The 113,501-nt window shown below is 69.8% G+C and carries 100 protein-coding genes and 1 riboswitch (2 of these 101 cut by a window edge); of the genes, 50 read left to right on the forward strand and 50 right to left on the reverse strand.

Features of this window, described 5'->3' with window-relative positions; genetic code table 11:
- The 3 genes in view from ptsP to dhaK are tightly spaced (at most 4 nt apart) and all read right to left on the reverse strand, a layout consistent with a single transcriptional unit that may run on beyond the window.
- Nucleotides 1–1,329 carry the 5' portion of a phosphoenolpyruvate--protein phosphotransferase gene (gene ptsP / locus AKH00_RS04980; RefSeq protein WP_082297406.1) on the reverse strand. The gene continues 1,143 nt to the left of window position 1, outside the view, so 1,329 of the gene's 2,472 nt are visible here — the first part of the coding sequence; the start codon lies at nt 1,327–1,329; the stop codon falls past the left edge of the window.
- On the reverse strand, nt 1,329–1,973 hold the full coding sequence (gene dhaL, locus AKH00_RS04985) for a dihydroxyacetone kinase subunit DhaL (RefSeq protein WP_050721546.1): 645 nt from the start codon (nt 1,971–1,973) through the stop codon (nt 1,329–1,331). The genes ptsP and dhaL overlap by 1 nt, the downstream gene beginning before the upstream one ends.
- A gap of 4 nt (nt 1,974–1,977) precedes the next feature.
- Nucleotides 1,978–2,970, reverse strand: coding sequence for a dihydroxyacetone kinase subunit DhaK (gene dhaK, locus AKH00_RS04990; RefSeq protein ID WP_050721547.1), 993 nt, complete (start codon nt 2,968–2,970; stop codon nt 1,978–1,980).
- A 123-nt stretch (nt 2,971–3,093) separates the two neighbouring features.
- On the opposite strand from dhaK, the gene AKH00_RS04995 reads away from it, so the two are divergent.
- A complete protein-coding gene (locus tag AKH00_RS04995) occupies nt 3,094–3,861 on the forward strand; it encodes an IclR family transcriptional regulator (protein WP_050721548.1) in 768 nt (255 codons plus the stop codon).
- A 113-nt stretch (nt 3,862–3,974) separates the two neighbouring features.
- Here AKH00_RS04995 and AKH00_RS05000 read toward each other — a convergent pair whose 3' ends face one another.
- Nucleotides 3,975–6,086: a RecQ family ATP-dependent DNA helicase gene (locus tag AKH00_RS05000; RefSeq protein WP_050721549.1), complete on the reverse strand. Its 2,112-nt coding sequence runs from the start codon at nt 6,084–6,086 to the stop codon at nt 3,975–3,977.
- A gap of 63 nt (nt 6,087–6,149) precedes the next feature.
- Between AKH00_RS05000 and AKH00_RS05005 the strand changes: the two genes are divergently transcribed.
- The 8 genes from AKH00_RS05005 (at nt 6,150) to AKH00_RS05040 (ending at nt 12,808) form a co-directional block, all read left to right on the forward strand.
- A complete protein-coding gene (locus AKH00_RS05005; RefSeq protein WP_050721550.1) occupies nt 6,150–6,569 on the forward strand; it encodes a hypothetical protein in 420 nt (139 codons plus the stop codon).
- Between the two features lie 98 nt (nt 6,570–6,667).
- Nucleotides 6,668–7,645 carry a 1,2-phenylacetyl-CoA epoxidase subunit PaaA gene (gene paaA, locus AKH00_RS05010; RefSeq protein WP_050721551.1) on the forward strand — a complete coding sequence of 326 codons (978 nt, stop codon included), beginning with the start codon at nt 6,668–6,670 and terminating at the stop codon, nt 7,643–7,645.
- On the forward strand, nt 7,645–7,950 hold the full coding sequence (paaB, locus tag AKH00_RS05015) for a 1,2-phenylacetyl-CoA epoxidase subunit PaaB (RefSeq protein ID WP_050721552.1): 306 nt from the start codon (nt 7,645–7,647) through the stop codon (nt 7,948–7,950). Before paaA ends, paaB begins: the two co-directional genes overlap by 1 nt.
- Entirely contained in the window at nt 7,947–8,780 is an 834-nt protein-coding gene (gene paaC, locus AKH00_RS05020) for a 1,2-phenylacetyl-CoA epoxidase subunit PaaC (RefSeq protein WP_050721553.1), read from the forward strand. The genes paaB and paaC overlap by 4 nt, the downstream gene beginning before the upstream one ends.
- Nucleotides 8,777–9,268 carry a 1,2-phenylacetyl-CoA epoxidase subunit PaaD gene (gene paaD / locus AKH00_RS05025; RefSeq protein ID WP_152926099.1) on the forward strand — a complete coding sequence of 164 codons (492 nt, stop codon included), beginning with the start codon at nt 8,777–8,779 and terminating at the stop codon, nt 9,266–9,268. The genes paaC and paaD overlap by 4 nt, the downstream gene beginning before the upstream one ends.
- Nucleotides 9,268–10,365, forward strand: coding sequence for a 1,2-phenylacetyl-CoA epoxidase subunit PaaE (gene paaE / locus AKH00_RS05030; RefSeq protein ID WP_050721555.1), 1,098 nt, complete (start codon nt 9,268–9,270; stop codon nt 10,363–10,365). The genes paaD and paaE overlap by 1 nt, the downstream gene beginning before the upstream one ends.
- A gap of 72 nt (nt 10,366–10,437) precedes the next feature.
- Entirely contained in the window at nt 10,438–11,208 is a 771-nt protein-coding gene (locus AKH00_RS05035; RefSeq protein WP_050721556.1) for an enoyl-CoA hydratase/isomerase family protein, read from the forward strand.
- A gap of 76 nt (nt 11,209–11,284) precedes the next feature.
- Nucleotides 11,285–12,808 carry an ATP-dependent DNA ligase gene (locus AKH00_RS05040; protein ID WP_050721557.1) on the forward strand — a complete coding sequence of 508 codons (1,524 nt, stop codon included), beginning with the start codon at nt 11,285–11,287 and terminating at the stop codon, nt 12,806–12,808.
- A 98-nt stretch (nt 12,809–12,906) separates the two neighbouring features.
- Here AKH00_RS05040 and AKH00_RS05045 read toward each other — a convergent pair whose 3' ends face one another.
- From AKH00_RS05045 to AKH00_RS05060, 4 genes are read right to left on the reverse strand one after another with little or no spacing between them, the layout of a single operon-like run.
- Complete coding sequence (locus tag AKH00_RS05045) at nt 12,907–13,416, reverse strand: phosphoribosyltransferase (protein ID WP_050721558.1); 510 nt, start codon at nt 13,414–13,416, stop codon at nt 12,907–12,909.
- Nucleotides 13,417–13,455: 39 nt separating this feature from the next.
- Nucleotides 13,456–14,301, reverse strand: a complete 846-nt coding sequence (locus AKH00_RS05050) for a transglutaminase family protein (RefSeq protein ID WP_050721559.1) — start codon at nt 14,299–14,301, stop codon at nt 13,456–13,458.
- Nucleotides 14,298–15,224 carry an alpha-E domain-containing protein gene (locus AKH00_RS05055; protein WP_050721560.1) on the reverse strand — a complete coding sequence of 309 codons (927 nt, stop codon included), beginning with the start codon at nt 15,222–15,224 and terminating at the stop codon, nt 14,298–14,300. The genes AKH00_RS05050 and AKH00_RS05055 overlap by 4 nt, the downstream gene beginning before the upstream one ends.
- A complete protein-coding gene (locus AKH00_RS05060) occupies nt 15,218–16,909 on the reverse strand; it encodes a circularly permuted type 2 ATP-grasp protein (RefSeq protein WP_050721561.1) in 1,692 nt (563 codons plus the stop codon). The genes AKH00_RS05055 and AKH00_RS05060 overlap by 7 nt, the downstream gene beginning before the upstream one ends.
- 194 nt (nt 16,910–17,103) lie before the next feature.
- Here AKH00_RS05060 and AKH00_RS05065 point away from each other — a divergent pair, with 194 nt between their 5' ends.
- From AKH00_RS05065 to AKH00_RS05075, 3 genes are all read left to right on the forward strand, one after another.
- Nucleotides 17,104–18,756, forward strand: a complete 1,653-nt coding sequence (locus tag AKH00_RS05065; protein WP_050721562.1) for a thiamine pyrophosphate-binding protein — start codon at nt 17,104–17,106, stop codon at nt 18,754–18,756.
- Between the two features lie 70 nt (nt 18,757–18,826).
- On the forward strand, nt 18,827–19,684 hold the full coding sequence (locus tag AKH00_RS05070) for a PhzF family phenazine biosynthesis protein (protein WP_050721563.1): 858 nt from the start codon (nt 18,827–18,829) through the stop codon (nt 19,682–19,684).
- A 26-nt stretch (nt 19,685–19,710) separates the two neighbouring features.
- Nucleotides 19,711–20,145, forward strand: a complete 435-nt coding sequence (locus AKH00_RS05075) for an NUDIX domain-containing protein (RefSeq protein WP_050721564.1) — start codon at nt 19,711–19,713, stop codon at nt 20,143–20,145.
- Nucleotides 20,146–20,164: 19 nt separating this feature from the next.
- Here AKH00_RS05075 and AKH00_RS05080 read toward each other — a convergent pair whose 3' ends face one another.
- The 3 genes from AKH00_RS05080 to AKH00_RS05090 all read right to left on the reverse strand — a co-directional run bounded on the left by AKH00_RS05080 (nt 20,165) and on the right by AKH00_RS05090 (nt 24,035).
- Nucleotides 20,165–20,545 carry a VOC family protein gene (locus AKH00_RS05080; RefSeq protein WP_050722061.1) on the reverse strand — a complete coding sequence of 127 codons (381 nt, stop codon included), beginning with the start codon at nt 20,543–20,545 and terminating at the stop codon, nt 20,165–20,167.
- A 239-nt stretch (nt 20,546–20,784) separates the two neighbouring features.
- Complete coding sequence (locus AKH00_RS05085; protein WP_050722062.1) at nt 20,785–22,650, reverse strand: FAD-dependent monooxygenase; 1,866 nt, start codon at nt 22,648–22,650, stop codon at nt 20,785–20,787.
- Between the two features lie 5 nt (nt 22,651–22,655).
- Nucleotides 22,656–24,035 carry an MFS transporter gene (locus tag AKH00_RS05090; protein ID WP_050721565.1) on the reverse strand — a complete coding sequence of 460 codons (1,380 nt, stop codon included), beginning with the start codon at nt 24,033–24,035 and terminating at the stop codon, nt 22,656–22,658.
- A 163-nt stretch (nt 24,036–24,198) separates the two neighbouring features.
- Between AKH00_RS05090 and AKH00_RS05095 the strand changes: the two genes are divergently transcribed.
- The 8 genes from AKH00_RS05095 (at nt 24,199) to AKH00_RS05130 (ending at nt 32,804) form a co-directional block, all read left to right on the forward strand.
- A complete protein-coding gene (locus tag AKH00_RS05095) occupies nt 24,199–25,632 on the forward strand; it encodes a fumarylacetoacetate hydrolase family protein (RefSeq protein WP_050722063.1) in 1,434 nt (477 codons plus the stop codon).
- Nucleotides 25,629–26,309: a GntR family transcriptional regulator gene (locus AKH00_RS05100; RefSeq protein ID WP_050721566.1), complete on the forward strand. Its 681-nt coding sequence runs from the start codon at nt 25,629–25,631 to the stop codon at nt 26,307–26,309. Before AKH00_RS05095 ends, AKH00_RS05100 begins: the two co-directional genes overlap by 4 nt.
- Nucleotides 26,306–27,802, forward strand: a complete 1,497-nt coding sequence (hpaE, locus tag AKH00_RS05105; protein ID WP_050721567.1) for a 5-carboxymethyl-2-hydroxymuconate semialdehyde dehydrogenase — start codon at nt 26,306–26,308, stop codon at nt 27,800–27,802. The genes AKH00_RS05100 and hpaE overlap by 4 nt, the downstream gene beginning before the upstream one ends.
- Nucleotides 27,803–27,950: 148 nt before the next feature.
- Nucleotides 27,951–29,087, forward strand: coding sequence for a 3,4-dihydroxyphenylacetate 2,3-dioxygenase (hpaD, locus tag AKH00_RS05110; RefSeq protein ID WP_050721568.1), 1,137 nt, complete (start codon nt 27,951–27,953; stop codon nt 29,085–29,087).
- Nucleotides 29,088–29,175: 88 nt separating this feature from the next.
- Nucleotides 29,176–29,961 carry a 2-keto-4-pentenoate hydratase gene (locus tag AKH00_RS05115; RefSeq protein WP_050721569.1) on the forward strand — a complete coding sequence of 262 codons (786 nt, stop codon included), beginning with the start codon at nt 29,176–29,178 and terminating at the stop codon, nt 29,959–29,961.
- Nucleotides 29,946–30,749 (forward strand): HpcH/HpaI aldolase family protein, encoded by an 804-nt coding sequence (locus AKH00_RS05120; protein WP_050721570.1) that lies wholly within the window; start codon nt 29,946–29,948, stop codon nt 30,747–30,749. Before AKH00_RS05115 ends, AKH00_RS05120 begins: the two co-directional genes overlap by 16 nt.
- A gap of 59 nt (nt 30,750–30,808) precedes the next feature.
- Nucleotides 30,809–32,059 carry an MFS transporter gene (locus AKH00_RS05125; RefSeq protein WP_050721571.1) on the forward strand — a complete coding sequence of 417 codons (1,251 nt, stop codon included), beginning with the start codon at nt 30,809–30,811 and terminating at the stop codon, nt 32,057–32,059.
- A gap of 22 nt (nt 32,060–32,081) precedes the next feature.
- Nucleotides 32,082–32,804 (forward strand): DUF6882 domain-containing protein, encoded by a 723-nt coding sequence (locus tag AKH00_RS05130; protein WP_050721572.1) that lies wholly within the window; start codon nt 32,082–32,084, stop codon nt 32,802–32,804.
- Between the two features lie 22 nt (nt 32,805–32,826).
- On the opposite strand, the gene AKH00_RS05135 is transcribed toward AKH00_RS05130, so the two are convergent.
- Nucleotides 32,827–33,375: a hypothetical protein gene (locus AKH00_RS05135; RefSeq protein ID WP_050721573.1), complete on the reverse strand. Its 549-nt coding sequence runs from the start codon at nt 33,373–33,375 to the stop codon at nt 32,827–32,829.
- A 53-nt stretch (nt 33,376–33,428) separates the two neighbouring features.
- Here AKH00_RS05135 and AKH00_RS05140 point away from each other — a divergent pair, with 53 nt between their 5' ends.
- On the forward strand, nt 33,429–33,977 hold the full coding sequence (locus tag AKH00_RS05140; protein ID WP_050721574.1) for a phage holin family protein: 549 nt from the start codon (nt 33,429–33,431) through the stop codon (nt 33,975–33,977).
- Between the two features lie 60 nt (nt 33,978–34,037).
- Here AKH00_RS05140 and AKH00_RS05145 read toward each other — a convergent pair whose 3' ends face one another.
- Complete coding sequence (locus AKH00_RS05145; protein WP_050721575.1) at nt 34,038–34,916, reverse strand: bifunctional methylenetetrahydrofolate dehydrogenase/methenyltetrahydrofolate cyclohydrolase; 879 nt, start codon at nt 34,914–34,916, stop codon at nt 34,038–34,040.
- Entirely contained in the window at nt 34,913–36,187 is a 1,275-nt protein-coding gene (gene glyA, locus AKH00_RS05150; RefSeq protein ID WP_050721576.1) for a serine hydroxymethyltransferase, read from the reverse strand. Before glyA ends, AKH00_RS05145 begins: the two co-directional genes overlap by 4 nt.
- 38 nt (nt 36,188–36,225) lie before the next feature.
- Nucleotides 36,226–36,310, reverse strand: a riboswitch (ZMP/ZTP riboswitch).
- Nucleotides 36,311–36,363: 53 nt separating this feature from the next.
- Here glyA and AKH00_RS05155 point away from each other — a divergent pair.
- From AKH00_RS05155 to AKH00_RS05180, 6 genes are all read left to right on the forward strand, one after another.
- Complete coding sequence (locus tag AKH00_RS05155) at nt 36,364–37,878, forward strand: beta-N-acetylhexosaminidase (RefSeq protein ID WP_050721577.1); 1,515 nt, start codon at nt 36,364–36,366, stop codon at nt 37,876–37,878.
- Nucleotides 37,875–39,041, forward strand: a complete 1,167-nt coding sequence (gene nagA, locus AKH00_RS05160; RefSeq protein ID WP_050721578.1) for an N-acetylglucosamine-6-phosphate deacetylase — start codon at nt 37,875–37,877, stop codon at nt 39,039–39,041. Before AKH00_RS05155 ends, nagA begins: the two co-directional genes overlap by 4 nt.
- A gap of 477 nt (nt 39,042–39,518) precedes the next feature.
- Nucleotides 39,519–41,525: a sigma-70 family RNA polymerase sigma factor gene (locus AKH00_RS05165; protein ID WP_161804378.1), complete on the forward strand. Its 2,007-nt coding sequence runs from the start codon at nt 39,519–39,521 to the stop codon at nt 41,523–41,525.
- Between the two features lie 31 nt (nt 41,526–41,556).
- A complete protein-coding gene (locus AKH00_RS05170; RefSeq protein ID WP_050721580.1) occupies nt 41,557–41,928 on the forward strand; it encodes a YrdB family protein in 372 nt (123 codons plus the stop codon).
- Nucleotides 41,925–43,289 (forward strand): FAD-binding oxidoreductase, encoded by a 1,365-nt coding sequence (locus tag AKH00_RS05175; RefSeq protein ID WP_050721581.1) that lies wholly within the window; start codon nt 41,925–41,927, stop codon nt 43,287–43,289. Before AKH00_RS05170 ends, AKH00_RS05175 begins: the two co-directional genes overlap by 4 nt.
- Nucleotides 43,282–43,686: an NUDIX hydrolase gene (locus tag AKH00_RS05180; RefSeq protein ID WP_050721582.1), complete on the forward strand. Its 405-nt coding sequence runs from the start codon at nt 43,282–43,284 to the stop codon at nt 43,684–43,686. Before AKH00_RS05175 ends, AKH00_RS05180 begins: the two co-directional genes overlap by 8 nt.
- Nucleotides 43,687–43,712: 26 nt before the next feature.
- Here AKH00_RS05180 and nagB read toward each other — a convergent pair whose 3' ends face one another.
- The 5 genes from nagB to AKH00_RS05205 form a co-directional block, all read right to left on the reverse strand.
- A complete protein-coding gene (nagB, locus tag AKH00_RS05185) occupies nt 43,713–44,492 on the reverse strand; it encodes a glucosamine-6-phosphate deaminase (protein ID WP_050721583.1) in 780 nt (259 codons plus the stop codon).
- Nucleotides 44,485–45,450: an ROK family protein gene (locus AKH00_RS05190; protein WP_235556694.1), complete on the reverse strand. Its 966-nt coding sequence runs from the start codon at nt 45,448–45,450 to the stop codon at nt 44,485–44,487. Before AKH00_RS05190 ends, nagB begins: the two co-directional genes overlap by 8 nt.
- 40 nt (nt 45,451–45,490) lie before the next feature.
- Nucleotides 45,491–46,678 (reverse strand): ROK family transcriptional regulator, encoded by a 1,188-nt coding sequence (locus tag AKH00_RS05195; protein ID WP_050721584.1) that lies wholly within the window; start codon nt 46,676–46,678, stop codon nt 45,491–45,493.
- A gap of 94 nt (nt 46,679–46,772) precedes the next feature.
- Nucleotides 46,773–50,006 (reverse strand): family 20 glycosylhydrolase, encoded by a 3,234-nt coding sequence (locus AKH00_RS05200; protein ID WP_050721585.1) that lies wholly within the window; start codon nt 50,004–50,006, stop codon nt 46,773–46,775.
- Nucleotides 49,997–51,214: an alanine racemase gene (locus tag AKH00_RS05205; RefSeq protein WP_082297408.1), complete on the reverse strand. Its 1,218-nt coding sequence runs from the start codon at nt 51,212–51,214 to the stop codon at nt 49,997–49,999. Before AKH00_RS05205 ends, AKH00_RS05200 begins: the two co-directional genes overlap by 10 nt.
- A 25-nt stretch (nt 51,215–51,239) precedes the next feature.
- Here AKH00_RS05205 and AKH00_RS05210 point away from each other — a divergent pair, with 25 nt between their 5' ends.
- Both AKH00_RS05210 and AKH00_RS05215 read left to right on the forward strand, forming a co-directional pair.
- Nucleotides 51,240–51,644, forward strand: a complete 405-nt coding sequence (locus AKH00_RS05210) for a RidA family protein (protein ID WP_050721587.1) — start codon at nt 51,240–51,242, stop codon at nt 51,642–51,644.
- A gap of 104 nt (nt 51,645–51,748) precedes the next feature.
- Entirely contained in the window at nt 51,749–53,221 is a 1,473-nt protein-coding gene (locus AKH00_RS05215; RefSeq protein ID WP_050721588.1) for a L,D-transpeptidase family protein, read from the forward strand.
- An 87-nt stretch (nt 53,222–53,308) separates the two neighbouring features.
- On the opposite strand, the gene AKH00_RS05220 is transcribed toward AKH00_RS05215, so the two are convergent.
- Nucleotides 53,309–55,528, reverse strand: a complete 2,220-nt coding sequence (locus AKH00_RS05220) for an NADP-dependent isocitrate dehydrogenase (RefSeq protein ID WP_050721589.1) — start codon at nt 55,526–55,528, stop codon at nt 53,309–53,311.
- Nucleotides 55,529–55,650: 122 nt separating this feature from the next.
- Between AKH00_RS05220 and AKH00_RS05225 the strand changes: the two genes are divergently transcribed.
- The 6 genes from AKH00_RS05225 to yicI all read left to right on the forward strand — a co-directional run bounded on the left by AKH00_RS05225 (nt 55,651) and on the right by yicI (nt 62,921).
- Nucleotides 55,651–56,109 (forward strand): GNAT family N-acetyltransferase, encoded by a 459-nt coding sequence (locus AKH00_RS05225; RefSeq protein WP_050722065.1) that lies wholly within the window; start codon nt 55,651–55,653, stop codon nt 56,107–56,109.
- A 214-nt stretch (nt 56,110–56,323) separates the two neighbouring features.
- The gene (locus tag AKH00_RS05230) at nt 56,324–57,337 is read left to right on the forward strand and encodes a LacI family DNA-binding transcriptional regulator (RefSeq protein WP_050721590.1); all 1,014 of its coding nucleotides are present in this window, start codon (nt 56,324–56,326) and stop codon (nt 57,335–57,337) included.
- A 127-nt stretch (nt 57,338–57,464) separates the two neighbouring features.
- Nucleotides 57,465–58,772 carry an ABC transporter substrate-binding protein gene (locus AKH00_RS05235; protein WP_050721591.1) on the forward strand — a complete coding sequence of 436 codons (1,308 nt, stop codon included), beginning with the start codon at nt 57,465–57,467 and terminating at the stop codon, nt 58,770–58,772.
- Nucleotides 58,773–58,825: 53 nt separating this feature from the next.
- Nucleotides 58,826–59,803: a carbohydrate ABC transporter permease gene (locus AKH00_RS05240; RefSeq protein ID WP_050721592.1), complete on the forward strand. Its 978-nt coding sequence runs from the start codon at nt 58,826–58,828 to the stop codon at nt 59,801–59,803.
- Nucleotides 59,803–60,690: a carbohydrate ABC transporter permease gene (locus AKH00_RS05245; RefSeq protein WP_082297475.1), complete on the forward strand. Its 888-nt coding sequence runs from the start codon at nt 59,803–59,805 to the stop codon at nt 60,688–60,690. The genes AKH00_RS05240 and AKH00_RS05245 overlap by 1 nt, the downstream gene beginning before the upstream one ends.
- Nucleotides 60,690–62,921, forward strand: a complete 2,232-nt coding sequence (gene yicI, locus AKH00_RS05250) for an alpha-xylosidase (protein ID WP_050721593.1) — start codon at nt 60,690–60,692, stop codon at nt 62,919–62,921. Before AKH00_RS05245 ends, yicI begins: the two co-directional genes overlap by 1 nt.
- A gap of 60 nt (nt 62,922–62,981) precedes the next feature.
- Here the strand turns inward: yicI and AKH00_RS05255 are convergent, their stop codons facing one another.
- The 7 genes from AKH00_RS05255 to AKH00_RS05285 all read right to left on the reverse strand — a co-directional run bounded on the left by AKH00_RS05255 (nt 62,982) and on the right by AKH00_RS05285 (nt 72,687).
- Nucleotides 62,982–63,782 (reverse strand): hypothetical protein, encoded by an 801-nt coding sequence (locus tag AKH00_RS05255; protein ID WP_050721594.1) that lies wholly within the window; start codon nt 63,780–63,782, stop codon nt 62,982–62,984.
- Nucleotides 63,783–63,849: 67 nt separating this feature from the next.
- Nucleotides 63,850–65,664, reverse strand: coding sequence for an ABC transporter ATP-binding protein (locus AKH00_RS05260; protein WP_050721595.1), 1,815 nt, complete (start codon nt 65,662–65,664; stop codon nt 63,850–63,852).
- A complete protein-coding gene (locus AKH00_RS05265) occupies nt 65,661–67,592 on the reverse strand; it encodes an ABC transporter ATP-binding protein (protein ID WP_050721596.1) in 1,932 nt (643 codons plus the stop codon). Before AKH00_RS05265 ends, AKH00_RS05260 begins: the two co-directional genes overlap by 4 nt.
- A gap of 421 nt (nt 67,593–68,013) precedes the next feature.
- Nucleotides 68,014–68,514 carry a methylated-DNA--[protein]-cysteine S-methyltransferase gene (locus AKH00_RS05270; RefSeq protein ID WP_050721597.1) on the reverse strand — a complete coding sequence of 167 codons (501 nt, stop codon included), beginning with the start codon at nt 68,512–68,514 and terminating at the stop codon, nt 68,014–68,016.
- The gene (locus AKH00_RS05275; protein ID WP_050721598.1) at nt 68,511–70,001 is read right to left on the reverse strand and encodes an AlkA N-terminal domain-containing protein; all 1,491 of its coding nucleotides are present in this window, start codon (nt 69,999–70,001) and stop codon (nt 68,511–68,513) included. The genes AKH00_RS05270 and AKH00_RS05275 overlap by 4 nt, the downstream gene beginning before the upstream one ends.
- Nucleotides 70,002–70,111: 110 nt before the next feature.
- A complete protein-coding gene (locus AKH00_RS05280) occupies nt 70,112–71,662 on the reverse strand; it encodes an APC family permease (RefSeq protein ID WP_050721599.1) in 1,551 nt (516 codons plus the stop codon).
- Nucleotides 71,663–71,778: 116 nt separating this feature from the next.
- On the reverse strand, nt 71,779–72,687 hold the full coding sequence (locus AKH00_RS05285) for a LysR family transcriptional regulator (protein ID WP_050721600.1): 909 nt from the start codon (nt 72,685–72,687) through the stop codon (nt 71,779–71,781).
- Between the two features lie 118 nt (nt 72,688–72,805).
- Here AKH00_RS05285 and AKH00_RS05290 point away from each other — a divergent pair, with 118 nt between their 5' ends.
- Genes AKH00_RS05290 through AKH00_RS05310 form a run of 5 tightly spaced genes read left to right on the forward strand, consistent with a single transcriptional unit; the run spans nt 72,806 to nt 77,094 of the window.
- On the forward strand, nt 72,806–73,303 hold the full coding sequence (locus tag AKH00_RS05290; protein ID WP_050721601.1) for a YjbQ family protein: 498 nt from the start codon (nt 72,806–72,808) through the stop codon (nt 73,301–73,303).
- 1 nt (nt 73,304) lies between these two features.
- Nucleotides 73,305–74,765: an FGGY-family carbohydrate kinase gene (locus AKH00_RS05295; protein WP_050721602.1), complete on the forward strand. Its 1,461-nt coding sequence runs from the start codon at nt 73,305–73,307 to the stop codon at nt 74,763–74,765.
- 11 nt (nt 74,766–74,776) lie between these two features.
- On the forward strand, nt 74,777–75,583 hold the full coding sequence (locus AKH00_RS05300) for a sugar phosphate isomerase/epimerase family protein (protein ID WP_161804379.1): 807 nt from the start codon (nt 74,777–74,779) through the stop codon (nt 75,581–75,583).
- On the forward strand, nt 75,580–76,278 hold the full coding sequence (locus AKH00_RS17965; protein WP_050721604.1) for a triose-phosphate isomerase: 699 nt from the start codon (nt 75,580–75,582) through the stop codon (nt 76,276–76,278). The genes AKH00_RS05300 and AKH00_RS17965 overlap by 4 nt, the downstream gene beginning before the upstream one ends.
- A 48-nt stretch (nt 76,279–76,326) precedes the next feature.
- A complete protein-coding gene (locus AKH00_RS05310; protein WP_050721605.1) occupies nt 76,327–77,094 on the forward strand; it encodes an SDR family oxidoreductase in 768 nt (255 codons plus the stop codon).
- A 57-nt stretch (nt 77,095–77,151) separates the two neighbouring features.
- Here AKH00_RS05310 and purH read toward each other — a convergent pair whose 3' ends face one another.
- From purH to AKH00_RS05325, 3 genes are read right to left on the reverse strand one after another with little or no spacing between them, the layout of a single operon-like run.
- A complete protein-coding gene (gene purH, locus AKH00_RS05315) occupies nt 77,152–78,759 on the reverse strand; it encodes a bifunctional phosphoribosylaminoimidazolecarboxamide formyltransferase/IMP cyclohydrolase (protein WP_050721606.1) in 1,608 nt (535 codons plus the stop codon).
- Between the two features lie 50 nt (nt 78,760–78,809).
- Nucleotides 78,810–79,388 (reverse strand): phosphoribosylglycinamide formyltransferase, encoded by a 579-nt coding sequence (purN, locus tag AKH00_RS05320; protein ID WP_050721607.1) that lies wholly within the window; start codon nt 79,386–79,388, stop codon nt 78,810–78,812.
- Between the two features lie 43 nt (nt 79,389–79,431).
- Complete coding sequence (locus AKH00_RS05325) at nt 79,432–80,805, reverse strand: cell division protein PerM (protein ID WP_082297414.1); 1,374 nt, start codon at nt 80,803–80,805, stop codon at nt 79,432–79,434.
- A 92-nt stretch (nt 80,806–80,897) separates the two neighbouring features.
- Here AKH00_RS05325 and AKH00_RS05330 point away from each other — a divergent pair, with 92 nt between their 5' ends.
- Nucleotides 80,898–82,355, forward strand: coding sequence for an NCS2 family permease (locus AKH00_RS05330; RefSeq protein ID WP_050721608.1), 1,458 nt, complete (start codon nt 80,898–80,900; stop codon nt 82,353–82,355).
- An 83-nt stretch (nt 82,356–82,438) separates the two neighbouring features.
- Here AKH00_RS05330 and AKH00_RS05335 read toward each other — a convergent pair whose 3' ends face one another.
- The gene (locus AKH00_RS05335) at nt 82,439–83,014 is read right to left on the reverse strand and encodes a TetR/AcrR family transcriptional regulator (RefSeq protein WP_050721609.1); all 576 of its coding nucleotides are present in this window, start codon (nt 83,012–83,014) and stop codon (nt 82,439–82,441) included.
- Nucleotides 83,015–83,090: 76 nt separating this feature from the next.
- On the opposite strand from AKH00_RS05335, the gene AKH00_RS05340 reads away from it, so the two are divergent.
- On the forward strand, nt 83,091–83,492 hold the full coding sequence (locus tag AKH00_RS05340; RefSeq protein WP_050721610.1) for a VOC family protein: 402 nt from the start codon (nt 83,091–83,093) through the stop codon (nt 83,490–83,492).
- A gap of 170 nt (nt 83,493–83,662) precedes the next feature.
- Here the strand turns inward: AKH00_RS05340 and sucD are convergent, their stop codons facing one another.
- Together sucD and sucC are read right to left on the reverse strand one after the other, a co-directional pair.
- Nucleotides 83,663–84,565: a succinate--CoA ligase subunit alpha gene (gene sucD / locus AKH00_RS05345; RefSeq protein ID WP_050721611.1), complete on the reverse strand. Its 903-nt coding sequence runs from the start codon at nt 84,563–84,565 to the stop codon at nt 83,663–83,665.
- A gap of 18 nt (nt 84,566–84,583) precedes the next feature.
- Nucleotides 84,584–85,750, reverse strand: coding sequence for an ADP-forming succinate--CoA ligase subunit beta (gene sucC / locus AKH00_RS05350; RefSeq protein WP_050721612.1), 1,167 nt, complete (start codon nt 85,748–85,750; stop codon nt 84,584–84,586).
- A gap of 142 nt (nt 85,751–85,892) precedes the next feature.
- Between sucC and AKH00_RS05355 the strand changes: the two genes are divergently transcribed.
- Together AKH00_RS05355 and AKH00_RS05360 are read left to right on the forward strand one after the other, a co-directional pair.
- Nucleotides 85,893–86,555 carry a TetR/AcrR family transcriptional regulator gene (locus tag AKH00_RS05355; protein ID WP_050721613.1) on the forward strand — a complete coding sequence of 221 codons (663 nt, stop codon included), beginning with the start codon at nt 85,893–85,895 and terminating at the stop codon, nt 86,553–86,555.
- Nucleotides 86,556–86,652: 97 nt separating this feature from the next.
- Entirely contained in the window at nt 86,653–87,888 is a 1,236-nt protein-coding gene (locus AKH00_RS05360; RefSeq protein WP_050721614.1) for an acyl-CoA dehydrogenase family protein, read from the forward strand.
- A 33-nt stretch (nt 87,889–87,921) separates the two neighbouring features.
- Here AKH00_RS05360 and AKH00_RS05365 read toward each other — a convergent pair whose 3' ends face one another.
- Nucleotides 87,922–88,407 carry a hypothetical protein gene (locus AKH00_RS05365; protein ID WP_050721615.1) on the reverse strand — a complete coding sequence of 162 codons (486 nt, stop codon included), beginning with the start codon at nt 88,405–88,407 and terminating at the stop codon, nt 87,922–87,924.
- 41 nt (nt 88,408–88,448) lie between these two features.
- Here AKH00_RS05365 and AKH00_RS05370 point away from each other — a divergent pair, with 41 nt between their 5' ends.
- Both AKH00_RS05370 and AKH00_RS05375 read left to right on the forward strand, forming a co-directional pair.
- Nucleotides 88,449–89,921 (forward strand): phytoene desaturase family protein, encoded by a 1,473-nt coding sequence (locus tag AKH00_RS05370; RefSeq protein ID WP_050721616.1) that lies wholly within the window; start codon nt 88,449–88,451, stop codon nt 89,919–89,921.
- A 16-nt stretch (nt 89,922–89,937) separates the two neighbouring features.
- The gene (locus AKH00_RS05375) at nt 89,938–90,981 is read left to right on the forward strand and encodes an ATP-dependent DNA ligase (protein WP_050721617.1); all 1,044 of its coding nucleotides are present in this window, start codon (nt 89,938–89,940) and stop codon (nt 90,979–90,981) included.
- Nucleotides 90,982–91,087: 106 nt separating this feature from the next.
- On the opposite strand, the gene ligD is transcribed toward AKH00_RS05375, so the two are convergent.
- The 5 genes from ligD to AKH00_RS05400 form a co-directional block, all read right to left on the reverse strand.
- On the reverse strand, nt 91,088–92,155 hold the full coding sequence (gene ligD, locus AKH00_RS05380) for a non-homologous end-joining DNA ligase (protein ID WP_050721618.1): 1,068 nt from the start codon (nt 92,153–92,155) through the stop codon (nt 91,088–91,090).
- A 64-nt stretch (nt 92,156–92,219) separates the two neighbouring features.
- The gene (locus AKH00_RS05385) at nt 92,220–93,392 is read right to left on the reverse strand and encodes an SseB family protein (RefSeq protein WP_050721619.1); all 1,173 of its coding nucleotides are present in this window, start codon (nt 93,390–93,392) and stop codon (nt 92,220–92,222) included.
- 26 nt (nt 93,393–93,418) lie between these two features.
- Nucleotides 93,419–95,872 (reverse strand): ATP-dependent helicase, encoded by a 2,454-nt coding sequence (locus AKH00_RS05390; protein WP_050721620.1) that lies wholly within the window; start codon nt 95,870–95,872, stop codon nt 93,419–93,421.
- A gap of 99 nt (nt 95,873–95,971) precedes the next feature.
- Nucleotides 95,972–99,067 (reverse strand): lamin tail domain-containing protein, encoded by a 3,096-nt coding sequence (locus tag AKH00_RS05395; protein WP_050721621.1) that lies wholly within the window; start codon nt 99,065–99,067, stop codon nt 95,972–95,974.
- 131 nt (nt 99,068–99,198) lie between these two features.
- The gene (locus tag AKH00_RS05400; RefSeq protein WP_050722067.1) at nt 99,199–100,185 is read right to left on the reverse strand and encodes a glycerophosphodiester phosphodiesterase family protein; all 987 of its coding nucleotides are present in this window, start codon (nt 100,183–100,185) and stop codon (nt 99,199–99,201) included.
- An 87-nt stretch (nt 100,186–100,272) separates the two neighbouring features.
- Here AKH00_RS05400 and AKH00_RS05405 point away from each other — a divergent pair, with 87 nt between their 5' ends.
- Together AKH00_RS05405 and AKH00_RS05410 are read left to right on the forward strand one after the other, a co-directional pair.
- A complete protein-coding gene (locus tag AKH00_RS05405) occupies nt 100,273–101,193 on the forward strand; it encodes a Bax inhibitor-1/YccA family protein (RefSeq protein ID WP_050721622.1) in 921 nt (306 codons plus the stop codon).
- A 157-nt stretch (nt 101,194–101,350) separates the two neighbouring features.
- Nucleotides 101,351–101,623, forward strand: coding sequence for a GlsB/YeaQ/YmgE family stress response membrane protein (locus AKH00_RS05410; protein WP_050721623.1), 273 nt, complete (start codon nt 101,351–101,353; stop codon nt 101,621–101,623).
- 60 nt (nt 101,624–101,683) lie between these two features.
- Here the strand turns inward: AKH00_RS05410 and AKH00_RS05415 are convergent, their stop codons facing one another.
- From AKH00_RS05415 to AKH00_RS05435, 5 genes are all read right to left on the reverse strand, one after another.
- Nucleotides 101,684–102,976, reverse strand: coding sequence for an RNA polymerase sigma factor (locus AKH00_RS05415; protein WP_050721624.1), 1,293 nt, complete (start codon nt 102,974–102,976; stop codon nt 101,684–101,686).
- A gap of 1 nt (nt 102,977) precedes the next feature.
- Nucleotides 102,978–103,403 (reverse strand): YciI family protein, encoded by a 426-nt coding sequence (locus tag AKH00_RS05420; protein ID WP_050721625.1) that lies wholly within the window; start codon nt 103,401–103,403, stop codon nt 102,978–102,980.
- Between the two features lie 115 nt (nt 103,404–103,518).
- Complete coding sequence (locus AKH00_RS05425) at nt 103,519–104,457, reverse strand: L-lactate dehydrogenase (RefSeq protein WP_050721626.1); 939 nt, start codon at nt 104,455–104,457, stop codon at nt 103,519–103,521.
- 71 nt (nt 104,458–104,528) lie between these two features.
- Nucleotides 104,529–106,115, reverse strand: coding sequence for a glutamine-hydrolyzing GMP synthase (gene guaA / locus AKH00_RS05430; RefSeq protein ID WP_050721627.1), 1,587 nt, complete (start codon nt 106,113–106,115; stop codon nt 104,529–104,531).
- Entirely contained in the window at nt 106,112–106,624 is a 513-nt protein-coding gene (locus tag AKH00_RS05435) for a DUF3817 domain-containing protein (protein ID WP_050721628.1), read from the reverse strand. The genes guaA and AKH00_RS05435 overlap by 4 nt, the downstream gene beginning before the upstream one ends.
- Before the next feature lie 90 nt (nt 106,625–106,714).
- Here AKH00_RS05435 and AKH00_RS05440 point away from each other — a divergent pair, with 90 nt between their 5' ends.
- Nucleotides 106,715–106,987: a type II toxin-antitoxin system Phd/YefM family antitoxin gene (locus AKH00_RS05440; RefSeq protein ID WP_050721629.1), complete on the forward strand. Its 273-nt coding sequence runs from the start codon at nt 106,715–106,717 to the stop codon at nt 106,985–106,987.
- Entirely contained in the window at nt 106,984–107,379 is a 396-nt protein-coding gene (locus AKH00_RS05445) for a type II toxin-antitoxin system VapC family toxin (protein ID WP_050721630.1), read from the forward strand. The genes AKH00_RS05440 and AKH00_RS05445 overlap by 4 nt, the downstream gene beginning before the upstream one ends.
- Nucleotides 107,380–107,408: 29 nt before the next feature.
- Here AKH00_RS05445 and AKH00_RS05450 read toward each other — a convergent pair whose 3' ends face one another.
- The 6 genes from AKH00_RS05450 to AKH00_RS05475 form a co-directional block, all read right to left on the reverse strand.
- A complete protein-coding gene (locus AKH00_RS05450) occupies nt 107,409–108,386 on the reverse strand; it encodes a class I mannose-6-phosphate isomerase (protein WP_050721631.1) in 978 nt (325 codons plus the stop codon).
- The gene (locus AKH00_RS05455) at nt 108,383–109,630 is read right to left on the reverse strand and encodes an ADP-dependent glucokinase/phosphofructokinase (protein ID WP_152926101.1); all 1,248 of its coding nucleotides are present in this window, start codon (nt 109,628–109,630) and stop codon (nt 108,383–108,385) included. Before AKH00_RS05455 ends, AKH00_RS05450 begins: the two co-directional genes overlap by 4 nt.
- Before the next feature lie 28 nt (nt 109,631–109,658).
- Nucleotides 109,659–110,522, reverse strand: coding sequence for a ketose-bisphosphate aldolase (locus AKH00_RS05460; protein ID WP_050721632.1), 864 nt, complete (start codon nt 110,520–110,522; stop codon nt 109,659–109,661).
- 46 nt (nt 110,523–110,568) lie between these two features.
- A complete protein-coding gene (locus tag AKH00_RS05465; protein ID WP_050721633.1) occupies nt 110,569–111,432 on the reverse strand; it encodes a carbohydrate ABC transporter permease in 864 nt (287 codons plus the stop codon).
- A gap of 2 nt (nt 111,433–111,434) precedes the next feature.
- Nucleotides 111,435–112,358, reverse strand: a complete 924-nt coding sequence (locus AKH00_RS05470; RefSeq protein WP_050721634.1) for a carbohydrate ABC transporter permease — start codon at nt 112,356–112,358, stop codon at nt 111,435–111,437.
- Nucleotides 112,359–112,446: 88 nt separating this feature from the next.
- Nucleotides 112,447–113,501, reverse strand: partial view of an ABC transporter substrate-binding protein gene (locus AKH00_RS05475; protein WP_050721635.1) — the 3' portion only. 241 nt of this gene lie beyond the right edge of the window; only the last 1,055 of its 1,296 coding nucleotides appear in the window; its start codon lies off the right edge, out of view — the gene reads right to left on this strand; it ends in the stop codon at nt 112,447–112,449.

The raw sequence follows: 113,501 nt of genomic DNA on the forward strand, positions 1-113,501 counted from the left end.
GAGCGCCGCCGTGTCGGCGGGAGCGAGGTCACGCGCCACGAGGACGAACGGCTCCTCGCGCTCGGGCACCCCCGGCATCTCCACCTCGAGGAGTTCGGCGATGATCCGGTCGCGGACGTCGAGGACGTCGGCCACCCTTTCGGCCATGCGACCGCCGAGCGTCGACAGTCTCGCGGCGTGCGCGGCACCGACCTCCCACACGGCCCTGGTGCCGCTCAGCCCCTTCGCGCGCACCAGTGCGGTCGCGTCCGAGACGAGCTCGGGGTCGGAGGCCAGCAGTCGGGATGCGTCGAGGATCGCCTTCGCCTCACCCGTCGCGGCCTCGGTGCGTCGACGGAGCTGATCGGCGACGGCGACCGAGGCCCATTCGATCGCCGAGACCTCGGCGTCCCGCTCCTCCGGCGCGATCCGCACGGCGGGGTCGGGCTCGGTGAGCGCCGGCGCGACACGGACGACCGGCGCCGCGGCCGCACCCGCGCTCACCCCCCGACCGCGCAGCAGCGCACCTGCGGCGAGAGGGCTCGTCGGCAGAGCAGCGGCGTCATCGCTCCCCTCCGTGGTGGGCTCCGTGATCGGAACGGAACGGACGGATGCCGGCTCCGTGCCCTCACCGAATCCCTCGTCGAACAGAGCGCTGAGACGGTCGAGAATCGCCGCGGCGCCGGGGCCGCTCGCCGACAGCTCCAGCTCGTCGCCCTGGCGCGCCCCGAGCACGAGGAGGCGCGACAGGCTCGCGGCCGACGCCTCAGGGCCGTCGGGGAGGCGCCGCAGACGCACGTCGGTTCCCGCCGCGGTTTCCGCGATGAGCGCCGCAGGACGCGCGTGGATGCCCAGCGGATTGCGGACCCGGACCGTGCGGGTGAGGGCGTCCGGATCGGACGCGCTCTGTGCGACCTCCGGGGGCGGTTCCGCCTCGCTCAGCTGGCCCGCCTTCGCCGCGAGTGCCCCCGCGGCCTCCTGCGCGACTGCGTCGAGCCCTGCTCCCCCAGCCGCCGACACCACGGCCGACAGGAGTCCCTCGACGAACGGCGCGGGAGCGAGCCGGACCGGCACCTCACTGCTGCGCAGGTCGAGGGCGAGTTCGGCGCTCAGCACCGCAGAGCCGAGGTCCATGAGCACGAGCACGCCTTCGCAGTCCACGGCGAGCTCGTCGATCGCGGCGGCGACGGCGACCGCGTCGGTGCCGAGGACGGCCGCGCCGTCGGCATCCGTCCCCGCCCCGGCCGCGACGCGCACCTGCGCCCCTCCTCCGGGAACCATCTGGAGGGCGAGTTCGAGCGCCGCCTCCCCGAGCCTGGCGCTGTGAGAGACGGCGACGACGCCGATCATCAGGACGAGCCGGCGATCGTGTCGGCCAGCGACTCGAACAGCAGCGTGACCGAGGCCGCGCCGGGGTCGAGGTGACCCGCGCTGCGCTCTCCCAGATAGCTGGCGCGCCCCTTGCGCGCGACGAGCGGCAGCGTGGCGTCCCGGCCCAGTGCCGCCGCGGTCGCCGCGGCTCTGCTCGCATCGGCGAGACCCGCTCCGCGGGCGATCGCCGCGTCCATCGCATCGACCGCGGGCGCCATCGCGTCGAACATCGTCTTGTCGCCCGCCTCGGCCTTGCCCCGAGCGACGATGCCCTCGAGGCCCGCGCGCAACGCCCCCGCGAGGCCTGCGGCGTCGAGCTCGGTCACGGGACCCGCCGTCATGCCCATCCGCAGGAAGAGCGTTCCGTACAGCGGTCCGCTCGCCCCTCCCACCGAGCTGACGAGCGTCATTCCGACGCCCTTGAGCAGGTCGTCGACCGTCCCCGGTGCATCCGCGCTGAGCTTGTCGACCACGGCGGCCATGCCGCGGGACATGTTCGCACCGTGATCGGCGTCGCCGATCGCGGAGTCCAGCTCGGTGAGCCACTCCTTCTTCTCGGTGACGACGTCACGATAGCGGGTGACCCAGTCGACGAGTGCGGCGGTGCCGATCGTGTCCGTCATCGGCTCACACCCCCCACCGCAGGCCGGGAGTGCTGACCGGGGCATCCCACAGGCGCAGGATCTCGTCGTCGGCCGCGAGCACGGTGACCGAGCATCCGGCCATGTCGAGCGAGGTGATGTAGTTGCCGACGAGGTTGCGGACGATCTGCACACCCGCCTTCTCGAGCAGCGCCGCCACCTCGGCGTACATCAGGTACAGCTCGATCTGCGGCGTCGCCCCCATGCCGTTGACCATCACGATCGCGGGACCCGTGCGGTCGAGGTCCGCCACGATCGGCTCGACGAGCTGACGCGCGATCTCGGATGCCGGGGCGAGGGGCTCGCGGTGGCGTCCGGGCTCGCCGTGGATGCCGATGCCGATCTCCATCTGGTCCTCGGGCAGGTCGAACGTGGGTTTACCCGCGGCGGGGACGGTGCAGCTCGTCAGCGCCATTCCCATCGAACGCCCCTGTCCGTTGACGCGCTGCGCGAGCGCGACCACCGACGCCAGATCCTGCCCCTCCTCGGCGGCGGCTCCGACGATCTTCTCCAGCAGCACGGTCAGTCCGACACCGCGTCGTCCGGCGGTGTAGAGCGAGTCCTGCACCGCGACGTCGTCGTCCACCACGACCGTGCCCACCTCGATGCCCTCCATCGAGGCGAGCTCGGCGGCCATCTCGAAGTTCAGCACATCGCCCGTGTAGTTCTTCACGATGTGGAGTACCCCGGCGCCGCGGTCGACCGCCTTGGTCGCTGCCTGCACGCGGTCGGGTGTGGGCGAGGTGAAGATCTCCCCCGCGACGGCCGCGTCGAGCATCCCCTCGCCGACGAATCCGCCGTGCAACGGCTCATGGCCGGACCCGCCGCCGGAGACGACGGCGACCTTGCCCTGCGCCTTGGGAGTCGCGCGCGTGATCACGTGCGTCTCGAGGTCGACCGCGAGTTCGGGATGCGCGAGGGCCACCCCTCTCAGCGATTCGACGAGCACGTCTTCCGGAGCGTTGATGAGCTTCTTCATGGTGGATCTCCCTTGATCTCGGCCGCGCGGCTTTCCGAAGAAATCGGAAAGATATTCGTCAATGTCGAATATGCTCGTGGTCTGCCGTCTTGTCAAGGGAGACTCAGGCGAAAGGAGACCCCGATGATCCAGGCAATCGATCGCGCCGCCAAAGTGCTGGAGCTGCTGCAGGGCGCCCGTCATCTCGGCATCACCGACCTCGCTGCGGCGCTCGCGCTCCCCCCGTCCACCGTGCACGGCATCGTGAAGTCGCTGCGCGAGCACGGCCTCGTCGCGAAAGAGCGCGGCGGGCAGCGCTACATGCTCGGACCGACCCTGCTGCGCCTCAGCAACGTCTACCTCGACACGCTCGACGTCCGCGCGCGCGCCATGCGCTGGACGCAAGAACTCGCGCGTCGCACGAACCTCCCTGTCCGCCTCGGCGCCCCGCACTTCCACGAAGTGCTCGTGATCCACCACGACCTCCGCCCCGACGACAGCCGGCAGATGCTCGAGACCGGCGTCGCGATCCCCGCCCACGCCTCGGCAATGGGCAAGGTGCTGCTCGCCTACGACGCGGGGTTCCAGCGCACCGTGTTCGAGCAGCCGCTGCGCAGCCTCACGGGTGACACCATCACGGACGTCGCGCGGCTCACGCTCGAGTTCCCGGCGATCCTCGACCGTGCGAGCGCCGCCGAGGTCGATGAGGCCGTGCTCGGCGAGTCCTCGGTCGCAGCCCCCGTCGCGGACGCCTCGAACGAGATCGTCGCAGCGGTCGCCGTGGTGATGCCCACATCGCAGGCACCCGCGACCGACGCCGTGCTCGATGCGCTGCGCGAGACCGCACGGAACATCTCCCGCGAGCTCGGCGCGAGCAGCTGGCCGCCCGCGCCCGCACTGGCCGAGGACTGACAGGAGATCCGCGCAGCGCGAGGCTCCGCTCAACCGCGCAGCGCGAGGCTCTTCTCAACCGCGCAGCGCGAGGGCGAACGGCAGCGCAGCCCCTGTCGGCCGGACAGCTCCGCTCAACCGCGCAGCGCGAGGGCGAACGGCAGCACCCCGGTCGCCCCGGCGCGGCGGAGCGTGCGCGCCGCGACCGTGAGGGTCCAGCGACTGTCGACCAGATCGTCGACCAGCAGCACGGGCCCGGGAGGCACCTCGATGCCGTCGGCCGAGAACCGGTCCCACAGTCCCGCGAGGCGGAACACGCTATTGCCGCCGGGCTGGCCGCTAGGACCGCCGTTCACGGGCGCGAGCGCACCGAGGTACGGCAGGCGTCCGATCTCGGCGATCCCGCGGGCCAACGAATCGACGAGCACTGGACGCGACCGCGACGGCATCGCGATCACGGCGACCGGGCGCTCCGCCCAGTCCCATCCCGCGAGCACTCGCACGCAGGCACCGAGGAGCTCGGGGGAGACGGGGGCGTCCGCCGCACCGGCCGCGAAGATCCCCCGCAGAGCGCCTCCCCAGCCGAGGTCGGTCAACCGGGCCAGCGCCCGACCCTCCCCCGCCTGCTCCTCGGCCGGGATGCGCCCCTTGACCGGCACGTCGAGACGATCGGCACCGGTCGGCCACGCTCGACGCGCCTCGATCGGCACGCCCACACGGTCGAGGGACTCCCCGGCCTGAGCGCTCGCGTCCGCGCCGACCTCCTGCGGAAACCAGACACCGGCGCAGTTGTCGCAGCGCCCGCACGGCACCGCCGTGTCGTCGTCGAGCGTGCGCTGCAGGAACTCCATGCGGCATCCGGCGGTCTGCTCGTAGTCGAGCATGTGCTGCTGCTCGGCCCGACGCTCGGCGGCGATGCGCTCGTAGCGCTCGGCGTCGTAGACCCACGGCTGCCCCGTCGCCACCCAGCCGCCCTGCACGCGGCGCACCGCACCGTCGACGTCGAGCACCTTGAGCAGAAGCTCGAGGGGCGTGCGGCGGATGTCGACCATCGCCTCCAGCGCCGGCGTGGAGATCGGCGCGTCCCCCAGCGCGGCGATCACGCGTTCCGCCCGCTCCTGGTCGGGCATCGAGGCCGTCGCGAAGTAGTGCCAGATGTCGCGGTCCTCGACTCCGGGCAGCAGCAGCACATCGGCGTTCTCGCTCGCTCGACCGGCACGGCCGACCTGCTGGTAATAGGCGACGGGCGAGGACGGCGCCCCGAGGTGCACGACGAACCCGAGGTCGGGTTTGTCGAATCCCATCCCCAGCGCGCTCGTCGCCACGAGCGCCTTGACCTCGTTGCGCTTGAGCATCCCCTCGGACTCCGCTCGCTCATCGGCATCCGTCTGCCCCGTGTACGCGCGCACGTCGTGCCCGTGCTCGCGCAGCAGTCGCGCGGTGTCGACGGCCGCGGAGACGGTCAGCGTGTAGATGATGCCCGACCCCGGCAGGTCGTCGAGATGACTGAGAAGCCACGCGAGCCTGCTCGCGGAGTCGCGCAGCCGCAGCACGCCGAGGCGCAGGGAGGTGCGGGCGAGCGGCCCGCGGATCGTCAGCACATCGGGAGCACCTCTGCCGCCTACCCCCAGCTGCTCGGCCACGTCGGCCACCACCCGACTGTTCGCGGTCGCGGTCGTCGCGAGCACCGGCACGTCCGCGGGCATCTCGCCGATCAGGTCGCGCAGTCGGCGGTAGTCGGGTCGGAAGTCATGCCCCCAGTCGCTGATGCAGTGAGCCTCGTCGACCACGAGCATCCCGATCCTCTGCACCAGGGCGGGCAGCTGCTCCTCGCGGAACGCGGGGTTGTTGAGCCGCTCCGGTGACACGAGCAGCACGTCGACCTCGTCGCGATCGAGCTGAGCGAGCACGTCCGACCACTCGTGCGCGTTGGTCGAGTTGATCGCGACCGCACGCACCCCGGCGCGCTCGGCCGCCGAGATCTGGTCGCGCATCAGGGCGAGCAGGGGCGACACGAGCACCGTGGGACCGGCACCCCGACGACGGAGCAGGAGCGTCGCCACGAAGTACACCGCGGATTTGCCCCACCCGGTGCGCTGGACCACCAGCGCACGCCTTCGCCCTTCGACCAGCGCCTCGATCGCCTCGTACTGCCCGTCGTGGAACTCGACGTCATGGGGTCGGGCGTCCGGACGCCCGACCAGCTCCCGCAGCGCGGAGAGGGCGGCGTCACGAGTGGAAGTCATGCCTCCACTCTGCCCCAGACCCCCGACATCCCCGCCCCGACGATCCACAGGTAGCGTGGAGAGGTGATCACCCGTGAACTCGCCACCGCCCTGCGCGACGCCGGTCTGCAGTGGCGCCCCGCCGAGGGCGATCGATTCCAGCTCGACCTCCCCGAGGAGATCGAGCTGGAAGCCGAGGCCGATGTGTTCACGGTGAGCGCCATGACGATCGAGGCGCGGCAGACCCCCTCGGGCACCGATCTCGCGTTCAACGGCACGACCGAGTGGGCGCTCGACGCCGTGACTCTCGCCGATGCCGTGTGGCTCCCTCGTGAGGACCAGTTGCGCGAGCTGCTGCGCGGCACGTTCCGCTCCCTCACGCGACTCGACGACGCCTTCGTGGTCGAGATCGGCATCGCGGGCGAGACGTTCCGCTTCGAGCATCCCGACCCCTCCGAGGCCTACGGCCGCGCGCTCCTCGAGTTGGTCTCCCGCTCTCGCTGACGCGCGGCTGCCGCACGCGTCTTGCATGCCGCATCCCTCCGTGTCAGAATTACCTAACGAGCGGTCAGTAAAGATTGCCGCTCCGTGAGGAGTCGATGATGACCGCACCCGCAGACCTGTCTCTCGCAGGAGCCGCGCCCACCGAGGAGGAGCGGCTGTTCGACGAGCTCATCGCGAACGAGCAGCGCATCGAGCCGCGCGATTGGATGCCCGACGCCTACCGCAAGACGCTCATCCGTCAGATCTCGCAGCACGCCCACTCCGAGATCATCGGCATGCAGCCCGAGGGCAACTGGATCACACGCGCTCCGAGCCTCAAGCGCAAGGCGATCCTGATGGCCAAGGTGCAGGACGAGGCAGGCCACGGCCTCTACCTCTACTCCGCCGCGCAGACCCTCGGCATCACGCGCGACGAGATGATGGACCAGCTCATCACGGGCACGGCCAAGTACTCCTCGATCTTCAACTACCCCACCCCGACCTGGGCCGACATGGGTGCGATCGGCTGGCTCGTCGACGGGGCGGCGATCTGCAACCAGGTGCCGCTGTGCCGCGCCTCCTACGGCCCCTACGGCCGCGCCATGGTGCGCGTGTGCAAGGAGGAGTCCTTCCACCAGCGTCAGGGCTTCGAGATCCTGCTCACCCTCATGCAGGGCACGGATGAGCAGCGACGGATGGCGCAGGACGCCGTGGATCGCTGGTACTGGCCCAGCCTCGCGATGTTCGGCCCGCCCGACGACCAGTCCCCCAACTCCGCGCAGTCCATGAAGTGGAAGATCAAGCGCTTCTCCAACGACGACCTGCGTCAGCGCTTCGTGACGATGCTCGTGCCCCAGGCCGAGATCCTCGGCGTCACGCTGCCCGACCCCGACCTCCGCTGGAACGAGGACGCCGGGCAGTACGACATCGGCGAGATCGACTGGGACGAGTTCTTCCAGGTGCTCCGCGGCAACGGCCCGTGCAACGCCGAGCGCCTCGAGCGCCGCCGCACGGCGCACGAGGAGGGCGCCTGGGTGCGGGAGGCGGCGGCCGAGTACGCCCGCAAGCAGCGGGTCGGCGCGAAGGCGGTGGCGTGATGGCGACGCCCGGGGCCGACGAGCGCGAGCCGTGGCCGCTGTGGGAGATCTTCGTGCGCGCGAACCGCGGACTGAGCCACGTGCACGTCGGTTCGCTGCACGCCCCGGATGCCGACATGGCGATCCGCAACGGCCGCGACCTGTACACGCGTCGCGGCGAGGGCGTGTCGATCTGGGCGGTTCCCGCCGAGGCCATCACGACCAGCGACCCCGACGCGAAGGGCGCGTACTTCGAGAGTCCCGCGGGCAAGAACTACCGCCACGCCGTGTACTACACGGCCTCCGAAGGCGTACCGCACCTGTGAGCGGGCACGAGTCTCACGACCTCCACGGCGAGGTGAGTGTCGACGAGCTCTCGCTGAGCGCCGAGCTCGCGGGCGGTTCGACCGTCGCAGTATCGGCCGACATCGCGGAGTACGCGCTGTGGCTCGGCGACGACGCGCTCATCCTGTCGCAGCAGCTGGGCGAATGGATTTCGCGGGCTCCCGAGCTCGAGGAGGACGTCGCGCTCGGCAATATCGCCCTCGACCTGCTCGGGCACGCGCGGTCCTTCCTCCGCTATGCGGGCTCGTACGACGGCCGCAGCGAGGACGACCTGGCCTACTTCCGGGATGAGCCGGAGTTCCGCAGCTCCTGGCTGGTCGAGCAGCCCAACGGCGACTTCGCGCAGACCATCGCCCGGCAGCTGATCGCCTCGACGTACATGCTGGACCTCTACGGCGCGCTGCGCGCGAGCAGTGACGAGACGCTCGCGGCGATCGCGGAGAAGGCGCGCAAGGAGGTCGACTACCACCGCGACCACGCCGTGCAGTGGGTGCTGCGTCTCGCCGGCGGCACGGAGGAGTCCCGCGAGCGCATGATCCGAGCGCTCGGCGATGTGTGGCCCTACGTGGACGAACTGTTCCGTGACGAGCCGCTGACCGAGCGTCTGGGGGACGCCGCCGTGCGACCGTCCTCGTTGCGGCAGGGCTTCGACGCCGTGATCGAGACCGTCTTCGCCGAGGCCGACCTCACGGTTCCCGAGGTCAGCGCCTCCTCGGCGGGTGGACGCCGCGGGGCGCACGCGACGCCGCTCGGCCATCTGCTGGCCGAGATGCAGGTGCTCGCGCGACGGCATCCGGGGGCGACGTGGTGAGCCGGGCGGTCGACAAGGATGCGTGGGGCATCGCCGCGGCGGTCCCCGACCCTGAGGTGCCGGTTCTCACGATCGAGGACCTCGGCGTTCTGCGCTCCGTACGCGTGAACGGTTCGGCCGTGCACGTCGACATCACGCCCACGTACAGTGGCTGCCCCGCCATGGACACGATCCGCGACGACGTCGTGCTCGCCCTCACGGCCGCCGGCTACTCCCCCGTCGACGTCTCGCTCGTCCTCTCCCCCGCATGGACGACGGACTGGATGTCGGATGCCGGCAAGCAGAAGCTCGAGCGCTTCGGCATCGCCCCGCCGACCGGCCGCGCCGCCGTGGGATCCGGCCCCATCCGCCTCGCACTGAGCGTGCGCTGCCCGCAGTGCGGGTCGCTCGACACCCGCGAGGTCTCGCGCTTCGGCTCGACATCCTGCAAGGCGCTGTACGAGTGCCGCGCCTGCCTCGAACCCTTCGACCACTTCAAGGTGCACTGATGGCCCGCGCCCGCTTCCACACTCTCGCCGTCGAGAGCGTGCGTCCCCTCACCGACGACTCGGTCGAGGTCACCTTCACGGTGCCCGCAGCGCTCACGGGCGACTACGACCACCTGCCGGGTCAGTACGTGGCCCTGCGCACCACACTGGACGGCGTCGAGGTGCGTCGCTCGTACTCGCTGTGTCGCGCTCCCGAGAAGCGCGCGGACGGACAGGACACCCGCCTGAGCGTCGCCGTCAAGCGCGACGAGGGCGGGCTGTTCTCGACCTGGGCGCAGACGGGTCTGCAGCCCGGCTTCGAGATCGACGTGATGAGCCCGCAGGGCACCTTCACCTCCGCGCTGCCCGACCTCGACCGTCGTCACGTCGTCGGGATCGCGGCCGGTTCCGGGATCACCCCGCTCATGGCCCTCGCGCACACCGTGCTGTCGCAGTCGGCGACCGCGCGGTTCACCCTGCTGTACACGAACCGCTCGACGCTCGACGTGATGTTCCTCGAGGACCTCGCCGATCTCAAGGACCGCTACCCGACCCGACTCACGCTGCATCATGTGCTGTCGCGCGAGCAGCGCACGGCGCCCGTGCTGTCGGGCCGCCTCGACGAGGAGAAGCTGCGGACGATCCTGCGGATGCTGATCGATCCGGCCGACGTCGACGAGTGGTTCCTGTGCGGCCCGCTCGCCCTCGTCGACCTGTGCCGCGAGGTGCTCGCCGAGGTCGGCGTCGGGCGCGAGCACATCCGCTTCGAGCTCTTCACGACCGGCGACGAGCCTGTGCGGGCCGCCCGCCCCGTGGAGGTGCGCAAGGGTGAGCGCACCTGGCGGATCGAAGTGAACCTCGACGGTGTGTCCTCGACGGTCGAGAGCCCGGTCGACGCACACGAGTCGGTGCTGAACGCCGCGTTGCGCGTGCGTCCCGACGCGCCGTTCGCGTGCGCAGGCGGCGTGTGCGGCACGTGCCGGGCCCGCGTTATCGAGGGCAGTGTGACGATGACCGAGAACTATGCGCTGGAGCCCGACGAGCTCGAACGCGGCTATATCTTGACGTGCCAGTCCCATCCGACGAGCGACCGGCTCGTGGTCGACTACGACGTGTGAGGAGCACCCGATGATCGATCTCACGAGTGACCATGTCGGGTCCCGGCGCCCACGACCCCCGAGGAGCGCCCGATGATCGATCTCACGATCGCCGACGACGTCGCCACCGTGCCGCTGAACGCCCCCGCGAAGCTCAACGCCCTCGACGAGCAGGCGTTGCGCGACCTCGGTCGCGCCTATGACGAGGCCGATGCCGCCGGAGTGCGTGCGCTCGTGCTGCGCGGTGAGGGGCGGGCATTCTGCGCCGGCCGCGACATCTCCGGCGTCGACCCGCGCGACGACGACGTCATGGGCTACCTCGGCGGACTCGTGACGCCGCTGCTGCAGCGGATGGCGCGCTTCCCCGCCCCGACGTTCGCGGTCGCGCACGGTGCCTGCCTGGGCGTCGGGCTCGGCCTGCTGATCGCCACCGACGTGGTGTACGTCGCCGAGTCCGCCAAGATCGGATCGCCGTTCGCGGCTCTCGGCGCGACCCTCGATTCGGGTGGCCATGCGTACTTCGTCGACCGGCTCGGACCGCATCGCACCCTCGACCTCATCTACACGGGGCGCCTCATGAGCGGCGCGGAGGCCGTGGCCGCCGGGCTCTTCTCGCGCGTCTTCCCCGACGACGAGGTCGTGCAGGCGACAGCGGATGCCGCGGCCGCCGCTGCCCGCGGAGCCACGGCGGCGTTCCTCGCGAGCAAACAGCTCGTCGCCCGCATCCGCGACGAGCGCCTGGCACTGTGGGAGTCGATCGAACTCGAGAACGCCGCGCAGACCGCGCTGTGCGACACGGACGACTACCGCGAGGGCTTCGCTGCCTTCCAGGAGAAGCGCCGCCCGGAATTCCGCGGGCGCTGAGCCTCCAGGCGCCCCGAATCACTCGTGCGCCGCAAGGGGCTGGCCGGATGTCAGAGGTTCGGGCCAGACTGCATCCATGAAGCTCGCTGACGTGGTCGCCACCGCCGAGACGGTGACCGCCACCTCCTCCCGACTCGCGAAGATCGACGCGCTGGCCTCCCTGATGTCGACAGCGGATGCCGGGGAGCTGCCGGCTCTCGTCGGCCTCCTGCTCGCGGCGCCACGGCAGGGCAAGCTCGGCGTCGGGTGGCGCGGGCTGTCGGCGCTCCAGGTCACGCACGTCGAAGCTCCCGAGCTGTCGATCGGAGCGGTCGATCACGCGCTCGACGCGCTCGCGGCGGCGTCGGGTTCGGGATCGGCGTCCGCGCGCACCAGCATCCTCACCGATCTCGCGGCACGGTCGACCGATCGGGAGTGGGATTTCCTGTCCCGGTCGATGCTCGGCGAGCTGCGCACGGGCGCCCTCGCCGGGGTGCTGCTCGACGCGATCGCGAAGGCCTCAGACCGTCCGGCCGCCACCGTGCGTCGCGCCGCGATGCTGTCGGGAGACCTCGGCGAGACAGCCGTGGTGGCGTTGGCCGGCACCGAGGAAGAGCTCGACGCGATCGGCCTCGCGGTGGGGACGCCCGTGCTGCCGATGCTCGCCGGCACGGCGACCACCCCGACGGACGCGCTCGAGGCGACCGGCCGCGCGTCCGTCGAGTACAAACTCGACGGAGCTCGCATCCAGGTGCACCGCCACGGCGACGAGGTGGGCGTCTACACGCGCAGCCTCGCCGACATCACGCACCGCGTGCCCGAGATCGTCGAGATCGTCCGTGCGCTCCCGGTGGACGACGTGATCCTCGACGGGGAGACCCTCGCGCTCGATGAGGACGGCGGACCGCGCCCGTTCCAGGAGACCATGTCGCGGTTCGGTGCCGAGGTGAGTCGCGATCTCGCGCTGCGGCCCTGGTTCTTCGACGTCCTGCACATCGACGGACGCGACCTGATCGACGAGCCGCTCTCGGTGCGGCTGGCCGAACTCGAGCGCATCGCCCCCGACTGGCGGATGCCCGGCGTCATCACCGACGACGCAGAAGAGGCGGAGCGGCTCTCGCGCGAGGCGCTGGCGGCAGGACACGAGGGCGTGCTGGTGAAGGGCATCGACTCGACCTACACGGCGGGGCGTCGCGGAAAGGCCTGGATCAAGGTCAAACCCGTGCTGACCTACGATCTGGTCGTGCTCGCCGCCGAGTGGGGCTCCGGTCGGCGGCAGGGCTGGCTGTCGAACCTTCATCTCGGCGCGCGCGATCCCGACGGCGAGTTCGGCGATCCGGGCGGATTCGTGATGGTCGGCAAGACCTTCAAGGGACTCACGGACGAGCTGCTGCGCTGGCAGACCGAGCAGTTCCCCGCCGTCGAGTCTCGCCGTACGCAGAGCACAGTGTTCCTCGAGCCCGCGTTCGTGGTCGAGATCGCGATCGACGGCGTCCAGCGCTCACCCCGCTACCCCGGCGGGATCGCTCTGCGGTTCGCGCGCGTCAAGGGCTACCGGCCCGACAAGCAACCGTCCGACGCCGACACGGTCCAGGCACTGCGGGGCCTGCTGCGCGGATGACCCCGTGCTGCACGGGTGGAAGGCGGATCGATCGCCTCAGGCTGTGGGCGGCAGCCCCTGGCGCTGCGCTCGGGAAACGCGGGCCGGCGAACCACAGGTCACGCCGTGGGCGGCAGCCCCTGGTCCTCCTCGCGGACCGTTCCCTGGAACGACCACGGGAAGTCGATCCAGAGGTCCGTGTCCTTCCACGCGTAATCCGGCTGGATGATCGTCGACGGCTTGGTGTAGATCGTGACCGAGCGCACGTCGGCGCCCTTGTCCGTGAGCAGCTGCACCGCCAGAGCAAGGGTGCGCCCGGAGTCCGCGACGTCATCCACGAGCAGCACCCGACGACCGTCCAGGTACGCCATGTCGAGCTCGGGCGGCAGCACCTCGGGGGCGTCGAGCACCGTGCCGATGCCCGTGTAGAACTCCACGTTGATCGCACCGCAGTTCTTCGTGCCGAGGCCGTACGCGATCGCGCCGGCCGGCAGCAGTCCGCCGCGGGCGATCGCCACCACGACTTCCGGCTCGAAGCCGCTCTCGAGGATCGCGCGCGCGAGGTCCCGCGTCGCAGAACCGAAACCGTCCCAGGTGAGCGTCTCGCGCTCGATCGAAGAATCCGTCACCGACTCATTCTCCCAGTTGTCGCGTGCAGCTCGCGCCGCTCATTCGAGACGCGTCACCTCGACGGTGACGAAGAGCTCCGAGGCGCTCGGGCCGGCGTACACCCCGCGCAACGGCGCGACGTCGGTGTAGTCGCGCCCGTGTCCGATGTACACGTGGGACTCGCCGATCTCGACGAGGTTGGTGGGGTCGTACCCGTGCCACGCCCCCGAGTACCACTCGACCCAGGCGTGGGACTCACCGGTGACCGGCTGCCCCAGCGCCGCCGTCGGGTCGGGATGCAGGTACCCGGACACATAGCGGGCGGGGATCCCCGCCGCCCGGAGCATCCCGAGCGTGACGTGGGCGATGTCCTGGCAGACGCCCGATCGCGTCGGCCACGCATCTCGGGCCGTGGACCCGACCCCTGTCACCCCGCTGCGGTACTCCATCGCCTCGCCGACCTCCCGGCAGATGCGGAGGGCGATCTCGTCGATGCCTGCGCCACCCGCGACGATCCGCTGCGCGATCCCGACCATCTCCTCGTCGGCATCCGTGGCCGGAGTCTGCACCACGCACTCGGCCAGCTCCAGGGAGAGCGAGATGCGGGCGGAGAGCTCGTCCCAGCCGATCGGCGGTCCGTCCGGCTGCGCGGGGCGCACATCGACCACGCTGGTCGCGGTGACAGTGAGCATCCGATGCGGAGTGAGCACCTCGAACGTCGACACTCGGGTGCCCCAGTAGTCCGGATAGGAGTGCTGCGTGGCGGTCGGCGAGATCTCGAGCGCGGCCTGCAGCACGAACTGCCCGTCCCGGGATCGTGGCAGCATACGCGCCTCGTTGTACGACGCGGTCGCGGGGTCCGCGTAGCGGAAGCCCGTGCGGTGCACGATGCGCAGGCGGCTCACAGCGCCTCTCCGATCCACACCGGCATCGCGATCGACGGGAAGTACCGCTCCTTGATCGCGTCGCTCGCGAGCGACATCCCCACCTGGACCTCCTCCATGCTCTCCGACAGGGTGCGCACCGTGTCGTCGATGGGACGGTATTCGAGCTCCGACCGCAACCGGCCGAGCACGCGGTGTGCGGGGTCGGGCACGCCCGACGCCCCGGCGGGGTCGATTCCGCGAAGGGACTCCTCCGCCTGCAGGATGCTGGCCAGCACCGATCGCGGGAACCGGCGGCCGATCAGCAGGAACTCGACGGCCGAGGCGGCGGTCGGGATCGCCCGATGGCTGCGGAGGTGGGCCTCGTAGGCACCGCAGCTGCGCAGCAGCGTCGTCCAGCTCGGTCCCCCGGCGTCCGTCAGCGATCGGGTCGCCAGGAGTCGCGCCGTCATGTCCGCCCTCTCGATCGAGCGCCCCAGCACGAAGAAGTGCCACGCCTCGTCCCGGCTCGTCGAGGAGTCCACCACGCCGAACACGAGGGCGGAGCGGTCGCGGACCCACCGGAAGAACGGGTGCGTGCGTTGAGAGGCGATACGTCGCGGCATGGCGGCGTTCGACTCGTTCAGAGTCTCCCAGAGGTCGGTGGAGATGATCTCCCGCGCACGGCGGGCGTTCTCCCTCGCGGCAGCGATCGAGTGGGCGATCGATGCCGGGTTGTCGCGATCCAGCGCGAGCAGCCGCACGACGTCGTCGCGGCTCAGCACGGCGTCGACGTCGGCAGTCGTGCCCATCACGGCGAGCAGTGCGCGGCATGCCGTGTCTTCGTCGACCCAGGGATCCTCGAGCAGAAGCTGCAGATGGACGTCCAGGATGCGGGCGGTGCCGTCGGCCCGCTCGACGTATCGGCCGATCCAGAACAGGGCCTCCGCGATGCGACTCAGCATGCGTCACCTCCGTCGTCGCGCGCCGACTGCTGCTGTTGCTGTTGTTGTTGCTGCTGGTGGTTCCGCAGGTCCAGGTCCTCGTCCTGCGGCGACGACAGGAACGGCGGATGCGAATCCTCCCGCGCCGAACTCACGATGCCGATCGCGCCGGTCGCGAGCGAGACCTCGTCTGCCGCGGGATCCGCCTCGCCGACCACGGCCGCCAGCGGGCCCGTGAGCAGCGACGGATCGATCACCCAGGTGTCCTTCGATCCGCCGCCCTGGCTGGAGTTCACCACGAGCTGCCCCTCCGGGAGCGCCACACGCGTGAGCCCGCCGGGTAGCACCCAGACGTCGTCCCCGTCGTTCACGGCGAACGGACGCAGGTCGACGTGCCGCGGGCGGAATCCGTCGTCCACGAGTGTCGGGATGGTCGACAGCTGCACGACGGGCTGCGCGATCCATCCGCGCGGATCCGCGAGGAGCTGCGTCCGCAGCGCGTCCAGCGTCGCCCGCGACGCCGCCGGCCCCACGACCAGGCCTTTGCCGCCCGAGCCGTCCACGGGCTTCACGACCAGCTCGTCGAGACGGTCGAGCACCTCCGCGAGCGCATCCGGTTCCTCGAGCCGCCACGTGTCGACGTTCGGGAGGATCGGATCCTCCCCGAGGTAGTACCGGATGAGCTCCGGCACGTAGGTGTAGACGAGCTTGTCGTCCGCCACCCCGTTGCCCACCGCGTTCGCGATCGTGACCGTGCCGAGCCGGGCTGCGAGCATCAGCCCCGGCGCCCCGAGAACCGAGTCCGGTCGGAACTGCTGCGGGTCGAGGAACTCGTCGTCGACGCGGCGGTAGATCACGTCGACCCTGGTCGGTCCGGCCGTGGTGTGCATCCACACCCGACCCCCCGAGCAGAACAGGTCGCGGCCCTCCACGAGCTCGACCCCCATCATTCGGGCGAGCAAGGTGTGCTCGTAGTAGGCCGAGTTGTGCACCCCGGGGGTGAGGACGACGACCGTCGGGTCGTCGGCGCCCTCGGGGGCCGCGGCGCGGAGCGCCTGCAGCAGACGCCCGGGATAGTCGACCACAGGCCGCACGCGGAGGCTCGTGAACAGCTCGGGCAGCGTCTGCGCCATGACCCGCCGGTTCGCGAGCACATAGCTCACACCGCTCGGCACGCGCACGTTGTCTTCGAGCACGCGCCAGGCACCGGCCTCGTCCCGGATCAGGTCGATTCCCGCGACGTGGATGCGCACCCCGTTCGCGCCGACGATCCCCGCCGCCTGTCGATGGAAATGCGAGGAGGAGCTGATGAGCGACGCGGGGATGACGCCGTCCTTCACCGCGTGCTGCGGGCCGTAGACATCGGCGAGGAAGGCCTCCAGCGCGCGCACCCGTTGCTTCACACCGGACTCGACGTACTTCCAGTCGTCCGCGGCGATGACCCGCGGGACGACGTCCAGCGGGAACGGCCGCTCCTCGCCCGCGAAGTCGAAGGTCACGCCCTGCGCGAGGTACGAGCTCGCCAGAGCATCCGTGCGGGCACGCAGCTCGGCGTCGTCCATCCCGGCGAGCGCCGGATACATGTCCTTGTACGGTGCGCGCACCCCACCCGACCCGGACATCGCATCGGCGGGGAACATCTCGTCCCAGGCCGCCGGTGCCCCCGGCGTTCGACGCGCTCCGTATCCGTTGAACAGCGACTCCATGTGGGCATGTTTCCCTGCCCCGGTTTCCGCGATGTTACACACGGGAGTCGGCCCGGCGACGAACCGACAGCGATAGGATCGACCTGTCCGGCATATCGGCCGGTGCTTGAAAAAGAGGCACGAAGCCCCACGACGACGCGGCGGCGAGACACATACGGAACTCCTCCTCCGTCCCTGTCTCGAAAGGCACCCGCATGCCCACCGTGTCCGCGCACGTCGCCCTCACCCTCGCCCAGCACATCGACGCCGTCTTCGGCGTGATGGGCAACGGCAACGCCTACTTCCTCGACGCGATCGAGACGCAGACGGATGCCGTGTTCACCGCCGTCCGCCACGAGCAGGGCGCAGTGGTCGCCGCGGATGCGCACTTCCGCGCCTCGGGACGCATCGCCGCCGGCACGTCCACCTACGGCGCGGGCTTCACGAACACCCTCACGGCCCTCGCCGAAGCCGTGCAGGCTCACGTGCCCCTCGTGCTCGTGGTGGGCGACGAGCCCACCTCGGGTCCGCGCCCCTGGGACGTCGACCAGATCGCGCTCGCCTCGGCCGTCGGCGCCCGCACCTATACCGTCGGGCGTGCGGATGCCGCGGCGACGACCGTGATCGCGATCGAACACGCCCTGACCTACCGCGTGCCCGTGGTCTTGGCGATCCCCTACGACGTCGCGTCACTCGACGCCGGCGACGTCGCCGAGGCGCCGGCACCGCGCCTTCCCGCTCCCCTCGCGCCGCGCGGCGAGTTCGCCGAGGGCATGCTCGACGAGATCGCCACGGCTCTCCGCGGTGCCGAGCGGCCCTTCCTCCTCGCCGGCCGCGGCGCTTGGCTCGCCGGTGCAGGCCCCGCGCTGGGCGAGCTGGCCGACCTCACGGGCGCGCTGACCGCCTCGTCGGCGCTCGGCCGCGGGGTGTTCCCCGCCGCGGAGTACGACCTCGGCGTGACGGGCGGCTTCGGCGCCGACGGCGCCATGGGGCTCGTGCGCACAGCAGACGTCGCCGTGGTGTTCGGCGCTTCGCTCAACCAGTTCACGATGCGCTTCGGGGAGTTGTTCGCCCCCGGAACCCGGGTGTTCCAGATCGACATCGCCCCGGCGGCGACGCACCCGAACGTGGGCGGCTTCGTGCGAGCGGATGCCCGGGTGGCGGCAGAGGAGATCGTGACGCGACTGCGTGACCGCGGGGAGAACGTCGGCCCGTGGCGGGAGACGGTCGACGTGGTGGCGGCACGGGCGTACGCACCCGGTGACGATCTCGCCCCGGACGGGCGTCTCGACCCCCGGTCGGCAGCACGCCGCCTGGGCGAGCTGCTGCCCGCGGACCGCGTCGTCGTGTCGGACGGCGGCCACTTCATCGGCTGGGCGAACATGTACTGGCCGGTCGCCGCACCCGACCGCATGATGATGGTCGGCACCGCGTTCCAGTCGATCGGCCAGGGATGGCCCAGCGTCGTCGGCGCGGCCCTCGCCCGACGCGACTCCACGATCGTGCTGACCTCCGGCGACGGAGGCGGGCTCATGGCGATCGCGGATCTCGAATCCGCGGTCCGGGCCGCGGCGGGTCGCGGCATCGCGGTGATCTGGAACGACGCCGCCTACGGCGCCGAGGTCAACCTCTACGGACTCAAAGGTCTCGCCGAGGGACCCATGCGCATCCCCGAGGTCGACTTCGCGGCGTTCGGCGCCGCAGTCGGAGCGGAGGGTGTGGTCGTGCGCACGCTCGACGACCTCGACCGGGTCGCCGCCTGGTCGCAGGAAGACCCCGCGACGCGGCGCTTCCTGCTTCTCGACCTCCGCATCTCGGGCGACGTGATCGCCCCGTACCAGCAGGAGATCATCCGCGTGAACTCGTGAGCGGCGCTGGCGGTCGACGATCGGGCCACTTCCGCGCAGTGGCCCGCCGCCTTCTCGCTAGGCTCACGTCATGACCGTCTCCCCCGTCGTCCTGCGCTACAGTGCCTTCGCCGCCGCTCCCGATGGAGGCAATCCCGCGGGCGTGGTTTTCGACGGCGACAGCCTCTCGGACGCGAGGATGCAGGAGATCGCCGCCGAAGTCGGCTACTCGGAGACCGCCTTCGTCGTGGGACGGGCAGCGGATGCTCCCGGGGCGCGCTACCGCGTGCGGTACTGGTCGCCGACCGCGGAGGTGCCCTTCTGCGGTCACGCGACCGTGGCGACCGCGGTGGCTCTCGCCGAGCGGGACGGACCCAGCGAGGTCGTGTTCGACACCAACGCGGGGCCCGTGGCGCTGCGCTCGACGATCGCAGCGGACGGCGTAGTCGCGGTCTCGTTCACGAGCGTCGAGCCCGAGGTGCGCGCGATCGACGACGCGGTGCTCGACCGTCTGCTCGCCCTGCTGGGCGTGGCACGCTCCGACCTCGACCCGCGGTTCCCCGTCGCCGTGGCGTTCGCCGGCAACCGGCATCCGATCGTGGTGCTCGCGGATCGCGGACTTTTCGACCAGTTCCGCTTCGCTCCCGCCGAGGTCGCCGCGCTGATGCGCGAGCAAGGATGGCTGGGCACGGTGACCGTGCTGCACGTTCCGGGCGACGGCTCGGACATCGACGCAAGGAATCTGTTCCCCGTCGGTCGCATCACGGAGGACCCGGCCACGGGCTCTGCTGCCGCGTCGACCGGCGCGTATCTGCGCGAGCACGGCTATGCCGGACGTACGATCCGCATCCATCAGGGCGCGCACGTCCGTCGCCCGAGTCTCCTCACGGTCGCGATCCCGGAGTCCGGCGGAATCGAGGTCTCCGGCGGCGCGTTCCGCATCGCGTAGAGCGCACGCTCGCGTACCCTGCAGGGATGCCTGCCATCCGCAACATCGCCGTCGGCCTGCCCGTGAAGGACGGCCACGTGCTCGCCCTCGAGGGCTACGACCACTCCCGCGACCTCCACTTCCTCCGGGCGATCGGCGGCGGCATCGAGTTCGGAGAGACCGCTGTCGAGGCGTTGCACCGCGAATACATGGAGGAGTTGGGCGTCGTGCTCGACAGCGCCGAGCCTCTGGGTGTGTTCGAGAACATCTTCACGTACAAAGGCGAGCGGGGTCATGAAATCGCTCACGTCTTCGCAGTCACCAGCACCGCGCTGGACGCCGTGCCGCTCGACGCCGTGCTCGAGATCCTCGATCAAGGCAGTCCGGTGCGCTGGGTGCCGATCGACGACATCGCCGCGGGCACCCGCGTGCTGTTCCCCGCGGGCGCACCGGAGTCGCTGCTCGCCCTCGCGTCGCGATGACGAGCAGCGTGCCCGGTTCTCAGGCCTGCGCGCTGTAGTCCGGAAGCTCCTGCAGCGTCCAGGTGTTGCCGTCGGGGTCGTCGAACCACACGAAGCGGCCCCACCCGAGGTCCTCGACGCCTCGCGCTTCCACGCCCTGTGCGGTGAGCTGGGCCTTCGCCTCCTCGGCATTGGGCACGACGACCTGGATCGTCTTCTGCTGGCCGGGTTCGAGCGGGATGTCGAGACCGGTGCCGAACGCGATCGAGCACGCGGAACCCGGTGGCGTCATCTGCACGAAGCGCAGCCCCTCGTAGGGGACCTGATCGTGGTCGGGGTTGAAGCCGATCTTCGTGTAGAACTCCTTCGAGCGGTCGACATCGCTCACCGGCACGAAGATGAGCTCGATCTTCCAGGACATGGTCACACCCTCCCGGCGGGCGTCGGCGCCCGCACGCGACTCACGGTACGCCGAGCCACCGACATCCCACCAGGGATCGATCGCGTGCATCGGCGATATATCGGGATGCTGGTGCGAGCCCCGCGCGGAACGACGGAGATCACGCGATTCGCAGGACCGAACCACGGGTATGACCCTGCGAATCGTGTGATCTCCCGCAGAACGCGCGTGCCATCGCCGGCCCCGCACGCCACCGCGAGTCAGCGCGCCGGCAGCAGAGCCCCTGCGAAGAACTCCTCGAGCTCGTCGACCGCGTCCAGCGGCAGCACCGTCGCGACGTACTGGTCGGGCCGCACCACGACCACGACCCCGTCCCGCGACAGCTCGCGAGCGGCGAAGATGTCGGTCTCGGTCCACTTCGACGGACCGGCCGCGTACACCTTCTCCCAGTCGGTCAGCCCGAGGGGCCCCGTCCTCGGCTGGAACAGCGCCGGGGCGCTCGTGACCTCCAGCTCCTCGTACGGCTGCTGGTACACGGCTTTCACATCGAACACGGCATCCGCGTCGGCATCCACCGGAGTGAAGAGCTCGAACACGCCCTCCGCAGCCGCAGCCCACGCAGCGAGCGCCGAGCCGTCGCGGTCGCCGAACGCGTACACCCGCCACCGACCGTCGGCGCGCGCATGGTGCCCGAGGTGCACGACGTTGCCGTCTCCGACGCGCACGACCTCCGCAGACTTGAAGCGCTTGCCGATCGGGAATCCCACCGCGAGGCCCTGGTGCAAGGCAGTCCCCGTGATCATCGACGGCGTGTACTGCGTCATGAACCCCGAGGGGAACTCGGCGGTCGCGAGATAGTACGTGGCGAGCTCGGCCGGGTCGGTGATCTCGGCGGGCTTGCGCGCCATGAGCGTCGACCATTCCCGGTCGAAGTCGATGAGCTGTTGGGCGACCGGGCGCCGCTCGGCCCCGTAGGTCGCGAGCAGCGCCTCAGGTGCTCGTCCGGTCAGCACCGATCCGAGCTTCCACCCGAGGTTGAAGCCGTCCTGCATCGAGACGTTCATGCCCTGTCCGGCCTTGGCGCTGTGCGTGTGGCAGGCGTCGCCGGTGAGGAACACCCTGGGCGTGCGACCGGAACCGTCGACCACGTCGTCGAAGCCGTCGGTGACGCGGTGGCCGACCTCGTACACGCTGTGCCAGGCCACCTGCTTCACGTCGATCGAGTACGGGTGCAGGATCGCGTTCGCCTTGCGGATGACCTCCTCGATCGGGGTCTGCCGCACCCGGTGGTCGTCGTCTGCGGCGACCTCGCCGAGGTCGATGTACATCCGGCTGAGGTAGCCGCCCTCGCGCGGGATGTGCAGGATGTTGCCGGCCTCCGAGTTGATCGCGCATTTGGTGCGCCAGTCCGGGAAATCGGTGTTCACGAGCACGTCCATGACACCCCAGGCATGCGCGGCGCTCGCACCGACGTGGGTGCGGCCGATCGCCTGTCGCACCCCGCTGCGCGCGCCGTCGCATCCGGCGACGTACTTCGCGCGGACGGTCCGCTCCTCGCCCGCGCGCTCCCCGGCGACGTACCGCACGCCGACCTCGACGGGGTACTCGCCCTCCTCGTGCACCGTGAGCCCGGTGAACTCGACGCCGTAGTCGGGCGCGATGCGCGCGGGTCCGTGCGCCGCGGCCTCCGCGAAGTAGTCGAGCACGCGCGCCTGGTTCACGATCAGGTGCGGGAACTCGCAGATGTCGTACGCGTAGTCGGCGGTGCGCGAGGTGCGGATGATCTCGTCCGGCTTCTCGGGGTTCGGACCCCAGAAGTTCATCCAGCCGATGTTGTACGCCTCGGCGACGATGCGCTCCGCGAACCCGAAGGCCTGGAAGGTCTCGACGCTGCGGGGCTGGATGCCGTCGGCCTGGCCGAGCACGAGACGCCCGTCGCGCTTCTCGATGATGCGGGTCGTCACCCCCGGGTACTGGGACATCTGCGCGGCGAGCAGCATGCCCGCGGGGCCTGAGCCGACGATGAGCACGTCGACCTCGTCGGGGAGGTCGCTCGGTCTCTCGGCGACCTGTGCGGGGAGGACCCGCGGGTCGCCCGACACGTAGCCGTGGTGGTGGAACTGCATCGGGATCACGCCCTCGCCATGCCGTAGACGGGGCTCACCGACTGCTCCTCCTCGTGGTCCGGTCCGAGCGGGATGCCGGAGCGGTCGCGCAGCAGCAGCGTGGCGATGAGGCCGAGCACGGTCATCCCGGCAAGGTACCAGGTGACCGCCTGCGTCGAGCCGGTCGCCTGCACGATCGCGGTCGCGATGGTCGGAGCGAACGCGCCTCCCGCGATCGCGCCGATCGCGTAGGAGATCGAGACGCCCGAGAAGCGGATGCTGGCCGGGAAGAGCTCGGTGTACAGCGCCGCCTGCGGCCCGTACGTGAACCCGAGGCCGATCGTGAGGATCGCGAGTCCCGCGAACAGGAGTCCGATCTCGCCCGTGTTGACGAGCGGGAAGAGCGTGAACACGCCCACGAGCTGCAGGACCCAGCCGATGATGTAGGTCGTGCGGCGCCCGATGCGATCGGAGACCCAGCCTGCCAGCAGCGTGGTGAGCAGCCAGGTGACGGCGGAGCCGGCGACCGCCCACAGCACGGGTCCGCGCTCGAGGCCGATCGGGCCATCGGGGTTGGTGGCGTAGCCCTGGATGTATCCGCCCGTGGTCATGTAGCCGACGGCGTTGTTGCCGGCGAACACGAACGCGGCGATGATCACGAGCAGCAGATGCTTCTTGAACAGCTGGACGATCGGCATCCTGGCGCGCTCCTTGCGCTCCGCGAGCTCGGCGAACACCGGGCTCTCCTCGACGCGGCGGCGGACGTAGTAACCGACGAGGATCAGCACGACGCTGAGCAGGAAGGGCACGCGCCAGCCCCAGGAGAGGAACTGGTCGCCGGGCGCGATCGCCGTCATGAGCGCCATCACGCCGGACGCCAGCAGCAGCCCGAGCGGCACGCCGATCTGTGGAGAGGCTCCGAAGATGCCGCGCTTGGTGCGCGGCGCGTGCTCGACGGCCATCAGCACAGCGCCGCCCCACTCACCGCCGGCGGAGATGCCCTGGATGATGCGGAGCAGCACGAGCAGCACCGGCGCGGTGATCCCGATCGCCTGATAGGTGGGGAGGATGCCGATCAGAGCGGTCGCGGCGCCCATGAGGATCAGTGTCCACATGAGCACGGTCTTGCGACCGAGCTTGTCGCCGTAGTGACCGGCGAGGAAGGCACCGAGCGGGCGGAACAGGAAGCTCACGCCGACGGTCGCGAAGGCGATCAGGGCGCTGTTGGCACCGAGCGGCTCGAAGAAGAGCTGGCCGAACACCAGACCGACGGCCGTGGCGTAGATGAAGAAGTCGTACCACTCGACGGTGGTCCCGACGACGGTGGCGAACACGACGCGACGGCGATCGGTCGCGGAGGCGATGGTGCCGGTGGGTGTGAACCCGCCCTGTGGCTGCCCGCTCATGGGTATCTCCTTTGATGGTGACGGCACTGTCACGGCATTCCTGCGTGATCCGAACGAACGGAGCGGGCGGGTTGCCGGGGTGATCTCGATGATATACGATTTCGGATACGACGCAATACGGCGTCGTGACGATGCGCGAGGAGGCGCCCCCGTGACGGCATCCATGACCCGCCCCGGCAAGATCATCGCGATCCACCTGAGCTACGCCTCCCGGGCCGAGCAGCGCGGCCGCCGCCCCGCCGCCCCCTCCTACTTCTTCAAGCCGACGAGTTCGGTCGGCATCTCGGGGGGCACGGTCGAGCGCCCGGCCGGCACCGAACTCCTCGCCTTCGAGGGCGAGATCGCCCTCGTGATCGGCGCTCCCGCGCGGCGGGTGGCGCTCGAGGACGCCTGGGACCACGTCGCCGCCGTCACGGCCGCGAACGATCTCGGCCTCTACGACCTCCGCGCGAACGACAAGGGCTCCAACGTCCGCTCCAAGGGCGGCGACGGCTACACGCCGCTCGGACCCGACCTGATCGACGCCCGCGCGGTGGATCCCGCCGCACTGCGCGTGCGTGCCTGGGTCAACGGAGAGCTCCGGCAGGAGGACACCACCGCCGGACTGATCTTCCCCCTCGCGCAGCTCGTGGCCGACCTGTCGCAGCACTTCACGCTCGAGACCGGCGATGTGATCCTCACGGGCACGCCCGCCGGCTCCTCGGTGATCGTGCCCGGCGACGTCGTCGAGATCGAGGTGGATGCGCCGGACGCGCCCGGCGCACCGACCTCCGGGCGCCTCGTGACCACCGTGACGCCGGGTGACGTGCCCTTCGATCCGGAGATCGGATCGCTTCCCGCGGTCGACGACCTCCAGCGCACCGAGGCCTGGGGGTCGCGCGAGGAAGCCGGACTGCCCGCACCGGCACCGACCCTCTCGCCCGACCTCCGCGCGAAGCTGCTCGAGGCGCCGACCGCCGGCCTGTCGGCGCAGCTGCGCAAGCGCGGGCATCACGGATGCTTCGTCGACGGCGTCTCCGCGAACATCGCCGGCGCGAAGGTCGTCGGCACCGCGAAGACCCTGCGCTTCGTGCCGTTCCGTGAAGATCTGTTCGCGTCGCACGGCGGCGGATACAACGCCCAGAAGCGCGCGTTCGACACGGTCGGCGAGGGCGAGGTCATCGTGATCGAGGCCCGGGGCGATGCCTCGAGCGGCACCCTGGGAGACGTCATGGCGCTGCGCGCGCAGACGCTCGGCGCCGCAGGCGTCGTCACCGACGGGGGTGTGCGCGACTACGAGGCGGTCGCCGCGCTCGGCTTCCCCGTCTTCTCGCAGGGCGCGCACCCGTCCGTGCTCGGACGCCGCCACGTGCCGTGGGAGGTCGACGTCACGATCGCGTGCGGCGGTGCCACAGTGCAACCGGGCGATATCGTCGTGGGCGACTCCGACGGCGTCATCGTCATCCCGCCGTCCCTCGCTGCGGAGGTCGCAGACGCCGCGCTCGCACAGGAGGTCGAGGACACCTGGGTGGCCGAGCAGGTCGCCGCAGGCCACCCGGTCGACGGGCTCTTCCCCATGAACGCCGAGTGGCGCGCACGCTACGAGGCACGCTCATGAGCACGACCGCGACGAGCAAGTCGGAGGTCGCGTACGAGTGGATCCGCTCGCGCATCACCGGCCACATGTTCAGCCCCGGCTACCGCCTCGTGCTCGGCTCCATCGCCGAGGACCTGCAGATGAGCGTCGTGCCCGTCCGCGAAGCGATCCGACGCCTCGAGGCCGAAGGGCTCGTGACCTTCGAGCGCAACGTCGGCGCCCGCGTAACGCTGGTCGACGAGAGCGAGTACGCCCACACCATGCAGACGCTCGGGATCGTCGAGGGCTCGGCGACCGCGCTCTCCGCTCCCCTGCTCGACGAGGCCGCGCTCGACGAGGCCACGCGCATCAACGAACGTATGGCGCGGATGCTCGATCATCTCGACGCGCACGCCTTCACCGAACTCAACCGGCAGTTCCACTCCGTGCTGTTCGAGCCGTGCCCCAACCCGCACCTGCTCGACCTGGTGCACCGCGGATGGTCGCGGCTGTCCGGCATCCGCGATTCGACGTTCGCGTCGGTGCCCGGCCGCGCGCGGCACTCGGTCGAGGAGCACTCGCAGATCGTCGAGCTCATCCGCATCGGTGCCGACCCGCTCGAGATCGAGCTGGTGGCCCGCGATCACCGTTGGCGCACGAGGGATGCCTTCCTCGACGCGCTCCACACCCGCACCCACACGACAGGAGGGCTCTCATGACCGACTCCCGCATCCCCGCAGACCTGCCCGACCACATCAGGCACTACATCGACGGCGCCTTCGTCGACTCGGTCGACGGTGACACGTTCGACGTGCTCGACCCGGTCACGAACGAGACCTACACCACAGCCTCGGCGGGCAAGAAGGTCGACATCGACCTCGCGGTCGCCGCAGCGAAGCGCGCGTTCGATGAGGGCCCGTGGCCGCGCATGCTTCCGCGTGAGCGCTCGCGAGTGCTGCACCGCATCGCCGACATCGTGGAGTCGCGCGACGCCCGGCTCGCCGAGCTGGAGTCGTACGACTCCGGACTGCCGATCACGCAGGCCCTCGGCCAGGCACGGCGTGCGGCCGAGAACTTCCGCTTCTTCGCCGACCTGATCGTGGCGCAGTCCGACGACGCCTTCAAGGTGCCCGGCAAGCAGATGAACTACGTCAACCGCAAGCCGATCGGCGTCGCGGGGCTCATCACCCCGTGGAACACGCCGTTCATGCTCGAGTCGTGGAAGCTGGGCCCCGCGCTCGCGACCGGCAACACCGTCGTGCTCAAGCCCGCCGAGTTCACGCCGCTGTCCGCCTCGCTGTGGGCGGGGATCTTCGAGGAGGCAGGGCTGCCGCAGGGCGTGTTCAACCTCGTCAACGGACTCGGTGAGGATGCCGGCGACGCCCTCGTGAAGCATCCGGACGTCCCGCTCATCTCGTTCACGGGCGAGAGCCGCACCGGCCAGATCATCTTCGGCAACGCCGCGCCCTTCCTGAAGGGCCTGTCGATGGAGCTCGGCGGCAAGTCGCCCGCCGTCGTTTTCGCCGACGCCGACATCGAGGCGGCGGTGGACGCCACCATCTTCGGGGTGTTCTCGCTCAACGGCGAGCGCTGCACCGCCGGGTCCCGCATCATCGTCGAGCGGTCGATCTACGACGAGTTCGTCGAGCGTTACGCGGCGCAGGCGAAACGCGTCAAGGTCGGGTACCCGCACGACCCGGCGACCGAGGTCGGTGCGCTCGTGCATCCCGAGCACTACGAGAAGGTGATGTCGTACGTCGAGATCGGCAAGAGCGAGGGGCGTCTCGTCGCCGGCGGTGGTCGTCCCGAGGGGTTCGAGGAGGGCAACTTCGTGGCTCCGACCGTGTTCGCCGACGTCTCCCCCGATGCGCGCATCTTCCAGGAGGAGATCTTCGGTCCGGTCGTCGCGATCACGCCGTTCGACTCCGACGAGGAGGCGCTCGCCCTCGCGAACAACACGAAGTACGGTCTCGCGGCATACATCTGGACCAACGACCTGAAGCGCGCGCACAACTTCGCGCAGGCGGTCGAGGCGGGGATGGTGTGGCTCAACAGCAACAACGTGCGCGACCTCCGCACCCCGTTCGGTGGCGTCAAGGCCTCGGGGCTGGGCCACGAGGGCGGCTACCGCTCGATCGACTTCTACACCGACCAGCAGAGCGTGCACATCACGCTCGGCGGCGCGCACAACCCCACCTTCGGCAAGAACTGACCAGAGAGCTTCGGTCGTCGAGCAAGCGAAGCGAGACGACAGGCAAGAGCTTCGGTCGTTGAGCGAGCGAAGCGAGACGAAACGCAAGAGCTTCGGTCGTTGAGCGAGCGAAGCGAGACGAAACGCAGATGAGAGCAAGGACGCTGACATGACCGACCGTCACGAGATGACGCTCACCTCCGCCGGCTACTACGTGAGCCAGGAGGCGCCGATCCGTACCGAGAACCCCATCGCGACGCCACAGGGCACCCCGCCCGACGTGCTGCGCTGCGCCTACATGGAGCTCGTCGTCACCGACCTCGCCGCTTCACGGGTGTTCTACGTCGACGTCCTCGGGCTCTACGTGACCGAGGAGGACGACGAGGCGATCTACCTGCGCTCGACCGAGGAATTCATCCACCACAACCTCGTGCTCCGCAAGGGACCTGTCGCCGCCGTCGCGGCGTTCTCGTACCGGGTGCGCGAGCCCGCCGACCTCGACCGCGCCGTCGCGTTCTACACCGAGCTCGGCTGCGACGTGCGCCGCAACCCCGACGGTTTCGTGAAGGGCGTCGGAGACTCCGTCCGCGTGGTCGATCCGCTCGGCTTCCCGATCGAGTTCTTCCACCAGAGCGATCACGTCGAGCGGATGTCGTGGCGGTACGACCTGCACATCCCCGGCGAGCTCGTCCGCCTCGACCACTTCAACCAGGTCACCCCCGACGTGCCCCGCGCGGTGAAGTTCATGCAGGACCTCGGGTTCCGCGTCACGGAGGACATCCAGGACGAGGAGGGCACCGTGTACGCGGCGTGGATGCGCCGCAAGCCCACCGTGCACGACACCGCCATGACCGGCGGCGACGGACCCCGCATGCACCACGTGTGCTTCGCGACGCACGAGAAGCACAACATCCTCGCGATCTGCGACAAGCTCGGGGCCCTGCGACGCTCCGACGCGATCGAGCGCGGCCCCGGCCGCCATGGGGTGAGCAACGCGTTCTACCTCTACCTGCGTGACCCCGACGGGCACCGCGTCGAGGTCTACACGCAGGACTACTACACCGGCGACCCCGACAACCCGGTCATCACCTGGGATGTGCACGACAACCAGCGTCGCGACTGGTGGGGCAACCCGGTCGTCCCCTCCTGGTACACCGACGCCTCGCTCGTGCTCGACCTCGACGGGAATCCGCAACCGGTCGTCGCTCGCACCGACTCGAGCGAGATGGCGGTCACGATCGGCGCCGACGGCTTCTCGTACACGCGCGCCGAGGACGGCGAGAAGAAGCTCGGCAACCAGCTCTAACCCCCGTCTATTTCTGCCGTATGGCGCGAATAGACGGTCCATTTCTGCCACTCGGCAGAAATAGACGGTCCTGAAGGAGGAGGAACGGATGCTCTCGCACGACGACATCGCGCAGATCGCCGCGGAACTGGCCGAGGCCGACCGCACGCACGGCGTGATCCCGCGGATCACGTCGCGGTACCCGGATGCCACGGTCGAGGACTCGTACGCCATCCAGGGCGTCTGGCGCGACGCGCAGATCGAGGCCGGACGTCGCCTCGTCGGCCGCAAGATCGGGCTGACATCGAAGGCCATGCAGCAGGCGACCGGCATCACCGAGCCCGACTACGGCGTCATGTTCGACGACACCGTGTACGAGTCCGGGTCTGAGATCCCGCACGCCCACTTCTCCAACGTGCGCATCGAGGTCGAGCTCGCGTTCGTGCTCGCGCGTCCGCTCGAAGGCCCGGACTGTACGCTCGACGACGCCCTCGCCGCGATCGACTACGCGGTGCCCGCTCTCGAGGTCCTGAACTCCCACATCGAGCTGGAGGGCCGCACGATCGTCGACACGATCAGCGACAACGCGGCGTACGGCGCGATGGTGCTCGGCACCGAGCGTCGACGGCCCGATGAGATCGACCTGCGCTGGGTGCCCGGAGTGCTGTCGCGCAACGGCGAGATCGAGGAGACCGGCGTCGCCGCCGGAGTCCTCGGACACCCGGCGACCGGCGTCGCCTGGCTCGCGAACAAGTTCCACCAGCACGGCGCGCGCCTGGAGGCCGGGGAGATCATCCTGGCAGGATCGTTCACGCGCCCGATGTGGGTGTCGCGCGGCGACGAGGTGCTGTGCGACTACGGACCGATGGGAACCATCACATGCCGCTTCGTCTGACCCCGTCCTTCCGCGAGGCTCTCGCGGCATCCGATCGCCCGCTCATCGGCATGTGGGCATGCTCGGGCAGTCCGCTCGTGACCGAGGTGGCGGCAGGTTCCGGTCTCGACTGGCTGCTGATCGACATGGAGCACTCCGCCAACACGCTCGAGTCGACCCTGGTACAGCTGCAGGTCGTCGCCGCCTACCCGATCACCCCGGTCGTGCGGGTTCCCGCGAACGACGCCGTCGCGATCAAGCAGGTCCTCGACCTCGGCGCGCAGAACATCATCGTCCCGATGGTGTCGTCTGCCGACCAGGCCCGTGCCGCGGTCGCCGCCACCCGGTATCCGCCCGAGGGCGTGCGGGGCGTCGGCAGCGCGCTCGCACGCAGCGCGCGGTGGAATCGCGTCGACGGGTACCTCCGCGACTCCGCCCGCCACACCTCCCTCACGGTGCAGATCGAGACGACTGCGGGCGTCGCGGCGGCATCCGAGATCGCGGCCGTCGACGGAGTGGATGCCGTCTTCGTCGGCCCATCCGACCTGTCGGCCTCGATGGGGCTGCTCGGTCAGCAGACGCATCCCGACGTGGTCGCCGCAGTCGAGAGCGTGTTCGCCGCGGTGCGCGCCCAGGGCACGGCGGTCGGTGTGAACGCCTTCGACCCGGCCGCCGCCGACGCGTACATCGCCGGCGGCGCCGACTTCGTCGCGGTGGGTGCGGACGTGGCATTGCTGGCGCGGGCCTCCGAGGCGCTCGCTGCGCGCTTCCTCCCGGCATCCGAGGGTTCGGGGCGCGCGAGCTACTGACCCCGGCGCGGGGGTGTCCGGTGGCAGGATGGCCTGATGCACACGAGTGAGCCCGCGCGATGATCCGCGCTCTCGCTGCGATGCAGGACCGCGGGTTCCGCTGGTTCTTCCTCGCGCGCGCGATCACCATGATCACGGGGTCGATGTCGTCGATCGCGCTGGCGTTCGCTGTGCTCGAGATCGACAACGACCCGCAGTCGCTGTCGTTCGTGCTCGCCGCCTTCACGCTCAGCAACATCGTGTTCCTGCTGTTCGGCGGCGTCGTGGCCGACCGTCTGCCGCGTGCTCTCATCATCCAGTCCTGCTACGTGATCGACATCGTCAGCATCGGCACCATGGCCGCGCTGCTGTTCTCGGGCACGGCGACCGTCCCCCTGCTCGCCCTGCTGTCCGTGCTCAACGGCGCATCGACCGCGTTCGTGCTCCCCGCGATGCAGGGCATCATCCCGCAGCTGACAACGCCCGAGCATCTGCAGCAGGCCAACGCCATGCTGTCGTTCGTGCGCTCCGCGACCGTGATCGGCGGACCGGTCATCGCCGGCATCGTCGTCGCGACCGCCGGCCCCGCCTGGGTCATGGTCGCGCAGGCCGTCGCCTGGGCCGTCGCGATCCCGGTCCTCGCGATGGTCCGCCTGCCTCCGCCTGCGCACGGCGGAGGCACCTCCCTGTTCCACGACCTCCGGGTCGGATGGCGGGAGTTCGCGAGCCGCACCTGGCTGTGGACGATCGTGGTCGCCTTCATGATCATGAACGGCATCCACATCGGCGCCTGGGGCGTGATCGGCCCGTACATCGCGAAGACCGACGAGCGACTCGGAGTCGCGGGCTGGGGGTGGGTCGTGAGCGCCGAGGGCCTGGGCGTGCTGCTGATGACGCTCGTGCTCCTGTGGTTCCCGCTGAAGCGGCCGTTGCGCTACGGGATGATCGGCATGGCGACGTTCGCGATCCCGCTCACCGTTCTCGGCGTCCACCCCGCCGTGGTGCTGCTCGCGATCGCCGCGTTCCTCGCCGGGGCGGGGACGGAGGTGTTCAGCACCGGCTGGAACGTGGCCATGATGGAGAACGTCCCCGGCGACAAGCTCTCGCGCGTGTACAGCTACGACATGCTCGGCAGCTACGTCATCCTGCCCATCGGCACCCTCGTGTACGGCTGGCTCGTCACGCACGCCGACGTCGTGACCGTGCTGGTGACCTCGGGCATCGTCTATGCGAGCGTCGCTGTCGTGACCCTCCTGGTGCCGACCGTCTGGCGCATGGGGCGACCCGCCGCGGCGCTGGGAGTCAGGCACGGGGAGTTGGCGGATTCATAGCAATCGGGGCGAGACTGTGGGCATGACCTTCGCCGCGCTCCAGCCCCTCGCCGACCGTGCCGCACTGTTCACCGCTCTCCGCCAGGACTCCCTCGCGCGCGAGCTGGAGACGCTCGGCGACAACCACTGGGACGCCGACATGGGCGCAGGCACGCTCGTCTTCACGGCGAACGACGACCCGTCCCGTCAGCTCGTCGGTCGGGCGCACCTCGTCGCGACGATCGCCCCGGGGCCCCGGTCCCTGCTCTGGGCATGGGCTCATCCCCAGGGCGACCCCGCCGGGCTCGCGGCGCAACTGCGCGACTACGGTGCCGAACACGGCATCCGCGAGCTGAGCGAGCCTGAGCTCCCCTTCCCCGCCGACGCCGCGGGCGACGACACCTGGATCACCGCCGCCGCGCACACGGTCGGCGCCGTGGCCGTCGAACTCACGGGCCGGGCTCCGTACTACGTCGCACCGGTCGGCGGCGGCACGGTCGCGGTGTTCCTGCTCGATCTGCCCCTCGCGCCCCTCACCGTGGCGGATGCCGCGATCGTGCTCCCCCGCGTGCTCTCCACGCTCGCCCTGCCCGATGCCCGCACCTCGGTCTGGGACGCCGCGCGCCTCGCCGGCTGGAACCTCACCTGGACCGACGAATCGTTCTCGGGTGCCACCGTCAGCGACGCGAGCGGCTCCGCGACCTTCCGCTTCGACGACCAGGCCCGCATCGCGAACATCGAGAGCAGCCTGCAGCCGCAGGGCTGACCGGACTCGACCGGACGATCGCTCAGCCGCGCTCGCTCTCCACCGCATCGAGGAGTCGCGCGAGCCGGACGTCCGGTGGCCCCGACACCTCGGCGACGACCATGCCGTCGCCCAGGACGTCCGGGTCGTCGACGAGGTCGAGCAGCTGCTCGTTCATCGCCTGTCGCAACTCGAGATGCTCGTCGTCCCCCACAGGAATCGCGTCGCGCGCCGAGAGCGGCAGCACGACGAGGAGATCGACGCCTGACATCGCCGACCGAGTGAGTGAGATCGCGTGAGCGAGCGCCTCCCGGCCGAGCCCGTGGCCGCCGAGATCATCGAGGGCCAGCAGGTAGGCCAGGAAGTCGACCGGACCGCGCTCGGCGATCATGTCCCCGGTGGTCTCGTCGCGAAGACGGTCGGCGGAGATCCGCAGCTGCGCTCCGAAGAGGGCGCCGCTCGGGGCATCGCCCGCCTCGTCCAGAAGCTCGAACGGGTCGGGAAGCAGGGAGAACTCCGGATGCCGCAGGCGGAAGTCCGCGATCAGGGTGCTCTTCCCGCTGGCGTGAGTGCCCGATACGACGATGCGCATGTCCGGAGACTACCGGGGTCGTGCGGACCGCACGGGTGTGGGAGTCTGGGCGCATGAAGAACGGAATCGTCCGGTTCGCCGCGCTCTACGTGTTCAACGTCGTCGTCCTGCTGCTGATCGGCTGGCTGTCGCCCGGGGTCTCCGTCGGATTCAACGCCCTGTGGGCCTCGGTCATCCTCACGCTCGCGTCGCTGTTCCTCAAGCCGCTCCTGACGTCCCTGTTCCGCCGCGCCGCCGCGAAGTCGGCAGCCGACCGCACGAAGGCGGGCGAGAAGGTCGTGCAGTACGTGCTCGTCTACCTGGTCGAGCTGATCATCTGGGTCGCCGTCGTCTGGCTCAGCGGCGTCCGCGCCTCGGGCTTCTGGAGCTATGTGCTCCCGCCTCTGTTCCTCCTGCTCGGCTGGGTGATCTACGACAGGGTCGACGACCGGATGCGCGCCAAGGCCGGCGAGATCTACGATCTGGCCCAGTCGAAGATCTCCGGACAGCGTACGAACGAGACTCCCGCGCGTCCGGAGTCGCGTTCGACCGCAGAAGCCCGCGACGAGCTGAACGACGGGCTCACCCCCGAGCAGCGCCGCATGCTGGACGAGCTCGGCTGAGCCGACCCGTCCCGCAATGTCGTCAGGCCAGGCGTTCGGCCGACCCGTCCGGCATCGGCGTCAGGCCAGCCGCTCGGCCGCCTCGACCACGTTGGTCATGAGCAGCGCGACCGTCATGGGGCCCACGCCGCCGGGGTTGGGCGACACCCATCCCGCGACCTCGGCCACATCGGGGTGCACGTCGCCGAAGACCAGGCTCTTGCCCGTCTCGGGGTCGCTCTCCCGCGTCACGCCCACGTCGAGCACGGCGGCACCGGGCTTCACGTCCTCAGCGCGGATGAGGTGCTTGACGCCCGCCGCGGCCACGATCACGTCGGCCTCGCGCAGGTAGCGCGGCATGTCGACCGTGCCCGTGTGCGTGAGAGTGACCGTCGCGTTCAGGTCCCGCCGCGTGAGCAGCAGGCCGATCGAGCGACCGATCGTCACGCCGCGGCCGACGACCACCACGTGCTTGCCCTTCAGGTCGTAGTCGTTTCGCAGCAGCAGCTCGATCACACCGCGCGGCGTGCACGGCAGCGGGGTGTGGATCGGGCTGTTCACGTTGAGCACGAGACGCCCCAGGTTGGTGGGGTGCAGGCCGTCGGCATCCTTCGCGGGGTCGATCCGCTCGAGGATCGCATCGGTGTCGATGTGTTTCGGCAGCGGGAGCTGCACGATGTAGCCGTGGCAGCTGTCGTCGGCGTTGAGCTCGTCGATCAGCGCCTCGACGTCGGCCTGCGAGGCGTCGGCCGACAGCTCGCGCTGGATCGAGTTCATCCCGATCGCCTCGGACTGCCGGTGCTTCATGCCGACGTAGAGCTGCGATGCCGGGTCGGCGCCCACCAGCACGGTCGCGATCCCGGGCACGATGCCCTTCGCCTTCAGCGCGGCGACGCGCTCGGTGAGTTCGGCCTTGATCTCGGCCGACGCCGCCTTGCCGTCGAGGACGACCGCGGTCACTGCTGCAGGTCCGGGTAGAGCGGGAAGGCCGCGGCGAGCGCGTCCACGCGGGCACGGAGGGCCTCCACATCGGCGCCGGGGATCAGGGCGAGCGCGATCACGTCGGCGACCTCGGTGAACTCGGCGTCGCCGAAGCCGCGGGTCGCGAGGGCCGGGGTGCCGATGCGCAGACCCGAGGTGACCATCGGCGGGCGCGGGTCGTTCGGGACGGCGTTGCGGTTCACGGTGATGTGGATGTCGTGTAGGAGGTCCTCGGCCTGCTTGCCGTCGATCTCGGCGTCGCGCAGGTCCACGAGCACGAGGTGCACGTCGGTGCCGCCCGAGCGCACGCCGATGCCGGCGTCCTTGACGTCCTGCTGCGAGAGTCGCTCGGCGAGGATGGACGCACCGCGCAGCACCCGCTCCTGGCGCTCGGCGAACTCCGGGGTGCCGGCGAGCTTGAACGCGGTCGCCTTGGCGGCGATCACGTGCATGAGCGGGCCGCCCTGCTGACCCGGGAAGACCGCGGTGTTGATCTTCTTGGCGATGTCGGCGTCGTTCGTGAGGATGAAGCCCGAACGGGGGCCGCCGATGGTCTTGTGCACGGTCGACGACACGACGTGCGCGTGCGGCACGGGGTTGGGATGCAGGCCCGCGGCGACGAGTCCGGCGAAGTGGGCCATGTCGACCCAGAGCAGCGCGCCCACCTCGTCGGCGATCGCGCGGAACGCCTCGAAGTCGAGCGTGCGGGGGTACGCCGACCAACCCGCGATGATGACCTTCGGCTTGTGCTCGAGAGCGAGGCGGCGCACCTCGTCCATGTCGATGACCGAGGTCTCGGGGTTCACGCCGTAGGCGACGATGTCGTAGAGACGACCGGAGAAGTTGATCTTCATGCCGTGCGTCAGGTGTCCGCCCTGGTCGAGCGAGAGCCCGAGGAGGGTGTCGCCGGGGCGGGCGATCGCGTGCAGCACGGCGGCGTTCGCGGAGGCGCCGGAGTGCGGCTGCACGTTGGCGAACTCGGCGCCGAAGAGATCCTTGGCGCGCTGAATGGCGAGCTCCTCCGCGACGTCGACCTCCTCGCAGCCGCCGTAGTAGCGGCGACCGGGGTAGCCCTCGGCGTACTTGTTCGTCAGGACGGAGCCCTGCGACTGCAGCACGGACACGGGCACGAAGTTCTCGGAGGCGATCATCTCGAGGAAGGTCTGCTGACGCTTCAGCTCACGGTCGAGGACCTCGGCGATCTCGGGGTCGACCTCGGCGAGCGGGGCGTTGAAGTAACGGTCGGTCATGGTGACATGCTCCTCTGACAACGGAATCGAAGGGTGTTCCTATCGGCCCAGGCGCGCGGTCGAAGTCCGTGGTCAGTCGCTCCCCGGTGGTAGTCCACCCAGACGCCAGTCGCGACGGTTCGAGCATAGCGGGATTTCCCTGGTGTGCCGACCGGCTCTCGGGATAGGTTTTGTTCATGGTCCTACCTCTCCCACTTCCTCTGGTCCCCCTCCCCGCCTCCGCCCTCCTCGGCGAGGGCCGGGTGCCGGTCACCGAGAGCATGCGAGTCATCGGCGACTCCCCCGCGGCGATCCAGCTGATGGATGCCGTGGCGCAGCGCACCGGCATCCGCCTCACCACCACCGATGCCGCCGAGCCGGGGGCGATCACCCTGCGCGTGGAGTCCGGCGCCGCTCCCGCCGAGGGATATCGACTCTCGATCGGGGAGAGCCTGCAGATCGTCGGCGGCGACGAGGCGGGCCTGTTCTACGGTGTGCAGACGCTGCTGCAGCTGCTGAGCGAAGACGCCGGAGCGTGGAGCCTGCCCCGCGTCGAGATCGTCGACGCGCCGCGCTTCCCCCGCCGCGGCGTCATGCTCGACGTCACACGCCATTTCTTCGACGTCGCCGAGGTCAAGCGCTTCATCGACGAGACGAGCGCCCTCAAGTTCAACCACCTGCACCTGCACCTCAGCGACGATCAGGGCTGGCGCATCCACATCGATTCCTGGCCGAAGCTCACCGAGCTCTCCTCGGCGTCGGCCGCCGACGGCGACCGCGGCGGCTTCTACACCCAGGACGACTACCGCGAGATCGTGGCGTACGCCGCCGCGCACCACATGATCGTGATCCCCGAGATCGACCTGCCGGGCCACACGCACGCGATCGGCGTCGCCTACCCCGAGCTCGTCGAGGAGCCCGTGCTGAACGACGGACTGGTGTCGCAGGCGAAGGAGCTCGGACAGCCGCTCCCCGTCAAGGGCGAGCCGTACCTGGGCTGGGGCGTCGGGCACTCCAGCGTCCGGATCCACGAGGAGCGCACCTACGACTTCGTGCGCGACGTGGTCCGCGAGCTCGCCGAGCTGACCCCCGGCCCCTACATCCACATCGGCGGCGACGAGTCGCTCGGCACCCCGCAGGCCGACTTCGACCTGTTCGCCGAGAGGGCGACCGCGATCGTCGTCGAGGCGGGCAAGATCCCCGTCGCATGGCACGAGATGGGTTCGGCGGACGGCATCGCCGAGGGCACGATCGGGCAGTACTGGGGCAAGACGACTCCCGAGGGCACGCACGCGGAGGAAGCAGAGCACTTCGTCGCCCGCGGCGGCGCGCTCATCATGTCCGCCGCGGATGCCGCCTACCTCGACATGAAGTACACGCCCGAGTTCCCCCTCGGACTCACCTGGGCCGCCGTGATCGATGTGCAGCGCGCGTACTCGTGGGAGCCGACCGACGTGCTCGACGTCCCGGCCGAGGTGATCCTCGGCGTCGAGGCCCCGCTGTGGAGCGAGACCACCCGCACCTACGCCGACGTCGAGCAGCTCGTGTTCCCTCGCGCCGCCGCGCTCGCGGAGGTGGCCTGGTCGCCGGAAGAGGCCCCGGGGCGCACCTGGGAGTCGTTCCGCGAGCGGCTCGCGAGTCTCGCACCGGGGTGGCGTGCGCGCGGAGTGAACTTCCACCCCGCTCCCGAGATCCCCTGGGTCGCGGAATGACGGTCGACCAGACCGCATCGGGGTCGCTCGTCATCCACTCCGCCCGACTGGTCGACGCCGGACGGGTGACGGAGGACGCCTGGGTGCGCGCCGAGGACGGCGCGATCGTCGCGAGCGGCACGGGATCCTCGTGGCAGCACGCCGACCGCGTGGTCGACGCGGCTGCGACGGCGGGACCCGGTGCGCTGCTCACCCCCGGGTTCATCGACATCCACGGGCACGGCGGCGCGGGCGCATCCTTCGACGACGGCGTGGAGGCGATCCGGACGGCGCGTGCCCTGCACCGCGCGCACGGCACGACCAGAGCGGTCGTGTCGCTCGTGACCGCACCGCTCGACGACCTCGCACGGCGCGTCGCGGAGATCGCGGACCTCATGACGACGGATGCCGACATCCTCGGCTCGCACCTCGAAGGCCCCTTCCTCGACCCGGGGCACCACGGCGCCCATGAGCCGAGCCTGCTGCGCGCCCCGCATGCCGAGGACGTCTCGCGACTGCTCGCGGCGGGGCGCGGCACCGTGCGCCAGGTCACGATCGCCCCCGAGCTCCCCGGAGGGCTCGAGGCGATCCGTCTGATCGTGGAGGCGGGAGCCGCCGCCGCGGTCGGGCACACCGACGCGGACGCCGCGATGGCGGTGGCCGCGTTCGACGCGGGCGCCTCGATCCTCACGCACGCCTTCAACGCGATGCCCGGGATCCATCACCGCGCGCCGGGGCCCGTCCTCGCCGCTGCGGCCGATCGTCGCGTGGTGCTCGAGGGCATCGCCGACGACGTGCACCTCGACCCGCACGTCGTGAAGCTCCTGTTCGACACCGCACCGGGACGCGTCGCGCTCATCACCGACGCCATGGCCGCCGCCGGCAGCGCGGACGGGCACTACGACCTCGGCGCCGTGAGCGTGACCGTCCGCGAGGGTGTGGCCCGAGCCGACGACACCGGTTCGATCGCGGGCTCGACGCTCACGCAGGACGTGGCGCTCCAGCGCGCCGTCGCAGCCGGAGTCCCCCTGACCGAGGCCGTGCGCGCGCTCACGGCCACGCCCGCCGAGGCAGTGGGGGTCGGTGCCCGGTTGGGCGGACTCGCGCCCGGCTCGGTGGCGGATGCCGTGCTGCTGGATGCTGAGCTGCGCGTCGCGCGCGTGTGGGTGGGCGGGCGCCCCTGACCCGACCCGCGCGGCGACGCGCAGCTGCGTGCTCTCCGGTCCTTCTCCATGCGGGTGGGGGGCCGCCGTTCCCCAGAATGGCGACCCCCGCACTATGCCCCCTGCTCAGAGCCGGCGGGCCGGGAACTCCTCCCCCGAGGCGCCCGACCCGCCATTCACCGGTGCTCATGCCCCTCGGCACCAGCGCCTGGTCGTCCGCCCCCCGGTGGACTCCCATGGCTGTCTCTATGTGATGAGACGAAGGCGTTCCCGATTCATTACGCGACTTCTCAGAAATTCTTCGAGATTCTCTTTCACGCTCTCCGCAGATTCCTCTTGACCAGGGGTTTCTCTGCGATAACTCGATTCGATGGAGTTGCAGATCGGGGTGGCGTCCCTGGGAGATCGGAGAGAGAATGGTGAAGGCGCGTGATGAAGGACGGTCTCACGCGTCTCTTCATGTGGGGACGCATCCGCTCCCCATGACAGATGGATGACATGAGACACGACAGCACTTCGAACGACGAAGCGATCGCGGACGCCGATCTCGTTCTGCGGACCCGCTCGGGCGACGCCGCAGCCTTCGGCGAACTCTGGAGACGGCACTACCCCTCGGGCATGTCGGTCGCACGTTCCATCACCTCGTCGATCGACCCGGACGACCTCGTCCAGGAGTCGTACACGCGCATCTATCAGGCGATCATCAAGGGCGGCGGACCCAACGGCTCCTTCCGCGCCTATCTCTTCACGAGCATCCGCAACACCGCCGCGGCCTGGGGACGCTCCCGCCGCGAGTCCGCGATCGACGAGCTCGACACCGTCGCCGACCCCGACAGCACCGAGCAGGCCGCGAACGAGGCCCTGGACCGCAGCCTCACGGCGCAGGCGTTCCGCAGCCTCCCCTCCCGCTGGCAGGAGGTGCTCTGGTACACCGAGATCGAGCAGATGAAGCCCGCCGAGACCGGCGCCCTCCTCGGCATGAAGGCCGGCGCCGTCTCGCAGCTCGCCTTCCGCGCTCGCGAGGGTCTGCGAGAGGCCTGGATCCAGGCCCACCTCCGCAGCGCCGAACCCGGTTCGGACTGCCAGTGGACCATCGAGCACCTCGGCGCGTACTCGCGGGGCAACCTCAGCACGCGCGACCACAAGCGTCTCGAAACGCACATCGAGGACTGCGCCCGCTGCATGATCGTCGCCGCCGAGGCGAAGGACGTCTCGAAGCGCCTCGCCCTCGTGCTGCTGCCCCTCGTGCTCGGCGTCGGCGGATCCGCCGGCTACCTCGCCACGCTCCAGGGCGGCGGAGCGCCCATCGTCGCCCTCGCCGCCATGCCGTCGAGTGTCACACAGGGTGCCGTCCTGGCCGGCAGCGCGTCCGCCGCCGGCGGTGCGGGCGGCACGGGTGGCGCCGGTGGCGGTGCAGGTGGCGCCGGTGGCGGTGCAGGAGCGACCGGCGGCGTGTTCAGCGGCGTCGGAGCGCTCGTCGGCGTCGGCTCCGCTGCGATCGTGGTGGCAGGCGTGGTCGCGGCTGCGACCATCCTCCCCGGGCTCGCGGGAGCCAACCCCGCCGCATCCCTGCCGAGCGCCGGAGACAGCGACTCCTCGTCGATCAGCTCCGATGTGGGCCCCGACGCGTCGATGTCGGCCGACAAGCCCGTCACGACCGTGACCCCGGAGCCCGTGCCGACGCCGGTGACGCCGCCGGCCGAGACGCCCGTGGCACCCGAGCCCGCCGAGGACGAGGCGCCCGCGATCACTGCCCCGGCCTACACCGCCCCCGTGGCGCCCGCTCCTCCGGTAGAGCCGACAGATCCCACCGATCCGGGAACCGACCCCGGCACCGAACCGGGCCCGGGGACGGAGCCCGGTCTCCCGGCGGGGACGCCCTCGTTCTCGGCCGCCGAGGCCTGGCTCATCATCGGCGGCGATGACCTCATCACGACCGAGTACATCGTCCCCGTCTCCGGCGTTGCGGACTCCGCGGTCGCCGCACGCATCTCGGGACGCTCCGGCATCGCAGGCGGGACGGTGCTGTCGGCATCCGACGCCGATCCGAGCATCGGCTACGGCAACATCACCCTGCGACCGACGCTGCAGCAGCTGTGCCAGAACGCCACGGTGGAGTTCTTCTACGTGTCGGGCGACCAGGTGGGCGCGTCGACCACGACGACCCTGCAGGATCTCTCCGTCCTCGACCCGGGCCCGCTGTGCCTGCTGACGCCGGGCGGCGCTCCCGCCGAGGAGACTCCCGCCCAGGAGGCTCCCGCCGAGGAGGCTCCCGCGGAGGTCGTCGCGACGGCGCCGGTCGCGCCGTCGACTGCGGAGCCCGCACCGGCACCCGAGCCCGCACCGGCACCCGAGCCCGCACCGGCACCCGAGCCCGCACCCGAGTCCGCACCGGCACCGGCACCTGAGCCCGCACCGGCACCTGATCCTGCGGCAGCGCCCGCGGCCGCGGCCGTCATCGCGGCGACCGAGACCCTGGACGCCGCCACCACGTCACCGCGCTGAGAGCCGTCCCGCCGCGAATAGACTGGATCCCATGCCCGAGGATCCCTCCCCCGTACCCGGCGTGCAGCGCCCGACCATCACGGCTCTCGACATCGTCCGCTCCATCGTGCTGGTGATCGCCGTCGGCACCCTCGCTCTCTGGGGCTTCGCGACCTGGCCGCTGCCCTGGAACATCGTGCTCGGCATCGGCGCGCCCGTGATCGTGATCCTCCTCTGGGCGCTGTTCCTCTCCCCTCGGCCCGTGCTCCGCCTGCACCCGTTCCTGCGCGCCGCCGTCGAGCTCCTCATCTACGTGGGCGTGACGATCGCCTGGTGGCTCATGGATCAGCCGATCATCGGCATGGCCTTCGCGATCGTGGCGGTCGGAGCCGGCGTGGTGAGCGGTCGGCGGCGCATCGCATGACCGCGCTCGACCTGCTGACCTCGGCCCTCGGCGTGCTCGTGGACACCGACCCCGATTCTCTCGAGAGCGCGCGCGCCGATCAGTCCGGCCACGCGGCGCCCGGCAAGCCTCTCGCCGTCGTGCACGCCGAGACCGTGGAGCACGTCCAGACGGTCATGCGCATCGCGACCGAGACCCGCACACCCGTCGTGGTCCGCGGCGCCGGGACGGGTCTCGCCGGGGCGGCGAACGGCGGCGAAGGCGAGATCGTGCTGTCGACGCGACGCATGACCGCGATCCGCGAGGTGCGCGCCGACGATCTCCTCGCCGTGGTCGAACCCGGCATCCTGAACGCCGACCTCAACGACGCTCTGGCCGAGCACGGCCTGTGGTGGGCTCCGGATCCCGCGAGCCGCGCCATCTCCACGGTGGGCGGCAACATCGCGACCGGGGCCGGGGGCCTGCTCTGCGCGAAGTACGGCGTCGTGCGCGACGCCGTGCTCGGGGTCGATCTCGTGCTCGCCGACGGCCGTCTCCTGCACCTCGGCCACCGCAGCGTCAAGGGCGTGACCGGCCTCGACCTCACCTCGCTCGTGATCGGCTCGGAGGGCACTCTCGGCGTCGTCGTCGGCGCCACGCTCAAGCTGCGCCGCCTGGTGGAGGGCACGACCTGCACGATCACCGCCACCTTCCCGGACGTGCGCTCCGCCGCCGCGGCCTCCGCTGCGGTGACGGCCTCCGGCACCCAGCCCGCGATCATGGAGCTCATGGACGCCGCGAGCCTCGCGGCCGTCGCGACCATGCTCGCGCTGCCTGCCCCGGCCGCGGGAAGCGCGCAGCTGACGATCCAGACCGACGGACCCGCCGCGGTGGCGGAGGCGGCGGTGATCGCCGAGATCCTCACGGCCCACGACGGCGCCACCCTCGTCTCCTCCGACCGCGAGGAGGGCGAGCGGCTGCTGGCCGTCCGCCGCGCGATGCACCCCGCCATGGCCGCCCTCGGCACCACGCTGATCGAGGACGTCTCGGTACCGCGCAGCGCGATGCCCGCGATGTTCGACGAGATCGCGCGCATCGAGAAGGCCTTCGACATGACCATCCCGACCGTCGCGCATGCGGGTGACGGCAACCTGCACCCGAACTTCATCTTCGAGGGTGCGGAGCCGCCCGCTCACGTCTGGGCGGCCGCGGACGAGCTCTTCCGGGCGGCGATCGCCCTGGGCGGCACGCTGACCGGCGAGCACGGGATCGGCACGCTCAAGAGCCGCTGGCTGGCGGACGAGCTGGGCGACGACCAGTGGGAGCTGCAGCGCCAGATCACCCGCGTGTTCGATCCCCTCGGGATCCTCAACCCCGGCAAGGTGTTCGCCGCGGATGCCTGACATCCACGTCAGCGCCGCGATCATCGTCGACGCCGACGGACGAGTGCTCGTCGTGCGCAAGCAGGGCACGACGAGGTTCATGCAGCCGGGCGGCAAGCCGGAGGCCGGGGAGACACCGGCGCAGACCCTCATCCGCGAACTGCACGAGGAGCTCGGGCTGGTGCTCGCCGAGAGCGATCTGCGGTCGCTGGGGCGGTTCGTGTCGGATGCGGCGAACGAACCGGGTCACCGGGTCGTCGCCGACGCGTTCTCGGTGTCGATCGCGCACGCCGACGTCACGGTGCAGGCAGAGCTCGCAGAGCTCCGCTGGATCACGCGGGCGGATGCCGAGACGCTGCCGCTCGCACCCCTCAGCGTCGAGCATCTGCTCCCGCTGGCCTGGGCGCGCGGGAACTGAGCGCAACTCGACGGAACCGGATCGGGTCAGATGCCCTGCCAGGAGGGCTTGTTCGCGAACGTGTAGCGGTAGTAGTCGGCGAGCTTCAGGCGCGACGCCGCCGCCTCGTCCACCACGATCGTGGCGTGCGGGTGCAGCTGGACGGCGGAGCCCGGCAGGATCGCCGACAGCGGACCCTCGACGGCGTCGGCGACGGCCTGCGCCTTGCCCTCGCCGAACGCGAGGAGCACGAGGTGGCGCGCACGCAGGATCGTGCCGAGGCCCTGCGTGATGCAGTGACGCGGCACATCGTCGATCGAGTCGAAGAAGCGAGCGTTGTCCTCGCGCGTCTGCTCCGTGAGGGTCTTGACTCGCGTGCGCGACGCGAACGAGGAACCGGGCTCGTTGAAGCCGATGTGCCCGTCGGTGCCGATGCCGAGGATCTGCAGATCGACGCCACCCGCGGCGTCGATCGCCTTCTCGTAGTCGTCTCCCGCGTGCTGGATCGTGGCCTCGGCCCCGTTCGGCACGTGGATGCGGCGCGGATCGAGTCCGAGCGGCTCGACGACCTCGCGCGTGATGACCGAACGGTAGCTCTCGGGGTGCGCGGGGTCGAGGCCCACGTACTCGTCGAGCGCGAAGCCGCGCACCTGCGAGACGTCACGGCCCGCGAGCTGCGTCCGCAGAGCCTGGTACACCGGCAGCGGCGTCGATCCCGTGGCGAGTCCCAGCACCGCATCCGGACGTCCGTCGATCAGCTCGACGATCTCGGCGGCGACCAGTGAGCCCGCCGCGGCGGCGTTCTCGACGATGACGACTTCAGCCATGGGTGACGATCTCCTTGGTGGGGGTGGCGGCGCCGACCAGGGCAGCGCCGAAGGCGGCGGCGGGCGAGCCGGTCGGAAGCAGCTCGATCCTATCGTCGAGGTGCAGCGACCTCATGAAGGCCGAGGCCTCGGCACCCGCGTGCAGGGCCGCGCGGACACCGTCCTCGAGACGCGCGCCGAGCGCGGTGAGGCCTCCGCCGATGATGACGCGTTCGACGTCGGCCGAGAGCACGAGGGCGCGCACCGCCGCGGCCGCTCCGTGGAAGAGGTCGGCGCGCAGCGCGAGCGCGCGCTCGTCACCGGCATCCGCGGCGTCGAGGATGTCGCGCACGGGCAGGGAACCCGGGCGCTCCCATGCGCGGGCGAGGGCTCCCCCGCCGCAGAAGGTCTCGATGCAGCCGCGCTGTCCGCAGCCGCAGAGGCGTCCGGCCGGGTCGACCGAGAGATGCCCGACCTCGCCGGCCGTGCCGCGGGAGCCGCGCCAGATCTCGCCGTCGACGACGATTCCGGCCGCGACGCCGGTGCCGAGGTTCAGGTAGGCCATCGATCCCTCGATGCCGCGCAGCGCCGCCGCGCCCAGAGCAGCTGCCTTGACGTCGTTCTCGACGCGCACCGCGACGCCCAGTCGGGCGCCGACGCGATCGGACAGGTCGAGCGATTCGACGCCGAGGTTCACGGCGTGCAGAACGCGTCCGGTGGCCGCGTCGACGAGCCCGGGGATGCCGATGCCGACCGAGTCGATCGCGAAGAGGTCGGCGCCGGCCTCCGCCGCGAGGGCGGTCACGGCGTCGACGACACTCTCGACCACGGCATCCTCTCCCCAGCCGGTGGGCCGGCGAAGGCGCGCGAGGATGTCGCCGGTCTCGCTCACCGCGACCGCGTCGATCTTCGTCCCACCGACGTCCAGGCCCACTCGAATCCGCCGACCCGCCGGGCCGGCCACGATGGCGCGCGTCATCGGGTGGAGCTCCTGTCTGCGGCGCCTTCGGCTGCGCGTCTCACGAGACGCCCAGCTGGCTGGAGAGCACCATCACGGCAGCGCCGCGCAGCACGATGTCGTCCTGCAGCGTGCGGCGGATCACGACGTCTTCGAACACGCCCTCGAGCGTGCGGGCGTGCAGCGTCTCGACCGCGGCGTCGACGAGGGTGCCGTCGAGCAGGTCGCCCGGACCCGACAGAACGACCTCCGAGAGGTCGAGCGCCGCGACGATCGGTGCGATCGCGATGGCCATGCGGGTGCCGGCGTCGCGGAGGATGTCGTCTCGCGACGAGGGCGCTGCGTCGATCGCCGGCCGCAGCCGCGACTCGTTCAGCCACGCTTCGAGGCAGCCGTCCTTGCCGCACGCGCACCGCGGGCCGCCGTCGGTGCCGACCACGACGTGTCCGATCTCTCCGGCGGCGAACCGGCTGCCGAGCAGGGGCTGGCTTCCCGTGATCAGTCCGGCGCCGACGCCTCGACCGATCTTGATGAGCATGAAGTCCGCCTTGGCCTCGCCGAACGTGTACTCGGCCAGCACGGCCGCGTTCGCGTCGTTCCGCACGAGCACGGGGAGGTCCAGGTCGACGCCGAGCTTGGCCTCGAGCGGCAGATTCGACCAGCCGAGGTTGGGCGAGCTGAGCACGACTCCGTCGGGCCGGACCACGCCGGGCGTGCCGATGCCCACACCGAGCACGGGTTGCGTCGCCGCGTCCGACAGGGCACGGGCGAGAGCGAGGAGTGCCGCGTAGGCCGCGTCTCCGTCGGCTCCTTCGGGACGCTCGACCTCGCGTCGTTCGATCACGTCGCCGTCCAGGCTCAACAGCGCTCCGACGAACGCCTGTGGGCCCGAGAGGTCGATGCCGACGATCTGGTGGCCCAGGCGGTCGATGTCGATGAGGATCGGCGGCTTGCCCGGTCCGACGGTCTCCCGCACGCCCATCTCGACGACGATGCCGTCGGCGATGAACTCCGCGACGAGGTCGGAGATCGTGACGCGGGTCAGCCCGGTCTCGCGGGAGAGGTCGGCGCGACTCATCGCGCCCGAGTGGTACAGCGTCTGCAGGACGAGGGCGCGGTTGTGCCCCCGGGCGTGCTCGGGGAGCACCTTGGTGCGGGAGCGGAGGTGCCGCGCCGGCCCGAAGGCGTGCGCGCTCGCGCCGACGTGCTCCGACGTCATCGACGGACGCGTTTCATCCGATACGGACATGTTTGTTAGTAGACCTTACGAACAAAAATTGTGCAACCCCTGCCCCGCCGGTCGCCGGGAGGGTTATCGAAACGTTACAGTACGATTTCGACGATCAGTCGAGCCGCTCCGCCCTCTCCACCAGGCGGGCGACGAGTCCCTCGACGATCTGCTCCCGGGCCTCCCGCGTGAGCGGCTTCCCCGGCACTCCGGGACGCCGCTGAGCCGGCGTCGGACCGTCGAGAGGACGATACCGCACACCGCTGTCGGCGAGGCGCCGGAGATGCGTCGGCAGCCGGCGTCCGAAGTCCTCGAACGGACGGGGATCGCCTCCCTCCCACAGCCGCTCCGCCACCGCAGCCAGACGCGGGAACATCGCGAAGTCCACCCTGTCGCGGGTCGGCAGATGCTCGGTCCACACGTTCGCCTGGGCCCCGCGGGCTCCGTCCTCGACGCGCAGGGTGTACACGTGCTCGATCGGCAGCGGCGGGCCCACCCGGATCGGTTCCTCGGCCGACTCCGACTGCGGGTAGTCGAGGTACATCTCGAGGTCGGGACACGCGATCACCGGGATGCCGCGCCGCAGCGCCTCCCGCATCGCCACCGGACCGCGCCAGGCGAGGATCTCCACCCCGTCGGGGACGTCGCCCTCGAGGACCTCGTCCCAGGCGAGCGCCGTGCGACCGCGCGATCGGACGTGCTCCACGAAGTGCGCCGTGAACCACGGCTGCACGTCGTGCGGCGACGCGAGACCGAGCTCGCGCATCCGCTCCCCCGCCGCCGCGCTCTGCGCCCACTCCGTGACCGGCACCTCGTCGCCGCCGATCCCGATCCACGGCGAGTCGAACACATCGCACAGCGCGTCGATCGCCGCGCGGCCGAACGCCAGCGACGCCTCGGTCGGGGCAAGCGTGCGCGGGTTGACGCCGAACCTCTCCCACGGAGCGGTCACGGGGTCGCCGACGTCGACGTTGCCGAGCTCGGGGTACGCGGCGAGGCCCGCCTGGATGTGCCCCGGCAGCTCGACCTCGGGCACGACCGTGACGAAGCGCTCCGCGGCGTACGCGACGAGGTCGCGCAGCTCGGTCTGCGTGTAGTGCCCCTCGTGGACCCCGGACTCGACCGTCGCGAGCGGGCCGTGACCGCGCTGCGTCGACTCCCGCCGTGCACCGATCTCGACGAGTCGCGGGTAGCCGGGCACCTCGAAGCGCCAGCCCTGGTCGTCGGTGAGGTGCAGGTGCAGGACGTTCAGGTGGTGGTCCGCGAGCAGGTCGACCAGCCGCCGCAGATCCTCCACGGGACGGAAGTGGCGCGCGACATCGAGCATGGTGCCGCGCCAGGCATAGGCGGGCGCGCCGGTCCAGAACCCGGCGGGGATGCGGGAGCGCTGCGCCCCCGGCTCCCGCAGCTGTCGCAGGACGGTCACGCCGCGGAAGACCCCGGCCGGCGAGGCTCCGTCGACCGCGATGCCCTCGGACGTCACGGCGATGCGGAACGCCTCCGCCGCGATCCGGCCGGCGGCGAAGTCCGCGTCGGCGAGGGACGCGTCGACGCGGAGCGTGATCGCGGGGCCGGCGGTCTCCGCGTGCGGTGCGCCGAGCCGGCGCGCGCTCGCGACGAGCGCGTCGGGGGCGTCGACGGGCGTGGTCGCGGTCCAGAGGAACGGCTCCGCGGCGGGGTCGATCTCGGACTGCGCGAGCGGAACCGTCGCACGGTGCGCGGCCGGAGCCATGCGCAGCGCTCGACCGGGAGTCTCCCCGGTGGCCTCGCCGGCCACGACCACAGGCGTGCCTCCGACCAGCACCTCGACGATCCCCACCGGCGCCTCATGCGGTTCCTCGAACGTCGCACCGGCGGCGACGGTCTCCGGATCGAAGAGCACCAGATCGGCGGTCGCGCCCTCGCGGATCACACCGCGCGGTGCGTCTCCGCGATCGAGTCCGAGCCTCGCGGCGGGCGTCCCCGACAGATGCCGCACGGCCTCTTCGAGGGTCAGCACGCCGAGCTCGCGCACATAATGTCCGAGATAGCGGGGGAACGTCCCGCGACCGCGCGGGTGCGGGCGGGCCCCGATGAGGATGCCGTCGCTTCCCCCGCTGTGGCTCGGGTGACGCATGATCTCCCGGACGTTGCCCTCGTCGCCGATGTGCATCAGGATGCCGGTCGCCCCGGCATCCTGCAGGATCGTGTCAAGGACGACGTCGACCGCGCGCTGCCCGGAGTCCTCGGCGATCTCGGCGACCGTCCGCCCCACGAGATCGCCGAGAGCCGGATCTCCGGTTCCCGCGATCTGGATGGCCGACCACTCGGCGCGCTCGCCGTGGAAGCCGTCGCACCCGATCTCCTCGAGTTCGACCCGCACGGCCTCGCGCCCGTCACCGTCCAGCGCCGCTATCGTGCCGAGCAGATCGCCGGTCTCGGCGAGACGACTCGGCAGCAGGGCGGCGAGGGTCGTGGCGCCCGGCAGGTACGGGTAGGTGTCGAGCGTGACCTCGACACCGTCGGCGAGCGCCTCGTCGACGAGCGCGAGGAGCTCGGCCGCGCGTCCGCGGTTCGGAGCGAAGTTCATGGTCGCGTGCGTGAGGTGGATCGGGCAGCCGGTGCGACGGCCGATGTCGAGCGCCTCGCGATAGGCCTCGAGCGCTGCGCCGCCGTAGCTCCGCGTGTGCGGCGACCAGTAGCCGCCCCGCTCCGCCACGACACGGCACAGCGCCTCGAGCTCCGCGGTGTCGGCGTACATGCCCGGCGTGTACGTGAGGCCGCTCGACATGCCGAAGGCCCCCTCGTCGAGGGCTTCGCCGAGCAGAGCGCACATCGCGTCGATCTCGTCGGCCGTCGCGCGGCGGTTCTCGTGACCGACGACGATCATGCGGAGGTTGCCCTGCGGCACCAGGACGGCGGTGTTCGCGACGGCGGACTCGTCGAATGCGCGCAGGAGATCGTCCATGCTCCGCCACGGGACGGATGCCGCAGGTCCGTTCCATCCCGCGATCTGGGCCGGGATCACGGCCGCGGCGCGGTCGTCGAGCGGGGCGTAGCCGAGCCCGTCCTGACCCACGACCTCGGTCGTGACACCCTGGCGGATCTTGGCCGTGTGCGCGGCGCCGCCGAGCACCGCGAGCTCGCTGTGCGCGTGCATGTCGATGAAGCCGGGGGCGAGCACCAGGCCGTTCGCGTCGATCTCGACCGCGGTCTCGGGGAGTTCGGGCGCGGTCTCACCGGGGCGGACGACGGCGACGACGCGCGCGCCCTCGAGGAACACGTCGGCGGTGAAGCGCGCGTCGCCCGTGCCGTCGACGACCGTGGCGTCACGGTAGACCCGCACGGGCTTCTCGGTGCTCAGAAGCACGTCGCCACCGCCCCGATCACGCGCGGGTCGGCGGCATCCGGGTCATCGATGATCGCCACCACGCGCCACTTGTCGAACGCGGTGCAGGGGTGGGAGAGCCCGAGGCGCACGACGTCTCCCGGCGCGACGGAGGCCGCGGGATCGAGACGGAGGAACGCGTGCTGGTCGTTGAGGGCGGTGATCGTCCCGGCCACCGACTGCGGCGTCGGGAGATCGATGTCGAACGGCACGTCGCGACGGCCGGCGTCGAGCAGTGCGAGGCTCGGCTCCGGCTGCGACACCACGCGGCTCCAGGCGTGCATCGCCGAGCGCAACGGCTCCGTTCCGGTCAGAGGCCCGAAGGGCGACATGCGCGTGTAGAAGCCGTCGTCGTGGATCTGGAACGCACCGGAGCGGAGCACGACGTTTGCGTCTCCGCCGTGCGGTGCGAGAACGGCGGCCGCGCGGTCGGGGAACGAGCTCCCGCCGGCGCTCAGCACGGGCCGGAGCCCTTCGGGGTAGGCGAGACGCGCGTGCAGCGCGACGAGCGTCTCGAGGTAGGCGTCGACGGCAGCGACCGAAGCATCGCTGCGGTCCGGGCCGAACGGCCCCTCGTAGCCGGCCACTCCGGCGAGACGCAGACCCGGTGCTGCCGTGATCGCCGCGGCGATCCGCTCCCCCTGGTCGATCGTGCGCGCTCCCGTGCGACCGCCGGCGCCGCCGAGCTCGACCAGCACGTCGAGGGGCCGTGGTGCGTCGGTGAGCGCTGCGGCGAGGATCTCGACGGTGTCCACCGAATCCGCCCAGCAGAGGATGCGCAGCCCGTCGTCGGCGGCGAGCAGGTCGCCGAGGTGCGAGGCCGCCGCTCGATCGGTCACCGCGTTCGCGATCAGCACGGTCGAGACGCCGGCGTGCACCGCGACCTCCGCCTGCCACGGCGTCGCGACCGAGATGCCCCAGGCGCCCGCGTCGAGGAGGCGCTGCCACAGGGCGGGCGCCATGGTCGTCTTGCCGTGCGGCGCGAGCAGCACGCCCTGATCCCGGGCCCAGCCGAACACGGTCGCCTCGTTGTGGGCGAGCGCTGCCTCGTGCACGGTCAGCACCGGGGTGACGAGATCGGAGAGACGCAGTCCTGCGCCGCCGACCTCCGAGAGCACGAGCCCCGCCGCGTGCGCCGGAAACCCCTTCGTCCACGAGCCGAGTGCGGGATCCGGAATTTGTAGAGGCATCTAACAAGGCTACTAGGCTGAATGCATGACTTCGAAGACCCGCATCTCCACCGACGCCGCCCCCGCTCCCGCCCACACCTTCTCCCAGGGTGTGCGCAAGGGCCCGTTCGTGCAGGTCTCGGGCCAGGGCCCGGTCGACCCGGTGACGAACGAGTACCTGTTCCCCGGCGACGTCGCGGCGCAGACCACGCGCACGCTCGAGAACGTCAAGGCGATCGTCGAGGCATCCGGCGCGACCTTCGACGACGTCGTGATGCTGCGCGTCTACCTCACCAAGCGCGAGGACTTCGCGGTCATGAACGACGCCTACGGCGCCTTCGTGACCGCGCACACGACGAGCGGCGTCCTCCCCTCCCGCACCACCGTGTTCACCGGGCTGCCGCGCGAGGAGATGCTCGTCGAGATCGACGGCATCGCCATCGTCGACTGAGCGACGGCCCGAGACGGCCGCTATCGGCTCTTCCTGACCGTTGCCTCCCTGTTACCTGCCATCACGTACCATGGGATGTGATAAGGCCACGTGAGAACCGGGGGGTGAAGTTCGTGACCGATCTGATCTCAGCGCAGGATGCGAAGACCGAGAAGCTGACCGAGGCGGACACCGCACTCGACGGCAAGGACTCCGGCGGCGACCAGCCGCTCGCCTGGGCCCCCATCGAACCGGCGCCCAAGAAGAAGCGTCTCGCGCTCTGGATCGGGCTCGGCGCGGGTGTCGTCGCGATCGGCGCCGGCGCCGCATCCATGATCCTGATCGCCCCCGGCACCACGGTGGCGGGCATCCCGGTCGGGTGGCTCACTCCCGGAGCCGCTGCCGACGCGATCAGCGCGCACGTGGCCGAGACCGAGGTCGTCCTGACCGGGGTCGGCGACGACATCGTCCTCTCCGGCTCGGAGCTCGGCGCGTCGGTCGATGCCACGGCACTCGCGGACGAGGCGTTCGCCACGCACCCGATGTGGAACCTCGGTTCGTGGATGGGCGAGCCCGTCGCCGGTGACATCACCTTCGACACCGCCACCGCTGACTCCGCGCTCCGCGACGCCGTGCCGACCAGCTTCGACGACCCGGTGGACGCCGGCGTCGTCTTCGATGCAGCGACCGGCGCGTTCGTCATCACGCCGTCCGTGACGGGAACGGGCGTCGACCTCGACGCCCTCTCCACGGCCTTCACCGAGACCATCGCCGACGGCGGCAAGCGCCTCGAGTTCCCGGGCGGTCCGGCCGAGGCCACTGCGGCTGTGAGCGACGACGACGCCACGGCCTTCGCCACCGAGCTCAACACGATGATGGGCACCATCGGTTTCTACATCGGCGAGGAGCGTACGGTTCCGATCGACGCCGCCACCGCCTCCACGTGGTTCACGGTCGTCGACGACGACGGCACCCTGCGCATCGACGCCGACCAGACGGCGATCCAGGCGACGGTCGACGCACTGCCCGCCGCCGTGGACATCGCGCCCATCAACGCGAACACGATCGTCGACTCCGCCGGCAAGGTGCTGCGCACCGAGTCGGAGGGCGTCAACGGACGAGCGATCGGCGACACCTCGAACCTCGCCTCCGACGTGGTCGAGAAGCTCGAGGCGGGCGAGGCCGTGTTCCCGATCAGCGTGACGGAGACGCCGTTCCAGTCCGTCAACGTGCTCCGCACGATCGACGTGAACCTCAGTTCGCAGACCGCGACCCTGCTCGAGAACGGCGCCGTCGTGCGCTCCTGGAAGATCTCCTCCGGCAAGGCCGCGACGCCCACCGACACCGGCAACTTCAAGGTCTACGCGCACGTGCGGATGCAGACCATGAAGAGCCGCGAGCCCGACGGGTCGATCACCGAAACGCCGAACGTCCCCTGGGTGACGTACTTCAACGGCGACGAGGCCTTCCACGGCACGTACTGGCACAGCAACTTCGGCAACCGGATGAGCCACGGCTGCGTCAACATGCCCATCGACGTCGCGAAGTTCGTGTACGAGTGGGCGCCCGTGGGCCTCGAGGTCTCGGTGCACAACTGAGTCGATCTCCGCGCCGCCCTCGGGCACCGCGAACACGACGAAGGGCCGGATGCGTTCGCATCCGGCCCTTCGTGCATCCCCCGTGCCTCAGCTCAGGGCGTCGACGATCCCGTTCAGCGTCGCGGAAGGGCGCATGACCGCGGCGACCAGCGCGTCGTCCGGACGGTAGTAGCCGCCGATCTCGACCGAGGCGCCCTGCACCGCGTTCAGCTCGGAGACGATCTTCTCCTCGTTCTCGGCGAGAGTCGCCGCGACGGGCGCGAAAGCGGCCGCGAGCTCGGCATCCTTCGTCTGCTCCGCGAGCTCCTGCGCCCAGTACAGGCCCAGGTAGAAGTGGCTGCCCCGGTTGTCGATGGTGCCCAGCGCGCGGCCCGGCGAGCGGTCCTCCTCGAGGAAGGTGCCCGTGGCGGCATCCAGCGTCTCGGCGAGCACGCGCGCCTTCTCGTTGCCCGTGCGGTCGGCGAAGTGCTCGAGCGAGGCGGCCAGCGCGAAGAACTCGCCCAGGGAGTCCCAGCGCAGGTAGTTCTGCTCGACGAGCTGCTGGACGTGCTTCGGAGCGGACCCACCGGCACCGGTCTCGAACAGGCCACCGCCGGCGAGGAGCGGCACGATAGACAGCATCTTGGCGCTCGTGCCGACCTCGAGGATCGGGAACAGGTCGGTGAGGTAGTCGCGCAGCACGTTGCCCGTGACCGAGATGGTGTCGAGGCCGTGACGCATCCGCGCGAGCGTGTAGCGCGTGGCTTCCTCGGGCGCGAGGATCGTGATCGTCAGACCCGTGGTGTCGAGCGTCGCGAGACCCTGATGCACCTTGGCGATGATCTGCGCGTCGTGCGAGCGGTTGGCGTCGAGCCAGAACACGGCGGGCACACCGGTCGCGCGGGCGCGAGTGACAGCGAGCTTGACCCAGTCCATGACCGGGATGTGCTTGGTCTGCGTCGCACGCCAGATGTCACCGGCGCCGACCTGGTGCTCGATGAGCACCGTGCCCTCGCTGTCGAGGACCTGCACGGTGCCGGCCGCCGCGATCTCGAAGGTCTTGTCGTGGCTGCCGTACTCTTCGGCGGCCTGCGCCATGAGACCCACGTTGGGGACCGTGCCGATCGTCGCGGGGTCCAGTGGTCCGTTCGCGATGACGTCGTCGATCACGGCCTGGTAGACGCTCGCGTACGAGGAGTCCGGGATCACGGCGAGCGTGTCGGCCTCGCCGCCGTCCTTGCCCCAGAGCTTGCCGCCGTTGCGGACGAGCGCCGGCATCGAGGCGTCCACGATCACGTCGCTCGGGACGTGCAGGTTGGTGATGCCCTTGTCGGAGTTCACGTACGAGAGGCGCGGTCCCTCCGCGATGGCCTTGGCGAACGCGGCCGCGATCTCGTCGCCGCCCGCGATGCCCTCCAGCCCCGCGAGGATCGATCCGAGACCGTCGTTCGCGTTGAGCCCGGCCGCGGCGAGCTGGTCGCCGTACTGTGCGAACACGTCGCGGAAGAACGCCTTCACGACGTGCCCGAAGATGATCGGGTCGCTGACCTTCATCATCGTCGCCTTGAGGTGCACGGAGTACAGCACGTCGTCGGCCTTGGCGCTCGCGAGCGTCTCGGCGAGGAACGCATCGAGGTGCGCGGCCGACAGGAAGGTCGCGTCGATGATCTCGCGCGGCAGGACCTTGAGGCCCTCCTTCAGGACGGTGACGGTGCCGTCGGCCGCCGTGTGGCGGAAGCTCAGGACGTCGTCGTGGGCGGCGACCCAGGAGCGCTCGTTGTGCTTGAAGTCGTCGTGACCGAGAGTCGCGACGCGGGTCTTCGACCCCTCGGCGAAGGGCTTGTTGCGGTGCGGGTGCTTCTTGGCGTAGTTCTTCACCGCGAGCGGGGCGCGGCGGTCGCTGTTGCCCTCGCGCAGCACGGGGTTCACGGCCGAGCCCTTGATGCGGTCGTAGCGCGCGCGGACGTCCTTCTCCTCGAGCGACGAGGGCTCGTCCGGGAAGTCCGGGATGTCGTAGCCCTGCGCCTGCAGCTCGGCGATCGCGCCCTTGAGCTGCGGGATGGATGCCGAGATGTTCGGCAGCTTGATGATGTTGGCCTCGGGCAGCGTGGCGAGTCCGCCGAGCTCGGCGAGCGCGTCGCCCACCTGCTGCTCCGGGGCGAGCTTCTGCGGGAACGCCGCGAGGATGCGTCCGGCGAGCGAGATGTCACGGGTCTCGACCTCGATACCCGCCTGACCGGTGAAGGCCTGGATGATCGGGAGGAAGGAAGCCGTAGCGAGAGCCGGGGCCTCGTCGGTGTAGGTGTAGATGATGGCGTCGTCGGTCACCGGGAGGTTCTCCGTTCACGAGGGCAGAATTGTCTCGATACCAAGATACCTGAGGGTCTCGTCGGCCTGAGAAATCGTCCTGATCCTGGGTGCGGAGCGCCCCGAGGGGTTAGCCTGTGATCATGTCCGAACTGCGCATGGTCGAACTCTCCGCTGCGACGATCGTCGCCGTGAACAACCTGTCGCTCAAGCCCGGGCAGGAGCAGTTCCTCGCTCCGGTGTCCTACGGCATCGCCGCGACCGTGATCAACCCCCAGACCTCGTGGCAGCGCGTCGTGCTCGACGGCGATCAGGTCGTCGGCTTCGTGAGCGCCAACTTCGACTCCGAGGCACCCGAGGAGCACTTCCGCTCGGTGCTGTGGCGTGTCAACGTCGATGCCGAGGGTCAAGGCAAGGGCGTCGGCCGCTTCGCGGTCGAGAGCCTTCTCGAGGAGGCCCGCGCCCGCGGTGTCGACCACGTCAACGTCATCTACGAGGCGGGTGAGGACGGCCCCGAGGCCTTCTTCCTCCGCGTCGGCTTCACGCCGGTCGGCGAGACCGAGTACTCCGAGGTCATCGCCGAGATCCGCGTCACGTCCTGAGACCGGCGGCGGGGCCTCGAATCCCCTCCCCCATCGAGGTCTCGTCGCCCTTTCCGCGACGACTGCGGGAGCGCTCTCAGGCGCGGGGGTCACGAATTTGTTGCGGGACACCACAAAAGTCTTGCGCCCGGACCCCGAACCTGCCTATCATCGCTTTCGAGGCGCTGGCGAAGCGCTTCGACGATTTCCCCGAACGAGTGACGACGGAGTCCCGATGACGACGATCCATGAGGTGGCCAGCGCCGCCGGCGTGTCGATCAGCACCGTCTCCTACGCGCTGAGCGGCAAGCGCCCGGTGTCCGAGAAGACCCGACTGCGCATCGAGGACGCCGCGCGGACACTCGGCTACGAGCCAGACGCCGGAGCACGGATGCTGGCGGGACGACGCACGCACATCTTCGCGCTCACCGAGCCGCTGCGCGCCGACACGCACGCCCCCACCCACATGGCCTTCGTGCTCGCGACGGCCGTCGCCGCCCGGCGCCGCGGCTACGACATCCTGCTCCTCACCGACGAGCAGACCTCGGACGGCATGAACCGCGTCGCCGCCAGCAGGCTCGCCGACGCGATCCTCGTGCTCGATGTGGCTCCCGACGACGAGCGCGCCGACATCGCCCGCTCCGTGCGCACGCCCACAGTGTTCATCGGGATCCCGAACGACCCCCAGGGCCTCACCTGCGTGGACCTCGACTTCGAGGCCGCCGGCGGGCTCGCCGTGGACCGGATCGCGGATGCCGGGCACACGTCCGTCGCGCTCCTCGGCCAGACCGAGGTCTCGTACGCCAAGTCGAACTTCCCGCGGCGACTGCTGCAGGGCGTCGCTGAGCGGAGCAAGGTCCGCGGCCTGACGCTCACGACCGTCACCACCGGCGCGACCACGACCGACGTCGGCGCGGTACGTGCGGCGGTCGACGCAGCGCTCGACCGAGGGGACCGCGCATTCATCGTGCACGCGGTGGGCGATGTGCACGAGGCACTGCTCGAGACGCTCGACTCCCGAGGGCTGCGCATCGGCGTCGACGTCTCGGTCGTCTCCGCCGCGGCCTCGTTCGACACGACGACGCTGCCCTCGCCGATCGACACGATCCCGCTCGTGCCGCAGCGATCGTGCGAACTGGCGGTCGACCTCGCGGTCGCGCAGCTCGAGTCACCTCGCCCCGCTCCCCGTATCCATCTGATTCCCCCGGAGTACCGCGTCGCCGGCTCCCTCGTCCCCGCTCGGGAATGACCGAGCGACGACCGCGCTCTCTCGTCGCCTTTGTCGAAACGCTTCGACGAAGGCGCCGATGACCACAACTGAACACGACCCAGAGAAGTGTCCCGGCCCGAGGGCCACCGAGAAAGGAGTGCCGACGATGGCACGCAACATCCGCAGAACGAAGACGTTGGCCGCACTGGCCACGCTGACGGCGGCAGGCATCGCCCTCAGCGGCTGCACCGCCGGCTCCGGAGGCGAGGGCGGCGACGGCCAGACGCTGAAGCTCTGGCACTACGAGGGCGCCGACAGCGCGATGGGCAAGGCGTGGGCCGAGGCCATCGAGATCTTCGAGGAGGAGACGGGTGCGACCGTCGAGTTCGAGGAGAAGTCGTTCGAGCAGATCCAGAAGACCGCGAGCCAGGTGCTCGACACGGACGCCGCTCCCGACCTCATGGAGTTCAACAAGGGCAACGCGACCGCAGGCTTCCTCGCCTCGACCGGCCTGATCGCCGACATCTCCGACGCGGTCGACGAGTACGGGTGGGACGAGAAGCTCGCACCCTCGCTGCAGACCACCGCCAAGTACTCCGAAGACGGTGTGATGGGCGGGGACACGTGGTTCGGCATCCCGAACTACGGCGAGTTCGTCGGCGTGTACTACAACCAGGATGCGTTCGCCGCGGCCGGTCTCGAGATCCCGACCACCTACGAGGAGTTCGTGGACGTGCTCGACGCGTTCGTCGCGCAGGGCGTCACCCCGCTCGCCGAGGCGGGTGCCGAGTACCCGCTGGGCCAGCTCTGGTACCAGCTCGCGCTGCTGGAGGGCGACCGCAGCTTCGTCGACGCCTACCAGCTGTACGACGGCGAGGTCGACTGGCAGGGACCGGAGATCAGCTCCGCGACCGAGACGCTCAAGGAGTACGTCGACAAGGGCTACATCGCCTCCGACGTCTCCTCCGTCAAGGCCGAGGACGCGGGCGTCTCGTTCATCAACGGCACCTCGCCGATCTTCGTCTCGGGCTCGTGGTGGTTCGGCCGCTTCGTCGCCGAGGCGACCGGCTTCGACTGGACCATGAACGCCTTCCCGGGCGCCGACCTGTCGCTCGGCTCCTCCGGCAACCTGTGGGTCGTGCCCGAGAATGCGGCGAACAAGGAGCTTGCCTACCAGTTCATCGACATCACGATGCGCCCCGAGATCCAGGCGATCATCGGCAACAACGGCGGACTGCCCGTCGCCGCAGACACCGCCGACATCACGGACGAGAAGAGCGCCGCGCTCATCGAGACGTTCAACGGCGTGCTCGACGCCGACGGACTCTCGTTCTACCCGGACTGGCCCGCACCCGGCTTCTACGACGTGATCGTGCAGGAGCTGCAGGGCCTCATCACCGGCGCCCAGGATGCGAAGACCACCGACGAGAACCTCGGCGAGCAGTACGACGAGGGCACGGCGGAATTCCGTTGATCCACCCGCGGGGGCGGCGTCCGCGCCGCCCCCGCATCCTCCTGGAGAAGAACATGTCACTCGCCACGCGCGAAACCCGCACGAGATCGGGCCGCACCACACTCCCGCCGGAAGAGCCGTCGATCCCTCAGCGTCGAGGAGGCACCGGCGCCTATTGGATGTACCTGCTGCCCGGCTTCGCGCTTCTGCTCGTCGTCGTCATCGTCCCGCTGATCTGGAACGTGTACCTGACCTTCACGAAGTGGAAGGGCGTGCGCGCCCCGGAGTTCATCGGTCTCGAGAACTGGCAGAAGATCCTCACCGACAGCGACTTCTGGACCTCGTTCACGAACTCGGTGTGGATGATCATCGCCATGGTGGTCGTCCCGACGATCGTCGGCCTCATCGTCGCCGCCCTGCTGTTCGACGTGGTCGGACGCAAGTTCGGCGGCAAGGTCGGCAGCTTCCTGCGGGCCACCTACTACCTGCCGCAGATCCTCCCGATCGCGGTCGCCGGCATCGTGATCGGATGGATCGTGCGCCCCGGCGGCGACGGCGCGCTCAACCAGATCCTCGGCGCCTTCGGCATCCCGGCCTACGACTGGCTCGGGCAGATGCCCTCCGCGCTGATCGTGCTCATGGTCGTGATGGTCTGGGTGCAGCTTGGCTATCCCGTCGTGGTCTTCATGGCCGCCCTCCAGCGCGTCGACCCGGAGCTCTACGAGGCCGCGGAGCTCGACGGCGCCAACTGGTTCCAGCGGTTCTCCGCGATCACGATGAGCATCATCCGTCCCGAGATCTTCGTCGTCACGCTCACCTGCACGATCGCCGCCCTCAAGGTCTTCGGACCGGTCTACATCATCACGCGCGGCGGGCCGGCCGGCTCCACGCTCGTCCCCGCGTACTACGCGTACCAGGAGTTCTTCACGAAGCGGAACGTCGGGTACGGCGCCACGATCGCCACGGTCCTCACGATCGTCGTGGTCATCGTGTCGATCCTCTTCATCCGGGTCCAGAACTCGCTCGAGCGCAAGGAAAGGGCGGGTCTGTGATGCACGCCACCACTGCCATCGTCACCGGCAAGCCCGCGAAGACCCGCACCCGCGGCGGCATGACCAAGAAGCGCCCCGTCGACTGGCTCCTGCTCGCGCTCGTCGTGATCGGCGCGATCCTCGTGATCGCCCCGTTCTACCTCGTGCTCGTGAACTCGTTCAAGTCGCCCGTCGACTACGCGACCTCCGGGCCCCTCGCCTTTCCCGAGACCCTCGACTTCGGCGGGATCGTCAAATTCTGGGAGCGCGTGAACTTCCCCGAGAAGGTCTGGAACTCGATCTTCATCTCGGGCGTCGTCGCCGTGCTCGCGGTCGTGATCTCGATGCTCAACGCCTTCGCGATCGGCATCGGCCGCGTGCGGGGCCGCTCGTGGATCGTGCTGCTCTTCCTGCTCGCGAACCTCCTGCCCCAGGAGGCCCTGCTCTACCCGCTGTACTACATGTTCAAATCGGTCGGTCTGTACGACAACGTGTGGTCGGTCATCATCGTGTTCACGGTGATCCAGGCGGCATTCGGCACCTACCTGCTGTCGTCGGTGTACGGCACCTTCCCCAAGGAGGTGCTCGAGGCCGCCTCGCTCGACGGCGCGAGCCGCTGGCAGATCCTGTGGCGAGTGGTCTTCCCGATCAGCCGTCCGACGCTGTCGGTGCTGCTCATCTTCTTCTTCATCTGGACGTGGAACGAGTTCCTCATCCCGCTCACGTTCCTCGCCTCCAACGCCAACCAGACGGTCCCCGTCGCGATCAGCGTGCTGCAGGGCGACCGTCTGATGGACGTCACCACCACGAGCGCGTCCGCGCTGCTGGGCATCATCCCCACGCTCATCTTCTTCCTCATCTTCCAGCGCACGCTGACACGCGGCATCACGGCAGGAGCAGTCAAGTAATGAAGTTCACCGACGGGTTCTGGCAACTGCGTCCTGGCGTCACCGCGCTGTATGCGCAGGAGGCCTACGACATCGCCGAGACCTCCACCGCCGACGGACCGGGCATCGTCGTCACCGCGCCGACCATGGTGATCTCCAAGCGCGGAGACACGCTCAACCGCCCCGTGCTGACCACGACCCTCTCCTCGCCCGCTGAGGGCGTGATCCGAGTCCGCATCGCCCACCACGAGGGCGCCCGCTGGCACGGCGGGTTCTCGCTCCCCGGGGCGGGGGCGGGCTCGGCCCGGGTGTCGCTCAGCGACGCCGGCGGATCGCTGGATGCCGGTGCGCTCGTCGCGCGCATCGCGCCGGGAGCGCCCTGGGACCTGTCGTTCGAGATCGACGGACGCCGCGTGACCGGCAGCGGGCACAAGGCGCAGGGGTACGTGCGCCTCGCGCCCGACGCGCAGGTCGACGCCGGCATCGTCGACAACGCACGCCAGGGCGGCTCGCCGACGAGCGCGACGACCTTCGTGCACGAGCAGCTCGACCTCGGCGTGGGCGAACTCGTCTACGGCCTCGGCGAGCGCTTCGGCCCCCTGGTCAAGAACGGGCAGTCCGTCGACATCTGGAACGCGGACGGCGGCACCTCGAGCGAACAGGCGTACAAGAGCATCCCCTTCCACCTCTCGAACCGCGGCTACGGCGTGCTCGTGAACGACCCGGGCCACGTCTCCTACGAGATCGGTTCGGAGGCGGTCGAGCGCGTGCAGTTCTCCGTGACGGGCGAGGCGCTCGAGTACTTCGTGATCGCGGGCCCCACACCCAAGGAGGTCCTGTCGCGGTACACGGCGCTGACCGGGCGTCCGCCGGTCGTTCCCGCGTGGTCGTACGGCCTGTGGCTGTCGACGAGCTTCACGACCGACTACGACGAGCAGACCGTGAACTCCTTCATCGACGAGATGGCGGCCAGGGAACTGCCGGTGTCGGTGTTCCACTTCGACTGCTTCTGGATGCGCGAGTTCAACTGGTGCGACTTCGAGTGGGATCCGCGCACCTTCCCCGACCCCGAGGGGATGCTGTCGCGCCTGCACGACAAGGATCTCCGCGTGTGCGTGTGGATCAACCCCTACATCGGCCAGCGCTCCCCGCTGTTCCGCGAGGCCGCGGACCAGGGCTTCCTCGTGCGTCGAGCCGACGGCTCCGTGTGGCAGTGGGACCTGTGGCAGGCCGGCATGGGCCTGGTCGACTTCACGAACCCTGACGCGACCGCCTGGTACCAGGCGCACCTGCGTCGGCTCGTCGCGCAGGGCGTCGACTGCTTCAAGACCGACTTCGGCGAACGCATCCCCACCGAGGTGGTGTGGGCCGACGGCTCCGACCCGGCGCGCATGCACAACCTGTACACCGACCTCTACAACCGAGCCGTGCACGACGTGCTGACCGCGGCGCGGGGCACCGGCGACGCCGTGCTGTTCGCGCGGTCGGCCACAGCCGGGGGGCAGAGCATGCCGGTGCACTGGGGCGGCGACTCGACCTCGACCTACGCGTCGATGGCCGAGACCCTGCGCGGCGGGCTCTCGCTCGCGCTCAGCGGCTTCGCGTTCTGGAGCCACGACATCGGCGGTTTCGAGGGCACCCCCGACGCCGGAGTGTTCAAGCGGTGGACCGCGTTCGGCCTGCTGGGCTCGCACTCGCGCTTCCACGGCTCGAGCTCGTATCGCGTGCCGTGGGCGTTCGACGAGGAGGCGGTCGACGTCACACGGCGGTTCACGCACCTGAAGATGCAGCTGATGCCGTACCTGTACCAGCAGGGTCTCGAGGCCGCGCGCACCGGCGTCCCTCTGATGCGACCGATGGCGCTCGAGTTCCCGGAGGATCCCGCGACCGGCTACCTCGACCGGCAGTACATGCTGGGCTCCGATCTGCTCGTCGCCCCGGTGTTCACGGCCGACGGATCGGTCGAGTTCTACCTGCCCGAGGGTGAATGGACCTCGCTGCTCACGGGCGAGACCATCACCGGCGGCGGATGGCGCCGTGAGACGCACGGCTTCGACTCCCTGCCGCTGTACGTCCGTCCGGGCGCGGCCCTCCCCTGGGGCGCCCGCACCGACCGGCCGGACTACGACTACCACGAGGGGCTCCGCATCCGCGTGTTCCCCGGCCGCACGGGCGCGGCGTCCGTGACCGTCACGACCCCCGACGGCGCGGCCCGGACCTACGACGTCGATCTCTCGGAGCCGACCGGATGACCGTGTCCGGCGCCGGCGCCGGCGACCGTAGACGGGGCGCGCGGGACTGATCGGGCGGCGTCAGTCGTTCTTCGGGCGCTTGCGCTCGGTCCACGCGGCGAGCGCCGACGCCGCAGCCCCGGCGGCCTTGTCGATCGCCTCGGCGGAGCGGCTGAGCATATCCTGCGCGGCGTCCTGCCACGTGGACGTCGCCGGGGCTTCGCCGGCCTGCACTCGTGCGGCGTGCTCTGCTGCCTCGAAGGCCCGCTCCAGCTCGGCCACGGCGTCACGGTAGACCCCGAACTCCGCCGGCGCGGCGTTGGCGGCCGCCGCGTAGCGCGCGTCGACCGCGAGCCCGGCGGCCCGCAGGTACGCCGCGGTGGCCGGCTGCCTCACGTCGGTCATCGCGGGGTAGGCGATCTGCAGGGCGGCATCGGTCTCGTACCGCATCCACCGCGCCGTGATCGCGTCGTGCTCGGCCTGCAGACGCTCCAGCGGGCGAGGAGCGGATGCCGCGGGGATCGCCGCTCGCGCGGCACTCACCCGCACCTGCTTGGAACGGACGTCGGCGACGGCCGCCTTGACGAGCATCTCCTTGTCGCGCAGCATCCGCTTCGCGCCTGCGACCTGGTCGGGCGTCGCGCGTCGTGCGCTGCGTTCTGCGACGATGCGCGCGTAGTCGGCGCGTGCGAGCTTCGCCGCCATGCGGCGTTCCGCCGCGAGCTGCTGTGCCTGCCGGAGTTCGTGCCGTGCCGCGTCGTAGGCGAGTCGTCGGCCGCTCTTCATACTGCGCCTCCGCATCGTGATCGTCCCCGCTGCGACCCCGCCCGCGGCCACGGGCGCGATCCACCACCACTCGGTGACGAGCAGCAGCGGGTCCATGTTCCGATGCTACCCAGTGCCCGTGGGAAGCGCCTCCGAGGCGCATCCCACGGGCCGTACGGCAGACCTAGACCAGGGTCTCCTGCCACGCGGCGTGCAGCTGCGCGAACTTGCCCGTGCCGCCGATCAGCGCCTCGGGGCTGTCGTCCTCGATGATTCGACCGTGCTCCATGACGAGGACTCGATCCGCGATCGCGACCGTCGACAGACGGTGCGCGATGATGATCGCCGTGCGGTCCTTGAGCAGCGTCTGCAGAGCCTCCTGGATGAGCCGCTCGGACGGGATGTCCAGCGAGGCGGTCGCCTCGTCGAGGATCAGCACCGCGGGGTCCGCCAGGAACGCCCGCGCGAACGAGATCAGCTGCCGCTGACCTGCCGACACGCGACCGCCGCGCTTGTTCACGTCGGTGCCGTAGCCGTCGGGCAGTGCTTCGATGAACGCATCAGCGCCGACCGCCCGCGCCGCCGCCCGGATCTCGTCGAGCGAGGCGTCCGGCTTGCCGAGGGCGATGTTGTCGGCCACGGTCCCGCTGAATAGGTACGCCTCCTGCGTGACCATGACGATCGCGCGGCGGAGGTCCTTCGGGTGCAGGTCGCGGAGATCGACGCCGTCGAGCGTCACGGTGCCGCGTGAGGGGTCGTAGAACCGGGATATGAGCTTCGCGAGCGTCGACTTGCCCGCACCGGTGGTGCCCACCAGCGCGATCGTCTGCCCCGCGGGGATGTCGAGCGAGAAGTTCGGGAGGATCGTCTTCTCGCCGTTGTAACCGAAGGTCACCTCGTCGAAGCGGACGTGACCGCGCGACTCCCACAGGTCGACCGGCTTCTCGGGGTCCGGAACCGTCGGGACCTCCTCGAGGACGCCCGAGACCTTCTCCAGCGCGGCCGTGGCCGACTGGTACGAGTTCAGGAACATCGCGATCTCCTGCATCGGAGCGAAGAAGTTCCGCACGTACAGCACAGCCGACAGCAGCACGCCCACGGTCAGGGCGTCGGTCGAGACGCGGATGCCGCCCCACAGCACGACGATGCCGAGCACGAGCGCAGCGACGCCCATGAGCCCGGGCTCGAACGTGCCGAACAGCAGCATCGAGCGTCGGTTGACGTCTCGGTACTCGCCCGCGATCTCCTGGAAGGAGGCATCGTTGCGGGGCTCCTTGCGGAACGCCTTGACCGCTCGCATGCCGGTCATGGTCTCCACGAACTGCACGATGACCTTGGCGCTGATGACCCGCGACTCGCGGTACACGAGCTGCGAGCGCGAGTAGAACCACCGCATCAGGAAGAACAGCGGGATGCCGCCGATCGCGAGGATCAGCCCGGACTGCCAGTCCCACACGCACAGCGCGATGAACGTGAACAGGCCGAACAGCACACCGGACACGAGCTCGTTGAGTCCGCCGTCGAGGAGCTCTCGGATCGAGTCCAGGTCGCTCGTCTGGCGCGAGATGATCCGTCCGGAGGTGTAGGACTCGTGGAACTCCAGGCTCAGCCGTTGCGTGTGCAGGAAGATCCGCTTGCGCAGGTCCAGGAGGATCGCCTGGGTCAGCTTCGCGGCGATGATCACGTACCAGGCGATCATGGTGGCCGCGACCGCACCTGCGAGCAGATAGATCCCGCCGATCATGAACGTCGGCATCCAGTCCGCGCGCTCGAGGACGGCAGGCAGGGCCCGATCGAGCCCGATGCTGATGAGGATCGGCCCCGAGACCTGGAGCGCGGTGGAGATCACGAGCACGACCGCGGCGAGCACGATCTGCGGCTTCAGGGGCCGGACGAGCGATCCGAGAAGACGCAGCGAACGCCGTCGGATCGCGCGGCTCTCCTCGCGCGTGTACTGGGAGCGGTCTTCGTCCTGGGTCCCGGTGATGGCGGAGCTCATCGCTGCACCTCCTTCTCGATGGTGATGTCTTCGTCGGCGGCCTCTTCGCGGATGCCTTCGCGCACGGCATCCTCGATCTCGTCCTGCTCGTCGCGGATGACGGGGATCGCGCCGGTGCGCGCCGCCTCCTCGGCCTCGAGGCTCGAGATCACGTGCCGGTAGTGCCTGCTGGACTTCAGGAGCTCGCTGTGCGTGCCCACGGCCGTCACTCGACCGGCTTCGAGCAGCGCGACGCGATCGGCCAGCGCGACCGTCGACGGACGGTGCGCGACGATCATCGCCGTCGTGTCGGCGAGGACGTGGCGCAGCGCCTCTTCGACGAGCGCTTCGGTGTCGACGTCGAGCGCCGACAGCGGGTCGTCGAGGACCAGGACCTTGGGCTTGGCGGCGACGGCGCGCGCGAGGGCCAGTCGCTGCCGCTGTCCGCCCGACAGGCTGAGCCCCTCCTCGCCGATGATCGTCTCGACGCCGTCGGGCAGCGAGTCGACGAACGCGGCCTGGGCGACGTCGAGCGCCTCGCGGAGCACGCGCTCCGCCTCCTCGCTGTGCACGTCGAGGTCGGCGCGGCCGAGCAGCACGTTCTCGCGCACGGATGCCGAGAACAGCGTCGCGTCCTCGAAGGCCATGGCGATGTGCTGACGCAGCTCCGCCAGCGGCAGGTCGCGCACGTCAACGCCGTCGAGCGTCACGCGCCCGCCGGTCACGTCGTACAGCCGAGTGGGGAGGGTGGTGAGCGTGGTCTTGCCGCTTCCGGTCAGGCCCACGAGTGCCATGGTCTCCCCCGGTCGCAGCACGAGGTCGATCCCGTCGAGCAGGTCGCGCTCGTGCGCGCCGGCATCCTGGTAGCGGAAGTGCGCTCCCTCGAAAGCGAGCTCGCCGCGCGGATCGTCGATGTGCACGGGGTTCTCGGGATCCGTGATCGTGTTCGTCTCGGAGAAGATGTCGAACACGCGGTCGGTCGCGGTGCGCGCGTCGAGCATGAACGAGAAGAGGAAGCCGATCGACTCGATGGGCCAGCGCAACACGGTGGCCATCGCGAAGAAAGCGAACAGCTCGGGAAGCTCGATGGCCCCCTGCGAGATGAGCCAGATGCCCGACATCAGGCTGAGGCCGAAGGCGATCTGCGGCATGAGGTCGAGCCAGAACCAGATCGACGCGATCGCGCCGGCCTTGCTCATCTCGGTCTCACGAAGAGTCTCGGCCTGACGGCTGAAGCGGCTCAGCGCGTGCGTGCCGCGCCCGAAGGCCTTCAGCACTCGGATGCCGTGGACGCTCTCCTCGACGCTGGTCGCCAGGTCGCCGGCCTGATCCTGGCTGCGGCGCGTGAGCGCGCCGTAGCGCTTCTCGAACAGGTACCCGCGGATCCACAGCGGGATCGCCGTGACGATGAAGATCGTGCCGAGCAGCCAGTGCCAACGGAACAGCAGCACCGCGCCGATCACGATCGTGAGCACGTTCACGACGAGCAGCACGAGGCCGAACGCGAGCCAGCGCCTGATGAGTCCGATGTCCTGCATCATGCGGCTGAGGAGCTGCCCGGACTGCCAGCGGTCGTGGAACGCCACCGGCAGGGTCTGCAGGCGCGAGTAGAGCTCGGTGCGCATCTTGTACTCGACCTGCGTCGAGGGGTTGAGCACGAACTGGCGGCGCAGCCACACCATGAGGGCCTCGCCCAGGGCGAGGCCGAACACGGCGAGGGCGCCCCACACGATCGCGTCGACGGCACCGGACTGGACGGGTCCGCGGATGATCTGCTCGAGGACGATGGGGATCATCAACGCGATGACGGCGGCGGCGAGCGCGCTCAGCGCACCGCCCGCGAGACGCCAGATGACCGGCTTCACGAAGGGCTTGAGGCGCCAGAGCGCGGCGGGAGTGGAGAGGGAGGAGGACGGGGAGCTGTTCGACGATGAAGGCGAGGAAGACATGTCTCTCAGACGAGTTTCGTATGGAAAGCGGTTGCTGACGGGGTCGGATGGTCAGGTGGACTCTCTCGAGTCCGGCATCCGAGGCGATAGGGCGCGCGGCCGGTGCCCGAATAGGCGTGGGCTCTCGCGCGGCGAGGGCTGTGCGGGTCGCGCGCTCTAACGGAGCGGGCGCGCCGGGGTCGAGCCGAGAGCGGCGATCTGCGCGGCGGCGATCGATGTCATGGTGTCCTCCTCAGGGCTCGGCGATGTCGTCCGGTCGGCGCGACAGCCCACCAGCCTATTCCTGTGAACAGGCTGAACGCAAGCGTCATTCCCGATCCGTCCCTCATTCCCGATCCGTCCGTATTCCCGATCCGTCCCTCATTCCCGATCCGTCCCTATTCCCGATTCGGCCCTCGTTGGCGAATCTTCGCGGTGACCCTCAGCTCCGGGCCTTCGCCTCCCGCGCCAGCAGGCGCTCCTTGACGTCGAGACCCCAGGCGAAGCCGCCGAGCGAGCCGTCGGACCGCAGCACCCGGTGGCACGGCACGAAGAGCGCCGGAGCGTTGCGTGCGCAGATCGATGCCGCCGCGCGCACGGCTCGCGGGTTGTCAAGGCGGGCCGCGAACGACGTGTACGTGAGCGGGTCACCCGGGGCGATCTCCCGCAGCGCCGCCCAGCCGGTGTGCTGCAGCGCCGTGCCCGTCTGCTTCACCGCCACGCCGTCGATCGCGGCGAGGTCTCCGTCGTAGTACGCGAGTGCGGCGAGCGCGGCGTCCGTCTCCCCTGCCTCCACGTGGTCGGGGCGGTGAGCTGCGCCGAGGCGCCCGAGGATCGCGAGCGGGTCGGCCGTCCATCCGGAGGACAGCACGCGCTGCTGCTCGTCGACGAGGATCGTGAAGGGTCCGTCCGGGGTGTCGATGGTCTGGATCCGTGCGGTCATGATGTCTCCTTCGAGGCGAGGGGGGAAGTCGTGCGGCGAGCCTGGCGCACCGGAGCGGCACGCCAGAGATGGGCGCTGAGGTAGCTGCGCCAGGGCGCGACCCGTTCGGCCCAGGCGGTGAGAGGCGCGGGATCGCCCGGCAGACCGGAGGCTGCCGCCCCGGCGCGCAGCGCGACGTCACCGGGCAGCAGGACGTCGGGGTCGCCGAGAACCCGCATGCGCACGTAGTCGGCCGTCCACGGGCCGATCCCCGGCATGGCGAGGAGGGCGGCCCGCTGCTCGGCGCCGTCGTCCCCGACGGTCAGGCGCAGCGAGCCGTCGGCCAGGGCGCCCGCCGCTCCGACGATCGCACGGATCCGGGCTGCGGGGCCGCGCAGCACTTCGCTGCCGCGCTCGGCGATCGCGGCCATGGTCGGGAAGAGAAGTCCGCCGTCGATGCGCTCGCCGAGAGCATCCGTGAGGGCGGTGAGTGCTGTACGCGCCGCGACGACCGTGATCTGCTGACCGACCATCGCGCGGATCAGCATCTCGTGCGGATCGGCGGCGCCGGGGACGCGGATGCCCGGCGTGCGCGCCACGAGCGGCACGAGCTCCGGATGGGCGCTGAGCGCGTGATCGATCGCGAGCGGATCGGCGTCGAGGTCGAAGATGCGGCGCACCGTCGAGACGAGCGGGGCGAGGTCGCCGAGCTGTGTCACCCGGGCGCGGAGGTGCAGGCGCTCCCCCGCATCCTGATTCACCTCGAACCATGCCGGGCCCCCTGCCATCCGCAGGTGCCGCGCGAACGACGTGGCAGTCGCCTCCTCGACGCCGGGGACCGCACGTGCCGACATCCACTGGAAGATCCCGGAGGCGTCGAGCGGACCACGATAGGGCAGCACGAGGTCGATCGCCCCCGGCGTCGCAGGCGTGGGCAGGCGACGGCGTGCGCGCAGCTCGCCCGGTGTCAGCCCGAAGACCTCGCGGATCGTGTCGTTGCACTGCCGGATGCTCGCGAAGCCGGCAGAGAACGCGACATCGGAGATCGCGAGGTCGGTGCCGACGAGCAGCATGCGCGCGGTGTGCGCGCGGTGCGCGCGGGCGAGCGCCAGTGGCCCCGCACCGAGCTCGGCCGACAGCAGCCGGGTGAGATGCCGCGTCGAGTACCCGAGGTGCATCGCGAGTCCGGAGACGCCCTCGCGCTCGACGACGCCGGAGGCGATGAGGCGCATCGCCCTGGCCGCGACGTCACTGCGCTGATCCCACGCGGGGGATCCGGGAGCGGCCTCGGGAAGGCAGCGCTTGCATGCGCGATAGCCTGCCTCGTGCGCGGCCGCGCTGGTCGGATAGAACGTCACGTTCTCGGGCTTCGGCGTGCGCGCGGGGCAACTGGGGCGACAGTAGATCCGCGTCGAGCGCACGGCCGCGACGAACTGTCCGTCGAAGCGCGTGTCGCGCGCGCTGATGGCGCGATATCGCTCGTCGAAGTCGATCACGGGGAAGCTCATGCCCCCACTCTGTCACGACCCGCCGACACCGGCTGGCGGAAATCGGACACGGCTGTGGAGACGGGTCGAGACCCCCGCCGAAGGGGCGGGGGTCTCGACTCAGGAGTCTGTCACGCGACGTCGGCGACGGCGCGGATCTCCTCATCCGGGTGATCCTGGGCGTAGCGCGGCCCTGCCTCCCCCTCGCGCAGGCGCCGCCGCAGAACCAGCAGCCACCACACCAGCGCGAGCGCCATGATCCCCGCGAACACATAGGCGTTGCCCGCGAACGGCGGCAGGAAGACCAGGGCCAGGTCGACTCCGAGGAAGACGACGACTCCCACGACGAGCAGCGGGATCCGCGCACGCCCGAGGTCGAAGGCGCCCTTCTCAGGAGCGGGCATCCGCCCGCGCACCGCCGCGATGAGCAGTCCGATCGTCTGCAGCAGGTAGGTCGTGAAGAACGCCAGCGTCGCGATGCCGAGGAAGTAGTTGAACGCCTGCGGGCTCACGAGCGCCGAGAGCAGCAGGAGCACGGACACCACACCGAGCGTGACGACGGACGTCGACGGGGTCTTGCGCTTCGGGGCCACGTGCCGCAGCGCACGCGAGAACGGCATCATGTTGTCTCGCGACAGCGAATACAGCAGCCGTGTGCCGACGAGCACGTTCGACAGCAGGCAGACCAGGATGTTCGTGAGAGCGATCGCGATCACGATGCGAGCCACCACCGGGCCGAGCTGCTGGCTGATGATCTCCTCGATCGGAGCGCTGGACCCGATCACGGCATCCGCGTCCTTCACCGCCAGCACGTAGACGAGGTACATCGCGAACTCGATCACGCACGACACCGCGAACGCGTAGAACATGGTCCGCGGGATGACCCGTCGCGCGTCCTTGGTCTCCTCCGCGACGTCGGCGACGGCCTCCACGCCGACCAGTCCGAAGAAGGGTCCGAGAGCGGCAGTGAACCACGCCACCATGTACGGCACCGCGTCGTCGGGGCTGTCTCCGACGAAGAGGGAGGAGAACGGCTGCGCGTTCTCGGGGGCGAAGATCAGCACGAGGGCGATGACGAGCGTCACGACGACCGTGACGACGAGCTCCAGGCCGACGCCGATGTTGTTGATGAATGTGGCCAGGCGCACCTTGTACGCGTTGATCAGCACGCACACGATCACGACGGCCACGGCGATGAGGATCTGCTCGCGCTGCTCGAGCTCCCACCCGAACACACTCCCCAGGTATCCGGCGAAGATGTAGCCGAGGCTGGTCATGCCGCTGATCCAGCCGATCAGGGCGCAGAATCCCGTGAACCACCCGAACGTGGAGCCGTTGAGCCGACTCGTCCACTGATAGGCGTATCCCGCGAGGGGGATCTTCCCCGCCACATCCGCGGCGATCAGGGTCCAGATGAGGAAGACGGGGATGGCGAGGAACAGCGTCCAGATGAACGGCGCACCCGCGTTGAGATACCCGGCCGAGAATCCGGTGAAGACCGCGGTCGTCGCGCTGATCGTCGAGAATCCGATCGCGAACGAGGCGATCCGACCCACCGAGCGGTCAAGCTTCTGCGCGTAGCCGAACTCGGCGAGACGCGCGTCCTCGTCCTCGTCCGGCCGTCGTGGCGGTGGTGTCAACGACGCGACCGATGGGTCCTTCGGGGTTCGGGAATCGACCATGGGAGCTCCTAGCGTCCTTGCTGAGGGTCGGGTGACCTCTCGCTTCAGCCCAGTGAAGCGAGCACGCCGGGCACGGCGGAAGGTCGAAGCTTCTATGTGCCGACAACCTCCGTCGATCAGTCCGCCTGATCACCCGTCGAGGCGTTGCCGAGCATGTGCTCCACGAGTCGCCGCCCCGGTGTCGTGAACCGGTCGGGGCGCCAGGCGATCGCGGTGTAGCTGGTCGGACGGTCGACGATCGGCACGAAGCGCAACCCCGGGCGATCGTAGAGGCGCACCATCGACGACGTCGTGAAGCTGATCCCCACGCCGCGAGCGACGAGCGTCACCTCGGCCTCGTAGGTCGCCGCCTCCGCCGCGATCTCCGGAGGGCGACCCCCTCGGGCGTCCGCCGCGAACCAGTAGTCGCGCCATTGGCCCGCCGACTTGGGCGCCACGATGATCGGCTCATCGAGCAGCTCGTCGATGCGGAGCTGCTCGCGGTCGGCGAGGCGGTGAGTGCGGGGAAGGCATGCGACCCAGGTCTCCTCGGCCACGACGGCCATCGCGATGTCGGGTACGTCCACGGGAGGGCGGAGCAGCGCGATGTCGGTCTGCCCCGAGGCGAGACCCGCCGTGGGATCGGAGAAGTCGAACTCCACGGTCTCGATCGTGACGCCGGGCAGCGCCTGCTCGACCCCGTCGAGGAGCTCGAAGAGCAGGTCGGCCCCGGTGCCGATCAGGTACCCGAGACGCACGTGCGCGTGATCGATGAGCGAGACGACCGCCTCGAGCGCGGCATCCACCCCGGCGAGCGCCGTCTTCACGTGCGGCAGCCACTCCCGCCCCGTCGCCGTCAACGTCACGGAGCGGGTGTCGCGATCGAAGAGACGGTCGCCGATGATCCGCTCGAGGCTCTGGATCGCGGCCGACAGGGCCGGCTGGCTGATGAACAGGCGCTCGGCCGCCCGACGGTAGTTGAGCTCCTCGCCCAGCACCGCGAAATAGCGCAGGGAACGCAGGTTCACGTCGGGCAGCGATCGCATGTCGACATCCTATTGATAGGTGCAGGTTATGTGACCATCGCCGTTCGGTCTTTCCGCACGACCGCTCCCCCGACCCAGACTGATGCGGACATCAGCACGGTCGAGACAGGAGCACCCCATGACCGCCCACCACCTCTCGTTCACGATCGAGACCCCCGCACGTCAGGAGTTCTTCGACGTCACCGAACGGATGCTGGAGTTCGTCCGCTCCTCCGGAGTACGTGACGGGATCGCGGTGGCCTACTCCGCGCACACCTCGTGCTGCGTCCTGCTGCAGGAGGAGTCCGAGGACACGACGTACTACGGCACCCAGCTGCTCCTCCAGGACACGCTGAACGTCCTCGCGAAGATCGCTCCGCCCACGCGGCACGAGGGGCAGTACCTGCACCCCGGTCCGATCCACATCCGCAACGCCGGCGAGCTGCGGGACGAGCTGCCGGAGTGGGGCCTGAACACGGACGGCCACATCCTGTCGTCGATCCTCGGGCGCTCCGAGACCATGCCGATCGTCGACGGCGAGCTCGTGCTCGGCGAATTCGGACGCATCTACTTCGGCGACCTCGATTCCGTCAGGACCCGCACCCGCACCGTGCACTTCCAGCTCCTCGGGGACTGACGTGCTGATCTACGCGGTCGATCTCGGCACCACCAATCTCAAGGTCGTGCTGTACGACGAGGAGCTGCGTCGGCTCGCGACGGCCGCGGCATCCGTCGAGTACGACCGTGAGGGCGTGCGCGTCGAGTTCGATCCTGGTCGGATCTTCGCAACCGTGATCGACCTCGTCGGCCGCTGCGCCCGCGAGGTCGACACGAGCAGGCAGGATGCCGTGATCGCCCTCACCGGCCAGGCGGAGTCGCTGGTCCTGACCGATGCCCGGGGCGATGCGGTGCGGCCGGCGATGTCCTGGCTCGACGATCGCGCGACGGCCGAGGCCGCGGAGCTGGAGCAGCACTTCGGCATCGACGAGGCCTTCGCCGTCACCGGCGAACCGACCGCGTCGTCGACGTGGCCGGCGGCGAAGCTCCGCTGGCTGCTCGCACACGAACCCGAGACGCTGGACCGCACGCGTACGGTGTCGATGATCAAGGACGACCTCGTACGCCGTCTCGTCGGCACGCCGATCGGCGAGGTCACCACCCGCGGGTTCACGTACCTGTGGGACGTGCGGGCGGGACGCTACTGGTCGGAGATGGTCGAGCACTGCGGCCTCTCGCCCGCCATGCTCCCCGAGGTGGTGCCGGCGGGCACCGACGTGGGTCCCGTGACCGACGAGGTCGTCGCCCTGCTCCCGCCGGCCGCGGGCTACCGCGTCAACATCGGCGCCCTGGACCACTTCTGCGCGATGGCCGGCACCGGATCCTACGTCGAGGGCAGCGTGAGCGAGTCCGCCGGGACCGTGCTGTCCGTCTCCGCGCTGCAGCGCGAGTGGCGCTTCGACCCCGCACGCCGGGTCTCGTTCCACGCGGGCCTCTCCGAGGGCGACACCGTGCTCTTCAACGCCTCCGACACGGGCGGCATCGCGCTCGAATGGTTCCGGACGCAGGGACTCGGAGGGATGCCGTACGCCGACCTCGAAGCAGCGCTCGCCGATCGCGTGCTCGCCGATCCTCCCCTGTTCCTGCCGTATCTGACGGGCATCAGCCCGCCCGACTTCCTCCCCCACGCGAAGGGCGCGTTCGTGGACCTCGATCTGTCGCACGACCGCATCGATCTCGCCTACGCCGTCGAGGAGGGCATCGCGCACCTCGTGCGGCGGAACGTCGAGTACCTCGACCCGGCGGCACGCGAGGTGGTGTCGACCGGAGGCGGCGCCGCATCCGCCCACCTCACCCAGCTGAAGGCCGACGTGTGCGGCCTCGAGGTCATCGTTCCCGACGAGCTCGAGGCGACGTGCCGGGGCGCGGCGGCCCTCGCGCTGCGCGCCGCCGGCCGGATCGACTCGCTCGACGATGTCGCGGCGCTCCACGCTCCCTCCTCGACGACCTATCGACCGCGTGCGTCCGCCGTACTCGACCGGGCCGCGCGATACGACCGTTTCGCCAGCGCTCTCCACCGTCTCTACGCCACCAACCGATGAAGGAAAGAACCATGAACCTCTGCTGCTCCTCCCCGATGGTGCCGGGGAGCACTCTCACCGAGAAGGCCGCGCTGCTCCGCGACTGGGGCTACGACAGCATCGCCGTGTTCCAGCCGCGCGACGCCTGGGACACGACCGTTCGCCGCGAGCTCGTCGACCTCGAGGCTCGCACCGGCATCCGCCCGGTCGAGTTCGTGCTGCTCGACGACGTCTACGGCAAGGCCATGTCGGAGGATGCCGAGCTGCGCGAGCGCTGCCGGGCCCTGTACCGCGAGTCCGCCGACGTGTGCGCCGAGATCGGCGCGGTCATGGAGATCGAGTTCGAGTACGGCGCGCAGGACCCGCTGCCCCTCTTCGACGTGCACCGACAGCTCACGGATGCGCAGACCCTGGCCTTCGTGGACTTCTACAGCGAGATGCTCGACCTCGTCGCCGGCACGGACGCGCGCGTGCTGCTGGAGCCGATCAACCGCTACGAGAGCGGCTACCTCAACCGCGTCTCCGACAACCTGCGCATCATCGAGGCGGTGGATCACCCGAACGCCGGCCTGCTGCCGGACCTCTTCCACATGTCGATCGAGGAGGCCGACCCCGCGCAGGCCCTGCGCGACGCCGGCGACCGCATCGTGCACGTGCACCTTGGCGACAGCAACCGTCTGCTGCCCGGCGACGGACACCTCGACTGGCGCGGCATCGTCGACGCCCTCCGCGACGTCGGGTACACGGGCGCGCTGAACCTGGAGTGCTCGACGAACGGAGACCCCGCCGTGACGCTGCCCCGGACGGCCGCGTTCCTTCGTGAGCTGATCGGCTCGTGAACGCGGTGCTGACCGCGCCGTTCTTCGAGATCGGACCCAAGAACCTGCTGCGCCGCCGCGAGCTCGAACGACTGGCCGTCGCCGCGGGAGGCGCAGGTCGCGAGCACGGCATCGCCGTCGTCCTCACCGTGCCGACCGCGATGGTCGCGCCGATCGCGGCGCTCGACAGCGGCGTGCTCGTCTTCGCGCAGGGGATGGATGCCGAGCCGCTCGGCCCGTCCATGAACCGGGTCACCGCGGAGGCGCTGGAGGATGCCGGGGCTGTCGGAGTCATGCTCAACCACGACGCCGACCCGCTCGACGACGCGGCTCTCACCGTCGCTCTCCAGCGCGCCGGCGAGGTCGGCCTCGCGACCATCGTGTGCGCGGCGACGGATACCGACGCGCGACGCTTCGCGGGGCTGCGCCCCTCCGCCGTGCTCTTCGAGCCGCCGTCGCTGATCGGCGCACAAGGCACGGGCGACCGCGACTGGATCGCGCCGTCGACGCGTGCGATCCACGAGGCCGCTCCCGGCGTGCTGGCCATGCACGCGGGCGGGGTCTCGACACCGGAGATCGCTCTGCGCATCATGGCGGCCGGCGCCGATGCGACCGGCTCGACGAGCGGCATCCTCTCGTCGGCGGACCCCGCGGCCGCTGCTGCGGAGTTCATCAGCGCGGCACGAGCCGGCTGGGATGCGACCCGCACCCCCTGAACCACTCATCGACCATCGACTCAGCAACACCAGACAAGGAGCATCATCATGGACACCAGCCTGAAGGGCAGGACCGCCGTCATCACCGGCGGCGCACGAGGCATCGGACTCGCGGTCGCGCGGTCGCTGGCCGCCGAAGGGGCGGACATCGCCCTGCTCGACCTGCTCGACGTCGTCGACGAATCGGCGGCGGCGATCGCGCGTGACTTCGGCGTGCGGGCGATCGGACGGCGTCTCGACGTCACCGATCAGGAGGCGACCGACGCGGTCTTCGACGAGATCGCTGCGGAACTGGGCGTACCGCAGGTGCTGCTCACAGCGGCGGGCATCGAGATCAACGAGGACTCGATCGAGGTGTCGGCGCGCAACTGGCGCAAGGTCATCGACGTGAACCTCACCGGCACGTTCTTCTCGGCGCAGGCGTTCGGGCGCGGGCTGCTGCGCGCCGGCGTGCCGGGCAGCGCCGTGCTCATCTCGTCGATGTCGGGCGAGATCGTCAACGTGCCGCAGTGGGCCGCGTCGTACAACTCGTCCAAGGCCGCGGTCGCGCACCTCGCGAAGTCGCTCGCCGTCGAGTGGGCCGCCTCCGACATCCGCGTCAACTCGATCGCGCCCGGCTACGTGCTCACCGACCTCACGAAGGAGATCCTCGAGCGGGAGCCCGAGCTCGAGGCCGACTGGGTCGCCCGCATCCCGCAGGGCCGCATGGCGACCCCGGAAGACCTCACAGGCCTCGTGATCTTCCTCGCGTCCGACGCATCGAGCTACCTCACGGCGCAGCAGATCGTGATCGACGGCGGCTACACCGCGGTCTGAAGACGGGAACGGCGCCGGATCCCTCGGATCCGGCGCCGTTCGCGTGCACGGAGGCGGTCAGTGGAAGAAGTGGCGCTCGCCCGTGAAGAACATCGTCACGCCGGCCTTGCGCGCGGCGTCGACGACCTCCTCGTCGCGGACCGATCCCCCCGGCTGCACGATCGCCGTGATGCCGGCGTCGAGGAGCACCTGAGGGCCGTCGGCGAAGGGGAAGAAGGCATCGGATGCCGCGACCGACCCGGCCGCGCGGTCGCCGGCGCGCTCGACGGCCAGACGGCACGAGTCGACCCGGTTGACCTGACCCATGCCGACGCCGACCGTCGCGTTGTCCTTCGCGAGCACGATCGCGTTCGACTTCACGGCGCGGCAGGCCTTCCACGCGAAGATGAGGTTCTCCATCTCCTCGTCGCTCGGACGCTCGCCGGACACGAGCTCCCAGTTCTTCGCGACCGAGCCGATGTCGTCGGGGAAGCGGTCCGCGTCCTGCAGCAGCAGTCCGCCCGAGACGAGGCGCACGTCCATCCGCTCCTGCTGCCAGTCGGCCGGCAGCTGCAGCAGACGCAGGTTCTTCTTGGCCTTGAAGACCTCGAGCGCGGCGGGCTCGAAGGACGGCGCGACGATGACCTCGGTGAAGATGTCCTTGAGGTTCTCGGCCATCTTCAGGGTCACGGTGCCGTTCGCGGCGATCACGCCGCCGTACGCCGAGACCGGGTCGCACTCGTGGGCGCGCAGGTGGGCGCTGGCGATCGGGTCGAGGGCGTTCGGCGCCGTGGTCGCGATGCCGCACGGGTTGGCGTGCTTGATGATCGCGACGGCCGGCTTCACCATGTCGTACGCGGCGCGCAGCGCGGCATCCGCGTCCACGTAGTTGTTGTACGACATCTCCTTGCCCTGCAGCTGCGTGGCCTGGGCGATGCCGTGACCGCCCGCACGCGTGTAGATCGCGCCGCGCTGGTGCGAGTTCTCGCCGTAGCGCAGGGTCGCGAGGCGCTCGGCCTGGATCGTGAGGTGCGCCGGGAGGTCCTCGCCGTCGCTGAGCGTGCCCTCCGCGAACCAAGAGGCCACGGCGGTGTCGTAGGCGGCGGTGTGCGCGAAGGCGCGGGCCGCGAGCTCACGACGCTGGGACAGGGCCGTGCCTCCGGCCTCGATCGCGCTGATGATGCCGGGGTAGGACTGCGGCGAGACGACGATCGCGACGTTCGCGTGGTTCTTGGCGGCCGCGCGCACCATGGCGGGCCCGCCGATGTCGATCTGCTCGACGACGTCGTCGCCCTCGGCTCCGGAGGCGACGGTCTCGACGAAGGGGTACAGGTTGACGACCACGAGCTCGAAGGGCTCGATGCCGAGCTCGGCCAGCTGACGCTCATGGTCTTCGAGACGCAGATCGGCGAGCACCGCCCCGTGCACCTTGGGGTGCAGCGTCTTCACGCGACCGTCGAGCATCTCCGCCATTCCGGTCACGGTGGCGACGTCGGTCACCTCGTGACCGGCCTCGCGGATGGTGGCCGCGGTCGACCCCGTCGAGACGATCTCGACGCCGGCAGCAGCGAGGGCCGCGGCGAGCTCGAGGAGGCCGGTCTTGTCGCTCACGGAGACGAGCGCACGGCGGATCCGGACGGTGTCGCGGTCGCGGTAGAGCGAGTGGTCGTGGCGGGGGCCGGCCATGGAAGGACTCCTTCGAGCGAGAGACGTGCGTGGATGGAAGAGGAAAACGGTCAGTTCAGGGACAGCTCACCGGTGGCGATGCGGCGCACCACGTCGATGAGGAGGCGGCGCTCGACGGGCTTGATGCGCTCGTGCAGGCTGTGCTCGGTGTCGCCGTCGTGGATCGGCACGCGCTCCTGAGCGAGGATCGGCCCGGTGTCGACGCCGTCGTCGACCACGATGACGCTCGCACCGGTCTCGGAGACGCCCGCCGCGAGCGCATCGCGGACGCCGTGGGCGCCAGGGAACTCCGGCAGGTAGGCCGGGTGCGTGTTGATGAGGCGCGGCGAGTGGGCCGCCACGAGCGAGGCCGGCAGCAGACGCATGAGCCCGCTGAGCACCACGAGGTCGGCGTTCCACACGGCGAGCTGTCGCCCGAGCTCCTCGCCCCAGGACTCGCGGTTCTCGTGCTCGTGCCAGGGGACCGTGAAGCTCGGGATGCCGAACTCCTCGGCGTGAGCCAGGCCGTCGGCCTGACGGTCGGCTCCGACCACCACGATCCGGGCAGGGAAATCGGGGTGACGAGCGGCCTCGAGGAGGGCGCGAAGATTCGAGCCGGTGCCCGAGATGAGAACGGCGACCGTGAGCACGCGCCCAGTCTACCCGGGGCCTGCCGAGGCCTCCGACCTCGTGTCAGTCGATCGGATCCGCGGGGTCGCGGCGCGGGAGCCGGAACCCCTCGTCGCTCTGCACCGTCGCGCCGAGCGGCGAGGTCTCGAAGTCGGGACGGTCGAGACGATCGTCGAACGCCGGGGCGGATGCGGCCATCTCGGCCCTCCACCGATCCGTGCGCTCTTCCGCGAGCTCGTCACGGTGCCGTGGAGACAGGAGCAGGATCGCAGCGCCGACCAGCACCTCGGCGCCCAGGGCGAGGGCGAAGGCGAGCGGTGCGGGGCCGGTCTCGGCGAGGCGGCCCGGACCGCTCGAGCCCGAGGCGAGCACCGCGGCGATGGCGGCGACTCCCGCCGTGAGGGCGCCGATGCCCGCGGCGATCGCGAGCCGCGGGCCTGTGCCGAGCGGAGTGCCCTCCCACACGAGGCGCGAGCGCACCGCCCATCCCGCGAACGCACCGGCGCCGATCGGCAGGAGGATCACGATCAGCATCCAGATCGACGTGTTCTCGGGAAGCAGTCCGAACAGCGGGATGCCGGGGACCACGCCGAGCTGCGTGCCTGCGGGCGACACGGCGGTGCCCGCCCCGACGGCGAAGCCGGGACCCGCGAGCCACGACACCGCCCACACGATCACGGTGGGGAGGAACGCGAGCTGGCCGAGCGTGAGCACGGTCGCGCCGAGCGCATCGACCCGCGAAGCCTGGAACAGGGCGACGACGTCTCCCCCGCGCAGGAGCGTCATGAGGGCGACGGCGAGAGCTCCGATGGCCGTGACCGCGGTGACCGCGATCGCCGTGCCCCGCACCGCCGCCGCCGGCACCGGACCCCAGTCGCCCCAGGAGTCCACGATGTCGTGCACACGGTCGATCAGGCCGCCGTCGCCGTCCTCCCACACCGTGCGCACGGCTCCGGCGACCGCGCCGAGCAGATAGACGGCCGGCGGCAGCAGTATCGCCAGCGCGAGCGGCGTGTGGGCGGCGTCGATGCGAGCGGTGAGAGCGACGGCGGCCGCGATCACGAGCATCGTGGCCGTCCCCGCGCCGACGCCGAGCGGCCAGGCGCCCGCGCGCGCCGCGCGCGTTCCGGAGCGCGCGGCGAACAGCAGGGTGAAGACGAGCAGCGCGAGCGGGGTCACCGAGAGGGTGAACGCCGCGGCCTCCGGCGCGATGCCGACCGATCGGACGATCTCGGTCGACAGATCGATGCTCAGCGGAGCCCCATGGCCGAACTGCCACAGCGTCCCCGTGAGCGGCCAGAGCGCGCCCCAGTCGGCGGCGCCGCCGAAGGCGAAGGTCCACAGCAGCGTCAGCGGCGCCAGCAGCACGGCGAGGCCGACCGCAGCCGCGATGGCGGCGTCGACGGCGGCGAGGATCGCGACGAGGAGGCGTTGCATAGCGCTTTCGAGACTACGACGAGAACCCCCGCCGCGCCCGCGGGCGCGCGCGGGACGGCCGACACGATATCGTCTCCCACGGAGGTTTCCCGATGTCAACTGCCCCGTCCCCCACACGTCCCACCGCACCCGCGAACGCCCTGGACCGCTTCTTCGAGATCAGCAAGCGCGGATCCACGATCGGCACCGAGGTCCGAGGGGGTCTGGTGACGTTCGTCACGATGGCCTACATCGTGATCCTCAACCCGATCATCCTGTCCGGATCGGCCGACGTCGACGGCAATTCGCTCGACTTCAGCGCGGTCGGCGCCGCCACGTCGCTGACGGCCGGCGTCATGACGATCCTGTTCGGCGTCATCACGCGCCTGCCGTTCGGCTTCGCGGCCGGCCTCGGCATCAACGCGTTCGTCGCGTTCTCGGTGGTCGGCCAGGTGACGTGGCCCGAGGCGATGGCCCTGGTGATGATCAACGGTCTCGTGATCGTGCTGCTCGCCGTGACCGGCCTGCGCAAGATGATCTTCGACGCCGTGCCGTTCCAGCTCAAGATCGCCATCACCGTCGGCATCGGACTGTTCATCGCGTTCATCGGCTTCGTGAACTCCGGCTTCGTCACGGCGACTCTGGCCGCATCGCCGCCCGTCGGGCTCGGCGTCGGCGGGTCCGTCGCCACGGTTCCGACCGTGCTCTTCATCGTCACGCTGATCATCACCGGCATCCTCGTGGCCCGCAAGGTCAAGGGCGGCCTGCTGATCGGACTCGTGTCCGGCACCGTCCTCGCGGTCATCGTCGAGGCGATCTGGCACCTCGGCGCCGCCGCCGACGGCAACGCCGGCGGCTGGGGCCTCACGGTCCCGGCGCTCTCCGGTGTGCCGTTCAGCCTGCCCGACCTCAGCCTCGTCGGCGCCGTGGACTTCGGCTTCGATCTCAGCAAGGTCAGCCTCGTCGCGATCGTCATGATCGTCTTCACCCTGGTGTTCTCGAACTTCTTCGACGCCATGGGAACCATGACGGGCCTCGCGAAGGAGGCCGAGCTCGCCGATGAGAAGGGCGACTTCCCGCGCATCAAGTCCGCGCTCGTCGTGGAGGGCGTCGGCGCGATCATCGGCGGTGGCACGTCGTCGTCGTCGAGCACCGTGTTCATCGAGTCCGGCGCGGGCATCGGCGAGGGCGCGCGCACCGGATTCGCGAACGTCATCACGGGCGCGTTGTTCCTGCTCGCGATGTTCCTCACGCCGCTCACCTCGATCGTGCCCACCGAGATCGCCGCCGCTGCGCTCGTGATCGTCGGCGCGATGATGATGGCGCAGATCAAGTACATCGATCTGACGGACTTCGGCGTGCTGCTGCCGGTGTTCCTCACCGTCACGGTCATGCCGCTCACGTACTCGATCGCCAACGGCATCGGGGCGGGCTTCGTCAGCTGGGTGCTGATCCAGGCGGTGTCCGGCAAGGCGAAGCGCATCAGCCCGTTGCTGTGGGTCGTCGCCGCCGGCTTCGTGATCTTCTTCGCACGGGGCCCGATCGAGGCGCTGTTCGGCGTCGGGGTCTGACCCGCGCACCTCGCAGATCGACACGAACTTCGGACGCCTCCACCGAGGACGTCCGGAGTTCGTGTCGTTCTGCGTGATCTGCGTCAGCCTGTGACCGCGTCGAGAAGCCGGTCGAGCGCCTCGTGCCCGCGCACGCGTGCATCCTCGTCGTCCGTTCGTCCGCTGAGCCAGACAGCCAGCTCGTTCATCGCACCGGACAGCGCGGCGGTGAGAGGGTCGAGCAATGCGGGAGCGAGCCCGAGCTCTGCAAGGCCTTGTCTCAGCTCCCGCGCGGGCCCTGCGCCGTCGAGCCGACGCCAGTCCTCCCAGCTGAGCACGGCTGGACCGTCGACCAAGAGCACCCGCGCAGCCGGACCCCGGGTGATCGCGTCGAGGAACGCATGACTCCCTCGGCGCAGTGCGGCGCGGGTGTCGTTCGTGTCACCCGTGGCGGCGACGATGGCCTCCGCCACGGCCTGCTGCTGCACCTGCGCTACGGCCGCGAACAGTCCGGCTTTCGACGTGTAGTGGTGATAGACCGCGCCGCGGGTGACATCGGCCGCACGCGCGATGGCGTCGACGGATGAGATGGCGAACCCCCGCTCGGCGAAGTGCTCGGTAGCAGCGCCGAGGATGCGAGCGGCAGTGAGGGCGGCGTCGGAGGCGGAAGCGCGAGGCATGGAGTTCCTTTACGTGCGACTTGTATGTATTCTAGTCACGCAGCTATACAAACATGTTGTATGTAAAGGAGAGGTCATGGAGATCACGAGCTTCTACCCGGTCCTGATGGTCGACGACGTCGAGGAGTCGGCGCGTTTCTATCGCGAGGAGCTGGGCTTCGAGACCACGTTCGAGGCGGACTGGTACATCAGTCTGCGGTTCGAGGGCGGCGAGCTGGCGATCCTCGACCGTCGGCACGAGACGATTCCCGAGGGCTTCCGTAAAACCGTGCGGGGACTGCTTCTCAACGTCGAGGTGACGGATGCCACCGCCGAGTATGCGCGTCTGATCCGAGGTCGCGGGCTCCGCGAACTCCTGCCGCTGTGCGACGAGTCCTTCGGGCAGCGGCACTTCATCGTCGAGGCTCCGGGCGGCGTGCTCATCGACGTGATCGAGGAGATCGAGCCATCCCCCGAGTTCGCCGCCGCGTTCGCCTGACAGCATCCGTCTCGGTGCGAGAACTCTCAGAAGACACGAACCGCGCATCGCTGGCCGAGAGCGCCCGAGATTCCTGTCGACCGGCGAATCCGTGATGGGGCGCGCGCGGCCACCGGGCATGAGAAAGGCCCCGGGGTGGAGCCCGGGGCCTTCTCGTACAGCTTAGCGCGTCAGAGCGACTCGACGATCTCGCGCATCAGGGCGGCGGTCTCGGACGGCGTCTTGCCGACCTTGACGCCGGCGGCCTCGAGGGCCTCCTTCTTGGCCTGCGCGGTGCCGGCGGAGCCCGACACGATGGCGCCGGCGTGGCCCATGGTCTTGCCCTCGGGCGCCGTGAAGCCCGCGACGTAGCCGACGACCGGCTTCGTGACGTGCGCCTTGATGTAGTCGGCCGCGCGCTCCTCGGCGTCGCCGCCGATCTCGCCGATCATGACGATCGCCTTGGTCTCGGGGTCGGCCTCGAACGCGGCGAGCGCGTCGATGTGCGTGGTGCCGATGACCGGGTCGCCGCCGATGCCGATGGCGGTCGAGAAGCCGAGGTCGCGCAGCTCGAACATCATCTGGTAGGTCAGGGTGCCCGACTTCGACACGAGGCCGATCGGGCCCTTGCCGGTGATGTTCGCCGGCGTGATGCCCACGAGCGCCTCGCCGGGCGTGATGATGCCGGGGCAGTTCGGCCCGATGATGCGGGTCTTGTTCCCCTTGCTCTGCGCGTAGGCCCAGGCCTCGGCCGAATCGCCGACGGGCACGCCCTCGGTGATCACGACGAGCAGCGGGATCTCGGCGTCGATGGCCTCGATCATCGCGTCCTTCGTGAAGGCGCCGGGCACGAAGGCGATCGACACGTCGGCGCCGGTCTCCTTCATGGCCTCGGCGACCGAGCCGAAGACGGGGAGCTCGACGGCGTTGCCGTCCTTGTCGGTGTGGGAGACCGTCGTGCCGGCCTTGCGGGCGTTGACGCCGCCCACGACCTGGGTGCCGGCCTTGAGCATCAGCGCGGTGTGCTTGGTGCCCTCACCGCCGGTGATGCCCTGGACGATGACCTTGGAGTCCTTGTTGAGGTAGATCGACATTCTTCTCGTCCTTCAGTCTCAGGCGTTGGCGAGCTCGGCGGCCTTGTCGGCGCCCTCGTCCATGGTGGCGGCCAGGGTCACGAGCGGGTGCGCGTACTCCGCGAGGATCGCGCGTCCCTCCTCGACGCGGTTGCCGTCGAGGCGCACGACGAGCGGCTTGGAGGCCGCGGAGCCGAGGGTCTCGAGGGCGCCCTTGATGCCGTTGGCGACGGCGTCGCACGCCGTGATGCCGCCGAAGACGTTCACGAACACGCTCTTGACCTGCGGGTCGCCGAGGATGACGTCGAGGCCGTTGGCCATGACCTCCGCCGAGGCGCCGCCGCCGATGTCGAGGAAGTTCGCGGGCTTGACCCCGTTGTGGTTCTCACCGGCGTACGCGACGACGTCGAGCGTCGACATCACGAGACCCGCGCCGTTGCCGATGATGCCGACCTCGCCGTCGAGCTTGACGTAGTTGAGGCCCGACTTCTTGGCCTTCGCCTCGAGCGGGTCGGCGGCGTCCTTGTCCTCGAGCTCCTCGTGCTCCGGGTGGCGGATCTCCGAGGCGTTGTCGTCGAGCGTGACCTTGCCGTCGAGCGCGATGATGTCGCCCTCCTCGGTGCGGACGAGCGGGTTGACCTCGACGAGCGTCGCGTCCTCGCCCTTGTAGACGTCGAACAGCTTCACGAACACGTCGGAGACCTTCTCGACGAGGTCTTCAGGGAACTTCGCGGCGCGAGCGATCTCGACCGCCTTCTCCTTGTCGATGCCGGTGAGCGGGTTGACCTCGACGCGCGCGAGCGCCTCGGGACGCTCGACGGCGAGCTCCTCGATCTCCATGCCGCCCTCGACCGAGCACAGGCTCAGGTAGGAGCGGTTGGCGCGGTCGAGCAGCACGGAGAAGTAGAACTCCTCGGCGATGCGCGCGCCCTGCGCGACCATGACGCGCTTGACGACGTGGCCCTTGATGTCGAGGCCGAGGATGGCCTTCGCGGCCTCGTACGCCTCGTCGGGGGTCTTGGCGACCTTGACGCCGCCGGCCTTGCCCCGGCCACCGGTCTTCACCTGAGCCTTGACGACGACGACGCCGCCGATCTTCTCGGCCGCCGCCCTCACCTCTTCGGGGGTGTCCGCGACGATGCCGGCGAGGACCGGCACTCCGTACTTCTCGAAAACGTCTCGTGCCTGGTACTCGTACAGATCCACTGTGGTTCCTTCACTGGGCTGCTGTCTGGTAATTCTCTCGATGTCGAGACATCGACCAGTCCCCCAGCCTACTACCTCGGCCTGGACGTCTCGGAGCGTCGCAACCACTGGCGCGAGGCCGTCGAGGTTCTAGGCTTTCGCTATGCGAGACTTCACCGATTCGCGCGACGCCGTCGTCGCCGCCGCTCTCGAGCTGTTCCAGACGCAGGGCTTCGACCAGACCTCGGTCGAGCAGATCGCCAAGGCCGCCGGCGTCTCCCGGTCGACGTTCTTCCGCCAGTTCGGCGGCAAGGAGGACGTGGTCTTCGCCGACCACGAGGTCATGCTCGACCAGCTGCGCGAGTTCCTCGCCGAGGGGCACGACGACCCGTGGGGCGCGGTGTGCGCGGCATCCGAGTCGGTGTTCGCCCATTTCGCACGCGACCCCGAGCTCGCGCGCCGGCGCTATCAGGTGGTCCGGCAGGTGCCGGTGCTGCGGGAACGCGAGATCATCACGGTGTTCCGCTACGAGCGCCTGTTCGACGAGTACCTGCGCAGCGCGCTACCGGGTGTGGATCCGCTGGATGCGGTCGGCTTCGCCGCCCTTGTCACGGCGGTGCACAACCATGTGCTGCGCCAGCTGCTGCGCGGACGCAAGAAGGTGCCGCTCGCGACGCTGCAGACCGCTCTGGCCGATGTGCGTCGTCGCTACGGGGTCCCCGCGGAGGCCGAGACGGGCGCGCCGGACGACGTCGTCGTCGCGGTCTTCCCGCGGTCGATGCCGGTCGCGGAGATCACGCGACGGCTGCGCTCACAGCTCGACTGAGCAGGCCCTGCCGCACGCGGTCGTGCGGTCCGCCGCATCCTTCGTCGTGAAACCGAGTTTCGAGGAGTACGATACTCAGGTCCACGAAGGAGTCCTCATGAGCACCGCAGCTTCCCCGATCCCCGGCGAGAGCGTGTCGTCGTACGACGTCACCGGACGCCAGGACAGCGACTACTACGCCGTCTTCGCCGACATCCCCGCCGCCGACCGCGAGGCCTGGGAGCGCGCCAAGGCATACATCGACGAGGTCGGCCCGCAGATGGCCGAGGCCTGGGACCGCGCGGAGTACCCGCTCGACGCCGCCCGACGGATGGGCGAGATGGACCTCGTGGTCGATGGGATCGAGCATCCCTCCCTCACGCGCCTCTCCCCTCTCGCCGCCGGCCTGGTCAACATGGAGATCTCCCGCGGCGACGGGTCACTGGGCACGGTTCTGGCCGTGCAGGGCGGCCTCGCGCTGCGCACGCTCGCACTCTTCGGCTCTCCGGCGCAGCAGGAGCGCTGGCTCACCGGGCTCGCGGACGGATCGGTCCTGGGTTCGTTCGCGCTCACCGAACCCGACCACGGCTCCGACTCCGTCTCGCTCGAGACCGTGGCCCGCCGCGACGGTGAGGAGTGGGTGATCCGCGGTGCGAAGAAGTGGATCGGCAACGGCGCCTCCGGAGGCATCACGTTCGTGTGGGCGCGCGTCGACGACGAGTCCGCCGCCGAGCACGGTGCGGTGCGCTGCTTCCTCGTCGAGCAGGAGACCGCCGGCTACACCGGCACTGTGATCCCCGGCAAGGCCTCGCTGCGCGCGATCCACCAGGCGCACATCCGCCTCGACGACGTCCGCGTGCCGCTGGACGCCGTGCTGCCGGGGACGAAGAGCTTCAAGGACGCGTCGACCGTGCTGTACGCCACCCGCTCGGGCGTCGCCTGGTCGGCGCTGGGCCACGCCACCGCCTGCTACGAGGCGTCCCTCGCCTACGCGACGCAGCGCGTGCAGTTCGGCAAGCCCCTCGCGAAGTTCCAGATGGTGCAGGAGCGCCTCACGCACATGCTCGAGGACCTCACGGCCATGCAGCTGTACTGCCGCCGCCTGGCCGACCTCGAGACGGCGGGCGAACTGCGCCCCACCCAGGCCTCGCTGGCGAAATTCCACAACACCCGCGCGGCCCGACGCGTCGCGGGCATCGCCCGGGACCTGCTCGGCGGCAACGGCATCCTGCTCGAGAACGGCGTGATGCAGCACATGGCCGACATCGAGGCGATCCACACCTACGAGGGCACCGAGAGCGTGCAGGCGCTGCTGCTCGGCCGGGACATCACCGGGATGAGCGCGTTCGTCTGAGTGCGGCCGGACGCGTGCGGCGACAGACGTCCGTCAGTCGCAGCCGCAGCCGCCGGCGGGTGTCTTGACCATGAAGCAGACGTCGCACACGCCGTAGTCGCGCTCGGCGGGCTTGGGCGCCGCCGCGACGCGCGGGGCTGCCGCCGCCCGCGGCGTCGACGCGCGCTTGGCCTTGACGGGTGCGATCGGGCGGAACTCGCTCGGGTGTGTCACGTAGAAGTACGGCGCGCGGCCCTCGCTCGCGCGGAGACGCAGGGGCGCGGAGCCCACCACGACGATCTCGTCCTCGGCGAAGCCGTTCGTGTAGGTCTTGCCGATGTGGAGACTCGCGCCGGGGCCGCGACGGATCGCCTCGATGTACCGACCGCGGTCGATGTAGGAGGAGATTCCGACGGCATCCGTGATCGCCGTGATGAACTCGTGGTTCTCTTCGGCGATGCGGTGCGCACGGAGCGCCTCACGCAGGGAGCGGTACGGACGGGAGGTTCCGGTGGGGGTCGGGCCCTGGACTTCGTTCATCCCTTCAAGGATCTCACGACCCGACGTGGAAGACTGGCCGCATGGTTCGTGCGACGATCATCGGATCCGGCCCGAACGGCCTCGCGGCGGCGGTCGCCCTCGCGAGAGCCGGGTACGAGGTGCGCGTGCTCGAAGCCGCCGACACGATCGGCGGCGGCGTTCGCAGCCTCGAGAGCACCCTGCCGGGGTTCCTCCACGACGTGTGCTCGGCCGTGCACCCCGCGGCCCTCGCCTCGCCGTTCTTCCAGGCGTTCGGACTCGGCGAACGGATCGACTGGATCGTGCCCGACATCTCGTACGCGCATCCCCTCGACGGCGGTCGCGCCGGTGTCGCCTGGCGCGACATCGAGAAGACCGCCGCAGGGCTCGGCGCCGACGGGAAGGCGTGGCTCGCACTGCTGCGCCCGTTGAGCCGCCACATCGAGGGCGTCGTGGACTTCACCGGCAACCAGATGCTGCGAGTGCCCCGCGACCCCGTCATCGCGGCGCGCTTCGCGCTGCGGATGCTGGATCAGGGAACGCCCCTCGCGAAGCGGGCGTTCCGCACAGAGGAGGCCGCGGGCTTGATCTCGGGCGTCCTCGCCCATGCTCCCGCACGGATGCCGTCGCTCGCCGCCTCCGCCGCCGGCCTGCTGCTCGCCGCGCAGGGGCATGCCGGCGGCTGGATGTACCCGCGCGGAGGCGCGCAGCGCATCGCCGACGCCCTGGTCGCGGACGTCGACGCGCACGGTGGATCCGTCGAGACCGGGCACCACGTCACCGACCTCGGCGATCTCAACTGGGGCGACCCGGACTCCGGCGATCTGCTGATGCTGAACACCTCGCCGCGCCTGCTGCTCACCCACCCGGACATCCCGAACCGCTATGCCCGCGCGATCCAGCGCTACCGCTACGGCGCGGCCGCCGCGAAGGTCGACTTCGCCCTCGACGGCCCCGTGCCGTGGACGAATGCCGACGTCGCTCAGGCACCCACCGTGCACGTGGGCGGCACCAGGGCCGAGGTGGCCGCCAGCGAGAACGCGGTCGCCCGCGGCCGCGTCAGCGAGCGTCCGTACGTCCTCACGGTTCAGCCGTCCGTGTTCGACCCGAGCCGCGCCCCTGAGGGCAAGGCCGTGCTGTGGGCGTACATCCATGTGCCCGCCAACTCCGACCTCGACCCGACCGAGCTCGTCGCTCGCCAGGTCGAGCGCTTCGCCCCGGGGTTCCGCGACCGCGTCCTCGCGCACCACGCCGTGCCCGCCTCGTCGCGCGAGGCGATCAACCCCGCCGAGATCGGCGGGGACATCCTCGGCGGCGCGTTCACGCTCCCGCAGGCGATCCGACGGCCCGTCCTGAGCACCGCGCCATGGCGCACACCGATGCGCGGCGTGTACCTCGCCTCCGCGTCGACGCCACCGGGCCCAGGGGTGAACGGCATGGCGGGCTGGCACGCGGCCCGCACCGCCCTCCGCGACGCCGGGGAACGCGTCACTCTCGACGAGCTGTTCGATCCCCCTTCTGCCGCCGCTCTCTGACGGCCAGGATGGGGTCATGCGCTATGAGATCCCCTCCCCCATGCTGGCCAAGGCCGCGGCATCGGTCCCCGATCCCACGAAGACGCCGGGAGGCCTGCTGTTCGAGCCGAAGTGGGACGGGTTCCGCGGGCTGATCGCGTGGGACGGCGAGACCGTGGAGATCGGTTCGCGCGGCGCGAAGCCGCTGACCCGCTACTTCCCCGAACTCGTCGAGGCGATCCCCCGGCTGCTCCCCGGGCCGTGCCTGCTCGACGGTGAGATCGTGGTCGCGACCGGGGCGCCGGGGGCGCAGCGGCTCGACTGGGAGGCGCTCAGCCAGCGCATCCACCCGGCCGCCTCCCGTGTCGCGAAGCTCTCGGAGGAGACGCCGGCGATGTTCATCGCGTTCGATCTGCTCGCCGAGGGCGACGAAGACCTCCGCGAGACGCCGTTCTCGGAGCGCCGCGCCCGACTCGAGAAGCGCCTCTCCGGCGTGGACCATCCGCTGCACATCACCCGGACCACCCGAGATCGCGACGCCGCGGTGCGCTGGCTCTCGGAGTTCGAGGGCGCGGGGCTCGACGGCGTCGTCGCCAAGCCCCTCGACCAGCCCTACGCCCCGGGCAAGCGCACGCTCGTGAAGGTCAAGCACGCGCGCACCGCCGACGTCGTGGCGCTCGGCTACCGCATCCACAAGTCCGGGTCCGGTGTGGGGTCGCTGCTCGTCGGCCTCTACGACGCCGACGGTACGCTGCGCCAGGTGGGCGGTGTCGCGGCGTGGAGCGACAAGCGCCGCCAGGAGCTCGTCGACGAGTTGGCCCCGCTCGTCGAACGCGACGACCTCGGCGAGGCGGTGAAGGGCGAGGGCGAGCGCTCGCGCTTCAGCGGCGCGAAGGACGTGTCGTTCGTGCGTTTGCGTCCCGAACTCGTGCTCGAAGTGCGCTACGACCAGCTGGAGGGCTCACGGTTCCGGCACACGGTGCAGTTCGAGCGCTGGCGGCACGATCGCGAGGCGCGCTCGTGCACGTATGAGCAGCTCGAGACCGTCGCGGGCTACGACCTCGCCGACGTGATCGGCTGATCCGCCCCGCCGCGCCCGTCACACCGCCCGTCTATTTCTGCCATATGGCACAAGTAGACGAGGCGTTTGCGTCGTACTGCAGAAATAGACGGGTCGGGGGTGGGGATCAGGCGTCGACGGGGTCGCCGTTCTCGTCCCAATGCGCCGCGACCTTCTTGCTCGGCTGCACGCGCGGCGGCTCCCCCGGCATCTTCGGGAACTCCGGCGGGAAGGACAGCTCGCCCAGGCCGTCGGCGACATCGCGCTCCCACCAGTCCAGCAGCGTGTCGATGCGACCCGGGTTCGCCTGCATGTCCACCCACGGGTCGCCGACGTCCTCCAGCCGCGCGGGGATGCTGCGCACCGTGAACGCCGCCGGGTCGAGGCCGTCGAGCTCCTCCCAGTGCACGGGAGTCGAGACCGTGGCACGCGGGAGCGCGCGCGGGCTGTAGGCACCCGCCATCGTGCGGTCGCGGTTCGCCTGGTTGAAGTCGATGAAGATGCGCTCGCCGCGCTCCTCCTTCCACCAGTTCATCGTCACCTGCTCGGGCATCCGGCGCTCCAGCTCACGACCCGCGGCGATCACCGCGTGCCGCACGTCGAGGAACTCGTGCTCCGGGAGGATCGGCGCGAACACATGCAGTCCGCGGTTGCCGCTCGTCTTCGCGAACGCCTCGAGTCCCGCCTCGCGGAGCACCTCGCGGAGCGTGTGCGCCGCCGTCACGGCATCCGCGAAGGTGGTGCCCGGCTGCGGGTCGAGGTCGATGCGGAGCTCGACGGGGTTGTCGGGATCGGTCGCGAGAGACGCCCAGGGGTGGAAGACGATCGTGTTCATCTGCGCAGCCCAGACGATCGCGCTCGGACGGTTCAGCACGATCTGCGGATGCCGTCTCCCGCTGTTGTACGTCACGGTCACGGCATCCACGAAGTCGGGGGTGCCCTTGGGCGGGTTCTTCGAGAAGAAGCCGTCCGGGCGTGATCCTGCCGAGCCGACGCCGTCGCGGAAGCGCTCCAGCGACACGGGGCGGTTGCCGTTGGCCGCGAGGAAGGGCCCGCTCACGATCTGGAAGTACTCCGCGAGCTCGGCCTTGGTGATGCCGGCATCGGGCCACACCAGCTTGTTCGGACTCGACAGCACGACCTCGCGGTCGCCATCGGGATCGGCGACGGTCAGGGTCACGCGTTCGGAGGCCATGCTCCGACCCTAGGGGTCCGGTGCGACACACGGTAGCCCCGCGGCGCGCGCGGGGCGGGAGATGTCAGTCGCCGAGATCGACGGCGAGCACGAGCACCGGGGCGAGCGCCTCGCGCTCGACGACGAGTGTCGGACCGGCCGAATCGATGATCACGCCGGCCATCTCCGAGTGACTCGCCAGAAGCTTGGCGAGCTGCTCGGGATCGAACGGCAGCGGGCGGTCGCCACGACCCAGGGCGATGACCTCGAGGGGATGCGAGAACAGCTGCAGGAAGCGCCGACCGTCCGTGGTCTGCGCCTCGGCGATGCCCGGCTGCCCCGTGCCCGCACCCTCGTTCACCGCCACCCACATGCGCTTGCTCGCGAGCGCCTCGCCCACCTTGACCGCGGTGTCCTGCGCGCGGGGCGTCGCGAGGATCGACTTGACGGTCATCTCCACGTCGGCCTGCTCCAGGGTCTTCTCGAGCAGCTCGGTCGGGAACACCACGCGGTGCGGGGCCGAGGCGTTGTCGACGATCAGCCCGGCGAAGTCGCCGACGACGACCTGCTGCAGCACCGAGGTGACCGGTTGGGCGACCGCCGAGGTCGCGGTCGGATCCTTCTCGAGCTGCACGGAGTCGCGGACGGCCGCGGCCGAGCTGAACGCGAGCATGAACTGACGCTCACCGTCGCGGACGACGGCGACCGAGAGCGGCTTACCCTCGCTGATCTGCGCACGCGCATCGCCGTTCACGCGGATGTAGAGGTGGCCCTGCAGGGCCTGGCGAAGCACACCGAGGAGCTGCTCGTTCGAGGCACCCTGTTCGATCTCCGCGAGGGCTTCGCGGAGCAGCACGTTGTCCTTCATCCCCGCGACGGTCTCGGTCTGCTCGGGCGGCAGCGGGGACGCGAGCGGGAGACGCCGCTCGGGCGCCGCCTCGACGACCGGGGCGGTCGACACGGGGGCCGCGGGTGCGCCGGAGACGCCGAACGCGCCGGAGGAGGGGGCGGGCTCGTCCGCCGGGAGCGAGACCGCGGGGCCCGCCTGCGCGCCGACCCCCCGGAACGCCTGCACCGAGATACCGATGGCCGGGGCGGCCTCGACCGGCTCGACAGCTTCGGACGACTCGGCAGCCTCAGGCGACTCCGCGGGGACTTCGGACTCGGCCGATGCCTCGGCGGATCCGGTCGCGTCCGTCTCGTTCGGGTCGGCGACGACGTCGTCAGCGGACTTCTTGCGGCGGGAGAAGAGGGCCATATCAGCCAGCCTAACCCGCAGAGCCTCTAGATCTTCTCGATCGGCGCGACCTTGATCAGCAGCTTCTTCTGCCCGGCGGAGTCGAACCGCACGTGCGCGATGCGCTTGGCCCCCTCGCCTGTCACCGCATCGACCCGCCCCTCGCCGAAGTCCGCATGACGGATGCGATCCCCGGCTTCCAGTTCGAGATCGCCGTTGTCGCGCATCTTGGCCGTCACCCGGTTCGGGAACTTGTCCATCGCGGTCGACAGCGGCTTCAGGGAATCGCGGCCGGGCAGCGGCTTGACGCCGAAGCGGTCGTTCGAGCCGCTCCCTCCGAAGCCACCCGCACGGCGGGCGTTCAACGCGCGGGACTGCATACCGCCGCGGGAGTTCACGTCTCCCGGCGACTGGCGCCAGTCGATGAGTCCTGCCGGGATCTCCTGCAGGAAGCGACTGGGCATCGCGACCGAGACCTCGCCGAACTGCGCACGGGTCATCGCGAGCGACAGGTGCAGGCGCTTGCGCGCACGGGTGATGCCGACGTAGAAAAGCCGGCGCTCCTCCTGCGGTCCCCCGGGCTCCCCCGCCGAGATCCGATGCGGGATGAGGTCCTCCTCGACGCCGGTCACGAACACCGCGTCGTACTCGAGCCCCTTGGCCGTGTGCATCGTCATGAGCGACACCGTGCCGGACTCGTCGTCGAGGTCGTCGGCATCCGACACCAGAGCGACCTCCGTGAGGAAGTCGACGATCGTGCCCTCGGGGTTATTGCGTGCGAAGTCGCGCGCGACGGCGACGAACTCGTCGAGGTTCTCGACGCGCGCCTCGTCCTGGGGATCGCGACTCGCGCGGAGCGCGTCCAGGTAGCCGCTCTTCGACAGCAGCACGCTGAGACCGTCGGCGACAGAGGTGGGAGGGGGGACCTCGCCGGAGGCGGGCAGCATGATCTCGGTGGCCTCGGCCAGCGTGGCGTCGAGCTGCGCGATCCCCGCCTGGATCTTCGGGCCGACGCCGAGCTGTCCAGGCACCGAGAGAGCCTGCCGGAACGTGATGTCATGGTCTTCGGCGAACCGGGCGATCGCGGTCTCGGTGACGTCGCCGATGCCGCGACGAGGCTTGTTGAGGATGCGGCGGACCGCCATCTCGTCGGCCGGGTTCGCGACAGCGACCAGGTAGGCCAGTGCGTCCTTGATCTCGGCACGCTCGTAGAACTTCGTGCCGCCCATGATCTTGTACGGCACGGCAGAGCGGATGAAGATCTCCTCCAGCGCGCGGGACTGCGAGTTGGTGCGGTAGAAGACGGCCATCTCGGCGTAGGGCATTCCTGCACGCCTCAGCGCCTCGACCTCGTCGGCGACGAACTGGGCCTCGTCGTGCTGCGAGTATCCCGTGAAGCCGATGATCTTGTCGCCGTCTCCCTTGTCGCTCCAGAGCTTCTTGTCCTTGCGGTCGAAGTTGTTGCCGATCACGGAGTTCGCCGCCGACAGGATGTTCTGCGTCGAGCGATAGTTCTGCTCGAGCAGGACGACCCGCGCACCCGGGAAGTCGCGCTCGAACTCGCTGATGTTGCGGATGTCGGCGCCGCGGAACGCGTAGATGGACTGATCGGAGTCGCCGACGACGGTGAGCGACGCACCCTCCAGCTCCGGCGTCGTCTCCGGCTCGAAGATCATCATGCCGTTCGAGGCATACGGGTCGGGGGCGTCGCCGGACACGGGCCTCGTCAGCTCGTGGATGAGCGCATACTGGGCATGGTTCGTGTCCTGGTACTCGTCGACGAGGATGTGCCGGAAGCGGCGGCGGTACGTGTCGGCGACCTGCGGGAACGCCCGGAACAGATAGACCGTCTGCCCGATCAGGTCGTCGAAGTCGAAGGCGTTGGCCTTCTGCAGCTGTCGCTGGTAATCCGTGAACAACTCCACGAAGATCCGCTCGGCGGGGTCGCTCATGTTCGCCTGGCGCGCGTAGGCCTCGGCATCCGACAGCTCGTTCTTGAGCTTGGAGATGCGGCCCTGCACGGATGCCGGCGTCAGGCCGTAGGCGTCGGCCTCGTGCTCCTTGACGAGGCGCTTGATGAGTGCGCGCGAGTCTCCCGAGTCGTAGATCGTGAACGACTTCGTGAACCCGAACTGCTGGGCCTCGCGGCGGAGGATCCGCACGCACGCCGAGTGGAAGGTCGAGATCCACATGCCGCGCGCCGCGTCGCCGATGATCCCCTCGACGCGTTCGCGCATCTCGCCCGCGGCCTTGTTCGTGAAGGTGATCGCGAGGATCTGGCTCGGCCACGCCTCGCGCGAGCGCAGCAGCGAGGCGATGCGCCGCGTGAGCACGCTGGTCTTGCCCGACCCCGCGCCCGCGACGATGAGCAGCGCCGGACCGCGATAGGTCACGGCCTCGAGCTGCTGGGGGTTGAGGCCGGCCAGGAGGTCGTCCTGGCCCTCGGCTCCCGAGGAGCGCGGGCCGACGGATCCGGGGACGATGAGCGGGGCTTCTGTCATGACCTTAAGAGTCTAGGCGGCGGCACCGACACCGGCGGCTCGGCGGAGACGGGACGGGCGAGACGCGCTATGCGCCCCGCCCACCCGGTGTCGCGCGACCTAGGCGGTCCGGCGGCGACGGCGCACGGCGGCAGCACCCGCCACCATCAGCGCGATCGCCAGCAGGAGGCCGAGCACCGGCATCTCGGCGCCCGTCGCGGCGAGCACGCCGCCCGCCGTGATGCGGATGTCCGCCCAGCCCACGAGCTCGCCGGATGCGGTGTAGATCGCGATGCGATGCGCACCGAGCGGCGCGTCCGTCGGGATCGTGACCGTGAACGTCCCGGCGGCCGAAGCTGCACCACTGGCGAGCAGCACCGGGTCGGAGTACATCCAGACGGCGATGCCCTCCCCGGCGCGGTCGGCGCCGAGGGAGACCGTGACGCGATCGCCGCGACCCGCGACGCTCGGGTTCACGGTCACGCCGTTGCGGTTGTCGTCGGTGAGCGCCGTGCCCGGAAGCGGCGGCGTCTGCCCCGGGCCAGTCCCAGGGTTCGTCCCGGGGTTCTCGCCTCCCGGGTTACCGCCCGTGGTCGTGGGGAGCGTCCCGGTGCGCAGCGCCTCGCTGGCGTAGCCGTCGGCGAACCACCACACCGGGCGCTGGCCGTCCACCGCGAGCGAGGCCGGTGCCGTGGCGAAGCCCTCGTTGTTGATGTCGGGCATCCCGGCGGGGCGAGCGAAGTGCACGATCCCGGGCTCGTCGGTGCCGTTCAGGGTGATCTGGGCCGAGCGTCCCTGGCAGCCGTCGTCGCACACGGCCCACAGCACGCCGAGCACGCTGTCGTAGTCGAGCGCCATGACGCCCGCGAGACCGGGGGCGATCTCCGACACGAGCGTCGCCGAGCCGTCAGCGCCGAGCGCGAACGCGTAGACGTGGCCGTTGTCCTCCACCGCGACGAAGAACAGGCCGCCTCCGTGCCCCGTGTAATCCGCGGAGTCGTAAGCGGCACCGGAGTTCTTGTCGAACAGCCTGCCGTCGAGCGCCGAGTCCGGCACCCACTGCACGGCCTCCATGCCGAGGTTCGCGCCGACAGCGGGCAGCAGCGCGGTGAGGTCCCACTCCTGCTGGGCAACCAGGTCGCCTGCGGCTGCGTCGGGGTCGACCTTCAGCACGGTGTTGAGGTTCACGCCCTTGGCGCTGTTGTCGCGCTCGGAGGCCACGTACACGAAGCCGTCGCCGTCGACCGTGATGCCCTCGGTGTCAGGCCCTGCTGCGGACGGGTTCGCTGCGTCCTTCTGGAAGCGGACGCGCTTGCCCGCTTCCCAGCCCGTGATCGTCGAGAACGAGCCGTCGGCGTGCGCCTCGAGCTTCCAGATACGACCCTCGCCGTTGTCGACGGCCCAGAGGAACGTCCCCTCGGCGGTCTCCTGCACGTCGAGACCCGAGCTGTCCTCCAGGAAGGTCGGGGCGGTGTCCAGCACGCGCACCTCGGCGGAGCCGGGCCACACCGACACCGTGATCTCGCCGGCGCACACGTTGGGCTCGCCCTTCGTCGACTTCTCCGTCACGCCGAAGACCCCCGTCGTGTCGGGGCAGCGGCCCCACGAGGTCGCCGCGTGCCCCTCGCCCCACGTCGTGGAGTCGACGAGCAGGTCGCCGTCGAACACGCGCACCGCGTCGCCCCCGCCCAGTCCGAAGCCGAGGTCGGCGCCCTCGATCACGAGGTAGCCGCCCGCGGCCATCGTGGTGCCCTCAGGGACCGTGTACACGTGCGTGTCGTCATCGTCCTTCACGACGATGCCCGAGACGTCGAGCGCGGCATCCGTCGGATTCACGAGCTCGACCCAGTCGCCGGGCGTCCCGCCGTCGGACTCGACCTCGTTGATGCGCACCGGGTTGCCGCACGCGTTGCGCAGGCCCTTCGTGGACGTCGCGATGTCGAGGAAGTCGCCGGTGCCGTCGGGGCAGCGGGCCAGCACGCCGCCCGCATGCGCGGCGTAGACATGCTCGTCGACGGCGTTGCCGTTCGCATCGCGCAGGGTCGCGGTGTCGCCGCCGCCCAGGCCGAAGACGAAGTTCACGTGCTGATCGAACACGAAGTACGCGCCGGGCTGGAGGACCGTGCCCGCGGGCAGCGGAGTCGTCTCGTCTGCGTGACCGACCGGGTCGTCGTCCATCACGGTCCAGCCGGTCATATCGACGGGCGTGGTGCCGGTGTTGAGCACCTCGATCCAGTCGGTGGCGTCGCCGTTGGACTCGATCTCGTTGATCACGACGTCGGGGACGACGCAGGAGTTCGCCGCTCCCGGCGTCGCGTGGGCGAGGGAGAAGACACCCTGGCCGTCCGGGCAGCGTGCGAGGGTGGCGGCGGCGAAGTCGCCGTCGATAGCGGCGTGGCCGGTCCACGGCAGCGTGTCGTCGATCATCGTGCCCGTGGCGTCGTAGAGACGGATGCGGTCGGCGCTGCCGATCCCGATCGGCTCCCGGAACGGCGTCTCGACACCGTCGACCAGGCCGATGGACGCCTCGTCCACGACGAGGAATTGGCCGGGCGCGATGGATGTGCCGTCGAGGAACTGCCAGCGGTGGTCGTCGGAGTTGTCGCGGATCTCGTAGCCCGAGATGTCGAGGGGCTCGTCGCCCGGGTTGTAGAACTCGACCCAGTCGGCGGGCTGGGAGTCCACTTCGTTGATGACGATCGACCCGCTGACGGGCTCGTTCGAGGGGAAGAAGTTCGCAGCGCCTCTGGTCGACACCGCGGTCGCGGCCCATTCGACGGCGCCGTCGACGTCGCGCGCACCCCAGGTCACGGGGCTGTGGCCGGTCCAGGTCGTCTCGTCGACGATCACGCCGTTCGTGTCGAACAGGCGCACCTTGTCGTCCTTGCCGAGGCCGAAGTCGAACTGACCGGCTCCGGTGACGTCGTCGAGCTGGTCGATCACGAGGTAGGCGCCGGGCTGCACGATCGTCCCCTCGGGGAAGACGTACGAGCTGTCGTCCTTGTCGTCCTTCACGACGAAGCCGCTGAGATCGACCGCGTCCACGGACGTGTTGAGGAACTCGATCCAGTCGCCGGGCGCTCCCCCGTCGGACTCGACCTCGTTGATGCGAATGCCGGCTTCGGCGCCGGTGGCGGACAGGGGGACGGCGAGAAGTGCGGCGGCGCTGAGGGCGCACACCGCCGTGACCGCCGCCGCAGAACGCAGGCGGGACATGGATCTCCTGAGGGGATGCAGACGGATGTGCCCCCAGACCAGCGAGTACGGGTGACCCCGAGGCGTCCCGGGAATGGACTGCGGGTGAACGAGCAGTGGCCGTTCGCCCGACCACCAGTCGAATCCGACGCTCAGCCTCGGAAGAACGCCACACCCAGGTCGGGGTGGTCGACGAAGACGCCGTCGACGCCGGTGCGCGCGATCACACCCCACTCGGCCTCGTAGTCGCCGTAGGCCTCCTTGCCGCCCTCACCGCGGAACTCCTTCGCGAGGAAGCGGTTCTCGGGTCGGCACGTCCACGTGAAGACCTTCAGGCCCCGCGCGTGCGCGTCCGCGACGATCGTGTTGCCCCGCGCCAGGAGCATCTTCTTGTCGACGCTGATGCCGTCGACCGATCCGACGAGGTCGTCCAGGCCCTTCGGCTCGACCGTCGCCTTGTACGTCCTCGCCCTGGTGCCGTGCACCGCGAACTGGTCGTAGGGGCGGCCGCCCGCCTCGATCAGGTAGATGTACGAGGCGGAGATCCCGCGTTCGCGGAGCTGCCCGAGCACGGTCGACTCGAACGACTCGATCACGAGCGGCAGCTCGCCTGCTGCCCAGCCGGACGCGCGCAGGTCGCGCTCGATGAGCGGCGCGAGCGGGAGTCCGATGCTCTCGAAGTAGGTCGCGTGCTTGACCTCGAGCACGACGCCGAGCTCGCGTCCGTGCTCGGCGGAGGCCTCGCGCACGATGTCGAGCACGTCGATCAGGCGGAGGATGCCCTGCCCGCCGTCGAAGCTCGCGCTCGACAGACGCACTTCGGGCAGGCGCTCTCGGCTGCGCAGGGTCGACAGCTCCTCCCACGTGAAGTCCTCGGTGAACCAGCCGGTCAGCGCCTGACCGTCCACGCGCTTGGTCGTCTTGCGGTCCGCGAACTCGGATCGCGTGGCGACGTCGGTCGTTCCGGAGATCTCGTTCTCGTGGCGGACGACGAGCACGCCGTCCTTCGTCGCCACGACGTCGGGTTCGACGGCATCCACCCCCATCGCGAGCGCGAGCTCGTACGAGGAGCGGGTGTGCTCCGGACGGTAGCCGGGCGCACCGCGGTGCCCGATGACGAGGGGGGATTTCCTTGGCACGCTCACAGCGTAAGACACCCTCGCGACACGCCCGTACGGGTATCGTGGAGGAAAGCGACCTACAACCCCTTTGGAGTGAGGCCCACCATGAGCAACTTCGCTTTCAACAATCCGGCGTTCCAGCAGCAGGATCCGCGTAACGTCGCGACCTACCCCGGGGCGCCGCAGGGCGCTCAGGGTGCACAGGCCGCCTCGTTCCAGCACGGCACGATGGATGCCGCCGCTAACGCCCAGCTGGAGGGCATGTACGCCGCTCCCCCGGCCGGCGCTCTCGAGACCGACCGCATGTCGGTCGAGGACACGGTCTGGAAGACGGCCGGCCTGTTCGGCATCCTCCTCGTCACCGCGGCCATCGGCTGGGTCTGGACCCTCGGCGGCCTGAGCGCCCCCCGATTCGACCCGTACGGCGGCGCGGCCGTCAACATGCTCCCGTGGATCGTGGGCGCACTCGGTGGCTTCGTGCTGGCGATGGTCATCACGTTCACCTCGCGCAAGAAGGTCCGCCCCGCGCTGATCTTCGCCTACGCGGCCTTCGAGGGTCTCTTCATCGGCGGCATCTCCGCGTTCTTCGAGGTCCGCTGGCCCGGCATCGTCGTGCAGGCGACTCTTGCGACCGTCGCCGTCGTCGGCGTCACGCTCGCACTGTTCGCGAGCGGCAAGATCCGCGCCTCGAAGAAGGCGACGAAGATCTTCCTGATCGCCATGGGCGGCTACCTCGTCTTCTCGCTTCTGAACCTCGTCCTCATGTGGACGGGCATCAACCAGAACGCGTTCGGCCTGTTCAGCGCCGAGATCATGGGCATCCCGCTCGGCCTCATCATCGGCGTCCTCGTCGTGATCATGGCCGCGTACTCGCTCGTTCTCGACTTCGACCAGATCCAGCAGGGCGTCCGCAACGGCGCTCCGCGCAAGTACGGCTGGCTCGGTGCCTTCGGCATCATGGTCACGGTGGTCTGGCTCTACGTCGAGATCCTGCGCATCATCGCGATCGCCCGCGGCAACAACTGACCGCAGCGCTCGATGAAGCCCGTCTCCCTTCGGGGAGGCGGGCTTCTGCCATATCCGAGACGGCAAGCGCAAGGGGTTGCAGGCTTTTCTCAGCAACGGCAGTCTGGTGAGCACGAAGCCCCGGCACCCCGGGGCTCCCGATTTATAGGAGCTGACCATGAGTTTTCTCGGCTTTCTTCTTCTCGGCCTCATCGCCGGGGCCATCGCCAAGCTGATCCTCCCCGGCAAGCAGGGCGGCGGGTGGTTCGTGACCCTGCTGCTCGGCGTCGTCGGCGCTCTGCTCGGCGGCTGGCTCGGCAGTCTGATCCTCAACCGTCCGCTCACGGAGTTCTGGGACCTGGGCACCTGGCTGCTCGCGATCGGAGGTTCGATCATCGTCCTGCTGATCTACGGCCTGATCGTCGGACGCGGCAGCAAGTCGCGCGCCTGACCTCGGCGCAACACAGCAGAGAAGCCCCCTCGTCGCATCGCCGAGGGGGCTTCTCCCTGTTCAGAGACCAGCGGCCTTGGCCTCGAGCAACGCGCGCTCCCGGCCGTTTCCGGCCAGCGACGCAGCGGTCGCGAACTCGCTGCGCGCCTCGTCGACCCGCCCCAACCGCAGCAGCAGTTCACCCCGCGTCGCCGGCAGCAGGTGGTAGCCGCGCAGCGCGCCCGAGGCAGAGAGCTGATCGATGATGCGGAGAGCGGATGCCGGACCCGTGGCCATCGCCACGGCAGCCGCCCTGTTCAGTTCCACCACGGGCGAAGGCGCGAGACGACCCAGCGCCTCGTACAGCAGCACGATGCGATCCCAGTCGGTCTCCTCCACCGAGGGGGCGACCGCGTGGCACTCGGCGATCGCGGCTTGCAGTCCATAGGCGCCACGCCCCGCGCCCCGCGCATCGGCCGTCGCAAGGGCCGCTCTGCCCCGCGCGATGCGGCCACGATCCCAGCGCCGCCGATCCTGATCGGCGAGCAGCACGGGTGCGCCGTTCGCATCGACCCTGGCAGGGAACCGCGCCGCGGTGAGCTCCATGAGCGCCAGCAGGCTGTGCACGTCGCGCTCGGTCGGCATGAGGGCCGCAAGCACTCGCGTGAGCCGGATCGCCTCGAGGCTGAGTTCGGGGCGCATCCAGGAGCTCCCGCTGGACGCCGCATGGCCCTCGTTGAAGATCAGGTACAGGACTCCGAGGATCGCCCCCAAACGCTCCGCGTGCTCCTCGCGCGGCGGCATCTTGAAGGGCACGTGCGCGGCGGCAAGCGTCTTCTTCGCCCGGACTATGCGCTGCTGCACCGTGGCGGTCGGCACGAGGAACGCCCGGGCGATCTCCTCACTCGACAGGCCGCCGACGACGCGCAGCGTGAGCGCGACCTGAGCCTCCCGCGACAGCACGGGGTGGCACGAGATGAAGATCAGGCGCAGCACGTCGTCGTCGACGGCATCCGGGTCCCAGGGCAGCGCGTCAGCCGCCTCGTCCTGCTCGCGCTCGAGGTCGTGCGCGATCAGGGCGATGCGGTCGTCCAGCCGCTCCCGCCGCCGCCAGCCGTCGACGGCCTTGCGCTTCGCCACCGCGGTGAGCCAGGCCGCACCGTTGCGCGGCACGCCCTCCTCGGGCCACTGGCGCAGCGCGTCCAGGAGCGCCTCCTGCGCGAGGTCCTCCGCGAGACCGAAGTCCCCCACCATGCGCGTGAGCGTCGCGACGATCTTCGCCGACTCGATGCGCCACACGGCGGCGACGGCGCGCTCCGCCATTCCCCCGTCGGGGGCGGAACGCGCCGTCTCGCGGTCGGATGAGTCGGTCATCTCACTGCTGGGCGCGCTGCGCCTGCTCCTCGCGCCAGCCCTCTTCCTTCTGGATCCACTCGTTGTCGGCCGGGAAGTCGGACATGTCCGTCACGCGGCGCACCTCGAGGAAGGACCCCTTGCCGAGCGGTGCGCGGCTCGCCCACTCGGCCGCCTCCTCGCGGCTCGACACCTCGAGGATCCAGAAGCCGTTGAACAGCTCCTTGGTCTCGCCGTAGGGGCCGTCGGTGATGAGCGGGGTCTCGGCGCTGAAGTCGACGACGAAGCCCTCGGCGGCATCCGTCAGGCCCTCGCCCGCCGCGAGCACGCCGGCCTTGATCATCGACTCGTTGTACTTCCCCATCGCCTCGATGACCTGCTCGAACGGCATGTCCTTGTAAGCCTCGACGGCCTCATCGGTCGCGCGCATGATCAGCATGTACTTCATGATGTTTCTCCTGTTCGGTGGGGCCGTGAATCGACCCTCTCATTGAAGACGTCGAACGGGAACGACGTGGATCGACATCGCCCGTGAACTTTTTTCGAGATTCTTTCTCGAGAGCTCAGTCGAGGGCGTCCACGGCCGTGCGGATCGCATCGGCGGAGGCCCTCAGCAGCGCGAGTTCATGCGCGTTCACGGGCGTCTCCCCGAGCGGCACGGCGCCCGCGGCACCCACCACCGACGGCACCGACAGAGCCACTCCGCTGAGGCCGTATTCGCCATTCAGCACGGTCGCGACCGGGAGCACCGCACGTTCGTCGCGTAGCACGGCCTCGGCGATGCGCGCGCAGCTCACGCCGATCGCGAGATTCGTCGCGCCCTTGCCCTGGATCACGGCGTAGGCGGCATCCCGCACCTCGACCGCGATCCGGTCGAGCTCTTCGGCCGTGAACGGCTCATCAGCCGGCCAGTCGAGGATCGGCACCGATCCGATCGTCGCGTTCGACCACAGCGGGAACTCCGTGTCGCCGTGCTCGCCCACGATGTCGGCGTGCACGCTCGCGGTGCTCACCTGCGCACGGTGCGCCAGGCGCCACCGCAGACGCGAGGTGTCGAGGACCGTCCCGGAGCCGAACACGCGATGCGGCGGCAGCCCCGTGACGCGCTGTGCGACCACGGTCATGACGTCGGCCGGATTCGTGACGATCAGGAAGACGGCGTCCGGGGCCCGCTCGACCAGCTGAGGCAGCAGGCGCTCCAGCAGTCGGGCGTTCGTGCTCGCCAGCTCCATGCGCGTCTGCCCCGGCTGCTGCTTGGCGCCGGCCGTGACGACCACGACGTCGCTCCCCTCGACCACCGACAGGTCGGAGCCGCCGCTCACCGACGCCGCGGTGAACTGCGTGCCGTGTGCGAGGTCGAGCACCTCGGCATCCACCTTCGCCGTCGCGATGTCGTAGAGGGCGACCTCGGCCGCACTCCCACGGATGAGCGCGGCGTAGGCCACGCTCACCCCCACGCTTCCTGCACCGATCACCGTGAGCTTCGTTCGCGCTGAGGTCATGAGGCCATCCTGCCTACTCCGGCGGGCACGCGAAAGGGCGCGGATCGGATGATCCGCGCCCTTTCAGGGACTCACTCCCACTCGATGGTCCCCGGCGGCTTGGAGGTCACGTCCAGCACGACGCGGTTGACGTCGCGGACGCTGTTGGTGATGCGGTTCGAGATCTTCGACAGCACGTCGTATGGGAGACGCGTCCAATCGGCGGTCATGGCGTCCTCGCTCGAGACAGGACGCAGCACGATCGGGTGGCCGTAGGTGCGGCCGTCGCCCTGCACTCCGACCGAACGGACGTCGGCGAGCAGCACGACCGGGCACTGCCAGATCTCCTGGTCGAGCCCGGCCTTCGTGAGCTCCTCGCGGGCGATCGCATCGGCTTCGCGCAGGATCTCCAGCCGGTCCTTCGTGACCTCGCCGATGATGCGGATGCCGAGGCCGGGGCCCGGGAACGGCTGGCGACCGACGATCGCCTCGGGGATGCCGAGCTCGCGGCCGATCGCGCGCACCTCGTCCTTGAAGAGGGCGCGCAGCGGCTCGATGAGCTCGAAGTCGAGGTCGTCGGGAAGACCGCCCACGTTGTGGTGCGACTTGATGTTCGCGGTGCCCGCACCGCCGCCGGACTCGACGACGTCGGGGTACAGCGTCCCCTGCACGAGGAACTTCACCGGCGCCCCGCCGTCGGCTTTGGCCTCGGCGACGAGGTCGAGCTGCACCTTCTCGAACGCGCGGATGAACTCGCGGCCGATGATCTTGCGCTTCTCCTCGGGATCGGTGACCCCCTCGAGGTGACCGAGGAACGTGTCGGCGGCGTCGACCGTGATGAGACGAACGCCCGTGGACTCGACGTAGTCCTTCTCGACCTGCTCGCGCTCCCCCTTGCGGAGGAGGCCGTGGTCGACGAAGACGGCGGTCAGCTGGTCGCCGATTGCCTTGTGCACGAGGGCCGTCGAGACGGCGGAGTCGACTCCGCCCGACAGAGCGGAGATGACGCGCGCGTCACCGACCTGCTCGCGGATGCGCTCGACCTGCTCGGCGATCACGTTGTCGCTGTTCCAGTCGGACGCGAGACCTGCACCCTTGTGCAGGAAATTCTCGAGCACGCGCTGGCCGTGGTCGGAGTGCTTGACCTCGGGGTGCCACTGCACGCCGTAGAAGCGACGCTCCTCATCGGCGAACGCCGCGACCTTGGTCGCGCTCGTGGTCGCCAGGACCTCGAAACCCTCGGGGGCCGTGGCCACCTGGTCGCCGTGGCTCATCCACACGTTCTGCTCGGCCGGCTGACCGCCGAGCAGCGTTCCGCCGTCACCCGACACGACGGCATCCGTCGCGCCGTACTCGCGCAGGCCCGTGTTCGCGACCTCGCCGCCGAGCGTCTGCGCCATGTACTGGAAGCCGTAGCAGATGCCGAGGGTCGGGACGCCGAGCTCGAACACCGCGGGGTCGAGGCGCGGGGCGCCCTCCTCGTAGACCGACGACGGCCCGCCGGAGAGGATGATCGCGACAGGGTTCTTCTCGGCGATCTCCGCGGCGGTGGCCGTGTGCGGCACGATCTCGCTGTAGACGCCGGCCTCGCGTACGCGACGGGCGATCAGCTGCGCGTACTGCGCGCCGAAGTCGACGACGAGGGCGGGGCGCTGCTGGGTCTCGGACTGTTCGGTCAACGGGCACCTTCCGGGGCGGGAGTGGAGGCCTCTGCGGCCTCCCGTGTGGCGAGATAGGTCTTGACTTCACGAGCCACGATGGCCTCCATGAAGAACGACAGCAGCGGGATGACGCCGCCGAGGGCGAGCAGGATGAAGCGCGGGAACGGCCACCGCATCAGGCTCCACATGCGGAAGCAGGCGAACAGGTAGACGACGTAGAACCAGCCGTGCGCGACGAGGATGAACAGCGACAGATTGAACCCGTCGCCGAGCGAGGTCATCTCGCAGGAGTTCGTCATGGGGGCGAAGAGCGACCACCACTGGCAGTCCGGCCCGGCGAGGACTCCTGCGAACCAGAGCGGCCCGCCGGAGCCGCCCATGAAGAGTTCGAGGTGGATCGGCGTGTACTTCAGCACCATCTCCGTCAGCAGCAGGAGCAGCATGACTCCTGTGATGATCGACGCGATCTGGTAGAACTTCAGCGCACCGCGGATCGCCGGAAAGCTGGCGACTTTCGGTTCGGGCATGTCCTCAGTCTAGTCGGCGCCGCCGGAGTCTCTTGAGGCGGTGAAGAGCTGGTCTGGTCAAGGTGACCAGACCAGTCATAGAATGTCGAGATGACCACCGTGAACGTGCAGGATGCGAAGACCCGGCTCTCCGAGTTGCTCCGGCGCGTCGAAACCGGCGAGGAGATCGTGATCGCCCGAGCCGGAACCCCGATCGCGCGCATCACCGCGGCATCGCCGCCCCGGCGACGACTCGACAGTCCGCTGCTCCCCGAGATCCCGCCGATCGGCGCGGAGCACCTGCTCGACGACATGAGCTCGGCGGAGCTCGCGGAATGGGAAGACGGTCACTCCGAGGATCCGCTGAGCGAGCACGACCGGTGAGCGCCTACCTCCTCGACACGCATGTCGTTCTGTGGCTCGCGACCGATCCCGAGCGTGTTCCCCGCGCTCTGCGCGACTCCCTCGTCGGGGCCGACGCCTTGTTCGTCTCGGCGGCCACCGGCTACGAGATCGCGCAGAAGGTCCGGCTCGGTCGCCTTCAGCACGGCGGACAGGTGCTCGCCCGCTGGACCGCGCTGCTGCGCTCCCTGCTCGCGGAGGAGCTCCCCTTGTCCGGCGAGCACATGAGAACCGCAGGCGAACTCGATTGGGAGCATCGCGACCCCTTCGATCGGATGCTGGTCGCTCAGGCGCAGATCGACGGACTGATCCTCGTGACGGCCGACCAGCGCATCCGGGTCTTCCCCGAGGTCACCTGCGCCGACTGGGCCTGATATCGGCTGTCAGGGCCTGATACGGATCGTCAGGGCGCGGGCGGACGGGCCACGAGGAGTTCGCCGGCGCCGCTCGCCGCGAGGGTGCCGGCCGCATGCGGCACGAGCATGGTCATGCCCGCCGACACCTGCTCCTCCCCCAGTACGAGCTCTCCGCGGCTCACCACGACGATCGCGAATCCGGCGTCCACCACGGCGTCGCCGTCGACCGGGAGCCGCTCGAGTCGGAAGTACTCGTCGGCGGCGGGCGGGAACGCCGAACCGGATGCCGGGGCAGTGCGCACGAGCTCGCGCATGTCCTCCACGGAGCGGCCGCCCGTGTTCACCGCGGCGAGCGCGAGGTCGAAGCCGAGACCGAGGTGCCCGAGTGCGGGACCGTCGATCGCGAAGTCCTGCCATTCCAGGAGGATCGAGAGGTCTTCGGGCTGCTGCAGCTCGAGGAGGAGGATGCCGGCGCCGATCGCGTGCAGCTCCCCCGGCGGAACCCACACCACATCGCCGGGCACGACCTCGATCTCGTGCAGCAGCCCCAGGAGCGCTGCGACTTTTTGGCGTTCCACGAGCGCCGCGAGCTCAGACGGGTCGACGTCCGCCCGCAGGCCCACGTGCACGGTTCCGCCCTGCAGGATGTACCACGCCTCGGCCTTGCCGTGCGCGCGACCGAGATGAGTCGCCGCGAAGTCGTCGTGCGGATGCGCATGGACCGGCAGGCGCTGCCCCGCGTCGAGCAGCTTCACGAGGAGTCGTGTGTCGTCGCCCCAGCGATCGACGTGGTCGGCGCCCAGCCAGGCGACTGGATCCGCGGCGACCGCGTCGCGCAGCAGCGTCCCATCGGGCAGATGCGTGAGTCCGAGCGCGGGGTCGCCGCTGACCGTGGTGACCGATCCGATCCAGTCCTCCGGCTCACGAGGGGCGTCCCGCAGCTCTCCCCGGAAGGCGCTGATACGCGAACCTCCGCGGTAGAAGCGCTCGGGTGGACGATTCGACGGCAGGGCCAGCGGCCTCATGCAGACTCCTTCTGTCTGGCGGCATCCGATCGCTGTCTGGCGTCATCCGATCGGACGGCCTCGGGGTGGGTGGCGCCGGCGAGGAACCCTCCCACGAACGTGTCGCCGAGGCCGATCGTGGTCGGCATCGCGACGTCGAGCGCGAACGCGGCGATCCCCGTCGCGCCGTCGATCGCGTCCTCGACCGCCGCGACGAGAGCCTCTCCCCCCGGGTGACGGGGCATCGACGCCGTCTCGGCGACGTCCGAGGCCGTGAGCCGGTCGCCCACCCGGAAACGCGTCGCCGCCACCCGCACGGCGCTCTCCAGCGCGGTGCGGTGCTGCGCGGCATCCGGTCCGACGGCGATCGCCCAGTACCGGGTGTGCACGACGAGCGCCGCTGCCGGGATGATCGCCCTGGCGTCGTCGAGGGCGCGGATCACGTCCGCGGGGTCGAGCAGGTTCACGGCGCGTCCGAGGTACTCCTGCAGTTCGTCCTCGTTCATGCCGTACACGTCGATCCGCTCCAGCATCCGCTGCCGAACGGTCTCCGCGAACGGACGCGAGTAGAAGCCCGCATCCTCGTAGTAGACCAGGGCGTCGGCGGGAAGCCGGCTCATCGCCTCCTGCAGCGTGCGGAGACGCTGCTCGAGCAGGTCGTGGTCCTGCATCGTGTTGAACCCCGACACCAGGAAGGCCGCGGCGTGCGCGAGCTCGTCTCCGAGTCCGTCGGACAGGAGCATCGTCCGGTTCGGCGGGTCGTTCGCGAAGATCAGCCGGTTGGCGGCGGGCGACAGCACATCCCCGTCGATCAGCCGCACCCGCGCACCCACAGGGTACTGCACGATCAGGTGCGGGTCGAGCGTGTCCTCCGTCGCCGAGCACACGTACGAGAGGGCCGGGGGCAGCAGCCGCCGCACCGTGTCGTCGATGCTCACCAGGTGCTGCGTGCTGGGGATCCCGAGGGCATCCAGCACGAGTCCGGCCCGCACGCCCGTCCCTCCCAGGGTGACGGTCCGCTCGAAATGCGCCGCGAACCCTTCGACGACCTCCGACGAGACGACGAAGCGCTCTCCGCCGGACCCCGAGGCGAGGAACGCGACGATCGCGACGAGCAGCGACCGCTCGTCGACGATCGGCGCCGTGGTCGTGAGCTCGTGTCGCCGCACCCCGTGCAGGTGCGCAAGCCTGTCGAGGACCGCCGAGTCCCACGTCAGCTCGTAGTCGACGGTGCCGCCGAGTCCGAGCACGAGTTTCCTGTCCACGCCGCCGATCATCCTCCGAGTCCGCCGCTCAGTACAGCGACGCCTTGCCGTCGGCGCCGAACAGCCGGATCTTCTCGGCCGCCGTGACCTTCATCGCCGCGATCGGCTCGGGCTGGATGGCGTTCGGCTCGCGCAGGCGCTCATCGGTGCCGAGGACCTCGCGCATGCGGTTGTGGTACGAGACCTTGATGTCGCTCGAGATGTTGATCTTGTTGACTCCCAGCTCGACCGCGCGGCTCAGCTCGGAGTCGGGATTCGACGAGCCACCGTGCAGCACGAGCGGAATCCCCACCGCCGCCTTGATCTGCTCCAGCAGATCGTGACGCAGTTCCGGGTTCTTGTCGCTCGGGTACAGGCCGTGAGAGGTGCCGATCGCAATCGCGAGGCTGTCCACGCCGGTCTCCTCCACGAAGCGCACCGCGTCGTCCGGGTTCGTGTAGATGATCTCGGCCGCGCCCGACTCGCCGTAGCTGTCGTTCGCCCCGATCGTCCCGAGCTCGCCCTCGACCTGGATGCCCACCGCGTGCGCGGCCTCGACGACCTTGCGCGTCAGCGCGACGTTCTCCTCGAACGGCAGCAGCGAGGCGTCGATCATGACGGAGGTGAAGCCGGCCTTGATCGCCTGGATGATCTGCTCGTAGGTGCCGCCGTGGTCCCAGTGGATCGCGACGGGGACGCTGGCGCGGTGCGCACGCGAGTGCATCGCGGCGATGAGATCGGTCGTGATGTGCGAGACCTCGTCGGGGTGGATGGCGATGATGACGGGGGCGTCCAGCTCCTCGCTGATGTCGATGACGCCGTTGAACATCGCCCAGTCGCTGATGTTGAACGCGGGGATGGCGAAGTTGTTCTCGTTGGCGACGTCGAGGATGGATTTGCCGGTGTAGAGCACGTGTTTCTCCTGTTTCGTGATGGTGTGAAGTCGAGGGCGGACGGCGTCAGCTCTTCACGGACCCCGCCGTGAGACCGCTGATGAAGTACCTCTGGAAGAAGAGGAAGAGGATGAGCACGGGGATCGAGCCGAGCACGCTCATGGCCATGATCTGGTTCCAGTCGTAGGAGTGCTGGCCCATGAGCAGCTGGATGCCGATAGGTACAGTGCGCATGTCGATCGAGCGCGTGAGCGTGAGCGCGAACAGGTACTCGTTCCACGCGATCATGAAGGTGTAGATGCCGACCGACACGATGCCCGGCACCGAGATCGGCACGAGGATGCGCCAGAGAGCTGTCATGGAGCCGGCGCCGTCGACGCGCACGGCCTCGTCGAGCTCCTTCGGGAGCGTGTTGAAGTACCCGGTCATCATGATGATCGCGTACGGCAGCGTGAAGACCATGTAGGTGAGGATGAGGCCGAGGTACGAGTTGTACAGCCCGAGCGCGACCATGAGTCCGAAGTACGGGATCAGCAGCGTGATCGGCGGCACCGCCTGCACGCTCACGATCACGACGTTGAGGATGCGCTTGCCGCGGAACTCGAAGCGGCTGAAGGCGTAGGCCGCCTGGATCGCGACGAGCAGCGTGAGGATCGTCACCGAGCCCGCGACGACGTAGCTGTTCAGGAAGAACCGCATCGTCTCGGGGTTCGTGAAGATCGCGACGTAGGCGTCGAACGAGAACGTGTCGGTGATGAGGCGCGGCGGGAGCTCGAAGATCTGCGTGTTCGACTTGAACGAGCTCGACAGCATCCAGAGCACGGGACCGGCCGCGAACACGGCGCCGAGGATCAGCGCGAGGATCAGTCCGGACTTGGCGACCAGGGTGGAGCGTGCGGCGCGACGCCGGGAGTCGACGGTGAGAGCCATGATCAGTCCCTCGCTTTCTGATGGCGGACGTAGAACACGGCGAGCACCATCGACATCAGCAGCACGAGCACCGCAGAGGTCGCGGCGAGCGAGAAATCGTACTTGGCGAACGCGAGCTTGTAGGTGAAGGTGCTGAGCACCTCGGTGACGTCGATCGGGCCACCGCCCGTGGTCATCCAGATCAGAGCGAACTGCTGCGAGGTCCAGATCAGGTCGAGCAGCACCAGGCTGATGATGATGGGGCGCAGCTGCGGGATCGTGACGTTCCAGAAGCGCTGCACGGCGTTCGCGCCGTCGACGCGGGCCGCCTCGTGGAGGTCTGCCGGCACTCCCTGGAGGCCTGCGAGCAGGCTGACCATGAAGAACGGGTAGCCCGCCCAGATGTTGATGAAGATGATCGTGCCGAGCGCGAGCTGCGGCGATGCCAGCCACTCGATGTCGGTGTTGAGAAGGAAGTTGACGACGCCGTTGGGGGCGAGCAGCATGCGCCACAACACGGCGATCACCGCGACCGTGAACAGCCACGGGAGCACGTACAACGCACGGAAGATCGAGCGCGAGAACCGACCCAGCAGTGGACTGTTGAGCATCATGGCGAAGGCGAGACCCAGCACCAGGTGCGCTGCGACGCTCGTCACCGTGAAGAGGATCGTGTTCCCCGTGGCCTTCCAGAAGCCGGGGTCCGACAGGATCTCGACGTAATTGGCCACCCCGACGAACTCGGGGGACTTGTTCAGGATCACGTTGTCCTGGAACGAGTAGCCGATCACCATGACGATCGGGACGATCATCAGCACGAACAGCAGGATGACCGTGGGCGACAGGAACGCATACGACTCGGTGGTCTTGCGCAGCTGTCGGCGGCGCCGCGAGGGGGCGACGCCCGTGACGATCACCTCGGTGTCGTCGGACAGTTTCAGGCTCATGGGAACCGGTGCTCCTTGGTTGGTCGGGTGCCGCGTCGCATCGGGTTCACGACGCGGCACCCCGTTCATGCGGGAGTCGGGCGGAGGGTCAGAACTCCTTCAGCCAGGACTCCTGTGCCGCCTTCAGCGCATCGTCGATCGACTGCTGGCCGTCGAACGCGGACTGCAGCTGCTCGCCGAGCTGACGCATGAGGTCCTCCGCGACGGGCAGCCCCGTGAACTCGTTGGCCGGGTAGCCGGCCTGGTAGATCTCGAACGCCGTCTTGAAGAGCTCGTCGTCGTTCACGAAGTCCGGCACGGACTCGGAGTTGCCGGGGAACGCCTTCGCCATCGTGGAGAGCTCGGAGTTCGTGTCCTGGCTCATGAGGAACTCGACCAGCTTGAAGGCCGCGTCCTTGTGCTCGGAGTTCTCGGCGACGCCGATGCCCCACGACGCGTACGGGATGCCCCGCTCGCCGTCGTAGCCGTCCTCGGCGGGGATCGCGGAGATCGAGAACTTCAGGTCGGGGTTCGACTCGCGGATCAGGTTGATGTGCGCGAGGGAGTCGATCATCATGCCGACGCGGCCGTTCGTGAACTCCTCGACCTTGTCCTGCTCCTTCATCGTGAACGAGCCGGAGGCGATCACTCCGTCGTCCCACAGGCCGCCGATGTAGTCGATCGCCGAGGTCACGTCGTCGTTCGTGAGGTCGGGCTGGCCGTCTTTCAGCATCGAGCCGCCGGAGGCCCAGACCCACGACATGACGTCGTTCTGCACGCCGTTCGGTGCTTCGAGCGAGAGCGGAAGGACCCAGCCGGAGACGTCCCCGCCGAGAGCGGTGACCTTGCTCGCGGCATCCGCGAACTCAGTGCGCGTGGTCGGCGGAGCGGCGACGCCCGCGTCGGCGAGCAGGGTGTCGTTCGTGAACATCGGGTACACGAAGTTCACGACCGGGATCATGTAGGTGCTGCCGTCGACCTGGATCTGGCTGGCCAGCTCGCTGTCGTCGTAGTCGTTCTCCTTCATCAGTTCCGTCAGGTCGGCGATGACGCCCTGCGAGGCGAAGTCGTTGACCCATGCACCGTCGAGGCCCACGACGTCCGGCATGGTGCCGGACGCGGCGCCCGCGAACAGCTGCTCCTTGGTGGACGCGTAGGGTCCGC

Origin of the sequence: Microbacterium sp. GCS4, from assembly GCF_001262495.1 — a bacterium.
Classification (GTDB): domain Bacteria; phylum Actinomycetota; class Actinomycetes; order Actinomycetales; family Microbacteriaceae; genus Microbacterium.

What these genes read in the sequence shown, in the direction of transcription:
- dhaL (WP_050721546.1), bottom strand. Translation starts at nt 1,973, where the DNA reads ATGACGGACACGATCGGCACCGCCGCACTCGTCGACTGGGTCACCCGC.
- dhaK (WP_050721547.1), bottom strand. Translation starts at nt 2,970, where the DNA reads ATGAAGAAGCTCATCAACGCTCCGGAAGACGTGCTCGTCGAATCGCTG.
- AKH00_RS04995 (WP_050721548.1), top strand. Translation starts at nt 3,094, where the DNA reads ATGATCCAGGCAATCGATCGCGCCGCCAAAGTGCTGGAGCTGCTGCAG.
- AKH00_RS05000 (WP_050721549.1), bottom strand. Translation starts at nt 6,086, where the DNA reads ATGACTTCCACTCGTGACGCCGCCCTCTCCGCGCTGCGGGAGCTGGTC.
- paaA (WP_050721551.1), top strand. Translation starts at nt 6,668, where the DNA reads ATGACCGCACCCGCAGACCTGTCTCTCGCAGGAGCCGCGCCCACCGAG.
- paaB (WP_050721552.1), top strand. Translation starts at nt 7,645, where the DNA reads ATGGCGACGCCCGGGGCCGACGAGCGCGAGCCGTGGCCGCTGTGGGAG.
- paaE (WP_050721555.1), top strand. Translation starts at nt 9,268, where the DNA reads ATGGCCCGCGCCCGCTTCCACACTCTCGCCGTCGAGAGCGTGCGTCCC.
- AKH00_RS05035 (WP_050721556.1), top strand. Translation starts at nt 10,438, where the DNA reads ATGATCGATCTCACGATCGCCGACGACGTCGCCACCGTGCCGCTGAAC.
- AKH00_RS05040 (WP_050721557.1), top strand. Translation starts at nt 11,285, where the DNA reads ATGAAGCTCGCTGACGTGGTCGCCACCGCCGAGACGGTGACCGCCACC.
- AKH00_RS05055 (WP_050721560.1), bottom strand. Translation starts at nt 15,224, where the DNA reads ATGCTGAGTCGCATCGCGGAGGCCCTGTTCTGGATCGGCCGATACGTC.
- AKH00_RS05060 (WP_050721561.1), bottom strand. Translation starts at nt 16,909, where the DNA reads ATGGAGTCGCTGTTCAACGGATACGGAGCGCGTCGAACGCCGGGGGCA.
- AKH00_RS05065 (WP_050721562.1), top strand. Translation starts at nt 17,104, where the DNA reads ATGCCCACCGTGTCCGCGCACGTCGCCCTCACCCTCGCCCAGCACATC.
- AKH00_RS05070 (WP_050721563.1), top strand. Translation starts at nt 18,827, where the DNA reads ATGACCGTCTCCCCCGTCGTCCTGCGCTACAGTGCCTTCGCCGCCGCT.
- AKH00_RS05075 (WP_050721564.1), top strand. Translation starts at nt 19,711, where the DNA reads ATGCCTGCCATCCGCAACATCGCCGTCGGCCTGCCCGTGAAGGACGGC.
- AKH00_RS05080 (WP_050722061.1), bottom strand. Translation starts at nt 20,545, where the DNA reads ATGTCCTGGAAGATCGAGCTCATCTTCGTGCCGGTGAGCGATGTCGAC.
- AKH00_RS05085 (WP_050722062.1), bottom strand. Translation starts at nt 22,650, where the DNA reads ATGCAGTTCCACCACCACGGCTACGTGTCGGGCGACCCGCGGGTCCTC.
- AKH00_RS05090 (WP_050721565.1), bottom strand. Translation starts at nt 24,035, where the DNA reads ATGAGCGGGCAGCCACAGGGCGGGTTCACACCCACCGGCACCATCGCC.
- AKH00_RS05095 (WP_050722063.1), top strand. Translation starts at nt 24,199, where the DNA reads ATGACCCGCCCCGGCAAGATCATCGCGATCCACCTGAGCTACGCCTCC.
- AKH00_RS05100 (WP_050721566.1), top strand. Translation starts at nt 25,629, where the DNA reads ATGAGCACGACCGCGACGAGCAAGTCGGAGGTCGCGTACGAGTGGATC.
- hpaE (WP_050721567.1), top strand. Translation starts at nt 26,306, where the DNA reads ATGACCGACTCCCGCATCCCCGCAGACCTGCCCGACCACATCAGGCAC.
- hpaD (WP_050721568.1), top strand. Translation starts at nt 27,951, where the DNA reads ATGACCGACCGTCACGAGATGACGCTCACCTCCGCCGGCTACTACGTG.
- AKH00_RS05115 (WP_050721569.1), top strand. Translation starts at nt 29,176, where the DNA reads ATGCTCTCGCACGACGACATCGCGCAGATCGCCGCGGAACTGGCCGAG.
- AKH00_RS05120 (WP_050721570.1), top strand. Translation starts at nt 29,946, where the DNA reads ATGCCGCTTCGTCTGACCCCGTCCTTCCGCGAGGCTCTCGCGGCATCC.
- AKH00_RS05125 (WP_050721571.1), top strand. Translation starts at nt 30,809, where the DNA reads ATGATCCGCGCTCTCGCTGCGATGCAGGACCGCGGGTTCCGCTGGTTC.
- AKH00_RS05130 (WP_050721572.1), top strand. Translation starts at nt 32,082, where the DNA reads ATGACCTTCGCCGCGCTCCAGCCCCTCGCCGACCGTGCCGCACTGTTC.
- AKH00_RS05135 (WP_050721573.1), bottom strand. Translation starts at nt 33,375, where the DNA reads ATGCGCATCGTCGTATCGGGCACTCACGCCAGCGGGAAGAGCACCCTG.
- AKH00_RS05140 (WP_050721574.1), top strand. Translation starts at nt 33,429, where the DNA reads ATGAAGAACGGAATCGTCCGGTTCGCCGCGCTCTACGTGTTCAACGTC.
- glyA (WP_050721576.1), bottom strand. Translation starts at nt 36,187, where the DNA reads ATGACCGACCGTTACTTCAACGCCCCGCTCGCCGAGGTCGACCCCGAG.
- AKH00_RS05155 (WP_050721577.1), top strand. Translation starts at nt 36,364, where the DNA reads ATGGTCCTACCTCTCCCACTTCCTCTGGTCCCCCTCCCCGCCTCCGCC.
- nagA (WP_050721578.1), top strand. Translation starts at nt 37,875, where the DNA reads ATGACGGTCGACCAGACCGCATCGGGGTCGCTCGTCATCCACTCCGCC.
- AKH00_RS05165 (WP_161804378.1), top strand. Translation starts at nt 39,519, where the DNA reads ATGAGACACGACAGCACTTCGAACGACGAAGCGATCGCGGACGCCGAT.
- AKH00_RS05170 (WP_050721580.1), top strand. Translation starts at nt 41,557, where the DNA reads ATGCCCGAGGATCCCTCCCCCGTACCCGGCGTGCAGCGCCCGACCATC.
- AKH00_RS05175 (WP_050721581.1), top strand. Translation starts at nt 41,925, where the DNA reads ATGACCGCGCTCGACCTGCTGACCTCGGCCCTCGGCGTGCTCGTGGAC.
- AKH00_RS05180 (WP_050721582.1), top strand. Translation starts at nt 43,282, where the DNA reads ATGCCTGACATCCACGTCAGCGCCGCGATCATCGTCGACGCCGACGGA.
- nagB (WP_050721583.1), bottom strand. Translation starts at nt 44,492, where the DNA reads ATGGCTGAAGTCGTCATCGTCGAGAACGCCGCCGCGGCGGGCTCACTG.
- AKH00_RS05190 (WP_235556694.1), bottom strand. Translation starts at nt 45,450, where the DNA reads ATGACGCGCGCCATCGTGGCCGGCCCGGCGGGTCGGCGGATTCGAGTG.
- AKH00_RS05195 (WP_050721584.1), bottom strand. Translation starts at nt 46,678, where the DNA reads ATGTCCGTATCGGATGAAACGCGTCCGTCGATGACGTCGGAGCACGTC.
- AKH00_RS05205 (WP_082297408.1), bottom strand. Translation starts at nt 51,214, where the DNA reads ATGCCTCTACAAATTCCGGATCCCGCACTCGGCTCGTGGACGAAGGGG.
- AKH00_RS05210 (WP_050721587.1), top strand. Translation starts at nt 51,240, where the DNA reads ATGACTTCGAAGACCCGCATCTCCACCGACGCCGCCCCCGCTCCCGCC.
- AKH00_RS05225 (WP_050722065.1), top strand. Translation starts at nt 55,651, where the DNA reads ATGTCCGAACTGCGCATGGTCGAACTCTCCGCTGCGACGATCGTCGCC.
- AKH00_RS05230 (WP_050721590.1), top strand. Translation starts at nt 56,324, where the DNA reads ATGACGACGATCCATGAGGTGGCCAGCGCCGCCGGCGTGTCGATCAGC.
- AKH00_RS05235 (WP_050721591.1), top strand. Translation starts at nt 57,465, where the DNA reads ATGGCACGCAACATCCGCAGAACGAAGACGTTGGCCGCACTGGCCACG.
- AKH00_RS05240 (WP_050721592.1), top strand. Translation starts at nt 58,826, where the DNA reads ATGTCACTCGCCACGCGCGAAACCCGCACGAGATCGGGCCGCACCACA.
- AKH00_RS05245 (WP_082297475.1), top strand. Translation starts at nt 59,803, where the DNA reads ATGCACGCCACCACTGCCATCGTCACCGGCAAGCCCGCGAAGACCCGC.
- yicI (WP_050721593.1), top strand. Translation starts at nt 60,690, where the DNA reads ATGAAGTTCACCGACGGGTTCTGGCAACTGCGTCCTGGCGTCACCGCG.
- AKH00_RS05255 (WP_050721594.1), bottom strand. Translation starts at nt 63,782, where the DNA reads ATGGACCCGCTGCTGCTCGTCACCGAGTGGTGGTGGATCGCGCCCGTG.
- AKH00_RS05260 (WP_050721595.1), bottom strand. Translation starts at nt 65,664, where the DNA reads ATGAGCTCCGCCATCACCGGGACCCAGGACGAAGACCGCTCCCAGTAC.
- AKH00_RS05265 (WP_050721596.1), bottom strand. Translation starts at nt 67,592, where the DNA reads ATGTCTTCCTCGCCTTCATCGTCGAACAGCTCCCCGTCCTCCTCCCTC.
- AKH00_RS05270 (WP_050721597.1), bottom strand. Translation starts at nt 68,514, where the DNA reads ATGACCGCACGGATCCAGACCATCGACACCCCGGACGGACCCTTCACG.
- AKH00_RS05275 (WP_050721598.1), bottom strand. Translation starts at nt 70,001, where the DNA reads ATGAGCTTCCCCGTGATCGACTTCGACGAGCGATATCGCGCCATCAGC.
- AKH00_RS05280 (WP_050721599.1), bottom strand. Translation starts at nt 71,662, where the DNA reads ATGGTCGATTCCCGAACCCCGAAGGACCCATCGGTCGCGTCGTTGACA.
- AKH00_RS05285 (WP_050721600.1), bottom strand. Translation starts at nt 72,687, where the DNA reads ATGCGATCGCTGCCCGACGTGAACCTGCGTTCCCTGCGCTATTTCGCG.
- AKH00_RS05290 (WP_050721601.1), top strand. Translation starts at nt 72,806, where the DNA reads ATGACCGCCCACCACCTCTCGTTCACGATCGAGACCCCCGCACGTCAG.
- AKH00_RS05300 (WP_161804379.1), top strand. Translation starts at nt 74,777, where the DNA reads ATGAACCTCTGCTGCTCCTCCCCGATGGTGCCGGGGAGCACTCTCACC.
- AKH00_RS05310 (WP_050721605.1), top strand. Translation starts at nt 76,327, where the DNA reads ATGGACACCAGCCTGAAGGGCAGGACCGCCGTCATCACCGGCGGCGCA.
- purH (WP_050721606.1), bottom strand. Translation starts at nt 78,759, where the DNA reads ATGGCCGGCCCCCGCCACGACCACTCGCTCTACCGCGACCGCGACACC.
- AKH00_RS05325 (WP_082297414.1), bottom strand. Translation starts at nt 80,805, where the DNA reads ATGCAACGCCTCCTCGTCGCGATCCTCGCCGCCGTCGACGCCGCCATC.
- AKH00_RS05330 (WP_050721608.1), top strand. Translation starts at nt 80,898, where the DNA reads ATGTCAACTGCCCCGTCCCCCACACGTCCCACCGCACCCGCGAACGCC.
- AKH00_RS05335 (WP_050721609.1), bottom strand. Translation starts at nt 83,014, where the DNA reads ATGCCTCGCGCTTCCGCCTCCGACGCCGCCCTCACTGCCGCTCGCATC.
- AKH00_RS05340 (WP_050721610.1), top strand. Translation starts at nt 83,091, where the DNA reads ATGGAGATCACGAGCTTCTACCCGGTCCTGATGGTCGACGACGTCGAG.
- sucD (WP_050721611.1), bottom strand. Translation starts at nt 84,565, where the DNA reads ATGTCGATCTACCTCAACAAGGACTCCAAGGTCATCGTCCAGGGCATC.
- AKH00_RS05355 (WP_050721613.1), top strand. Translation starts at nt 85,893, where the DNA reads ATGCGAGACTTCACCGATTCGCGCGACGCCGTCGTCGCCGCCGCTCTC.
- AKH00_RS05360 (WP_050721614.1), top strand. Translation starts at nt 86,653, where the DNA reads ATGAGCACCGCAGCTTCCCCGATCCCCGGCGAGAGCGTGTCGTCGTAC.
- AKH00_RS05365 (WP_050721615.1), bottom strand. Translation starts at nt 88,407, where the DNA reads ATGAACGAAGTCCAGGGCCCGACCCCCACCGGAACCTCCCGTCCGTAC.
- AKH00_RS05370 (WP_050721616.1), top strand. Translation starts at nt 88,449, where the DNA reads ATGGTTCGTGCGACGATCATCGGATCCGGCCCGAACGGCCTCGCGGCG.
- AKH00_RS05375 (WP_050721617.1), top strand. Translation starts at nt 89,938, where the DNA reads ATGCGCTATGAGATCCCCTCCCCCATGCTGGCCAAGGCCGCGGCATCG.
- ligD (WP_050721618.1), bottom strand. Translation starts at nt 92,155, where the DNA reads ATGGCCTCCGAACGCGTGACCCTGACCGTCGCCGATCCCGATGGCGAC.
- AKH00_RS05385 (WP_050721619.1), bottom strand. Translation starts at nt 93,392, where the DNA reads ATGGCCCTCTTCTCCCGCCGCAAGAAGTCCGCTGACGACGTCGTCGCC.
- AKH00_RS05390 (WP_050721620.1), bottom strand. Translation starts at nt 95,872, where the DNA reads ATGACAGAAGCCCCGCTCATCGTCCCCGGATCCGTCGGCCCGCGCTCC.
- AKH00_RS05395 (WP_050721621.1), bottom strand. Translation starts at nt 99,067, where the DNA reads ATGTCCCGCCTGCGTTCTGCGGCGGCGGTCACGGCGGTGTGCGCCCTC.
- AKH00_RS05405 (WP_050721622.1), top strand. Translation starts at nt 100,273, where the DNA reads ATGAGCAACTTCGCTTTCAACAATCCGGCGTTCCAGCAGCAGGATCCG.
- AKH00_RS05410 (WP_050721623.1), top strand. Translation starts at nt 101,351, where the DNA reads ATGAGTTTTCTCGGCTTTCTTCTTCTCGGCCTCATCGCCGGGGCCATC.
- AKH00_RS05415 (WP_050721624.1), bottom strand. Translation starts at nt 102,976, where the DNA reads ATGACCGACTCATCCGACCGCGAGACGGCGCGTTCCGCCCCCGACGGG.
- AKH00_RS05420 (WP_050721625.1), bottom strand. Translation starts at nt 103,403, where the DNA reads ATGAAGTACATGCTGATCATGCGCGCGACCGATGAGGCCGTCGAGGCT.
- AKH00_RS05425 (WP_050721626.1), bottom strand. Translation starts at nt 104,457, where the DNA reads ATGACCTCAGCGCGAACGAAGCTCACGGTGATCGGTGCAGGAAGCGTG.
- AKH00_RS05435 (WP_050721628.1), bottom strand. Translation starts at nt 106,624, where the DNA reads ATGCCCGAACCGAAAGTCGCCAGCTTTCCGGCGATCCGCGGTGCGCTG.
- AKH00_RS05440 (WP_050721629.1), top strand. Translation starts at nt 106,715, where the DNA reads ATGACCACCGTGAACGTGCAGGATGCGAAGACCCGGCTCTCCGAGTTG.
- AKH00_RS05450 (WP_050721631.1), bottom strand. Translation starts at nt 108,386, where the DNA reads ATGAGGCCGCTGGCCCTGCCGTCGAATCGTCCACCCGAGCGCTTCTAC.
- AKH00_RS05465 (WP_050721633.1), bottom strand. Translation starts at nt 111,432, where the DNA reads ATGGCTCTCACCGTCGACTCCCGGCGTCGCGCCGCACGCTCCACCCTG.
- AKH00_RS05470 (WP_050721634.1), bottom strand. Translation starts at nt 112,358, where the DNA reads ATGAGCCTGAAACTGTCCGACGACACCGAGGTGATCGTCACGGGCGTC.